The sequence below is a fragment of the Saprospiraceae bacterium genome (genome assembly GCA_016717265.1).
GTDB lineage: Bacteria > Bacteroidota > Bacteroidia > Chitinophagales > Saprospiraceae > Vicinibacter.
On sequence record JADKFX010000001.1, the window covers coordinates 3,386,343 to 3,501,685 of the forward strand.

General features: G+C 33.9%; 92 protein-coding genes, 3 tRNA genes and 2 pseudogenes (1 of these 97 only partly in view). 37 read left to right on the plus strand and 60 right to left on the minus strand.

Features of this window, described 5'->3' with window-relative positions; genetic code table 11:
• The 8 genes from IPO86_13320 to IPO86_13355 form a co-directional block, all read right to left on the minus strand.
• Nucleotides 1-3,359 carry the 5' portion of a S8 family serine peptidase gene (locus tag IPO86_13320; protein MBK9729086.1) on the minus strand. 667 nt of this gene lie to the left of the window's left edge, so the window shows 3,359 of its 4,026 coding nt (coding positions 1-3,359); the start codon lies at nucleotides 3,357-3,359; its stop codon lies off the left edge, out of view.
• Nucleotides 3,360-3,720: 361 nt separating this feature from the next.
• A complete protein-coding gene (locus IPO86_13325) occupies nucleotides 3,721-4,293 on the minus strand; it encodes a hypothetical protein (GenBank protein ID MBK9729087.1) in 573 nt (190 codons plus the stop codon).
• A complete protein-coding gene (locus IPO86_13330; protein ID MBK9729088.1) occupies nucleotides 4,290-4,946 on the minus strand; it encodes a hypothetical protein in 657 nt (218 codons plus the stop codon). Before IPO86_13330 ends, IPO86_13325 begins: the two co-directional genes overlap by 4 nt.
• Nucleotide 4,947: 1 nt before the next feature.
• The gene (locus IPO86_13335; GenBank protein MBK9729089.1) at nucleotides 4,948-5,472 is read right to left on the minus strand and encodes an archaeosortase/exosortase family protein; all 525 of its coding nucleotides are present in this window, start codon (nucleotides 5,470-5,472) and stop codon (nucleotides 4,948-4,950) included.
• A 203-nt stretch (nucleotides 5,473-5,675) separates the two neighbouring features.
• A complete protein-coding gene (locus tag IPO86_13340; GenBank protein ID MBK9729090.1) occupies nucleotides 5,676-5,873 on the minus strand; it encodes a hypothetical protein in 198 nt (65 codons plus the stop codon).
• A gap of 114 nt (nucleotides 5,874-5,987) precedes the next feature.
• Complete coding sequence (locus tag IPO86_13345) at nucleotides 5,988-6,710, minus strand: hypothetical protein (GenBank protein ID MBK9729091.1); 723 nt, start codon at nucleotides 6,708-6,710, stop codon at nucleotides 5,988-5,990.
• Nucleotides 6,711-6,742: 32 nt separating this feature from the next.
• Nucleotides 6,743-7,099 (minus strand): hypothetical protein, encoded by a 357-nt coding sequence (locus IPO86_13350; protein ID MBK9729092.1) that lies wholly within the window; start codon nucleotides 7,097-7,099, stop codon nucleotides 6,743-6,745.
• Nucleotides 7,100-7,610: 511 nt separating this feature from the next.
• The gene (locus tag IPO86_13355; GenBank protein MBK9729093.1) at nucleotides 7,611-8,255 is read right to left on the minus strand and encodes an aquaporin; all 645 of its coding nucleotides are present in this window, start codon (nucleotides 8,253-8,255) and stop codon (nucleotides 7,611-7,613) included.
• 296 nt (nucleotides 8,256-8,551) lie between these two features.
• On the opposite strand from IPO86_13355, the gene IPO86_13360 reads away from it, so the two are divergent.
• Nucleotides 8,552-9,127, plus strand: coding sequence for a hypothetical protein (locus IPO86_13360; GenBank protein ID MBK9729094.1), 576 nt, complete (start codon nucleotides 8,552-8,554; stop codon nucleotides 9,125-9,127).
• A gap of 14 nt (nucleotides 9,128-9,141) precedes the next feature.
• Nucleotides 9,142-9,951 carry a hypothetical protein gene (locus IPO86_13365; protein MBK9729095.1) on the plus strand — a complete coding sequence of 270 codons (810 nt, stop codon included), beginning with the start codon at nucleotides 9,142-9,144 and terminating at the stop codon, nucleotides 9,949-9,951.
• Nucleotides 9,952-10,263: 312 nt separating this feature from the next.
• On the opposite strand, the gene IPO86_13370 is transcribed toward IPO86_13365, so the two are convergent.
• Nucleotides 10,264-10,348, minus strand: a tRNA-Ser gene (locus IPO86_13370).
• Between the two features lie 245 nt (nucleotides 10,349-10,593).
• Between IPO86_13370 and IPO86_13375 the strand changes: the two genes are divergently transcribed.
• Both IPO86_13375 and IPO86_13380 read left to right on the plus strand, forming a co-directional pair.
• A complete protein-coding gene (locus IPO86_13375) occupies nucleotides 10,594-11,367 on the plus strand; it encodes a phosphopeptide-binding protein (protein ID MBK9729096.1) in 774 nt (257 codons plus the stop codon).
• 300 nt (nucleotides 11,368-11,667) lie between these two features.
• Nucleotides 11,668-11,741: transfer RNA gene (locus IPO86_13380), tRNA-His, on the plus strand.
• A 152-nt stretch (nucleotides 11,742-11,893) separates the two neighbouring features.
• On the opposite strand, the gene IPO86_13385 is transcribed toward IPO86_13380, so the two are convergent.
• Nucleotides 11,894-14,659 (minus strand): CRTAC1 family protein, encoded by a 2,766-nt coding sequence (locus IPO86_13385; protein ID MBK9729097.1) that lies wholly within the window; start codon nucleotides 14,657-14,659, stop codon nucleotides 11,894-11,896.
• 115 nt (nucleotides 14,660-14,774) lie between these two features.
• On the opposite strand from IPO86_13385, the gene IPO86_13390 reads away from it, so the two are divergent.
• The gene (locus tag IPO86_13390; protein MBK9729098.1) at nucleotides 14,775-15,587 is read left to right on the plus strand and encodes a class I SAM-dependent methyltransferase; all 813 of its coding nucleotides are present in this window, start codon (nucleotides 14,775-14,777) and stop codon (nucleotides 15,585-15,587) included.
• A gap of 177 nt (nucleotides 15,588-15,764) precedes the next feature.
• Here IPO86_13390 and IPO86_13395 read toward each other — a convergent pair whose 3' ends face one another.
• Entirely contained in the window at nucleotides 15,765-18,395 is a 2,631-nt protein-coding gene (locus tag IPO86_13395) for an AAA family ATPase (GenBank protein ID MBK9729099.1), read from the minus strand.
• 143 nt (nucleotides 18,396-18,538) lie between these two features.
• Here IPO86_13395 and IPO86_13400 point away from each other — a divergent pair, with 143 nt between their 5' ends.
• The 5 genes from IPO86_13400 to maf are packed head-to-tail and all read left to right on the plus strand — an operon-like array spanning nucleotide 18,539 to nucleotide 21,151.
• Nucleotides 18,539-18,880, plus strand: coding sequence for a 2Fe-2S iron-sulfur cluster binding domain-containing protein (locus IPO86_13400; GenBank protein ID MBK9729100.1), 342 nt, complete (start codon nucleotides 18,539-18,541; stop codon nucleotides 18,878-18,880).
• Between the two features lie 14 nt (nucleotides 18,881-18,894).
• On the plus strand, nucleotides 18,895-19,143 hold the full coding sequence (gene iscX, locus IPO86_13405) for a Fe-S cluster assembly protein IscX (protein ID MBK9729101.1): 249 nt from the start codon (nucleotides 18,895-18,897) through the stop codon (nucleotides 19,141-19,143).
• A gap of 9 nt (nucleotides 19,144-19,152) precedes the next feature.
• Nucleotides 19,153-19,647, plus strand: coding sequence for an HAD-IIIA family hydrolase (locus IPO86_13410; protein ID MBK9729102.1), 495 nt, complete (start codon nucleotides 19,153-19,155; stop codon nucleotides 19,645-19,647).
• The gene (locus IPO86_13415; GenBank protein ID MBK9729103.1) at nucleotides 19,641-20,552 is read left to right on the plus strand and encodes a UbiA family prenyltransferase; all 912 of its coding nucleotides are present in this window, start codon (nucleotides 19,641-19,643) and stop codon (nucleotides 20,550-20,552) included. The genes IPO86_13410 and IPO86_13415 overlap by 7 nt, the downstream gene beginning before the upstream one ends.
• Entirely contained in the window at nucleotides 20,549-21,151 is a 603-nt protein-coding gene (gene maf / locus IPO86_13420) for a septum formation protein Maf (protein MBK9729104.1), read from the plus strand. The genes IPO86_13415 and maf overlap by 4 nt, the downstream gene beginning before the upstream one ends.
• Here maf and prmA read toward each other — a convergent pair.
• The 4 genes from prmA to IPO86_13440 form a co-directional block, all read right to left on the minus strand.
• Nucleotides 21,114-21,950 (minus strand): 50S ribosomal protein L11 methyltransferase, encoded by an 837-nt coding sequence (prmA, locus tag IPO86_13425; protein ID MBK9729105.1) that lies wholly within the window; start codon nucleotides 21,948-21,950, stop codon nucleotides 21,114-21,116. The two genes, maf and prmA, sit on opposite strands and share 38 nt — an antisense overlap.
• Before the next feature lies 1 nt (nucleotide 21,951).
• The gene (gene folD, locus IPO86_13430; GenBank protein ID MBK9729106.1) at nucleotides 21,952-22,830 is read right to left on the minus strand and encodes a bifunctional methylenetetrahydrofolate dehydrogenase/methenyltetrahydrofolate cyclohydrolase FolD; all 879 of its coding nucleotides are present in this window, start codon (nucleotides 22,828-22,830) and stop codon (nucleotides 21,952-21,954) included.
• Nucleotides 22,831-22,959: 129 nt separating this feature from the next.
• A complete protein-coding gene (locus tag IPO86_13435; protein MBK9729107.1) occupies nucleotides 22,960-24,414 on the minus strand; it encodes a GWxTD domain-containing protein in 1,455 nt (484 codons plus the stop codon).
• Between the two features lies 1 nt (nucleotide 24,415).
• On the minus strand, nucleotides 24,416-24,769 hold the full coding sequence (locus IPO86_13440; protein ID MBK9729108.1) for a hypothetical protein: 354 nt from the start codon (nucleotides 24,767-24,769) through the stop codon (nucleotides 24,416-24,418).
• A 92-nt stretch (nucleotides 24,770-24,861) separates the two neighbouring features.
• On the opposite strand from IPO86_13440, the gene IPO86_13445 reads away from it, so the two are divergent.
• Complete coding sequence (locus tag IPO86_13445; GenBank protein ID MBK9729109.1) at nucleotides 24,862-25,710, plus strand: SDR family oxidoreductase; 849 nt, start codon at nucleotides 24,862-24,864, stop codon at nucleotides 25,708-25,710.
• Nucleotides 25,710-27,377 (plus strand): M1 family metallopeptidase, encoded by a 1,668-nt coding sequence (locus IPO86_13450; protein MBK9729110.1) that lies wholly within the window; start codon nucleotides 25,710-25,712, stop codon nucleotides 27,375-27,377. Before IPO86_13445 ends, IPO86_13450 begins: the two co-directional genes overlap by 1 nt.
• Nucleotides 27,378-27,536: 159 nt before the next feature.
• On the opposite strand, the gene rplS is transcribed toward IPO86_13450, so the two are convergent.
• Both rplS and IPO86_13460 read right to left on the minus strand, forming a co-directional pair.
• On the minus strand, nucleotides 27,537-27,908 hold the full coding sequence (gene rplS / locus IPO86_13455; GenBank protein ID MBK9729111.1) for a 50S ribosomal protein L19: 372 nt from the start codon (nucleotides 27,906-27,908) through the stop codon (nucleotides 27,537-27,539).
• An 80-nt stretch (nucleotides 27,909-27,988) separates the two neighbouring features.
• On the minus strand, nucleotides 27,989-30,250 hold the full coding sequence (locus IPO86_13460; protein ID MBK9729112.1) for a gliding motility-associated C-terminal domain-containing protein: 2,262 nt from the start codon (nucleotides 30,248-30,250) through the stop codon (nucleotides 27,989-27,991).
• A 154-nt stretch (nucleotides 30,251-30,404) separates the two neighbouring features.
• On the opposite strand from IPO86_13460, the gene IPO86_13465 reads away from it, so the two are divergent.
• Nucleotides 30,405-30,977, plus strand: coding sequence for a threonylcarbamoyl-AMP synthase (locus IPO86_13465; protein ID MBK9729113.1), 573 nt, complete (start codon nucleotides 30,405-30,407; stop codon nucleotides 30,975-30,977).
• A 17-nt stretch (nucleotides 30,978-30,994) separates the two neighbouring features.
• On the opposite strand, the gene IPO86_13470 is transcribed toward IPO86_13465, so the two are convergent.
• From IPO86_13470 to IPO86_13480, 3 genes are all read right to left on the minus strand, one after another.
• The gene (locus IPO86_13470; GenBank protein ID MBK9729114.1) at nucleotides 30,995-32,527 is read right to left on the minus strand and encodes a PDZ domain-containing protein; all 1,533 of its coding nucleotides are present in this window, start codon (nucleotides 32,525-32,527) and stop codon (nucleotides 30,995-30,997) included.
• A gap of 14 nt (nucleotides 32,528-32,541) precedes the next feature.
• The gene (locus IPO86_13475) at nucleotides 32,542-34,011 is read right to left on the minus strand and encodes a glyceraldehyde-3-phosphate dehydrogenase (protein MBK9729115.1); all 1,470 of its coding nucleotides are present in this window, start codon (nucleotides 34,009-34,011) and stop codon (nucleotides 32,542-32,544) included.
• Between the two features lie 71 nt (nucleotides 34,012-34,082).
• Nucleotides 34,083-34,949: a sigma-70 family RNA polymerase sigma factor gene (locus tag IPO86_13480; GenBank protein ID MBK9729116.1), complete on the minus strand. Its 867-nt coding sequence runs from the start codon at nucleotides 34,947-34,949 to the stop codon at nucleotides 34,083-34,085.
• 232 nt (nucleotides 34,950-35,181) lie between these two features.
• Here IPO86_13480 and IPO86_13485 point away from each other — a divergent pair, with 232 nt between their 5' ends.
• A complete protein-coding gene (locus IPO86_13485; protein MBK9729117.1) occupies nucleotides 35,182-35,559 on the plus strand; it encodes an activator of HSP90 ATPase 1 family protein in 378 nt (125 codons plus the stop codon).
• 55 nt (nucleotides 35,560-35,614) lie between these two features.
• On the opposite strand, the gene IPO86_13490 is transcribed toward IPO86_13485, so the two are convergent.
• A complete protein-coding gene (locus IPO86_13490; GenBank protein ID MBK9729118.1) occupies nucleotides 35,615-36,409 on the minus strand; it encodes a methyltransferase domain-containing protein in 795 nt (264 codons plus the stop codon).
• Between the two features lies 1 nt (nucleotide 36,410).
• Nucleotides 36,411-37,187 (minus strand): enoyl-CoA hydratase/isomerase family protein, encoded by a 777-nt coding sequence (locus IPO86_13495; protein ID MBK9729119.1) that lies wholly within the window; start codon nucleotides 37,185-37,187, stop codon nucleotides 36,411-36,413.
• Between the two features lie 167 nt (nucleotides 37,188-37,354).
• Between IPO86_13495 and IPO86_13500 the strand changes: the two genes are divergently transcribed.
• Both IPO86_13500 and IPO86_13505 read left to right on the plus strand, forming a co-directional pair.
• The gene (locus tag IPO86_13500; protein MBK9729120.1) at nucleotides 37,355-39,736 is read left to right on the plus strand and encodes a choice-of-anchor B family protein; all 2,382 of its coding nucleotides are present in this window, start codon (nucleotides 37,355-37,357) and stop codon (nucleotides 39,734-39,736) included.
• 52 nt (nucleotides 39,737-39,788) lie between these two features.
• The gene (locus tag IPO86_13505) at nucleotides 39,789-40,976 is read left to right on the plus strand and encodes a peptidoglycan DD-metalloendopeptidase family protein (protein MBK9729121.1); all 1,188 of its coding nucleotides are present in this window, start codon (nucleotides 39,789-39,791) and stop codon (nucleotides 40,974-40,976) included.
• Between the two features lie 184 nt (nucleotides 40,977-41,160).
• Here the strand turns inward: IPO86_13505 and IPO86_13510 are convergent, their stop codons facing one another.
• The 5 genes from IPO86_13510 to IPO86_13530 form a co-directional block, all read right to left on the minus strand.
• Nucleotides 41,161-41,892, minus strand: a complete 732-nt coding sequence (locus IPO86_13510) for a TIGR02206 family membrane protein (GenBank protein ID MBK9729122.1) — start codon at nucleotides 41,890-41,892, stop codon at nucleotides 41,161-41,163.
• A 91-nt stretch (nucleotides 41,893-41,983) separates the two neighbouring features.
• The gene (trmD, locus tag IPO86_13515; GenBank protein ID MBK9729123.1) at nucleotides 41,984-42,670 is read right to left on the minus strand and encodes a tRNA (guanosine(37)-N1)-methyltransferase TrmD; all 687 of its coding nucleotides are present in this window, start codon (nucleotides 42,668-42,670) and stop codon (nucleotides 41,984-41,986) included.
• A 45-nt stretch (nucleotides 42,671-42,715) separates the two neighbouring features.
• On the minus strand, nucleotides 42,716-43,378 hold the full coding sequence (locus IPO86_13520) for an FKBP-type peptidyl-prolyl cis-trans isomerase (protein ID MBK9729124.1): 663 nt from the start codon (nucleotides 43,376-43,378) through the stop codon (nucleotides 42,716-42,718).
• A gap of 15 nt (nucleotides 43,379-43,393) precedes the next feature.
• Nucleotides 43,394-44,770: a dipeptidase gene (locus IPO86_13525; GenBank protein ID MBK9729125.1), complete on the minus strand. Its 1,377-nt coding sequence runs from the start codon at nucleotides 44,768-44,770 to the stop codon at nucleotides 43,394-43,396.
• 49 nt (nucleotides 44,771-44,819) lie between these two features.
• On the minus strand, nucleotides 44,820-46,979 hold the full coding sequence (locus tag IPO86_13530; protein MBK9729126.1) for a S9 family peptidase: 2,160 nt from the start codon (nucleotides 46,977-46,979) through the stop codon (nucleotides 44,820-44,822).
• Between the two features lie 97 nt (nucleotides 46,980-47,076).
• On the opposite strand from IPO86_13530, the gene IPO86_13535 reads away from it, so the two are divergent.
• Both IPO86_13535 and IPO86_13540 read left to right on the plus strand, forming a co-directional pair.
• Nucleotides 47,077-48,072, plus strand: coding sequence for a hypothetical protein (locus IPO86_13535; GenBank protein MBK9729127.1), 996 nt, complete (start codon nucleotides 47,077-47,079; stop codon nucleotides 48,070-48,072).
• On the plus strand, nucleotides 48,042-48,647 hold the full coding sequence (locus IPO86_13540) for a tRNA-(ms[2]io[6]A)-hydroxylase (protein ID MBK9729128.1): 606 nt from the start codon (nucleotides 48,042-48,044) through the stop codon (nucleotides 48,645-48,647). Before IPO86_13535 ends, IPO86_13540 begins: the two co-directional genes overlap by 31 nt.
• Before the next feature lie 55 nt (nucleotides 48,648-48,702).
• Here the strand turns inward: IPO86_13540 and IPO86_13545 are convergent, their stop codons facing one another.
• From IPO86_13545 to yidC, 5 genes are all read right to left on the minus strand, one after another.
• Nucleotides 48,703-49,251, minus strand: coding sequence for a hypothetical protein (locus IPO86_13545; protein MBK9729129.1), 549 nt, complete (start codon nucleotides 49,249-49,251; stop codon nucleotides 48,703-48,705).
• A gap of 70 nt (nucleotides 49,252-49,321) precedes the next feature.
• Entirely contained in the window at nucleotides 49,322-50,308 is a 987-nt protein-coding gene (locus IPO86_13550; protein MBK9729130.1) for a hypothetical protein, read from the minus strand.
• Between the two features lie 135 nt (nucleotides 50,309-50,443).
• The gene (locus IPO86_13555; GenBank protein ID MBK9729131.1) at nucleotides 50,444-51,487 is read right to left on the minus strand and encodes an NAD(P)-dependent glycerol-3-phosphate dehydrogenase; all 1,044 of its coding nucleotides are present in this window, start codon (nucleotides 51,485-51,487) and stop codon (nucleotides 50,444-50,446) included.
• A 74-nt stretch (nucleotides 51,488-51,561) separates the two neighbouring features.
• Nucleotides 51,562-52,116, minus strand: coding sequence for a hypothetical protein (locus IPO86_13560; protein MBK9729132.1), 555 nt, complete (start codon nucleotides 52,114-52,116; stop codon nucleotides 51,562-51,564).
• Nucleotides 52,113-53,930: a membrane protein insertase YidC gene (yidC, locus tag IPO86_13565; protein ID MBK9729133.1), complete on the minus strand. Its 1,818-nt coding sequence runs from the start codon at nucleotides 53,928-53,930 to the stop codon at nucleotides 52,113-52,115. The genes IPO86_13560 and yidC overlap by 4 nt, the downstream gene beginning before the upstream one ends.
• A 718-nt stretch (nucleotides 53,931-54,648) precedes the next feature.
• Here yidC and typA point away from each other — a divergent pair.
• From typA to IPO86_13595, 6 genes are all read left to right on the plus strand, one after another.
• Nucleotides 54,649-56,466 (plus strand): translational GTPase TypA, encoded by a 1,818-nt coding sequence (gene typA / locus IPO86_13570; GenBank protein ID MBK9729134.1) that lies wholly within the window; start codon nucleotides 54,649-54,651, stop codon nucleotides 56,464-56,466.
• A gap of 696 nt (nucleotides 56,467-57,162) precedes the next feature.
• Nucleotides 57,163-58,134, plus strand: coding sequence for an MBL fold metallo-hydrolase (locus tag IPO86_13575; protein MBK9729135.1), 972 nt, complete (start codon nucleotides 57,163-57,165; stop codon nucleotides 58,132-58,134).
• A 55-nt stretch (nucleotides 58,135-58,189) separates the two neighbouring features.
• Nucleotides 58,190-58,651, plus strand: a complete 462-nt coding sequence (locus IPO86_13580) for an SRPBCC domain-containing protein (GenBank protein MBK9729136.1) — start codon at nucleotides 58,190-58,192, stop codon at nucleotides 58,649-58,651.
• Nucleotides 58,652-58,741: 90 nt separating this feature from the next.
• Nucleotides 58,742-60,292 (plus strand): SulP family inorganic anion transporter, encoded by a 1,551-nt coding sequence (locus IPO86_13585; protein MBK9729137.1) that lies wholly within the window; start codon nucleotides 58,742-58,744, stop codon nucleotides 60,290-60,292.
• Between the two features lie 101 nt (nucleotides 60,293-60,393).
• Entirely contained in the window at nucleotides 60,394-61,005 is a 612-nt protein-coding gene (locus IPO86_13590) for a GNAT family N-acetyltransferase (protein MBK9729138.1), read from the plus strand.
• 23 nt (nucleotides 61,006-61,028) lie between these two features.
• Nucleotides 61,029-61,721, plus strand: a complete 693-nt coding sequence (locus IPO86_13595; GenBank protein ID MBK9729139.1) for an aspartate/glutamate racemase family protein — start codon at nucleotides 61,029-61,031, stop codon at nucleotides 61,719-61,721.
• Nucleotides 61,722-61,785: 64 nt separating this feature from the next.
• Here the strand turns inward: IPO86_13595 and IPO86_13600 are convergent, their stop codons facing one another.
• The 6 genes from IPO86_13600 to IPO86_13625 all read right to left on the minus strand — a co-directional run bounded on the left by IPO86_13600 (nucleotide 61,786) and on the right by IPO86_13625 (nucleotide 67,306).
• The gene (locus tag IPO86_13600; protein ID MBK9729140.1) at nucleotides 61,786-62,205 is read right to left on the minus strand and encodes a hypothetical protein; all 420 of its coding nucleotides are present in this window, start codon (nucleotides 62,203-62,205) and stop codon (nucleotides 61,786-61,788) included.
• Between the two features lie 18 nt (nucleotides 62,206-62,223).
• Nucleotides 62,224-63,117: a hypothetical protein gene (locus tag IPO86_13605; GenBank protein MBK9729141.1), complete on the minus strand. Its 894-nt coding sequence runs from the start codon at nucleotides 63,115-63,117 to the stop codon at nucleotides 62,224-62,226.
• 33 nt (nucleotides 63,118-63,150) lie between these two features.
• Nucleotides 63,151-63,480, minus strand: a complete 330-nt coding sequence (locus tag IPO86_13610) for a hypothetical protein (protein MBK9729142.1) — start codon at nucleotides 63,478-63,480, stop codon at nucleotides 63,151-63,153.
• 199 nt (nucleotides 63,481-63,679) lie between these two features.
• A complete protein-coding gene (locus IPO86_13615; GenBank protein ID MBK9729143.1) occupies nucleotides 63,680-65,062 on the minus strand; it encodes a vanadium-dependent haloperoxidase in 1,383 nt (460 codons plus the stop codon).
• Nucleotides 65,063-65,123: 61 nt separating this feature from the next.
• Nucleotides 65,124-66,563, minus strand: coding sequence for a hypothetical protein (locus IPO86_13620; protein ID MBK9729144.1), 1,440 nt, complete (start codon nucleotides 66,561-66,563; stop codon nucleotides 65,124-65,126).
• Nucleotides 66,564-66,628: 65 nt separating this feature from the next.
• A complete protein-coding gene (locus IPO86_13625) occupies nucleotides 66,629-67,306 on the minus strand; it encodes a response regulator transcription factor (GenBank protein MBK9729145.1) in 678 nt (225 codons plus the stop codon).
• A 164-nt stretch (nucleotides 67,307-67,470) separates the two neighbouring features.
• On the opposite strand from IPO86_13625, the gene IPO86_13630 reads away from it, so the two are divergent.
• Together IPO86_13630 and IPO86_13635 are read left to right on the plus strand one after the other, a co-directional pair.
• A complete protein-coding gene (locus IPO86_13630) occupies nucleotides 67,471-68,865 on the plus strand; it encodes a vanadium-dependent haloperoxidase (protein ID MBK9729146.1) in 1,395 nt (464 codons plus the stop codon).
• Nucleotides 68,866-68,991: 126 nt separating this feature from the next.
• Nucleotides 68,992-69,453 (plus strand): hypothetical protein, encoded by a 462-nt coding sequence (locus IPO86_13635; protein MBK9729147.1) that lies wholly within the window; start codon nucleotides 68,992-68,994, stop codon nucleotides 69,451-69,453.
• A gap of 161 nt (nucleotides 69,454-69,614) precedes the next feature.
• Here IPO86_13635 and IPO86_13640 read toward each other — a convergent pair whose 3' ends face one another.
• Complete coding sequence (locus IPO86_13640; protein ID MBK9729148.1) at nucleotides 69,615-71,573, minus strand: PD40 domain-containing protein; 1,959 nt, start codon at nucleotides 71,571-71,573, stop codon at nucleotides 69,615-69,617.
• Between the two features lie 163 nt (nucleotides 71,574-71,736).
• On the opposite strand from IPO86_13640, the gene IPO86_13645 reads away from it, so the two are divergent.
• Entirely contained in the window at nucleotides 71,737-74,664 is a 2,928-nt protein-coding gene (locus tag IPO86_13645; protein ID MBK9729149.1) for a S8 family peptidase, read from the plus strand.
• A 98-nt stretch (nucleotides 74,665-74,762) separates the two neighbouring features.
• On the plus strand, nucleotides 74,763-75,440 hold the full coding sequence (locus tag IPO86_13650; GenBank protein ID MBK9729150.1) for a hypothetical protein: 678 nt from the start codon (nucleotides 74,763-74,765) through the stop codon (nucleotides 75,438-75,440).
• Nucleotides 75,441-75,478: 38 nt separating this feature from the next.
• Here IPO86_13650 and IPO86_13655 read toward each other — a convergent pair whose 3' ends face one another.
• The 11 genes from IPO86_13655 to IPO86_13705 form a co-directional block, all read right to left on the minus strand.
• On the minus strand, nucleotides 75,479-76,681 hold the full coding sequence (locus IPO86_13655) for a hypothetical protein (protein ID MBK9729151.1): 1,203 nt from the start codon (nucleotides 76,679-76,681) through the stop codon (nucleotides 75,479-75,481).
• A gap of 230 nt (nucleotides 76,682-76,911) precedes the next feature.
• Nucleotides 76,912-77,931 (minus strand): DUF4340 domain-containing protein, encoded by a 1,020-nt coding sequence (locus IPO86_13660; GenBank protein MBK9729152.1) that lies wholly within the window; start codon nucleotides 77,929-77,931, stop codon nucleotides 76,912-76,914.
• A 3-nt stretch (nucleotides 77,932-77,934) separates the two neighbouring features.
• Nucleotides 77,935-79,638: a gliding motility-associated ABC transporter substrate-binding protein GldG gene (gldG, locus tag IPO86_13665; GenBank protein MBK9729153.1), complete on the minus strand. Its 1,704-nt coding sequence runs from the start codon at nucleotides 79,636-79,638 to the stop codon at nucleotides 77,935-77,937.
• Nucleotides 79,638-80,369 (minus strand): gliding motility-associated ABC transporter permease subunit GldF, encoded by a 732-nt coding sequence (gldF, locus tag IPO86_13670; protein ID MBK9729154.1) that lies wholly within the window; start codon nucleotides 80,367-80,369, stop codon nucleotides 79,638-79,640. The genes gldG and gldF overlap by 1 nt, the downstream gene beginning before the upstream one ends.
• On the minus strand, nucleotides 80,369-81,283 hold the full coding sequence (gldA, locus tag IPO86_13675; GenBank protein MBK9729155.1) for a gliding motility-associated ABC transporter ATP-binding subunit GldA: 915 nt from the start codon (nucleotides 81,281-81,283) through the stop codon (nucleotides 80,369-80,371). The genes gldF and gldA overlap by 1 nt, the downstream gene beginning before the upstream one ends.
• A gap of 40 nt (nucleotides 81,284-81,323) precedes the next feature.
• The gene (gene truB / locus IPO86_13680; protein ID MBK9729156.1) at nucleotides 81,324-82,013 is read right to left on the minus strand and encodes a tRNA pseudouridine(55) synthase TruB; all 690 of its coding nucleotides are present in this window, start codon (nucleotides 82,011-82,013) and stop codon (nucleotides 81,324-81,326) included.
• A 102-nt stretch (nucleotides 82,014-82,115) separates the two neighbouring features.
• Nucleotides 82,116-82,325: a DUF3098 domain-containing protein gene (locus IPO86_13685; protein MBK9729157.1), complete on the minus strand. Its 210-nt coding sequence runs from the start codon at nucleotides 82,323-82,325 to the stop codon at nucleotides 82,116-82,118.
• Nucleotides 82,326-82,435: 110 nt separating this feature from the next.
• A complete protein-coding gene (locus tag IPO86_13690) occupies nucleotides 82,436-83,266 on the minus strand; it encodes a hypothetical protein (GenBank protein MBK9729158.1) in 831 nt (276 codons plus the stop codon).
• Nucleotides 83,267-83,744: 478 nt separating this feature from the next.
• Nucleotides 83,745-84,830: a glycosyltransferase gene (locus IPO86_13695; protein MBK9729159.1), complete on the minus strand. Its 1,086-nt coding sequence runs from the start codon at nucleotides 84,828-84,830 to the stop codon at nucleotides 83,745-83,747.
• A 5-nt stretch (nucleotides 84,831-84,835) separates the two neighbouring features.
• Nucleotides 84,836-86,755, minus strand: coding sequence for a RecQ family ATP-dependent DNA helicase (locus IPO86_13700; protein MBK9729160.1), 1,920 nt, complete (start codon nucleotides 86,753-86,755; stop codon nucleotides 84,836-84,838).
• A complete protein-coding gene (locus IPO86_13705; GenBank protein MBK9729161.1) occupies nucleotides 86,756-87,586 on the minus strand; it encodes an outer membrane beta-barrel protein in 831 nt (276 codons plus the stop codon).
• A 124-nt stretch (nucleotides 87,587-87,710) separates the two neighbouring features.
• On the opposite strand from IPO86_13705, the gene IPO86_13710 reads away from it, so the two are divergent.
• On the plus strand, nucleotides 87,711-89,420 hold the full coding sequence (locus IPO86_13710) for a S8 family peptidase (protein ID MBK9729162.1): 1,710 nt from the start codon (nucleotides 87,711-87,713) through the stop codon (nucleotides 89,418-89,420).
• Nucleotides 89,421-89,537: 117 nt separating this feature from the next.
• Here IPO86_13710 and IPO86_13715 read toward each other — a convergent pair whose 3' ends face one another.
• Together IPO86_13715 and IPO86_13720 are read right to left on the minus strand one after the other, a co-directional pair.
• A complete protein-coding gene (locus tag IPO86_13715) occupies nucleotides 89,538-90,485 on the minus strand; it encodes a nitronate monooxygenase (protein ID MBK9729163.1) in 948 nt (315 codons plus the stop codon).
• A 9-nt stretch (nucleotides 90,486-90,494) separates the two neighbouring features.
• Nucleotides 90,495-91,484: a ketoacyl-ACP synthase III gene (locus IPO86_13720; protein ID MBK9729164.1), complete on the minus strand. Its 990-nt coding sequence runs from the start codon at nucleotides 91,482-91,484 to the stop codon at nucleotides 90,495-90,497.
• A 200-nt stretch (nucleotides 91,485-91,684) separates the two neighbouring features.
• On the opposite strand from IPO86_13720, the gene IPO86_13725 reads away from it, so the two are divergent.
• The 3 genes from IPO86_13725 (at nucleotide 91,685) to IPO86_13735 (ending at nucleotide 97,679) form a co-directional block, all read left to right on the plus strand.
• Entirely contained in the window at nucleotides 91,685-92,506 is an 822-nt protein-coding gene (locus IPO86_13725; GenBank protein MBK9729165.1) for a thioredoxin family protein, read from the plus strand.
• Nucleotides 92,507-92,587: 81 nt separating this feature from the next.
• Complete coding sequence (locus IPO86_13730) at nucleotides 92,588-93,832, plus strand: imidazolonepropionase (GenBank protein MBK9729166.1); 1,245 nt, start codon at nucleotides 92,588-92,590, stop codon at nucleotides 93,830-93,832.
• Between the two features lie 115 nt (nucleotides 93,833-93,947).
• Nucleotides 93,948-97,679, plus strand: coding sequence for a gliding motility-associated C-terminal domain-containing protein (locus tag IPO86_13735; protein MBK9729167.1), 3,732 nt, complete (start codon nucleotides 93,948-93,950; stop codon nucleotides 97,677-97,679).
• A 29-nt stretch (nucleotides 97,680-97,708) separates the two neighbouring features.
• Here IPO86_13735 and IPO86_13740 read toward each other — a convergent pair whose 3' ends face one another.
• The gene (locus tag IPO86_13740; protein MBK9729168.1) at nucleotides 97,709-98,893 is read right to left on the minus strand and encodes a T9SS type B sorting domain-containing protein; all 1,185 of its coding nucleotides are present in this window, start codon (nucleotides 98,891-98,893) and stop codon (nucleotides 97,709-97,711) included.
• 109 nt (nucleotides 98,894-99,002) lie between these two features.
• Here IPO86_13740 and tatC point away from each other — a divergent pair, with 109 nt between their 5' ends.
• Entirely contained in the window at nucleotides 99,003-99,827 is an 825-nt protein-coding gene (gene tatC, locus IPO86_13745; GenBank protein ID MBK9729169.1) for a twin-arginine translocase subunit TatC, read from the plus strand.
• A 739-nt stretch (nucleotides 99,828-100,566) separates the two neighbouring features.
• On the opposite strand, the gene IPO86_13750 is transcribed toward tatC, so the two are convergent.
• On the minus strand, nucleotides 100,567-101,796 hold the full coding sequence (locus IPO86_13750) for an HD domain-containing protein (protein MBK9729170.1): 1,230 nt from the start codon (nucleotides 101,794-101,796) through the stop codon (nucleotides 100,567-100,569).
• A gap of 63 nt (nucleotides 101,797-101,859) precedes the next feature.
• Between IPO86_13750 and IPO86_13755 the strand changes: the two are divergent.
• Together IPO86_13755 and IPO86_13760 are read left to right on the plus strand one after the other, a co-directional pair.
• Nucleotides 101,860-103,423, plus strand: a pseudogene (locus IPO86_13755) (response regulator).
• A gap of 430 nt (nucleotides 103,424-103,853) precedes the next feature.
• Nucleotides 103,854-106,514 carry a gliding motility-associated C-terminal domain-containing protein gene (locus IPO86_13760; protein ID MBK9729171.1) on the plus strand — a complete coding sequence of 887 codons (2,661 nt, stop codon included), beginning with the start codon at nucleotides 103,854-103,856 and terminating at the stop codon, nucleotides 106,512-106,514.
• Nucleotides 106,515-106,867: 353 nt separating this feature from the next.
• On the opposite strand, the gene IPO86_13765 is transcribed toward IPO86_13760, so the two are convergent.
• From IPO86_13765 to IPO86_13775, 3 genes are all read right to left on the minus strand, one after another.
• Nucleotides 106,868-106,939 (minus strand) — tRNA-Glu (locus IPO86_13765).
• 156 nt (nucleotides 106,940-107,095) lie between these two features.
• The gene (locus tag IPO86_13770; GenBank protein MBK9729172.1) at nucleotides 107,096-107,350 is read right to left on the minus strand and encodes a GIY-YIG nuclease family protein; all 255 of its coding nucleotides are present in this window, start codon (nucleotides 107,348-107,350) and stop codon (nucleotides 107,096-107,098) included.
• A 321-nt stretch (nucleotides 107,351-107,671) separates the two neighbouring features.
• A complete protein-coding gene (locus IPO86_13775; protein ID MBK9729173.1) occupies nucleotides 107,672-107,926 on the minus strand; it encodes a GIY-YIG nuclease family protein in 255 nt (84 codons plus the stop codon).
• A 260-nt stretch (nucleotides 107,927-108,186) separates the two neighbouring features.
• Between IPO86_13775 and gap the strand changes: the two genes are divergently transcribed.
• Nucleotides 108,187-109,185 carry a type I glyceraldehyde-3-phosphate dehydrogenase gene (gene gap, locus IPO86_13780; GenBank protein ID MBK9729174.1) on the plus strand — a complete coding sequence of 333 codons (999 nt, stop codon included), beginning with the start codon at nucleotides 108,187-108,189 and terminating at the stop codon, nucleotides 109,183-109,185.
• 7 nt (nucleotides 109,186-109,192) lie between these two features.
• Nucleotides 109,193-110,401, plus strand: a complete 1,209-nt coding sequence (locus IPO86_13785) for a phosphoglycerate kinase (GenBank protein MBK9729175.1) — start codon at nucleotides 109,193-109,195, stop codon at nucleotides 110,399-110,401.
• Between the two features lie 103 nt (nucleotides 110,402-110,504).
• Here IPO86_13785 and IPO86_13790 read toward each other — a convergent pair whose 3' ends face one another.
• The 3 genes and pseudogenes from IPO86_13790 to IPO86_13800 form a co-directional block, all read right to left on the minus strand.
• Nucleotides 110,505-113,270 carry an SLBB domain-containing protein gene (locus tag IPO86_13790; protein ID MBK9729176.1) on the minus strand — a complete coding sequence of 922 codons (2,766 nt, stop codon included), beginning with the start codon at nucleotides 113,268-113,270 and terminating at the stop codon, nucleotides 110,505-110,507.
• A 3-nt stretch (nucleotides 113,271-113,273) separates the two neighbouring features.
• Nucleotides 113,274-114,313 (minus strand): annotated as a pseudogene (rfbB, locus tag IPO86_13795) (dTDP-glucose 4,6-dehydratase).
• Between the two features lie 31 nt (nucleotides 114,314-114,344).
• Nucleotides 114,345-115,289, minus strand: coding sequence for an SDR family oxidoreductase (locus tag IPO86_13800; protein MBK9729177.1), 945 nt, complete (start codon nucleotides 115,287-115,289; stop codon nucleotides 114,345-114,347).
• Nucleotides 115,290-115,343 lie beyond the last annotated feature (54 nt).

Below are 115,343 nucleotides of genomic sequence, written 5' to 3' on the forward strand. Positions count from 1 at the left end.
GAACTATCATTAAAGGTGATTTGCTTTGCATAACAACCAGGATTCGGTGAAATATTAAAATCTGCATTTGCCGTTAATGGCAATTTTTCACGGATCTCTACATTGTCTAAAAACGTTCGATTGTTTAATCCACGAACAATTTCAAACTCAACAACAACTTTCGTTCCTTTAAATGCAGACAAATTATAAGCCAGCCAATACCAAGATGAATCTGTTGGTAACCAATTTTGATTTCTAGTTGTGTCCACTGTTTTCAATTCAAAGGAAGCACCGGAAAGGAAGGTAGTTTCTTTAAAATCATTTCCACAAACTTGCTTCACACGAATTCGGATGCTGTCTAGAAAGGAACTTCCTGCAAAATTATGATGTGCAAAATCAAAATATAAATAAGGTTCGACTGCATTTGTTAAATCTGCAGTTTTTGAAATCAATTGTATGGATTGGGTTCTAAAGTTCGTATTTTGATTTGTAAAGTATGCAACGTTTCCATTGAAACCATTTTTACCTTTTACATTTGCAATACTCCATTTAGAATTATCTAATTCATTTCTTTGAATCCAATTTGATGGAATTGAAGAATTTCCAAAATTTTCTATCATTGGATACGTTCCCAATTTTTCTGGCAACTCCAGAATTTGAATCGGAATAAAAACAGTATCATTATATGGATTTTGATCTTGATTAAAATCCAACCAAGCTGTTAATACTTTAACACCAAAATTTTCAACGACAATTCCATTTGAAAATTCTACGGAGGTGGTATCAAAAGGTTCAACACTTTCTGTAAATTGCTGAGAAACAATTCCAGATTTACTCTGTGCTTTAATTGTAAATCCGCTCAATATTTTATTGGTGCGATTAATGATATAAAATATAGGTTTCACAAAAAGATCATTACAACTGAAATAATCCGTTTTGCTTTTAGAAGATAATGCAATACCGAGATCTCTGGTGAATGCACATCCGACAAGAGTATCGGGTGTACTAATTGCATATTCTCTCCTGCTCAAGGCAGTTTTTTCATAAGCTGCAATAGAAAACCATTTTTTAATTCTCGGATCTTCATTTGGCAAACGAATAGCGGTTTGATTTGTGCTTCCAATGGCTGCCATATATTTGGCACCTAATTGATAAATTAAAAAACTATCTTTTGTAGAACCATTCCAACTTAATTCAATTTCATTTGGACAATATTTACTGATACGGAAAGCTTGTACACCATTCGTGATTGTAAAATATCCGCTGCGTTCTGTAAGATTTCCTTGCACTAACTCGATCAGGCAAGAATCTGAATTCAGATTATTCGGAATATAGATTGTTTTTAATCTAGATTCCGGTGCTTGCGTTGCCAATGTATTCCAAGTTTTTCCTGCATCTGTCGAAAAATTAATTTGAACACTATCGGCGCCATAGCTGGTATAGTGTACCTGACTTAATTCTGTAATATTAAATTTTTCTCCTCCAATAGGATAACTAAGACGTAGAATTTTATCTTCAATTTCATATAAGAGGTAAAAAGAAACTGAATTTGAAGGAAGAAATTTACCTTTTATTTTAACTTTATAGGCCCCCGCAATTGGATACGAAATGGAGACTTGCTCGACATTATTTAAGGTATCGATGCCTTTTGAAGCGCCGGCAGCTAAACTCGTTTGATCGGGTGTTGGATCTAATGCCCAGGTTTTTAAAATACTGCCCGTAGGATCTATTACTTCAAGATCTAAATCATTAATTAATGCTTTTTTTGATAATAATGAAGCTTCCGGTTCTGCCCAATAGATCATAATTTTAGCTAATGGACTTCCCACTGGAATATTGATGGTATATTCTTGTTCTTGACCATGATTTATAGTTTGTTTTTGATAGCGTTGGTCATTTATTAGTTTGTAGGCTCTATAGGCATCTATCACACCAAAGCCAAACTGGTAATCAGGGCCTGGACTACCGATATCTGTAGCGGTATTCATAATAGTTGCTTTAATCAAGGCGGATTCTGGATTCTGATCATTGTGTTTATTTTTATATGCTTCATAAAGCAATGCGCAAACACCCGCTACCCCAGGCGCAGCGGCCGAGGTTCCGCCAAAAACCAAGGTTCCATTTCCAGGAGCTGTGGAAAGTTCATTGGTACCCCTTGCTGCTATTTCAGGTTTCATCCGACCATCTTTTGCAGGTCCCCGACTAGAACTTATTTCCAATTTTCCTTCTAAATCAAGATTTGCTACCGTAAGTACATTTTTTCCAATCTTATGTCCGCCAGTTACATTTCCCCATTGATTACCTGCTCCGTAGCCACAATCTGCTCCATTTGAATTCCCTGCTGAAAAAACATGTAATAGGGTCGGGTTTTCATAAATTTGCTTATCAACAACCTGCGCTTCAATGGTATAACCTACGTTACAGCCATTACTATAAGATGAATTTGTGACGACTACCCCATCATTTTGATGATATGATAATGTTTTGTCCAAAAAATCTGGTTGGTAATTGATAACATATAGATCTGCACCGGGCGCCATACCTTCGACAATCGGATCATAATTTCCAGCTCCGGTAAGAATGCCAGCAACACCATCCCCATGATCGCCAATTTCATTTAGAATATCTTGTTGAATTCTCCCTTGAAAATCAATATGAGGTCCTACAGAACCATCATCGCGCACCATGACTTTAACACCTTTACCGCTTAGGTTGATTCCTTCTTTAATATTTGATTTAACCAGATTTACACGGTGTAGACTTTGTCCTTCCCGATCCTCTGGTATGCCGGGAGCAGATTCACAATCCATGAATTGAACCCAAGGCATCGTGGCAAGCCTTTGAATTTCTGCATTAGTTAAGCTGAGATAAACGATTTGATTTGTTGGGTAGAATCTTTCACTTGTTAACGAAGCGCCCTTTAAAGCCTCCAGGATGAAAATCTGATCAATGTTTTTAAAGTATTTAAGAACTATTTTATTTTTTCCATGCTCCTGGAAGCAGGTTTGTCCGAAAAGAAGATTTTCTGCAAGTTTTATGTTACTGTTTATTTCATACACCATTGAAAAAACCGGATTGTCGGATTCAATTGTAGTAGCATCTTTACGAATTGAAACCAAATAGTAAAAATTTGGAATGTATTCCAAAATTTCAATTCCTTGTTTTGCCAAATTTAATTTTTCACTTTCAGAAAGTAAATGATCTGATTTCACAAGTCTGTAGTACTGATTATTGATAAGTTCTGATAGGACGAATTGCTTTATGGAAATTGGCATTTGCGCTTCCAGATGGCTGCCATTGTGTGCCTGGAATGTTGTTTGCCGTTGTGCTGAAATACAAAACACACTAAAACTTAATAAAATGGTCCAAACTGTTTTCATTTTCTAATTTAAATTGAAATAAGGCAATAAATATTTAATAGAAATATAAAGATAGTAGTTCTAAACGAGCTGATCTTAAATTTAACAATTGTAAAATAATATTGCGTGGATATAGCATGTTCCATTATAAATTAAACAATACTAAAAGTGTTTAAAGCTCCTGGAAACAATTACTTTATGTTTTCAAAGTTTGAATTGGTTCACTCCATTCAAACGTATATTCGCAGCAAGGCTAGGAACATTAAAAAAGTTTTAATCAAAGGGTTAGCTGGATTAATTTGGAAACAGAAATGGGCTGTAACAGGTCATTTTAGCAGATTCATTGACAACCGAAAATGCTAATATTTTAGTAGACTAATACTTATTTATCAATTTTCAGGTCCATTCTATTCACATCCGGTTCGTAGGTTTCTTTCACAATACTTAACAAACGAAGACATGGAAATTCCAGCAATGAAATGAGTTGCTGGTGCGGAACGATCATGCGATAGAAATGATCTCTGTTAAAAACCAAGGTACCAAATTGCTTTAATTCATTTAGGTCTATGGTAGAAATAGCCTGAATTAGGACCATACTTTCTCCTGGAGATTCTGCAAGTTTTGATAAATCAGAAAGCAACATGCCGGAAGCCAATTTTTCTTGTGGCATAAACTTAATGAGGGATTGGATAGCCGATTTTTCAAGATTTTTTCCAGGCCATTTTTTTAGTTCCCAACTACCTAAATATTGATTTTCAAAAATAAATTCTTGAATATGGAGTCCCTTCAATAATAAATCTGATTTCTCGGCTTCAGAAAGAAGTCGTTTAGCTTCTATTCGGCCGTATGCATATTTAGAACAATCTGAAGCCTTCAAATCTGTCCAGGCAATTTTTGAACTGGAACAAGAAAAAAACAAAATCAAGCATAAAGATGCAACAACATTATAGATCATTTATTAAAACGTTTTAAGTACAAATTGAATTGCGAATAAAAAACTGAATTGCGAAATCCAAAAATCAACCAAATACAAAATATCAATATAATACTAAGTCCCAGGGTCAATGCTGAAATAATTCTTGATAACATTGCCATGCTGGAATCATTCAATTGATAAATGCCAATTTGTGAATTTGAAATTGAAAATAATGTCAATAAATAACTTTTAAAATAAATAAATACTAAAAAGCATAAAATACTAAATCCTAAATTAATAAACTTCTTATTAAATGGAATGGGAGTAGCTACAAATATAGAGATTAAAAATACCAAGGGTACTGTAAAGAGTTGAAAAATATAGAACTGAGAAGAATAACTAGAAATCTTATATTCAGATAAATTTTGCTTTGCGGCATAGTCTGCTTCCGCTTTAATTACTTCAGGATTTCCATAGACAAGATAAAAGACATTAGGATCTGATTTTTGCTTTGCATTTAAAAAATCTTGTGTTTCAATATATGCATCTGGAAAAGACAGTTTTACGATAGATTCAAGCGATTGTCTAAAAATCGAATTAAATGGCTTTTCGAGAAAAGACACATTAAGCAAAAGCATAATCACTGCATAGGTTGCGATAATAATTCCAATAAACTTAAAGATATCTTTCATTTTATTGAACTACATATTTTTTAATTTGTGATAACCAAATGAGCCAAAGCAGAATTGCAATTAAGGTAAAAATAATCACCCCTCCATGTAAATGCAGGAATTCAAAACCTACTTTCCAATGCACACCGGCAATATATAATCCGGCAATCCGAAATAAGTTTAGAATTGACAAGGTGAGCACACCAGAAATCAAACCTTTTGTTTTTTGCTTTAGACTTACAAATGGAAATGCCAGGATAGCAAAAACGTATAATGCGGTTGCTTCAATGCCATCACAACCATTCTTAATACTTACTCTAAAATCAATCCCTGCAATAATATCTTCATTAGATTCTGTATCGTATCCAAGAATGTTTAAGATCCCATTTGAAAGCTTTGCCTGAATTCTTAGAATTGAATTCATGAGATAGTTTTCATAAATTGGAGAGTAATAGAATATATAAAAAACTAGCATCAAGGCTATAAACGCACTTAAGAATCTAAAAATCGGCGATTTTGAATTCCACCAAATTGCAATTGCTGCCATTTTATTAATTTAAATTACGTTTTTTTAATCTTAGCTTTTTTAATAAAATTGTTTTATTTATAAATTGCTGAAATCCATTTTCAAAAAATTTCATTGAATGCAAATTAAACGATCGCTTATACAATTTATTTGCAGCCAAACAATACTCTTTAAACAGTCTAAGATTCTGCACTGTTTAGGGAATAGCCATTTCTTTTTACCAATCAATTTCTTTGATTAAACAATAATAGCACATGGATAAAGTATGCTAAAATTGGCACCGTCACAATCATACAAACTATATCTGCAGGTGTGTATTCACCCCAGATAAGGTAGATGAGTATCCAACCGACTATTGCAAGTCCACAAGCAATGAGGAAAGCTTTGTCGAATGTTGGCCTATTAAATGGAAACTGCATCATTTGTTTTTGGATTAAAGCCTGCAAAATTACAAAGTAAACGGTTTATTGCGGTGAAAGGCATAAAAAAAGGGTCTCCGAATTGGAGACCCTTTAAAATATCTTCGAAAAGAAATATTATTGTTTTACAGAAGCTCTTTGTGTAAAGTTATAAAGAGCAACAGATGCAAATGTCAAAATGATTAAACCGAATAAGAATAATCCCCACTGAGTCATTGTAGGTACTGGAGTACCACCAATTGTCAATAATTTTTTACATTCTGCACCAGAACAAGCGATTAAGCCTGGAGCTGTTGTGTTTGTAACGGTAAGATCATATGCACTAGATGCACCGTTGAAACCCCAATAAACGATATCAAAATCAGTACACGCTGGTACATTTTTGTCATAGTTATCAAGGAACCAAGCGAAAAATCCACCTGTGTCATTAAAATTTCTTCCAGCAGAACCTGCACAAGTCATGTTTGCTGTATAAGGAGCGTCAACCGAAAAGCAAAGTTGTTGAGCATTTGTTGTTACAACTGTAGTTTTAATAGTAACACAAGCTGGCTCTAAAGCTGTATTTTTAAAACGCAATGCTTCTGCACGTCCTGCAAATGTACTTGTACAATTATTTGGTGAAGGACAAGTACCTCTAAGACCATTTCCGTTTGCACCTACTATATTTGTATTTGTAGCAAATGTTTGGAAACCGGTTGCACAAGGATATGCCGCAGGCTTAGCCTGATTAAAAGCTGAACGCATTGGAAATTGAATTCCACCTCCACCGCCGCCTCCTATTGAGAAAGCAGAAACTGTTACCAACAAAGTGGCTATGATACTAAATGTTAATTTTTTCATGATTATTGACTAATTTAAAATTTAAGAATAAATTATCTTGAGTAAATAATTCTAAGTGCATTATTCAAGCTCTTAGGGCTCAAGTTTCCAATATGAACACTGTTCTCTCTTTGGATTTTCATGTACACTTTTTTACCAGATACGTCAAAAGCAAATTGACCGTATGATCCAAAAGTTGAAACATATTTTTGAAAAAACTGAGATGCCTGAGCATAAGAAACAACATTCAATCCGGAGATGTCAATAACATACTCGTCTTGCCAAGGTTGAGTTTCATCTACCTGGATAAGTCCATCACGCGTTACAGAAGCTGTAATGGATTGTGCATTGATTGAGCTGGTTACAAAAACCAGACACAAAAACGCGAGCAATTTATACAAATTATTCATGGTATTGGTTTAAAAAATTATGTAATAAAATAAGAATTAAGTGAGTAACCAATACAATCCGGAAGGACAATAAAGCAACCATTGTGCTGAGATACATCATTCACAGTTGGATTGGTATTAATAAAAACTACCTAATGCTTTACCAAATCTTACCCTGCTAGCACTATGATATATGGTTTAAGCTTTGGTTGAGCTTGGGCATACAATGCCCTTAGGCAATGGCAAAAGTAGAAAGAATCTTATGATTTCTATCAAATCAAAATGGTATTTTTTATATTAATAGAAATTATAATGTATAAGATGCACACCTGTTGAGCCTAATTATTAGAAATATTAAATCGAAACAAATTTTACCTATAGAATTACACCACGATTTTAAAATAGAATGCATTTATATAAACTATTCACTTTCAAACACTTCTTAAATGTTCGCTACCTTATTATTGCATTTTATCAGTTCCCTTCTTTCTGTCTGACTTCTAAATTTTTTGAAATTGGCGTTTATAAAAAATTATTGCCGATACAAAATCTTCCAGGTAGGAATTGCACAGGCAGCTCCAAGTGTTGTTGCTATTAAATATACCCATAAGTATTCTGAATGTCCACTCACAATAGCCGGTGCTAAGGATCTGGCTGGATTCATACTGGCACCACAAATGGGTCCGGCAAACATAGCTTCTAATAATACCATAGCGCCTATTGCTAATCCTGCAAACATCCCCTGTTCTTTGCTGCCTGTTGAAACATTCACAATTACAAGCATTAAAAAATAGCTTAAAATAAATTCTAAAATAAAAGATTGCATTGCAGTCCCCAAAGGAATGGTAGCACCGAGCATTGCATTATTCGTTGGAAATAAATACTGCAATATAAAACTGGCCAAAAATGCACCTAGTATCTGACTCAAAATATATGGAACAAGTTCTTTTCGATCAAATTTTTTTGCAAGTGCAAATGCAATCGTAACAGCAGGATTCAAATGTGCACCAGATATATTTCCGAAGGTATAAATCATTACCATCACAATCAAACCAAAACTAAACGCAATACCAACTTGTGAAATAGCTCCCTGGGTCTGTTGATTAATAATAATGGCCCCGGTTCCACAAAATACCAATGCGAACGTGCCCAGGATTTCTGCTAAATATTTATTCATTCTATTTCTTGTTAATAAAGATTATAAATCTCAAATATTAAATGCAATATTACGATTTAGATTTTACGAAGAGTTCATAAATTCAAACTTTGTTTAGTCAAATTTTACTCCTGCTGTTGAAACGCACCAATTTCTAACCAATCAAATTTTGTATTTAAAAAAATAAACTTTTAAAATATTAATTCAGACATCGCAATACCATTTGAAATTGTAATTTGTCCACCACTTTTAGCAATTCAATAAATAATTTATTGCTTTTGGAATCAATTCACTATTATTGAGAAAAAATAATACCCATGAAAGTCCGCAAATTCTCCTATCTAATTTGTTTGTTTGTTTTCTGTTTGCCCTTTGCTTGCAAGGATAAACAAGCATCATTAGAAATCCCTAAGACACCGCTACAAATTGATACCGTAGTATTGACGAATTCACTTCCACCTTCCTTGCAACTAAAAAAATTTTCGCTTCAATACAATGATTTGATCAAAAATGATGGGCTAATGAAAATGAAAACCCTAAATGCTACAGAAATTTCAAATTGGAAAATACTAGAAATTGATGCATTTTATGATACTCAATATAACTATCATTTTATAGATAGTATTGGAACCTCCGATAGCTTTTTCCTGGCGTTAATCGCAAGAGCGTATGAAAATGAAAATATAATTTGGTTATGTACCTATGATAAACAAGGAAAGATGATCCATGCTGAAGAAGTCTTTTATGACAATGCTGAAGGAAATTACTTATTAGAAAGTGAATTGAAAAATAATATTCTGACTTTACAATCAGACGATATAAACGAGGGTAAAAAATCAGAAATTTACCAGTTTAATTCCAAACTTATTCCTGAAAAGACAGAATCTAATTAAGCTAAAAAATTAACATGGATCAGTATTTTGGAGTTCTGGAAATACGAAGTATTTCAAATATAAAAAGTACCGAACAATCCACAAAATCACACTTTGATTTTAAAGAAATGGATAGTTCAAACGTCCAATTTGTACATTACCCAGATTGCCAGCAATTATTGATTTGGTTACCAAATCCAGGAATGCAATATGGATCCTTTAGAATCCTTCAAAAAGAAAATCAGTCGAGTATTGATCAATTTCAAGTACCCGATAAATTAAGTGGAAGTATCCAAATAATTATTGATAGCTCTTTTATCCCACCAGGTAATTTTAATATCATTATTGATCACAATACGGGAAATCAACATACCATAGATTTTGAAAAATACGCAACCCATGAAGTTCCGAAATCTGAAAATGATAACATTGAAATTAAGCCTGACAATAATCTCATAAAGGAATCTATAAATGATCGAAAACGCTACCAAGATGGCTTTGGAAATCCTATAATGGATGACATTGACTTTCGAAATAATGCAATTGATAAATTAGTTCGAAAATTTCAACGAAAACTAGAATATAAAAGTACCGGTAGAGCGGGCACAGTGACCTATGTAGATGGAGATATAAGGATATCTTTTGAATATGATATGGGTGCTTCACCTTGTATGGTTTATATAATGATTCCGTCAGAAGCTACCTGGGAAGCAGAAACCAAACAAGCTTTAGAAAACCGCGCTGAAATTTTAGAATTTGTAGCGATTACTGCTCAACGAGATCAGGCAAGTAATTGTTACTTTGAAATTCATGATCAGGAAATTGCATATTATTATAAAGACTAAAAATCCGAAAAATAAGTACTATCAAATTCCACCCATTTTCATATTTATAAATCTGAGTTTTTTTAATAGCAATATAAGGCTTCCTGAATTGAGAACAAAACAAGCTTTAATTATCCGTTCGGAATTGGAAAATTAATATATATATAAAGTTGACAAAACTTTGCTCAGGAATAGGTATAAGAATCATAAACCTATCATCTTGTTTACTATAGATATCCCTAAATTTTTGTAAATTAAACTAAGTCGTGAACATGGTCACCGAAAACTGACAAAAGTCAAAGACTATGCTTTTAAAAGTGTCATTAAATGGAGCGGAGGAAGAGGGATTCGAACCCCCGGACCTGTTACAGTCAACGGTTTTCAAGACCGCCGCGTTAAACCGCTCTGCCATTCCTCCAATCCTGCTACTATCAGTTAAATTTTAAAAGCGCTGCAAAGATAAAATTCTTGTCCGAATTGCTGCAATAATACCTAAAGAACTATTAAGAAGGTTCAAAATCCAGCAAATAAGGATTTATAAAAAGCCTTAAAACCATCATTTGTAATGCTAAATATATGTCAACATTATATAAATGGATGCTAAAATGATCGGTTCATCTATAAAAAGCAATAACTTTAAGGTTTTAACAAAATTAGTATTAAATGAAAAATTCTTTTTTAATTCCAGGATTTGTAATTCTTTTATGTGCTTTATCTTCTTGTAAATCAAAAATAGAAACAAATGTTTCAACGCAAACCAAGCCTGTTGAAGTCACTTTGTCGGCTTTTGAACCTTCATTGGAATTTGCAGATGCAACCATTAGCAGTATGGATTACCAAAAAGGGATGTTTAAATTTTCTGTACAAGGGAATTACCAATTAGGTCAACAGACACCGGATGCTCCACAAAAGATGTGTGCAAATTCAGATAAAGGCCAACATATTCACTTAATCATTGATAATAAGCCATATGAAGCAAAGTATGAAGCTGAATTTCACTATAAAATTGAGGATGGAAGCCACTTTATACTTGCCTTTTTATCTCGTTCATATCATGAAAGTATTAAAAATCCAAAAGCCGCTGTGCTTGTTAAGGCTGAAATAATGGACAGTACTTTTAAAAAATTGCAACCCGTAACTGATCCTATGTTGTTTTATTCCCGACCTAAAGGAGCTTATGTGGGCAATGATACCAAAAAAATTATGTTGGACTTTTATCTTTCAAATTGTCAGTTAGGGGCTCAATACAAAGTTAAGGCTGAAGTGAATGGAAAAGAATTTTTAATAGATACCTGGCAAGCTTATTATTTGGAAGGACTGCCAATGGGTGAAAACAAAATTAAATTGAGTCTTATAGATAGTACCGGAGCCCTCGTAAATACCCCATTAAACCCAGTAGAACGCAGTTTTACATTGCAAGCAGAGCCTGGAAAATAGATTTCAAATCTCACAGGCTAAATTTTAAAGGATCCGTAATACTTAGCACTCGTATTCTTGCATAAAGAAGTAGAAAAGGATTCAGAACTATGGTTTTTATTAATGGAAAAGCCAAATCCGATAGGTGTAACAAGCTTATTAACAGACTAGATGGTTTAAAATCAGAGGCCATAATGCTGTCAAATAAGCTAAATAAAGCCTTCATGAGCATGCGTCTAAAGCAATTTTATAGAAATTATCATGGAAGTATCTCAATTTCTATAAAAAATCTATCTTTGCCTTCCCTTTTAAATCAATATGGTGGTTGTAGCTCAGTTGGTTAGAGCATCAGATTGTGGTTCTGAGGGTCGTGGGTTCGAAACCCATCATCCACCCTTTAAAGCCTCACAAATTGTGGGGCTTTTTTGTTTTAATATCTTGACCGAAAAATTTGATTACAATAATTGGGTTAATATTATTGATAAGGTGAATTGTTTCAGATAATTATTTAGGAAAACATAGTTAAATGTTCAGCCAGTAATCAGACCTAATTCCTAAAATACCATTTATAATTAAATTTATTGGAATGGTCTTCCGACTTGATCGAAATCAAATATAATCCCGGTAAATCAACAGAAAATTCAAAGATCACTTGTTTTTTAATTTTTTGAAATTTCTGAATTACTTTACCCTCTATACTTAAAAGTTCAATATTGAAATCATCTGCAAGCGGTGATTGTATCATAAATGCTCTTCCATTATTATAATTCACCAATTTGATGTCATTTTTTTCATCTTGAGTACTTGATGGGATTAATACCACAGGCACTTCAACACGTTCGCTTACACAAATTGCATCTGCATCCCGTATAATCCAATCATAAAAATAGTAGTAATAACTATCCCCTTTATCAGAACTCAGAATCCGGACTTTATCTTCAATAAAGAAAGGATAAATAAAACCAATATCACTTCGGTATAATTTTGGACTTTTCACGCCAAGGCTTAAAATATTCTTATCAACATCTGTAGTCAGTGTATATAATGCATTGCTAGGTTCCAAATGAAAACCCAAATACACTTGATTTTTGCCTTTTATAAGATCTACAGACTTTTGACCAATTAACTTGCCAAAATTGTCGAATACTTGAATAATGCGTTCACCAGGATCATCGGTAAATAGGGTTACAGAATCAAATTCAATTGGCTTATAGACATTAAAAAGCATTTGATTATTAATAAAATTTGCATGATAAGGAACAGCAGTATATTGTGGATTTGTTAGACCTCCTCGTGAAATTGGATAAGAGTGTGTTTCAAATTGTTCTACCCAAAATGATCTTGAGTTTCGGATTGTATCTGTTTTATAAATAGGACCAACATATGCTGGAACGATTGCTGTTGGTTCATTATACCAATAAAGATTAGTATCCTTAGATTGTAAAATGGCCTCTCTTTTAAAATATAAAGTATCCGGCTTAATGATGGGTGTATTCGGAATTTTATAAATACCCACATTCAAAGTATCCGAAGATTCTAATTCACAATAACCTTGTCGGATTGCAAAATAATTTCCTGGCTTTGATATTTGAATTTTCGAAGTAAATTCTCCAGAAGACCATTGTAATTTGTCAGCCGGATTTGCTGTTAATTCAAGGTATTCTCCCTCACAGAGAATTTTTGAATATTGGATATTTAGCTTAGGCTTTTGCTTTGGGTTCAATACGAAAGAATACGGATTGGAAATAACCGGACAAGTATTCTGATCGTAAGCTTTGTAATAATAAATGCCTTCTTTTTTTACCGCCAAAATGGAATCCTTTAAACCTGAATTCCAATAAATATTATGGAGATTTGTATTTGCAATTAAGAAGGTGTCAATGGAATTGCAAAATGGAATTTCTATAGTTGGTGATGTAAGATTAAAATTAACCAAACAATTATTTTCAGATACCAAATAATGTGCATTAGAATTCAAATTATAAAATCGATTTATGCTGCCAGATGGCCAAAACACGATAATGCTATCTATGTTTGTAGCTTGGTTTAAGCCAAATTGAAGATTCAAACTGTTTTGTATTCCAAAAGATTCTCCAGCATGTAATTCTCGGACTTGAAGTGTATTATTAGCATACAATTTTATTTTTGTTCCAATGCCATTGGTGTTTGAACGGGTACCCTGAAAACTAAATTTTACATAGTGTTGGAGTCCCCCAGGATTCAGCCAGATTTTATCTTTTTGATTATTGGGGGTATTTAATAAATCTGAATAGGTAACATACAGATCCAACCAACCATCCCTATTATAATCACCGGAAGCACAGCTAGTAAAAGGCTTATCGCCAATTGTAAGCGGTGATTTTACAAATTTCATATTCCCTTCATTCACCCAAAGTTCTACCGCTGTACCAACCAACAAAATATCTATATCTCCATCATTATCAAAATCCATGGCCATTGCTTGTATTGAAATTGCATTTGAATTCAAACCTGATGCGTTTGTTATATCTTCGAATGTATGATCTGATTTTTGTTTAAATAATCTGGAAGGCGTATAATGGTTAAGCACAAAAACATCCAATGCTCCATCATTATCAAAATCTTCAAAAACGGATATCCAACTTTGATCTCCGATATTTAATCCCAGATCTTTTGCCTTTTCAATCCATTGTGTTGAATCTTTTAAATAAAATAAATTTACCCTACGCAAATCTGTTGGATCCGTAACTCCAGGTCTGCATTTTGAAATATATAAGTCGGGATCGCCATCCCAATCAAAATCTGACCATATACAGCCATAATTTCCTCCTGTCTTTGACAAATCCGGAAGGTTTAAATTTAGTATTGATGTATCTCTGTAAAGTTTACCTAGCTGATTATTCCGATAAATTCTAGTGGCACTATTATCATCACAGAGTGTAAAATCTAACCAACCATCCTGATCAATATCAAAAATGCAAGCGGCTTGTGAAAGAAAAAAACCCGCATCGAATAGTTCTGCCACAAAACCATTTTGAAATTGGTAAAGTATATTTCCGCGTGTGTTTTCGCCACTTATAAGGATGTCATTAAATCCATTCCTGTCGATGTCTGCCACATTTACAGACCAGGCCGGCGAAAGCTCATGATATGGTAAGGCCTCCCATAAAAAATATCCAAATCCATTATTAAGTCCAAGCCAAAGTTTTTTCCCTTGATCGAGGATTAACAAATCATCTATTGCATCTCCATTAACATCGGCACATGAAACTGGAATTCCACTAAAAAAATCTCGACCTACGGCTAATTCATTCCAGTGATCTTGACAGTTCAAAGAATTAAATTCTGTGGCTAAAACCAGGAACAATAGCAATAATATTCTTTTATATAAATTATCTTTGACCATATCCAACTGCAAATATATTAAAAATTAATATATATATACGTTAATGATCTGTCTTCGATATTTAGAACGCATTAAAATTTACTTAGAATACTATATTAAAGCGAACACGATCTTTTCAATGCATCCAACGTTCCTTTATAATTTTATTCAATTTGTTTTTGATACTAAAAGAGTCTATTATGATTTTGATATATTGTATAAAATCCATACTGCCCTAGATAGAAATGAAACCATCATTCCGTCGGATAGCTTTTCAATTCAGAATCAGCAAAACGGATATCGTATTTCTGAGTTTAATAAAAAGGCTGGGCATTCGTTGACTGATTATGAAACGCTGTACCGTATATCCATATTTTTACAACCGCAAAACATACTTGAGTTTGGCACCTGTATGGGAACGAGTGCAATAAGCCTTGCCTTAGCCCATAAAAAATCGAATTTAATAAGCGTTGAAGGAAATTCATTTTTAAGTGCGTTTTGCAATTCACAATTTTCAAAAATAGACCTTCCAAATTGCAAATGTTTACATTCAGATTTTTATACTTACCTGAAAGAATCGAATCTCCAGGATTTTGATTTATTTTTTTTAGATGGTCATCACCATTATGAATCCACATTATATTATACCCGTGAATTTTTAAGTCAAAGTACAGAAAACGCCATCATCATTCTTGACGATATACATTGGTCAAAAGGGATGTATAAAGCCTGGAAAGAAATTATCAAAGAACAATCGGTTCAATGCAGTTTGGAAACTATGCGTTGGGGATTTCTATTCAAGAATCGCAAAATCACAAAAGGAAATTATGTTTATATCGATCATAAATATAAACCTTGGAAAATTGGATTATACTAACATTTTCAAGAGATTGCAAATGTTTCGAATTCTTGGAAATCATTTTAAAAATTTAAATTCAATTCCAAAAAAATAAAAAATCCGTGTTGAATTGGTCCCTTGGCGTTGTCTATTTTTTTGATTAAATCAAAGCCTTGTAAATTCTTACTAAATTCTGATTTCTGCTTTTCAAAATTTTTATTTCATAAAGCCTAATCTTGGGCGATTAAAAATATCTCGTCGATCTTTACCCGGTACAAATGAATGTACATCTTCTAATTCAACGATCGATTGATTTGTCTTACTTAATTCACTTTCTGTTAAATTGGAAAGTCTAATATTCTGGAACCTGATAATCTCCTCACATATAGAACGAATTACCCGAGCGTTTCCAAAAAACTTATCCTTTGAATTATACAAATACGCGAGATAAGATCTTAAATGCGTTTCAGCTGCTTCACTCATATGTAGCTTAATATCTGAAAACATTTTTAAAGCAATCATAAATAATTCTTCTTCTGAATAATCCTCAAATTTTAAAATTTTATCAAATCTGCTATTTAAACCGGGATTTGACTTTAAAAAGTATTCCATTGGTTCAGTATAACCAGCCACAAATACGAAAAACTGACCTCGTTGATCTTCCATTCTTTTTAATAAAGTTTGAATCACTTCACTACCATAATCTGCATGTTGATTACCCCCTGCTGTCAATGAATACGCTTCATCAATAAATAAAACACCGCCCATTGCCTCTTCAATTTTTTCCGCAGTTTTGATGGCTGATTGACCAATATAACCAGCCACTAATCCCTGGCGGTCTGTTTCCACCATATGGCCCCGTTCCAGGATTCCTAAAGCTTTATAGAATTTTGCAATAATTCGGGCTACCGTACTTTTTCCGGTACCTGGATTTCCAAGAAAAACAGTGTGCAAATAATGTTGGTTAAGTACTTCTTTTCCAGATTTTTTTGCAAACTGAACAATTTTAACTAATTCTTTGATTTCCTTTTTGACATTATCGATACCAATCAATGCGTCTAATTCTGAAAGTGCGGTACTTAATAATTCATGGTCAATGGGAATTAATGGTTTTGTATGGACCATTTCCATTTCAATTTTTTCAACATCTTCTAATGAAACCTGGCTTAAAGATTCTAAATCAAGATCCTGGGGAGCGGTATTAGACATTACCCGGATTCCTAAATTTATTTTAGCTTTTTCTACCAAATCAAATACTAAACGCGCATTCCCAAAAGTATTGTCCCGATTCCTATAAGCTTCTAAAATTAAGTGATGCAATTCTGCTGTAGCATTCTCCCGAAATTTGACAGCTTTTTTTTGCATTGCAAAATGTGCAATTTCATATAACTCCTGAGGAAGATAATCCGGAAATTCAAAATACAATTTTATCCTTGATTTTAATCCTGGGTTAGAATCCAAAAAATACTTCATTTCTTTTGGATATCCTGCCATGATGACAGCCAGATCACCCGGACCATTCGATAGTTCCTTTACTAGAATTTCTATAACTTCTCTCCCAAAATCCTTACTATCGTCATTGGTTCTAGCAAGCGCATAAGCTTCATCAATAAAAAGTACACCACCTCTTGCTTTTTCAATTACTTCTTTTACTTTAGGTGCGGTTTGTCCAATATACTCACCGACCAATTCTGCTCGATCCGCTTCATAAACATGACCTTTAGAAAGGACGCCCATTTTTTTATAAAGCTTGCCCATCATTTTTGCAATCGTGGTCTTACCGGTACCAGGATTACCATAAAAAACAGAATGTAAGGAAAGCTTTTCTTCTTCCTTTATTCCTTTTTCTTGTCGCAATTGTAAAAACTTTACATACTGTGCATGTTCGCTTACTTTGCGTTTTATTTCTTGAAGTCCTATGAGTTGATTTAATTCAAAAAGTACATCTTCTAATTTTGTGGAATCTACTTCATGTCCAGGTAAAACTATTGGATCTGAAGCGTGCGGTAAGGTAATGGGTGCAATCCCTACTTCAAAATCAAAGCCAATTTCAAAGGGCATTACGGCAAGTAGATGTTCCAAAAAAATGATTTCAACTGTATACAATCCTTCCCACCAACTTCCTTTTACATTAGATCCCCATCCAGCCGTTATATAAATTTTTTCATCTTCCTTTCTAACTGCCACCAATCGTGTAACCTGGCCTTTTAATTCCCGGGCTTCATTCAGAAATTTAATGAATAATTCACACTGCCAATTGGCTTGAACACATTTATTATTTAAAACCAATTCTGCATATACATACCGGGTTTCTTCCCCATGAAATGTTTTTACATATTGCCTTTCATCCTGCAAAACATCTTCAAAAGGGCCTTCATAAAGTTTTAACGATTGCAATTCCAGATATGGAACTAATCCATCAGATTTACTCATTCCAGGATCTTCAATATAAAAATATTTGCTGCCAATTTTTTCACCATCCATCCAGGCTTCCCAATAATAAGTACCTTTTTTCCAGAACGAGCCTTCTTTTTTATTACCCCAACCTTCCCGGATATAAACCGTATGATCAAATTTAGAAATTTTCCGACGAAAACTTAGATTGCAAACTTCCTTTTTAGTTTTAATCAAGCTATAGCATTTGAGCTCAATATCTGTTTCCCAAGATTCCTTATCAAAGTATTTATTAATAAATGAAAGTTCAACATAGATATAGGAAGTATCAAATCGGTCAAAAACTTGTCTGTATTTTTTCTTATTATCAGCCAACCACTCTGTGGAAGCATAGACTTTCAATTCCTTGAATTTGAATTTTTTAGTCTCTGGTAACTTTATATTCTCTTCCATGTCTTTAAATCCTGCTTTTGAAGTTTAAATATATAAATAAACAACTAAACTCCTTCATTTTTAACATTTATTTATTCGCCAGAAGGAAATCATCGAAATTGAACATTAGATCCCATTAATTGTTTGCTTGATTGAATACGAATATGGCTAAGTTCATTTTTAAATTTGAAGATCCGGGGATTCCCGAAAAGACAGCAGTGCTTGATGCGCAAGATAAATCAATTTTAGAAATAGCGGAGGCATTGGATGTGCATTTAAATCACAACTGTGGAGGTGTATGTGCTTGTTCCACTTGTCATATTTATATAGACGCAGGAGATTCCTTTTTAGAGCCCTTGTCTGATAAAGAAGAAGACTTTATAGACCGCGCTATAAATCCAAGACTTGAATCCCGTTTAGCGTGTCAGTGTATTATATTGGATGAATCTGCTGAAATAACGATTGAGGTACCCGATCAAAAAAGGATTATTGGTCACGAACATTAAGAACCCCTTTTCTTATGCCATTTAAAGATATAGAAAATTTACCTATTAGCTGGAAGGATCATGAAGATGTTGCAATGGCTTTATATGAACGATTTGGCCCTGAATTTACAGAAGGGAAAATCTATCGCCTTCGCTTTACAGAATTGATTGAATGGATTTTAGAAATCCCTCACTTTGAAGGTAAACGCGAAGCATGCAATGAAGCCCATTTGGAACAAATTCAAGCAAAATGGGTATATGAATGGAGGGATAATAATTCCTAATTTTAGGCCATGAATGTATATGATCGTTTTATTAAGGTTCAGGCGATAATCCTGGACATTGATGGTGTTTGCACTGATAACCGGATATTAGTTACAGATCATGGGGAGTTTTTAAGAAGTATGAATGTCAAAGATGGATATGCAATAAAAAAAGCAATCCATGCTGGAATTAAAATGGCTATTATTTCAGGTGGCCGAAGCAATGGAACCCGATTGCGTTTTGAATTATTGGGCATCAAGGACATCCATTTAGGAATAGAGCATAAATATCCAAGCCTCGTTGAAATCCTTCGGCAATGGAATATAAGTGCAGATAACACTGCTTATATGGGCGACGATATCCCTGATTTGGAAGTCATGTCTAAGGTAGGATTGGCTGCCTGTCCTGCAGATTCAGCTCCTGAAATTCTAAAAATTGCGAATTATATTTCCCCATTAAATGGTGGAAATGCTTGCGTCCGGGATTTGATTGAAAAAGTATTGCAAGCTCAAGGAAAATGGTAATAAAAGCTTGGATCCGGATGCTTAGAATTCCCAATCTAGGGATTCTTGCATTCACACAATTTTTAATCTATTTTAAATTAATCAATTTTTATTTTCCGGGTGAAGAATTAAATTTAAATCTGCGCCAATTTAGTTTATTGGTCATTGCATTTGCTTGTGTTACCTGTTCGGGTTATATCATTAATAATATTTACGACCGGCAATTAGATTCGAGGCATGAACTTACAAGTTTAATTCCAAAATATTTTTCACTTCCCTTCTCGTGGAGCCTTTATAGCTTTTTTACATTTACAGGGTTTGCAATCTCCTGTTACCTTTCATTTAAAACAGGATTTCACTACTCTATTCTGATATACCCATTTGTTGCATTTGGATTGTGGTATTACGCTTTAAAATTAAAATGTAGTCCGCTTCTGGGAAATATTTTGATTTCGATTTTTACAGGCCTCTCTATTGCCATCATACCATATGCATTTTGGGAATCTATTTATGCGTTACGTTTGTTGGATTATGTTCAATGGAGTCAACTCATGTATCATTTTATCATGCTCATCATATTAGCTTTTTTAAGCAATTTAGCACGTGAAATTATAAAAGATATAGAAGATGAGGAAGGCGATAAAGCGGAAGCATGTTTGTCAACTGCCGCATATTTTGGCCAACAAAAATGCAAACAATTGGCTTTACATATTTTGGTAGCAATCTTTGTAATTAATCTTTCTGTTTGTTGGTTTGCATCAAATGTTCAATTTGTGTTCTACACAATTGCATTTTTAGTACTGCCACTTACCGTTATTATTATACAACTCATTAGATCAAAAGTTATAAAAGATTTTAGTCGTTTGAGCACTATGCTTAAATTTTATATGTTAATTGGAATTCTTTTTTGGACTTATATTTTATGAAAACAAAAATCAATTTACGTAAATTAATCCTGGCTTCCTCATCCCCTAGAAGGAAGCAATTACTTGATGAAGCAGGTTTTTGGTTTGATGTTATTCCATTGCCATTTGAGGAGATCTACCCGGATGACATGGCAAGACATGAAGTGGCCATTTATTTAGCAGAGGAAAAAGCAAAAGCGGCAAGTCATTTAATTCATGGAGATGAAATCTTATTAACTGCAGATTCTATTGTGGTATTAAATGATTTTATTTTTGGAAAACCGAAGGATGAAAAAGAAGCATACAAAATACTTGCACATTTATCGGGTAAAAAACATATGGTGTATACAGGTGTTTGTTTGAAAGATTCATTAAAGCTAATTTCATTTACCGGGAAGTCTGAAGTATTTTTCAGAGAATTAAACCATGAAGAAATTATGTGGTATATTCAACAATACAAACCTTTTGACAAAGCTGGCTCATATGCTATACAGGAATGGATTGGTCTATGTAAAATATCCCATATCCAAGGAAGTTATGCAAATATTATGGGGTTGCCAACTGATTTAGTATATGAATCTCTTAAGTTGTTTCCGGGAGCCCTTGCTTTTGAGCAATAAGGCATAACCAATCTTTCTTTTGATAGCGGTTTAATACTTTTAAATGAAACTTATGAAGACATGCTAACATAAATTCTAAATCCGTTTCTAAAAATCCTGAGATTACGATGATTCCACGTTCAAATAGGTGGGACACCAAAAGTTCCATTGATTCTGATAAAATATTTCGCGTGATGTTTGCCAAAATAACATCATATTGGTCATTCGGAATTTGAGCTATTGAGCCCAGGATACATTGCATTGGAACGAGCTCATTTAATTGAATATTTTCTATCGTATTTTCTATTGAAAGCGGATCATTATCAATAAAATTAACTAAGCTTGCCTTTCTTTTTGCAGCAAAAATTCCCAGGATTCCTGTTCCACATCCAAAGTCAAGAATTTTTTTATTTTCAAAATTTTGATCCAACATCCATTCTAAAATCATGGAGGTAGTCTCATGATGACCGGTTCCAAAAGCCATTTTGGGAGAAATCAATAACGACTCTTTAAAAGTAGAATCTACAGGGTGAAACGGTGCTCTTACCAAGAGTTTTTTAGCAATAGAAAATGCATCAAAATTGGACTCCCATTCTTTATTCCAATCCCGTAACTGATGACTTCTTTTTTCGAAACTTCGTTGTTTTTCTTTTAAATAAGATTCAATTTTAGCCGAAATATTTGTGTCTTCAGTTTCTAAGAATGCTTCCAATGCATCTTCATGTTCAATAAATGAATCAATACCCAATTCATTTAAATAGGCAATTTCAAACTCGTGTTGCGCGGCATCCAAATGGATATAATAGGAGATACAAGCCATATTAACTTACTTGTTTACTAAATGCCTTCCAGGTATTTTCGAGTAGGGCGGTAATGGTCATTGGTCCAACACCTCCAGGCACGGGGGTAATTGCTGCAACTTTTAATGCGACCTCTTCAAAGTCGACATCGCCAACTAATCTGGTTCCTTTAGTTGTCATCGGGTCATCGATCCGATTAATTCCTACATCAATTACGATAGCACCTGCCTTTACCATATCTGCTTTCACAAATTTCGGAATCCCTAAAGCTGCAATAAGTATGTCGGCTGTTAAACAAAGTTCTTTTAAATTTTTTGTGCGACTATGTGCCATTGTAACGGTCGCATTTCCAGGTTTCGATTTTTTAGACATTAAAATTGCAATCGGGGTACCTACAATATTACTTCTGCCTAAAACCACACAATGTTTTCCTTCTGTATCTATTTGATATCTATCCAACATCATTAAAATTCCCATTGGTGTGGCCGGTAAATAGGTTGGTAAACCCAAGGCCATTTTACCAAAATTATAGGGATGAAAACCATCGACATCCTTTTCTGGATTAATTGCAAGATTAATGGCATGTTCGTCAAGATGTCTTGGTAAGGGTAATTGTACAATATACCCATCCAAGGTTGGATCCTGATTTAAACCCTTAATAATATGCAATAATTCTTCTTGCGAAGTGTTCTCCGGCTTTCTGATAAGTGTAGACGCGAATCCAACTTCCTCACAAGCTTTTATTTTATTTCTTACATAGGCCTGACTAGCAGGATTATTGCCAATCAAAACGGCTGCAAGGTGAGGCGATCTTACATCATTCTGACAAAATTCCCGAACCCGGATAAGAAGTTCTTTTCTTAGGATTGCAGAAAGTTGATTTCCATCTAAAAGTAGCATACTCATTAAATTTATTCAAAAAATAAAGTTGTATTAAAAGTTGGCAAAGATATTCACTGATTAAAGAATTAAACAATCAAAAAAGGTCAGAATGAAAGTATCTTTTAGCAATTGGTTGAATCCGTAACATTAATGTTCAAAATATTCCCGAGCCCGTCGGTTATAACCTGATTGTATTTCAGTTGCATCAAAAAAATTATCTCCTTTCTCCTCCCCTGGAGCATTTTTATATAAGTCGATCTCCCATTTCTTATTCTGGCGTTCTCCATGCGCTGTTGAATGCAATAATCTAAAATCACTTCCAGCTAAATCTGGATTATAAAATAAAAATTTTACATTCGTCTGCCCTGTTTTTGAAACTTTATTATACTTCCAGATTTCATATGGAAATGCACCATTATCCTTATCTTCTGCAATCACATCGTCCGGCTTTCCATATCGCAAATAAACAACGCCCCGATCCGTTTCAAAACCATATCCAAATCCCGAATAAAATAACTCGTCAATTTTTCGAACATACTCCAAATAGGTATTAAATGCTTTTTTTGCTGTATCACTGCGTTCACTCCAATATGCAAATAAAAAGACCCGCTTTTCTTCCAATTTTTTTTGCTTATACAGGTCGTTTAATACGGCTACATCTAAACTCGAAATAATAGGATACAATGCGCGAATTGAATAATTAATCAAATCAACCGAAAGTGTATCGAAAAATTGTTTATCTTCTTTTCGACTTCTATTCAGAATTTCAATTTTATCCCAAAAAGGATTTTCTCTAAAGAAATCAATAAACTGCTCGTCTGTTTTAATGGATTTAGAATTTAAAATCTGAACTATCAATCTGTAAGTACCGGTTGTTAAGCTACTGATATCGTGTTTTAGTAAAAAAGGATCAATTGCATTACTATTTCTTGATCTGTACCAATCTTCCTTTAAAGAAAGTATCCCGCTTGAATCCTTTTTATACAAACTAAACTTCAATGCGTATTTGTTTCCTAATTGTTCGGTTTTATAGCTTTCCAAATAAGCATAGAGAATATTTTGTCCGGAATTAAACTGATGATAGATCAGAGGCTCGCTATAAAAGCCATTTTTAAATAAAATATGATTGCTGTCTGTAATAGCTTTTGAAATAGATGATAATTGAATTCCAGATAAAAAAGTGGATTGAGAAGCAGGTTTCACTTGAAAGGTATTCAATAAGGTTAATTCTCTTAAACTGTCATTTGCATCTTCTATTTTAGTTTCCAATTCGTAATTACCAGGTTCAATCGCCCATCGAAGTTGGTGGATTAAAGGTTTTAATTCAAGACCCGAAGGACTTTCAATCAATATTTTATCCACTTTTTTAATTTCCAATCCTTTCTTTAATAAGAGTGTAACATATGCTTTAATTGCAAGTGTGCTATCCTTTTGAATAGTTTTAATAAACCCTTTGTGGTCTATATAAATTCGAATTTCAGCATATGGTTTAAAATCTGGAGTATAAAAAACACAAGGTTGGACAAATGCATTCAGACACCAACCAGGTATTGAAACAAATAAAAAACTTAGAATCAATAAAGTTTTAAGAATCCATTGCATTCTATTCTTTTTTTAGCTTAAACAAAAAGTCCGCTTTCTGAATCTTTGTATGCATCAGTAAATAATGGTCTCTTGTTTTCTCTAATTGAAACGTATAGTCAAGTCCTTTTGTTAATGTCAGTTCATTTTTATTCAGGATATAATTAGCTTGAGTTTCGGAACCCATAAAATTTGTAGTCAGGATATTCTGTTCAAAAAAGAAAAAAGCGCCATCCAGGGTATTGGTCCGTTTTGTATTTCTGGAGGCCTCTACGATCACCCATTTTCCCTTTAAAAATTCAAGGTCAATTTTATTCTCTTGCTTACATCCCAAAAATGTAAGGAGATATAAAAGCAATGTAATTCTGTTTTTCATTTTAGATTCTTATCTTCAAAAATACTATCAATTGCAATCGATGGACAAAATCGAACCCGATATTTTGGCTACTTTTACATTAAATTCAAGCATTGAGATTTGTTTTGATAACTGGTATTTCCTCTGGAATTGGGCTATTTTTGGCACATTTACTCACAAAAGAGGGTTTTTTTGTTATTGGAACTCTAAGGTATGATAAAGTACCAGATCCTGAACTTTTAAAACAAACTAATTTTGCGGCGATAACAATGGACCTCCATGAAGATGTTTCTATAGAGGCTGGAGTGGAGCAATTGAAATCCATTTTAAGAGAAAATCCTTTATATGCCCTTATAAATAATGCAGGATATGCAGTACCCGGGCCACTAACACATTTACCCATGGCGCATTTGAAAGCGCAATTTCAAGTCAATGTATTCGGATCCATTCGATTAATTCAACTCATTTTGCCCTTTTTAAAATCTGATAATACGGAAGCCAGGATTTTGAATATAAGTTCGATTTCAGGATTATTTGCATCTCCATTCCTGGGTGCTTATGCCGGCTCAAAATTTGCATTAGAGGGACTTTCAGATAGCTTGCGTAGGGAATTAACGTTGTTTGGAATTAAGGTAATCTTGATTGAACCTGGACCTATAAAGACGCTTATTTGGCAAAAAAACCTTCGAGTTGAGGAAGATTTCAAACTAAGTCCGTATGCCCTCTATTTAACAAAAGCAACAAAAACGATTCTGGAAACAGAGCGCAATGCACTTCCGGTTGAATCTCTAAAGGACCCAATATTGGCAGCATTGAATTCTAAAAATCCAAAAAACAGATATCTGATTCATAAAAATAAAATTCTGTTCTTACTTTTGGCTAAATTTCTACCTTCAAAATGGGTTGATTTTCTTGTTAGAAGAAACTTGACTTCCGAAAATTCAAAAATCCGTCCTGTCTAATGAAATATACTAAATTTTTCGCACTTTTTATTTCGATTTCATTTTGTTTTAATCAATCCCAAATTGCACAATTCTCTTTTAGTTTGAAAGATAGTTTGCGAGGTGCTTTGCGACCAGAACGAAATTACAATGTCCTCCATTATGATTTAAGCATTCAATTAGACATTCCAGCGCAAAGTCTAAAAGGATTTGTTGGAATGGAATTTCAAGCAAACCAGGATTTATCAACAATTCAGTTAGACTTGTTTGAAAATATGAATATCAAGAAAATAACATATCGTGGAAGGGAACTGAAATTCAATCGGAAATTTGATGCGGTATTTGTGCCGCTTAACATTCAAAAAAATGACCAGGAAGTTTTAAAAATATATTTTGAAGGGAAACCTATCATTGCAAAACGAGCTCCCTGGGATGGCGGCTTTGTTTGGAAGCAAGATGCGCAAGGAAAACCCTGGATCGGGGTGGCTTGTGAAGGTATTGGTGCTAGTTTGTGGTGGCCTAATAAAGATCATTTATCTGATGAACCTGAAAAAGGAATGAATATTCATATAACAGTACCGAATGAATTAATGGCAATTTCAAATGGAAATCTTGAAAAAGTTACGGATGAAGATAAGAAAAACAAAACCTACCATTGGAAGGTTAGTTACCCGATTAATAATTATAATGTAAGTTTATATGTTGGAGATTATATCCATTTCAAGGATCAATATAAAGCTGCTGATGGATCCATTTTACCATTGGATTATTATGTCTTAAAAGGAAAGGAAGATACTGCCAGAAACCATTTTGAGCAGGTAAAAAAAATGCTGGAAGCTTATGAATTTTATTTTGATAAATACCCATTTTGGAATGATGGCTACGCATTGGTAGAGTCGCCATATTTAGGCATGGAACATCAGAGTGCAATTGCTTATGGGAACCAATACAAAAGAGGCTATTTAGGAGCGAGAATGTCTGCGGAATTTAATTTTGACTATATCATTATCCATGAAAGTGGTCATGAATATTTTGGCAATTCTGTTTCCTGCAATGACCATGCAGATATGTGGATACATGAAGGTTTTACTACTTATATGGAGGCTTTGTATGTGGAATATCTTCATGGCAAAAAAGCTGCCTTGCGGTATTTAGAAAGTCAGCGTTCGGGGATCCAAAATAAAATGGCTTTAATCGGACCAAGAGATGTGAACTTTCAGAATTTTCCGGATTCAGATATATATGGCAAAGGATCCTGGGTTTTACAAACCTTGCGATTCACTTTGAAAAATGATTCTTTGTGGTTTAAAATGATTAAAGGATTTTATAATACCTATAAATATAAAAACATAAATAGTGAAGATTTTTTCATGTATGTGAATGACTACACTAAAAAAGATTTTACTCCATTTTTCAATCAGTATTTCAAAACAAACGAAATACCAAAAGTCAAATTGAAAATTTTATCAGATACAAACCGTACCCGAATTCTTTTTAAAATAGAATGTAAAGAAGAAAAATTAGAACTTCCGATTGAAGTAAATATTGATGGCAGGATAATTCAATTAGATGCATCCACAAAAGAGCGAAATATTGAATTTAGCAAGAATTTTAAATCCATTAAAGCAATAAATACACAAGCACTTGTTGAAATTCTACCAAATGAAGAAGGAACCTTTATAAAGTAATCAAATTGAAATTAAGCAACAAACTTTAATAGATCCTTCAAAATCCTAGTATATGGCATCATTTAGGAAATAAAGCCTACCTAATAAGATTGTTAAGCCTTTGATGGCAACAATGAATTAAACGTATTAAAAATTAGCAAATGAGAATAAAACGAAAGCTTATTTTGCAGTTTCTTCCCGAACAGCCATTGTTTTTTCTTTGATTCTAGCTTTTTTACCAGAAAGCTGTCTAAGGTAAAAGAGTTTAGCTCTCCGCACCCTTCCCTTCTTTACCACCTTGATTTCTGAAATGTTTGGAGATGAAAATGGGAATATACGTTCTACGCCAATGCCACTGGATACTTTACGCACTGTAAACGTCTTATTTTTACCTTCTCCCCGGATGTTAATTACATCACCTCTAAAATCCTGAATACGTTCTTTGTTCCCTTCGATGATTTTATAACTGATCACTATGGTATCCCCAGAAGAAAATTCAGGGATCCGGCTAATATCCATCAATTGATCTTGAACATATTTAATTAATTCCATGGCAAATGCATTTAGGTCTTTTAAAAAGAGTCGCAAAGATAGCAAAAATCAATTAAATTACTCAAAATAAATGGAAAGAATTATCTCACGATGGTGGCAAAACCTTTTAATTCGATAAGTTCATTCCTTGGTGTGGTATATCTCACAACATAGACGTATACCCCATTTGGCAAAAGAGCTCCTTGATTATCAAACCTGCCATTCCATCCTTGTAATGGATCCTGAGTCATAAAAAGTCTGGATCCCCAACGGTCCCAAATACTCATTTCATAGGTTTTCATACCTTCAAAATAGCCAATCCCAAAAAATTCATCATTCTTTGCATCTCCATTTGGCGTGAAAGCATTGGGCATAAATAAGGTAACTCTGGGCTCTACATCGATATACTTGGTTAGGGTATCCCGGCATCCATTATTACTAATGGCAATTAAATCAATCTTTTGAAGCCCTGTATCCTGAAAAGTATGGGTAATATTTGACACAAACGTGCGGTCTTTACCATTAAAGGTCCATTGCCGGCCATTTGAATTATTAGAAATATCAATAAACGTTGCGGTCTTTTGAAATGAACTTAATTGACCCGGACTAAAGCTAAAATCGGCATTCGGTGACAATCGGGCAGTTATTAGATTGGGATAATCCTTTTCAATGGTACAACCAATAGGAGAGGTTATTTTAAGTTTTATAGAAAAAACACCACCGTCATTATAGGTATGACAGGGTGAAATTTGATTGCCAAAATTGCCGTCACCAAAATCCCAAATTATATCATAACTGGTATCTATAGGTACTGACAAATTTCTAAAACAAACATTTAAAGGAGTACAGCCATCAAAGGCACTTGGGTCTACAATTAAGATAGGAGGTACAGGAAAATAAGGTATAATTGCAACCGTATCATCTTTACATCCATTGATATCTTGAACCTCGAGTCGCACTGATTTTTTACCAGGGGTGGTAAAACTAAAACTTGGATTCGGTATTATAGAAGTTCCAAAGCTCGAAAAATTCCAATTCCAACTTACCAAATTTCCACTGCCCGTAAATGAACTATCAGAAAAGATAACCGGGCCTGCAACACAAGTATCATAGCGAAATCCATAATCTGCCCGAATACCTGGGTAGACATTCACAAGTATCATTGCAGAATCTGAACATTGGCTCCCTTCATTCAATATCATTTTACCAGCATAGCTTCCAAAACCCGGAAAGGTAAACTGTGCATCCCGATTTGTATTCATTTGCTCTACACCCTGAATATTAAAAGACCAATTATATCGTTGAATAAACTTGATATCAGAACTCTGGTTAAAAAAATCTATTGTTGCTTTTCCACAAGAGTTAATCACAAAATTATTGCCATTCAAAATCGAATCGGCTTTCAATTTTGCAAATACTTTGGGTTCGCAATACGTAACATTAAATTGAAAATCCCTTCTGGTTTCTGTAAGTAATATTCCATTGCGGTATTCTTTTATACAAACACCTACTACAAATTGACCTTGAACCGTTGGTGTTCCTGAAATCAAACCAGTAATCGGATTAATAGTTACAAGTGGATTACCAGCTAAAGGGTAGATCGTAGAATATGTTGGCGATCTAAACGTCACGGTATTATAAGGTGGCGGACAAAATAACGGATCTGGCATTACTCCGAAGCATGTGGTCGCACCATTGCCACCATCCTGACCACCTGCTTTTAAAGGGGTACAAAACTCATAGGTGACTAAATCTCCTTCATCATCAAATATGGAGTGATCGAAATTTAATGGGTTGTTTACACAAATAACAATGGGTGGAAAATTCAGAAAGCGCGGACTATTATTGCAAAGTCTTTGTGCTTCCGGACTTATTTCTATCACGAATGCAGCACCATCTTCACCAGGATTAATAATATTTGAAATGGATTCATTTCTACAACATCTTTGATATACAATATAATATGAATTTGCACTAAAAGGTAAATTGCCTGTTTGAAATTCATACGTACCTTCTTGAACGCAAACATCTTCTGGTATAATCAAACAAGGATTATCAGGTTCTGGGTCCAAAAGGATAATAGATTTTAACCTTACATCACTCAATTTTTTTAGATATCGAAAGGATCCATTTGGCAATTTTTCATAAAAGCCAATTACAATAGAAGGATCCAATTCTGCTCCACCCTCTGCATAACAATCCCGGTACATCTTTAAAGTAACTGCAAAATTGACAACCTTCCGCGCGGTATCTACCCGAAGACATTTATAAAACATGTCACCGCCAATAATGTGCTTTGCGAATATATGCTCACTATGCAGGCTGATGAATAACCAAAAAATGAATCCAATAATTTTTCTCATACCAGTATATACTTCCTTAAACGAATTAATACGTTATATGGTTATTCAATTTAGATATATAATTTCAAAACTTCCATTCAAAACAGCAATTATTTGTAAAAAACACAAAAATATTCAATTTCAAAGGATTAAACCATTCGCTAACTAGAAATCTATGACAGAAATACCAGAAGATCTTCAAAATGCAATCCGTTTTTTAAAAGAAGGGAAGGTTATACTTTACCCAACGGATACCATTTGGGGAATTGGCTGTTCTGCTCAATTTCCAATGGCCGTGCATCGCATTTTTGAAATCAAACAAAGGCCTCCAGAAAAATCTCTCATTTTATTGGTCGATTCCATTCAAATGCTTAAAAAATATGTTCAGAACATTCACCCAAGAGTGGAAACGCTTATGAGCTATCACAATCGACCACTTACTATCATTTATCCAAAAGCTAAAAACCTGGATCCAGCGATTCTATCAAAAGATGGTTCCATTGCTATTCGGCTCTGTCTGGATCCATTTTGTCAAGCATTAATTCAAGGTATTGATGCTCCATTAATTTCAACTTCTGCAAATATTTCACAATTTCCTACGCCTGCGAATTTTAAAGATATACAAAATGAAATTATAATAGCAGTAGATTACGTAGTGAAACATAGACAATCTGCTTTAGAGCCTGGGGAACCGAGTATGATTATTACGTATGATACCGAAGGAGAATTAATATTTATTAGAAATTAAAATTCTCTCCTAAGAATTTACTCCAATATTTTTTTTATAGCCACTTCCAGATTTTTGTCATTCAATAATAACATTCTTTCTTTTAGTGCTGTTCCAAATACCCATTCTGCTAGCGTCAACTTGCAAACTTCAAACAATTTAATATCCTGAAATGGCAATTTTATAATAAGTTTCAATTTGGCAATTTCAGATTCAATTAAAAGTTTAACCTTCGTATCGTTTTCAAGTTTTTCAGGATCTGATTGAATCAAATTTCTAAATTCTATAATATTTGAAACCACAATTCGATTTGCATAATCTTGAATTAAGTCTGAAACAGTATCCTTTTCAGATGCAACAAAAAGGTCTGGTACGACTCCTTTGCCCGATGGCAATTTTCGCTTTTTTAAGGAGTAAAAATTAGTATCCAAATTCCAATTCGGAGATGCAACATAATAATTTGAACTCAATGCTTCATATTGTTTTTGGATGCATCTGCCAGAAGCGGTAATATAACGACTTACTGCCAATCGAATTGCGGAGCCATCTGCTAAAGAAAATTGTTCTAAAACAGTTGACTTCCCATAGCTCTTTTGGCCTATAATAATTGCCCTATCTAAATCTTGTAATGAAGCAGCAATTAATTCTGCAGCAGAAGCTGTTTTATGGTCGATTAAAACAATAATTTTATCCAAAATAAAAAATGGCTTTCCAGTTGATTTATATTCTTTATCCTTTGTTTTGGAGCTTGATGTTTTAAATAAAAGCAGCTCCTTTTCTTGAATTAATTGATTTAAAATGGAAGCGGCTTCATGCACTAAGCCTCCGGTGTTTCCTCTTAAATCAAGAATTAAATGTTTACATTTTTTTGTTGAAATATGAGTTTCCAACACATTCATAAATTCCCGATAACTGGCTTTAGAAACTTGTTTCAATTTCAAGTATAAAACGCCTGCAACAGGAATATGCACATTACTTACAGGATGATCATCGAATTCCTGTAAGGGAAAATTAATTTCTTTGATGATATTTTCCTTTCGAAGCAGACAACTTATTTTCAAAGTATCTACAATTTCATTTTCAATTGCATTTAATAAAGAATCAAAATTGTACCTTAGCGGGGATACATCCTGATTATTAATCGACAACAAATAATCACCGGTTTCGATGCCAGCTTTAAATGCGGGACTTGTTTTTTCAATTTGTGTAATTACTATTTGTGAATCAATAGGAAGTAAATCCAAGCCAAAATTTCGTTGTTTCCCGCTTATTTGAGCCGTATAAAATGGAATTCTATTTACCGGGATATATTCGGAATATGGATCCAAACAAGCCAGCAAAGACTCCAATGCGATATCCGTTGAAACTTCCATATCAAGACTATCTACATACTTTGATTGGATATAGGAAAGGACATCCGTAATTTTTTGAACATTATTATGTGGAATATTTGTTTGTTCTTTTGCTTTTGAATTTGGTTGCTGTGCTTGCCTCATATTCATCCCAGCAAACAAGCCAATAGCGGCACACAAGCCTAATAAAAAAGGCTGCCATTTTTTGTATGTATCCAAATTGTGATCCACTATTAATAGTAGGTAAATCGTCTTACTTTAGCTACATATTTAGCAAGCCGCACGACCTGACAGGTATAACCGAATTCATTATCATACCATGCATAAATAGTGACTGTTTTACCATCCGCTGATAAAATGGTAGATGGAGAATCTACAACGGATGCGCAGGTAGTTCCAACAGCATTACTTGAAACATATTCATTTGATGTTGAATATTGAAGTTGTTCGACAAGTTCTCCATATAAACTTGCATGTCTCAGTTTAGATAGGATCTCTTCCAGTGTAGAGCTGTGTTCTAGCGTTAGGTTTAAAATTGCCAAGGAAACATTTGGAACTGGCACACGCACTGCATTTCCGGTTAATTTTCCTTTAAGATGCGGTAAAACTTTTGCAACTGCACTTGCTGCTCCGGTACTGGTTATAACCATATTAATGGGAGCTCCTCTTCCTCTTCTTGGTTTTCGATGAAAGTTATCCAAAAGATTCTGATCACTTGTATACGCATGTACTGTTTCAATATGCCCTTTCACAATACCGAATGCTTTATCTATTACCTGGATTACAGGTACAATTGCATTGGTAGTGCAAGAAGCAGCACAAAAAATAGTTTCATTGATATTATCAGCTTCTTGTTGATTTACACCAACCACAATATTCGGTATATCTTTTCCCGGAGCCGTTAAAATAATTTGTGAAATACCTGGTCGAAAGTGGGCACTTAATTTTTCCCGAGTATCAAACATTCCGGTATTATCGATTAATAAAGCATCGTGGATACCATAATCTTCATAATTAATTTCAGCCGGTGAAGCTGCAAAAATCATTCGAATCCGATTTCCATTAATTATTGCTTCAGTGCCATCCGGAGTGACTTCAATGGCACCTGGAAAATTGCCGTGGATGGAGTCACTTTCTAATAAGGCTAAACGCTTGAGTACTTCTTCATATTGATCTTTCATCCCAGCGCGTACGACGATCGCCTTTAATCGCAATTGTTCGCCACTTCCTGTGGAGGAAATTAATCGTCTTGCTACCAACCTGCCGATTCGACCAAAACCATATAATACAACATCCTTTGGTTCAAGAATTCCAACTTCAGGATTTAATCCTTGCTTTAATTGGTGAATTACAAAATCTTCTAATTGAGTAAAATTTGAATGTTCTTTTTCCCATTCTGAAGCTAGTTTGCCAATATCAATTCTAGATGGAACTAATGGATCCATCTTAGAAATTATCCTTGCGATTTCAAGACTTAAGTCAAGATCTAAGGGTTTATCAATATAATTTTTTGCAAAAAGATGATCGCTAATGATTTGACTAGGTCTTGCATCATAAAGGTCTTTTCTAAATAAGACTAATTCAATGGAGCGATCAAATCTTAAATCCCCAACTATTTTACTTAGTTCAAGGGCATTTTTTTCTTTCTCCCTCCAATCATTAAGAGCGAGATCGATTTGTTCGTTTTGGCTAATCAAGGACATATTATAAATTTTTACAAAGGTCTTAAAATCCAAGGTCCTTGCCAAAAAAGGATTCTAAAAAAATTGAATTATTATCCTAAATATTGCTTCAATAGCTTACTGCGAGATGCAGAACGCAATTTATTGATCGCTTTATCCTTTATTTGGCGCACCCGTTCTCGTGTTAAACCAAATTTATCTCCAATATCTTCCAGCGATTCAGGATGTTCCACCCCAATACCAAAATATAATTTTATTACATCCGCCTGGCGATCTGTCAAAGTGCCTAAAGCTCTCTCAATTTCTTGTCTCAAAGAATCTTTAAACTCGAGTTTTGAATCTGTTGCTGGCGTACTGTCATTTTCCAAAACATCCAAAAGTGAATTGTCTTCTCCTTCAACAAAAGGTGCATCCATAGAAACATGCCTTGCAGCAACACCCATCGTGGTTTCTACCTCCTCCGTTGGAATTTCTAATAAGGTTGCTAACTCTTCAGCTGATGGCTCTCGTTCAAATTCCTGCTCTAATTCAGAAAAAGCTCTGTTAATTTTATTTAAAGAGCCCACTTTATTTAATGGAAGTCTGACAATCCTGGATTGCTCAGCTAAAGCTTGAAGAATTGACTGCCGAATCCACCAAACTGCATAGGAAATAAATTTAAAGCCTCTGGTTTCATCAAATCGTTGTGCTGCTTTAATCAATCCAAGGTTTCCTTCATTGATTAAATCAGAAAGTGATAAACCTTGATTTTGATATTGTTTTGCAACAGAAACAACAAATCGCAGGTTGGCTTTTGTGAGTCGTTCAAGTGATAATTGATCCCCTTGTTTGATTTTTTTTGCGAGTTCGACCTCCTCTTCGGGTGTCAATAAATCCACTTTGCCGATTTCTTGTAAATATTTTTCAAGAGACTGACTCTCTCGATTTGTAATGGATTTAGTGATCTTTAACTGCCTCATGAATCGCGGATTGGTTTATAAGTCCTTAAAAAACAATGATTTACAACAAGATTATGATATTCTGCTTAAACAGAATGCGAAAATAATGCCAAGCGGACAATATTTCCTCTACATGCAATTAATGTTTTGTGAATAAAAAAAGTTCAAGATTTAACAAAAAAATATTCAAACAATTTTAATATTGCCGCATTATGTAGTCAGACTACAATTTAATTTATCACAAACAGACCCAATGGCAAGAGTTCAATTTCAAGTAGAATTTATGTTTAAATCGTCTCCGGCGACCCTTTATCTATTTGTTACCCAACCAACTTGCATGGTGCGTTGGTTTTGTGACCGGGTAGACAATATCGGTGATCATTATATTTTTGACTGGGAAGGCGATCATGAAGAAGCGACTTTATCAGACGACATCGAGGAGGAATTGGTTAAATATAAATGGCATGGCCGGGATGAAGCAGAGTTTCTTCAATTCCGAATTTACAAAACCGACATCACGAACGAGACGATTCTGGAAATTACAGACTACTGTGATGATGACGAAGTCAAAGGTCAAAAAGATCTTTGGGAGGTCTATATTAAGAAATTCAAGACCTTTTGCGGAGGATAGATATAAATTCGGTTGAATTTGATCATTTTTAATCCTTTTAACGGTTGCTAAGCTTTCATCTCTTCTTGATGACATAATAAGCTGCCGTTGTATAAAAGTTTCTTAGGATTGGTATTTTGGCCAACAGCCAAGGAACCTGTCGAGGTTCAAGATTAAATTTGAATTTGTATATTGGATTCGTAAGGAAGAGTATCCTTTGTTCAATTTTTAAATTATTTTGAGCCATGATGGACTCGAATCGCTCAATGGATATCCCGGTTTCTTTAATTTCTAAAAGTTCGGTTAGGGTGGCAGGATCCTGACCACCGCTTTTTAAAATAAATTTATAAACAGACTTGGGCAATAAATGGTACCAAGGCAATTTACTTAAAATTCGGGAGCTGCTCATTTGTTGATGACCTCCAAAAGGCATTTGCCAGGGTGGAAATCCAAAAAAGATAAGCCCATCTGGTTTAAGAAATTGCTTTAAGACTGGAATAAACCGTTCTTGATTTGGTATATGTTCAATGACATCTTTTAAAACTATAATATCAAAAGGTCCTCCAAGATCCTTTAACAGCTCAATATCATAGACATTCTTTGACAAAAACTTGATCTTTCCTAAATCAAATGCTTCTTGTTGAAACTGTTTAGCCGTTTCAATTCTGGAAGGACTTAAGTCGATTCCAAAACAAAACAAATGTTCCTCTACAAAAGCTTTTAATACACCTGCTTCAGCACATCCTATCTCCAGTATACGGTCTTCTGATTTAAAGCTTCTAAGTTGCTTGATAAAAGGGATTATAAAATCTCTTGCAGTAAGATACTGCATCTCAAAATACCGCTGCTTGTCTGCATGATAATCAAACATTTTAGTGGCCTGTAAACTCTGGTTTACGTTTATTTAAAAAAGCATCGACACCTTCTGTAGCATCCTTAGTAATCATTAAATGGCCAAAAGAATCCAATTCAGATTCATAGCCTGGCATTTCATAATCGAAATATGAATTTACAATTTTAATAACCTTTTGAATTGCGATTGGAGCTTTTGTAGCTATCTTATGAATAATTTCCAATGATTTTTCTACTTCATTTCCTGGTTCCACTACATGATTCACCAAACCTAATCGGAGAGCTTCTTCTGCATTAATCATGTCTCCTGTCATCAGCATTTCAATTGCTTTGCCTTTTCCTATATAATGAATCAATCTTTGGGTCCCTCCATAGCCAGGGATAAGGCCGAGATTCACTTCAGGTTGCCCAAATTTTGCATTTGCCCCAGCTACCCGAATATGACAGGCCATCGCAAGTTCACATCCACCACCTAAAGCAAATCCATTGACAGCTGCAATGACTGGTATGGCCAATTTTTCAATTTCCGAAAATAGCATTTGACCTTTTCTTCCAAGAGCAATTCCTTCTTTTCTACTTAAGCCTACAAATTCAGAAATATCTGCCCCAGCTACAAATGATCGAGCTCCAGCCCCGGTAATAATTAATCCATGTAAGTCTCCAATCCGCTCCTGCACTTCTTCAATGGCCTCATTTAATTCACTTATGACATCGTGATTCAAGGCATTCATTGCTTGTTCCCTATTGATCGTAAGAATACATACCTTGTTATCGTAGTGTTTAATTACTTCATTCATTTTTTTTGATTTTAGGAATGCAAAGATATTCAGCGCAGGGATTTTCGGAATATTATTTAAAAAATCAGCTTCCAGAACATTTTTTTTGATTTACCTGTCTGAAAACGTTAATTTTTAATTGATTGACCTAAGATGTTCTAATTTTGTCCAAATTTTAAATAATCTTTATGAAGAAATACCTTTTACTCCTGGTAATCAATATTTTATGTGTTGGTATGTATGCTCAAAGTGGGGACTTAAATATGAAAATAGTAGCCCACGTTCCAGCTGGTTCTGGTGCTGCCGGAAGTGGTATTTGGCATTTTGTCGACAGTTCTGGGCTTGAATATGCAGTCATTGGATTATCTACAGCGCTTGTTATTTATAGTTTGGAAGATCCATCAAAGCCAATAGAAAGAGCTCGCGTACCTGGGGTCCAGACTATTTGGAGAGAAGTTTATACTTATAAAAATCATATTTATGCAGTGACAGACCAATCGTCAGATGGCGTTATTATTGTAAATATGCGCAATGCACCATTAGACATCACCCATAAATTTTGGACTAGCTCTGTGACCGCTAATAATCAAACAAAAAATATTACCACATGCCATACAGTATTTGTTGATGAAAAAGGAATCTTATGTTTGAATGGCTGTTCACCCTGGCAAGGTGTTTTGTTTTTTGATGTAAATCAAGATCCAGATAATCCAAAATTTCTTGGTGCAGAAACAAAAAGATATTGTCATGATATGTATATGAGAAACGATACGATGTGGTCTTCTGACATAAATAATGGTTTATTATCAATTTGGGATGTGAAAGACAAAGTCACACCCATTGAACTCGCTACGATAACAACTCCTTTTGCGTTTACGCATAATAGTTGGATCTCAGATGATGCAAAATATGTTTTTACTACAGATGAACGTGCAAATGCATTTGTAGCAGCATATGATGTTTCTGATTTAAATAATATTCGGTTGGTAGACCAATGGAGGCCAAAGGATACGGAAGGTCAAGGCGTCATTCCACACAATACCCGATTCCTGGATGGTTATTTAATTACAGCTTATTATACCGATGGAATAAAAATTATTGATGCCCACAGACCGGAGAATTTAATCGAAGTAGGCTCTGTTGATACCTATTTTGGAAACCAACAAGGTTTTCATGGATGTTGGGGTGTCAGTCCTTTCTTGCCTAGTAAAACGATCGTTGCTTCAGATATTGAGGGCGGATTATTTGTAATCAAACCTGATTATATCAGAGCCTGTTATTTGGAAGGAACGGTAAAAGATAGTTTGACCAATGGGAACATTTCACAAGCTTCCGTCGTGATTAAATCTTCCCGCATAAATGGTGAAGAAACAAATTTGAAAGGCGAATACAAAACAGGATATGCAAATGCCGGTACCTATGAAGTTGTTTTTTCTCATCCTGCATATTTTCCTGATACGATTCAAGTACAATTACAAAATGGAATCGTTGAAATCAGAAATATAAAATTACTTCCAAGACAATCGATAAGTCAGCGATTTATTATAAAAGAAAAAGGGAGTATGAAGTTAGTTGAAAACGCTCAAGTATTGGTTACGAATTTAAATAGATCGGTAGAAGGATTGACGGCTGCTGATGGTGCAACCACCTTGCGTGTATTTCAAGATCCTGAGGTATATGATGTAATTGTTGGCAAGTGGGGTTATTTGCACAAAGCAGAAAAATTTAATTCTGAAAATCCATCCGGTGATATTATTATACTTGTTGAAAAAGGATATCAAGATGATTTCATTTTCAATCTTAATTGGACTGTAAAATCAACTGCAAGATCTGGAGCATGGGTTCGTGCTGAACCCACTGGAACCATTTATGAAAATAACCAATTTCAGACTGAATTTGACATACCATCAGATTTAGGTAACCAATGTTACGTAACTGGCAATTCTGGAATAGATCCTTCTGAAGATGATGTTGATAATGGAAATACTATTTTAACAAGTCCTTCAATGAATTTAAGTTCATTGAATGAACCCTTACTAAATTATGCATATTGGTTTTCAAATGCAGGTGGTAATGCCATGCCGAATGATAAAATGAAATTTAAATTAACTTCAGGAATAGACACCTTTTTAATTGAAACGATTAGTTTGAGTGATTCCAGTTGGCATTTAAAAGAAAATTATAAAATTAAAGATTTGATTTCAAATTTAAATGATGTGAAATTTATTGTTGAAATTGCAGATGAAGGCCAGGGCCATTTGGTAGAAGGCGCTTTGGATGCTTTTTTAGTTATTGATGGCAATCCTGTATCAACAAATGATAAAACGAGTGAACTTGATGTTCATGTTTATCCTACCATCTTCAATCAACACACCACTTGTTATTTCAATGCATTAAATGAAAATCAATATAAAATTGTGATCTACAATTCACAAGGAATTTTGGCAGAAGAAAAGGTATTAAACGCAACTGAAAACAATCTTGGTGGAACTTTAAAAGCTGGTTTTTATATTGCACAGGTAATCCATAAAAATCAAGTTTTAAAATCTTTTAGGATTCTAAAAATGTAATCTTCTATAAATGAACCAGGTTGATGGAGTTTCTAATTAAATTCAAGAACTCATGAAACTATATCTGTATTTTATTTTAATTATTTTTTACCTACAAGCTTGTCATACTTTATTTTCGCAACAAGCATTTTTAAATAGTCCAATTAAAGGTCAGTATTTAAATGATTATTTTATTGTCAATTATGTTGACTGGTCTGTTGATAGCATTCACGACCACCATTGCGGATCAAAAACTTATGATGGCCATGCTGGTACTGATTTTGCAATAAAGAATTTCAGTCAAATGGACAAAGGGATTGAAGTATTGGCAGCCGCCGATGGTATTGTTACGGCTGTTGTTGATAGCCTATTCGATAGAAACAAAACCGCCATAACAGGAAATTTTGGCAATTATATTGCTATACGCCATTCAAATAAATATTATAGTTATTACGCCCATCTTAAAAAGAACTCAGCTCTTGTAAAACCAGGAGATGCTGTTACTTCAGGACAAACACTTGCATTTATAGGTAGCTCTGGTTATTCCAGTGATCCTCATTTGCATTTTGAATTGTGGTATGATTCATTATATGTTGTAGATCCATTTAAAGGATCTTGTGGCAATCCTGGCTCTTTATGGAATTCTGAACTTCCTTATGTTGACTCTTTTGGAATCATAGATCATGACTTTTGTAATTTTGCTCCTAGCCTGAATGAATTAAAGGAACGAATTCCTTCTCAAAAAAAATACACTGAAAAAGATGATACCATCAGTTTTTGGATCCAATCCTATGGAATTCGAAAAGATGATATAAGTACTATAAATTGGTACACCCCTTCAGATGAACTTTGGTTTACGTTTAGTTATACACATACTTCGGATTTATGGTATTCTTATTTTTATACTTATATATTCAGACCAACGCTTGCAATACCAGGAATTTGGAAAGCAGAATATTTAATCAATAATCAACAAAAATTAACGGATTATTTTGAATTGTCGCAAAGCACATCTTCAAATAATATAAATTATGAAGCAGCTTTCTGGATTGAAAATGGGCACTTGCATTTTTTAAAACCAATGCAACAAGACGGATATATACGGATCTTTAATACACTTGGACAATGTATTTATTCTGCAAAGCTTACATCGCATATAAAGGATGTTCAATTACCGCTCATAGATTTGAATAATACAATGTACATTCTTAATGTATCAAATCCGGGATATTCAAAATCTTTAAAATTTTATAAATTTTAAGGAGCAAATACTTTTAAAAAGGCCTAAACAAAAGAGAGTTTTTTTTAATCTAAGTGAATCCCATCAGTAGCAGGCATCCTTGCTTCAAGTATGATTAGCATTTATTTATTGGAATTATTCTATTCTTACAAAATATTTTCCGGCCATTTTTTTGGCAAACATATGGATTTCCTTATCAAACCAGCTATTGTGTATTTATTTTCACCCTACCCTGCCACCACCATATTGGCAAATACAACAGTAAAAAAAGCGCGGTCATAACAATTTGTCCAGTAAATAAATACCATGGCCAGGGTCCTAAATGATCCAATAAGGAGGCAGATTCGGGTTTCCGCATACTGAAAAAATAGTTACCTCCGGTTAATAAATTAACCAAAATAGAAAAAACTAAATATACATTGGCTCCAACAATTGCATTTTTTATATCGATCCAATAAATTTTCCATTTAAATACAAACAACCCGTAAAAAATTAAACTAATCATACCGCAATGTATCCACCAATATCGAAAATAAATATAATGCGGAAATTGCTCTTTAAGATCTGGGGTAATTACAGCTTGTAAGGTTCCTGCCAGTATCCAAAAATATAATATTCCAAAAAACCAACGAGCCCGAAAATACAAAGCAAACGGAAATATTAAAGCTAAGATATTACAAAGATGAAATGGCAAATCCTCTGTTTCATCAAATTGATTATTCCAAAGTCTAAATACCATCCACCATAATACAGCAAATGCAAGTGAAAGAGAAAATAGAAATGCAGATCGATATTGCTTTGGGTGATTCCAGTTCTTAGCAATTAAGATCCAAAGAATAGTACAAACTAAAAATACTAAAACGGGGATACCATGCTGAAAAGTAAAAGCTTTAAAACCAATATTATTTCCGAATACTTGATCTTGCCAGGTTTCCATTTCATGACAAGATACTCACTCCAAAGAAATTCTCGAAAAAAAATACTACCAGTTAAATAAATCCAAATTTATAAAAACGAACTTGTTGGTTTTAGATATTTTCATCAGAAAGTAAATCGGGTCTTCGGGCTTTTGTTCTTAATACGGATTGTTCAAATCTCCAATCATCAATTTTAGCTTGATGCCCACTCAATAAAATATCTGGCACTTTCAAATCCCGAAATTGAGCTGGTCTGGAATAAACCGGAGGCGACAACAAATGATCTTGGAATGAATCAGTTAATGCGGAAGTTTCATCATTTAATACCCCTGGCAATAATCTTCCAATAGCATCCACCAAAACACAAGCTGCTAATTCACCTCCTGACAAAACATAGTCTCCAATTGAAATTTCACGAGTTATCCAACGATCCCGAATCCGCTCATCAATTCCCTTATAATGACCACAAATAATTAACAAATTACTTTTCAAACTGAGTTGATTCGCTACTGATTGTTTTAATAATTCACCATCCGGAGTGAGGTATATAATTTCATCAAACGATTGAACCTTAGTTAGTGACTCAATACAATTCACAAGAGGTTCAATCATTAATACCATACCGGCACCACCACCAAATTGATAATCATCAACTTGCCGATAAGCTCCAATGCCAAATTGCCTTAAATCAATAATTTCAATATGAAAAAGATCCTTTTCCTTTGCTCTTTTAATAATTGAATGATCCAGAGGACTTTGAAGTAGCTCTGGAACAATACTAATTATGGAAATTTTCATTTTACAATATTTAGATCCTCAACCATTGGATCCAAATAAAATGGACTATTCAATACCAAGCAACTCAACTTCAAAGATCAATGCAGAAAATGGTTTAATATCTGCACCGGCACCACGTTCACCATATGCTAAATTATAAGGCACAAATAATTTCCATTTTGAACCTACAGGCATCAATTGCAAAGCCTCTTGCCATCCCTGGATGACACCATTTACTGGAAATGAAATGGGTTCACCGCGATCTACGCTACTGTCAAAAACACTTCCATTAATTAAAGTGCCATGATAATGTGTTTTTACTTTTGCAGTAGCTGCTGGTTTTGCACCGTCTCCCATTTTTATAACTTCATATTGCAATCCACTGGCAGTTGTTGTAACACCAGGTCTTTTTTTATTTTCTGCTAAAAAGTGTTCCCCTTCTTCTTTTGCCCCAGCATTTGCTTTTGCAGAAAGTGAAGACATCGTTTGAGAATAAATTTGAGTAGCTTGTTCTTTGGTGATTTTAGTTTCCTTATTATTCATAACAGCTTCCATTGCTTCTGCAAGATCAGCCGCATTCAATTTATCCAAACCCTGTTGTTTTAAACTATTTCCAAATAACACCCCGATACTATAACTTAGTGAATCCATTTTCATTTGATTTTTTTGTGCGAACAGGAAAGAAATACTCACTACCCACACGTTGATTAATAATACAATTCTTTTCATTTGACTTGATTTAATTTATTTTGATTGTTTTTTCAGTTCTGTATAATATTTATGAAAATACGGAATTGTTTCAATGCCTTTGTAAAAATTAAATAATCCAAAATGTTCATTCGGTGAATGAATATTATCAGAATCTAATCCAAATCCCATTAAAACAGTTTTTAGTCCTAAAGTCTTTTCAAATAAAGCAATGATTGGAATACTGCCGCCACCTCTTGTCGGTATTGGTTTTTTTCCGAAGGTAGTTTCAATTGCTTTTTCAGCGGCAAGGTATGCATCACTATTTGTAGGTGTGACTGCAGCTTCCCCTCCGTGAAGTTCAGTTACTTTCACATGAACATAAGGAGGTGCAATTTTCAAAAAATGTTTTTCAAATAACTTTGCTATTTTCTTAGATTTTTGATTTGGAACTAATCGCATAGAAATTTTTGCATACGCTTTTGAAGGCAAGACAGTTTTTGCACCTTCTCCAGTATATCCGCCCCAAATTCCGTTTAATTCAAGGGTAGGTCTTACACCGGTGCGTTCCAGGGTGGTATAACCTTCCTCACCCCATACATCTACAACTTCAAGATCTTTTTTATAATTTTCTAAACTAAATGGAGCTTTATTTAATGCTGTTCTTTCCTCTGGAGTTAAATCAACTACATCTCTATAAAATCCACGGACTTTGATTTTATTATTTTTATCGTGAAGGGAAGCAATCATTTTTGCAAGAATCGTGATTGGGTTTGCCACTGCCCCGCCGTATACGCCTGAATGCAAATCTCTATTGGGACCTGTAACTTCTACCTCTACATATGTTAAACCTCTTAGTCCGGATTCAATGGAAGGACTTTCCATACTAATCATTGAAGTATCACTAACTAATACGATATCTGCTTTTAGCTTTTCTTTATTTGCCTTAAGAAAATTTCCTAAATTAACAGATCCTACTTCTTCTTCTCCTTCAATTATATACTTAATATTACATGGTAACGAATTGGTCTTAACCATAGATTCCAACGCTTTAATATGCATAAAAACCTGCCCTTTATCATCGCAGGACCCTCTTGCATAGATTTTGCCATCTTTTACAACGGGCTCAAATGGACCACTGGTCCATAAATTTAAAGGATCTGGTGGTTGCACATCATAATGACCATAGGTCAAGACCGTTGGCAAATTTGGATCTATTATTTTCTGTGCATAAACTACTGGATGACCTTTTGTTTTACAAATTTCTGCAGTGTCGCATCCAGCATCTAAAAGGGCTTGTTTAACTGCCTCTGCACATCGTTTTGTATCTTCATTGTGCTTGGAATCTGCACTTACAGAAGGAATTTTCAAGAGTTCGATTAATTCATCAAGAAAACGCTGTTTGTTTGATTCCAGATATTGATTTGTATTCATAGTTTCAATTTTTTTGAATAAATCACATTTAACGTATCAATTGCTAAAATTATTTTGCATTCGGTGTAATACCCATTTGAAAAAACATGAATCCTAAAATATCAGTTACTTCATCAATTTGTTTTGAAGTAGGTTTCCCGGCACCATGACCGGCACTCACGTCAATTCTTATGAGCATTGGATTTGCACCTTGTGCAGCTGCTTGCATGGTTGCTGCAAATTTAAAGGAGTGAGCAGGCACCACCCGATCATCGTGATCTGCTGTTGTAATCAAGGTTGCTGGATAGCTTGCAGACTTCGCATTGTGAATCGGGGAATATTTTATAAGATATTCAAAGCCTTCCTTTGTTTCACTGGTCCCATAATCTGTTGCCCAAGCCCAACCAATGGTAAATTTGTGATAACGCAACATATCCAAAACACCAACGACTGGAAAAGCCACTGCGCAAACATCCGGTTTTTGAGTTATTACCGCGCCAATTAACAGACCTCCATTGGATCTACCCTGGATTGCAAGATGCTCCCGATCTGTGTAGTTTTCATTCACTAAAAAATCTGTTGCTGCAATAAAATCATCAAAAACAGTTTGCTTCTTTTCTTTAGTTCCTGCCATATGCCACTCTTTTCCAAATTCACCACCCCCTCGTAAATTGGCGACTGCATAAATTCCTCCATTTTCAAGAATTGGGATTCGGGAAGTCATAAACGTTGGAAGATAAGAAACATTAAATCCACCATAACCATAAAGTAAAGTAGGTGGATTATTCCCTTTTACCAAATCCTTTTTATGAGTCAAGAACATCGGTATTTTGGTGCCATCTTTACTGGGATACCAAACTTGTTCAGTAGTATATAAATCAGGATCGTAATCTGCAAGTTTCGGTTTAAAAAATGGAGTCGTTTTAAAATCGATTAAATCAATTCTGTAAATTGTTGGAGGTCTAATAAATGATGAAAAAGAATAAAATGCCTCTGTATCATTTTGGGTTCCATTGATAGACACAAGCGTTCCAACTTCAGGAAGCACCAAGGTATTTAATTCAGTTCCATTTAAATCATAAATTTTTACTAAACTAGAAGCATTATGTAAATAACTGGCTACTAATTTTCCGCCTATTAAACATACACTATCCAACACATCTTTTGCCTCTGCAATAATTGTGTTCCATTGCTGCTGTTTCGGAGAATTCATATTTACAGTAACAACTTTCCAATTTAAACTCTGCTTGTTTGTGTGTATAAACAACTTGTCTTTTACATTTCCCAATACAATATAATCATTCTCAAAACTGGAAACCAACCATTCAAATCCAGCTTCCTTTTTTGATAAATCGCGAACTGCTAAACTATTCCCACTCGTAGATTCTGTTATCGACAATACTAAAAACCGCTCGTCTTCAGTAATACTTATTGCAGCATTCCGCAATGGATGTTTTAAATCTTGGTAAATTATTTGATCGTCTGATTGATTCGTTCCGATTTTATGATAATACACTGTATGAAATTCATTCTTTTCAGATAATGCAAGATTTCCTTTTGGCTCCGGATATCTACTATAATAAAATCCATCTCCATGCCATGCTGTGCCACTAAATTTCACCCAACGAATGGTATCTGCAAGGAATTGCCTTGTGTTTAAATCAAATACTAAAATTTGATTCCAATCAGATCCTCCAACAGATAACTGTAAGGCCATGTACTTTCCATTACTTGAAAAAGAATAATTACTTAAGGACGTTGTTCCATCTTTTGAAAACGTGTTTGGGTCTAATAATAATGTTGGGCTATCATTCAATTGGTTGCTTGTGAATAATACATCTTGATTTTGCAAACCATTATTCTTGAAAAAATAATACTTGCCTGACTTTTTAAATGGGGTGCTACATTTTTCAAAATCAAATAATTTCTCAATCCGCGCTCGTAAATCTTTGCGAAATGGAATCTTGTCCAGATATGAATAACTAAACTTATTTTGTGATGCAACCCATGCTTTGGTCTCCTCCGCATGATCATCTTCTAACCATCTGTATGGATCTTGAATTTTCGTACCAAAATAATCATCCCATACGGTGTCCTTTCTGGTCTCTGGATAATTGGGCATAGTGTTTTTATTCAAATTCGGAGCATACGATAAAGTGGAGCTGTTTTTGCATGAAATTAAAGAAAATACCAAAATGCCAATAAAAAAAATGGATTGTACTTTAAACATATTTAGGTTTATCTGAATATTTTTTAACAGCGCGGCCAAAATTACTGCTTATTACGCTATATTTCATTAAATTTGTATATTAATTAGCTAACATTCCGTGAAAATTAGACAAAAGACTATTCCATTTTTCAAAAAAAACGGGTATCTCCTGACCCTCTTATTATTTTATTTTTTGTTGCCTTCCGACGCTAAAGCATTAGATACCATTTCAAAATTAGAACTTCGCGTCCAAAAAAATTTAAATCGATTGCAAACTATTGTACAGGATGAGTCCGCTGAAATTCAACAATTAAAAATACAAATTAACGCTGGCTCAACAAATAAAAAAGCAATCAAGGGTTTTCATAAAAAACTTGAATTGATTTCTTCACAAAGGACCTTGCATTATCAACAACAAAATGCATACCGGTATATTTTAACAACCATTCGACAACTACAATACCAAAATGAAAATCTTGCCAATACACAAATCAAAGAACTGAAAATTGCTTTAAATCGATTAGAAAAAAATAAAATTCCCAGGTTTAAAAAACTACCTGAAATTAGTTCTAATCCTTATGTTCGTGACAATACAAAGGTTTATGATAAGGAAGTAAATAGTTTCTGTAACCTTTCACAAAATCTAGAAGGTACCATTTTAGCAAATGTATTTGAAGTTTTTTTTGAACATACTGACCCTAAAATTGGTAGTTACTTTAAAGAATCAGAATTTTTACAATGCTTTGCACGATTTATTAAAACTAAAAATGACTATTTACTGGAGTTAAAATTTCTTTTGCATTCGTCAAAAGCATCTCAGGTTTATGGTGCTATTGATCCATCGAGCCCAGCAAGAATTGATTTTATTAATGGCGAGCATATTTATCTTCAAAGTTATGCGTTAACATCTGCTACGATCGAACCAGAAACCGGCAATACAATTTATAATATTCAATATAAACTCGACCGAGAAGATCTTAAATATTTATTAAAACAAGAAATTGATTCCTATACGATTATCTGGACATCCGGTAGTGATCGATTTGAAATTTGCAAATTAGATCTGTTGAAAAACATGTTATCATGCCTTCAGGAAAAGAAATTACAAAATTAGGACTTCATTTACCAACGGACCCACGTTGGGTAAATCTTGCATCGATTTCATTACAAGACATTCTTACGGATCACGCTTATTGTGAACAAAAAGCAGCAAGTTCAGGAATTTCTTTAATTCAAAAATATCCGGATAAAATAGAATTGGTAGAAGCTGTTTCGCCCGTGGTAACTGAAGAATGGGGTCATTTTAGACTTGTGATTACCGAACTTAAAAAAAGAAATTTAAAACTTGGTTTTCAAAGAAAAGATGAATATGTTAATCAATTATTGAAATTTCAAAAACAAGGTGGAAGCCGAGAAGATCGATTGATTGAATACTTATTAACGTTTGCTTTAATTGAAGCCCGAAGTTGTGAACGATTTAGATTATTATCACTTCAACTTGAAGAAGATGGATTAAAAAAATTCTATCACCATTTTATGGTATCAGAAGCAGGTCATTATAAAATGTTTTTAGATTTGGCAGAATTTTATTCATCAAAAATAATAATGCGTTCAAGGTGGCAGGAGTATTTGGATTATGAAGCTCTGATTATAAAAAGTTTAGAGCCTCGTGGTGACCGGATGCATTAAGTTATTCATTTCAAACGATATTATAAATGGTTCTATACGACCTCAAAAAATTAGCCTACTTTGATTTATTGATTTCGGGTTTTGCTTCCTGACTTAATTGGATTAAACGAGTCAGAATATCCACACAGGTTTGTACTAAGGGTCGGATTGTAATTGCTTGTTCTTCCTTTGGCTTTGTTATTATTTGGGTATATTCTTCCGGCGACATGGATTCCGCTATTTTATCTGTTGCACAATTACAATATTCTTTTACCAGATCAGGATATTCTTCAGCCGTTCGTTTACCGTTTTCTAAACATTGATTTGTAAGAGCTTGTTTCATAGCTGCATCCCAATATTTTATATCCTCCTTCGGATTTGATTTCACCTGTTCATTTAGAATAATAGAATTCCTTTGTTTAGCATGATCCATGCTAGAATATATAAAATAGAATCCTATTAAGCATGTAATAATTGAAAACAAACGGATTAAAAAGTTATCTATTCTTTGTGCCTCAATAGGCTTTTGACTTTCTATTGATGTTGATTTAGAAATAATTTTCAAATTAACAAGCAGAAAATAAAGTCCACCTAAAATACAAATACATCCCAGATAAAATAGCATATGATACTTTTATAAAAAACGATGAGATAAAATCAATTACAATCTTTAAAAAAAATGATGATTTAATATCTTAGGGCTTGAATAAACTATCATATTGGTTATCCTCTTTATCTACGCGGGCTTGTCTTTCTGGCATTGCACTATCTAATTTGAGTTTATCATCTTTTCCACCCATAAATAGGAGTTTACTCTTTTCTTCGTAATTCTGTAGCATTTTTAATCCCTCTTCTTCGAATACACCATTTTGTAAATCCACAGAATTCATGAAATTTTCTGATAATTCCATAAATCGCTCCATTTCTCCAACTTTATTTGCTACATCATCTGCAATATGTTCTAATGCTTGATCAAATAACACTCGTTGATCTGTATTTCCACTAATTACATTCATAGCAGATTTCATGGCACTGTGGGATGCTCGGATAGCTTTTCGCTCTTGCTCTTTTAATTTTACCTGATCCTTTGTATCTTCTAATAAGATTTCAGAATTCTGAAACATTTTCGTAAGCACTTTATTTAAAATATCCATCTTGCTCAGTAAGTGCTGATACTTCTCATTGGTTTCTTGCAGTCTACCTGCTTTCCGGGTTGCCAAGACCATTTGTGCTTCCTGATCCTGACTTCTAGCAACTTGAGCCATACGCAATTGCGTTTCAATTTCTTTAGAATTTTCCGAAACATTGGTTTGCAACTTGCGGATTTGTCCTTTCAATGCGCCGATTTGCTCACTCATTTTAGATAAATTATTTTCGAGATCGCCAATATAATTTTTAAGGATTCCAATGGGATCAATGGTGACAAATATCCCGGTAATCCAACGCATAATACTTTTATACATATAGCCAATAAGCGTGCGCATTCGAGGGTCTAAAACCATATAAATGATCGCGCCTAATACCAAAAGCATGCCTGCCAGATAAATCATATTGGAGGTCAAGCTTATCAAATAAGGTAAATATTTATATAAAATTGCACCCCCGCCCAGGATTAATCCAGCTAAAACAACGGTGCCTGTAACACCTTCTGGTTTGCTCCAGAAACCTTTAGGTTTTTCCATTCCAGCACCAGGATTTATAACTGCCATATTCTAATATTTTATGTAATTTTAATAATTCTTCAGAACAAAAGTAGTTGTATTCAAGATAAAATTCAGGAATCTTCTTACAAAAATGGCGAGATCATCGACAAGTACTTAAATAAAATCTACATCTGGAAGATACGGATACCGCATTAAGTACTGAATTGCCTTTTCCAGATCGAGTTTATCAAAAACAACGCTATAAATCATATTAATGATGGGTATTCTAAGATGGTAATGCTTGGCTAACTGGTTGGCTATTCTCACAGTCCGTACGCCTTCAACGACTTCATCCAGAGAATGGATGATTTCGTTCATATTTTCACCCTGCCCCAATCGAAAACCAAAATTAAAATTTCGGCTTTTACTACTGGTGGCTGTAGCAATCAAATCACCAATGCCTGCAGTTCCTAAGAAAGATCTTGAAGTAGCACCAACACTCCGACCCAATTCAATCATTTCTCGCAATCCACGAGTAATTAACATAGCTTCCAGGTTTTTGCCGAGTCCCTTACCTGCCAACATCCCAGATCCAAGTGCAATAATATTTTTCAAAGCACCTGCCATCTCAGCCCCCAATAGGTCATAGGAACCAAAAACATAAAACATTCTGCTGGTTAATACATCAGAACCTGCTTTTATCACTTCATCATATTCACTTGCAATTACAGAAGCCGCTGGTTGTTTATCCAAAATTTCACGATAAAGATTTGGACCAGCAAGGCACCCAACTCTGAGCACAGAAGTTTCCTGCCGAATCACTTCACTCATCGTATGAATATTTTTTCTGGATATGTTTACGGTGGCAATTTGTGACAATGGAATTCCAGCAACATCCAAACCTTTCGTTGCATGAATTAACATATGAGCCGGGGTTAAATAAGCAGACATGGAAATACAAGTGTCTCGAAAACTTTCAGAAGGCACCACGGGGAAAAGCAGACTCGTTTTACTACAAACCTCCTCAATAGAATGTGTTGCTTGAATTCTGGAATTTAATTCAACTCCCAGATGTTGATGCGTTTGATTGATACGGTCTACGACTTCCTTTTTTCTTGCATACATTAACACATCTGTATTATGCGCCAATAAAGTAGCGATTGTTGTGCCGAAACTTCCCGCACCTATTACGCCAACTACCTTATGTGATTGTGTCATCTGAAATTTAAATGGAAGTTAAGGTTAACAGCAATATGTTTGAATTAAAATAAATCAAAACAGCAATTCGATTTCTACCAATTTTTTATGAACTCAAGTTTTTGAAATTGGGATTCTAAATAAAATTCAAAGTCCTTTAATTCTTTAGGAGCATGATGATTATCAATGATGGATTTACGTTTTCCAAAATCTTTAATTGTAATTATGGTATTCGGTAAATCGGGAATATAAAGTTCTTTCTCTACGGGATAGACATCCAACAGTTCAAAAAAATTAGATTTTTGAATCTCCTTCAATACCTCTGTCCACCAGGCATCTGTGACCAATCCAAAATGTGTACCAACATTATCAACATGTTGAATTGCCTCATATTTCACCATTCCATTTTGGTACAATGTATAATTATAAGTAGGACAAAATCCAAAGCATGCAGATCTTTGATAATACAACAAGGTGTCGGTATTCAAGGCTAAGGTATCAGATGCTTGTAATGATTTCACAAAAATTGGCAAAGCAGGAGGTATGATTACTTTATTTTGCTGATTTAGTTTGTCTTTTTTTACATTTCGATTACATGAAATGGTAAGTAGCAAAAATAAACCGCAAGCAATTGCAATAATTAATTTCATTTTTTTGGTTTTTTATCGCGCTCTTGTTGAATGCGTTGTTGTTCTTTCATCATATTTTCGAGCCGATCTCTGAATCCTCCTGTTTTTCGTGGTTTGGTCTTATTCAACTCCAGTTCACCCCGAATTTTTTCATTATCAAATAAAAATCGTTTCCCTAAAATTGTCTGAGCAATATTTAATAAATTACTAAAAAACATATAACAGGTAAGACCAGCCGCAGTTTTATTAAACATAAACCAAAATATAACCGGCATTAGATATTGCATATATTTCATTGCTGGATTGGAAGAAAAGTCCATGGATTGAGAAGAGTAATATGAAAATACCAAAGTAGAAATCATCCATAAAAATGCAAACAGTGAAAGTGTGTTTCCAAATAAAGGAAGCTCGAAAGGCAGGTGCAAGAATTCATCATAGGATGTTAAGTCTGCAGCCCATAAAAAAGACTCTTGTCGAAACTCAATAGACGCTGGGAAGAACCGATATAAAGCTATCCAAATAGGCATTTGCAATATTAAAGGAAAACAACCACCTAATGGATTAACGCCAAATTCGTTATACATTTTCATGGTTTCTACCTGCTGCTTTTGCATATCATCCTTATTCTTGTTTTTTACTTTTTCAATTTCAGGTTTTAATGCCGTCATTTTTGCTTGGGAATGCAACATTTTATACGCAAGTGGAAATACCAATAACTTTACAACTAAAGTCATTAGTAAAATAATCAATCCTTTACTCCCAATAAAATTTGCAAGAAATACAAATAATGGTCTAATTGCATATCGGTTAATACTTCCGAATATACTCCAGCCATATGGAATAATATCTTCCATACTTACATTATAAGCCTTTAATCTTTTGAATTCATTCGGGCCTATATACCATTTCATTTTAAATTCCTTATTCCGAATATCATTTGAAGAAATCGTCATATCGGTCACCAACTTTTTCAAATCTTCTGCATCATCAGCCAACATTACAGTTTCATAACTTGCTTTTGAAAAACCGAGCTCTGAAATTAAAGTACTATTATAAAACTGATTAGAATGGGATACCCAATTAACACGCTTTCCGGAACTTTCGATCTTATCATCGGATCTACAAGAGCAGTAATCCGGAGATTCTTCTTTTTCCTTAAAGTAAACTGAACTTGTAAACTTTTCATAGGATGTATTTTTTTCCAATCGATCCAGATAATTTTCCCAATGAAGAACAATATCATCGCTTGATTGAAATCCTTCAGTTTTCAATGTATAATCAACATTATAATCTGATTCACTTAATTGGTAGGTCTGTATGAAGCGCGCGCCGTTTTGCAATAATCCAATAAACTCCACAGTCCTTGGATCTTTTTGATGAACTTCGAAAAATAAATTTCGCGTTGATATTTCCTGTGTTGCGTTTTTAATTCGGTATTCAAAAATATTTTTTGAATCCTCCAGCAATTTAAGTGCTTCCTTTCTTTCTGGTTCCTCGTTTTTTGATAATATCTTTTGATGATTTTTAATGATCGCTTCCTTGATTACACCACCTTTAGAGCTTATCTGAATTTGAACTAACGGATTTTCAAGAACCACGAATTGTTCTGTGACTTGAGGTGTCGCAGTTGTCAAATGATTACTATCTCCAACAGGATTTGTTTGCAATGCTATCGGTTCCTGGGATGCATTTGTATTTGATTGAATTTTTTGCGTGGAGTCTGTTTGCGTTTTAAGTTTTAATTGCTCCTGCATTTCAGGCTGGAAAAAGAACTGGTTCCAAAGAAAAAGTACCGCAATAATTAACAGGATTCCGACAATATGATTCCGCTCCATAAATAGTTCTAAACTTTGATAAGACCGGCAAAGGTACAATACCACCTTCTAAATCTTCAATGTGTTACAAAGGTGGGTCTAGAAATTCCGACAGAACACCATGGTTTTCGTGTTATTTTGGCTATTTATTGGATTTAAGGAGGAATCCCAATCAAGAAATTGAACACAACCAGCTTTACAAACCTATAAGGTTTAAAATTCCTTTGGAAAGGGTAAAAAAAAACTACCCAACCCCTGTGGGCGGATAGTTTCTAAGACAGTAGTAGGTAATGTATAATTATTTCAATAAAATCCAATTTTGATGAAATGCTTCAATACCCGGGATATTGAAGCTAACCTTACCTATCACTACCTCTTAAATACAGTAAATGATAGCTTAGGTGTACATTTCATTTATTCAAACAATTTCACTGTTATAACCGGCTATTACTTTAAAGAGTCTTTTTAAATTGAAAATGCTGCCTTAAATGTGAAGTTTTTTTTAAAAAAGTTGTTAAATTTATATTTTGCTGAAAATCAACTAATTACATTTATATTCGTTAATTAAGTATGCATTTATGTTTTAGGTATAGAAAACAATGCGTTTAAATCAAACATATTAAATATTATTTAATATATAATCAATTTATTATTAATTGTAAATAATATGTTATCCATTCTGAAAGGATAAAATGGAGCCATTTTTAGAGTTAATTTTGCAATCGAAAAAGTATATTTTATGCAGGCTATCAGAAATATTGCCATTATTGCCCACGTTGACCACGGAAAAACTACCTTGGTTGATAAGATTTTACATCAAACCAAATTATTTCGCGATAATCAGGAAACTGGTGAATTAATTCTCGATAATAATGAGTTAGAACGTGAACGAGGCATTACTATTTTGGCAAAAAATGTTTCTGTAAGATATAAAGATATTAAAATCAACATTATTGATACCCCTGGTCACGCAGATTTTGGAGGAGAAGTAGAACGGGTTTTGAATATGGCTGATGGTGTCTTATTATTGGTAGATGCCTTTGAAGGACCTATGCCACAAACAAGATTTGTTTTACAAAAAGCTTTAAGTCTTGGTAAAAAGCCAATTGTTGTTATTAATAAAGTAGATAAACCAAATTGTCGTCCTGAAGAAGTACATGATCATGTTTTTGAGCTTTTCTTTAATCTTGAGGCTACAGAAGATCAATTAAATTTTCCAACGATTTATGGCTCTTCCAAACAAGGCTGGATGAGTACAGACTGGAAAACCCCTACGGAAGATATTACTGCTCTTTTAGATGCCATTATTGAATTTATACCGGCTCCTGTAATTCCAGAAGGTAACTTACAGATGATGATAAGCAGTCTTGACTATTCTTCATACATCGGAAGAATAGCCATTGGTAGAATTTTGCGTGAAGGAATTCGGATAAACCAACCCGTTTCTTTAGTAAAAAGGGATGGTTCTATAATGAAATCAAGAATTAAAGAATTATATACTTTTGAAGGCCTGGGTAAAGTCAAAGTAGAACGTGCTGAAGCTGGTGATATTTGTGCAGTTTTTGGACTTGAAGATTTTGAAATTGGCGATACGATTGCCGATTTTGAAAATCCTGAAGGTCTTATTCCAATTCAAGTTGATGAACCCACTATTTCGATGTTGTTCACCATCAACAATTCACCGTTTTTTGGTAAAGAGGGAAAATTTGTAACATCCAGACATATTCGGGAGCGATTAGAAAAAGAGCTTGAAAAAAATCTAGCCCTCCGATTAGAAGATACAGAGAGTCCTGAATCTATGTTGGTTTTTGGTAGAGGAATATTGCATTTAGCGATCTTGATTGAAACCATGCGAAGAGAAGGTTATGAATTGCAGGTTGGCCAACCAAGAGTAATTATAAAGGAAATTGAAGGTGTAAAAAGCGAACCAATTGAGGTAATGACCATTGATGTACCGGAAGAATTTTCTGGAAAAGTAATTGAATTAGTCAGTCAAAGAAAAGGTGAAATGCTCGTTATGGAAACACGTGGAGATTTGATTCATATCGAATTTCAAATTCCTTCCCGCGGACTCATTGGCATTAGAAATAGTTTATTAACTGCATCTGCCGGAGAAGCTATAATCGGACATCGATTTAAAGAATTCCAGGCCTGGAAAGGCAATATCCCTTCAAGGTCAAATGGAGTCATCGTTTCCAAACTTCCAGGTATGGCAACCGGATATTCAATTGGATATTTACAAGATCGAGGTAGATTTTTTATTGAACCTGGCGAACAAGTATATGTAGGACAAATACTCGGTGAACAAATCCGCCCAGGTGATTTAGTTGTAAATATTGTAGAAGGAAAAAAATTAACCAATATGCGTGCCTCTGGTTCTGATGGCACCTTACATATTGTTCCGAAAGTAAATTTCTCCCTAGAAGAAGCATTAGAATATATTCAGGAAGATGAATACGTAGAAGTGACTCCAAAATCTATTCGTTTAAGAAAAATCATTCTAGACGAAAACGATCGTAAAAAAGCACAGCGCAAAACAGAAATGGTGGAAGCATAATTTCCTTCCTTATTTTTTTATTCATTTAATCTAAATACTAGCTTCCAACTTTATTGTGGAATATGCCCTTTATAAAATCCGTAATGACTATTTACGATCGATCTTCATATTCTTTCCTAACAAATAAATACTTCCCATCTTAGACCCATTTAGATTTCTTAGATAGATTTAATGATTCAAAAAACAGCAATGGTTAAATTTAGTACCAGTATCAGGATACCGGATATTACTTTATGTAACATTCCTGCCAGCATTTCATGGTCCTAATTTAGTCCCTCGTCAGGACTACTCAAAAAATTGCAAATAACTGTCAATCTCAGGTTTTCAAAAACGAAATACATTTGATTATCCCTGGCTATAAATCGGTCCATATTTAAAACAAATTATTTAACCAACCGCTTTTAAAGCATTCCTAAATTTCATATCTTACGAACCTGACTAAATCCTAAAGACAATCGATTTTTAGCATTCCTAATTTGCATTTTGATAACTTGAAAATATGAATTCAAAAAGATTTCCTATTCACAGCATAACGGAATCAAAATTCAATAAGCTATTAAGGGTTCTAACAAAATTCTGAATACCCAAAATGAAGGTATCCTAAAAATCTTATTTGCAATTTTACCAGCAATAACAAAATTCTCCTTAATTTTAAACTGCTCATTGGATTGACAATAATTCTAAAAAGTTTCTTTTATGAATCTCTTAATCTACCTATTGCTTTTAGTAAGTTTCTTCCAAACAAATGTACCGTCAAATCTATATCGGAACCTTGAAGAAGGCCAAATCTTAAATTTGTATGATGCCTTTAGTAAAGACTCAAACCTAATTAAAGATTTTGGATTTTCTTGCATCACCAAATATAATGGTAAAACCATCCTTTTTGATGCGGGAAGTAATGCAACAATTTTTCAAAAAAATATCGATCGGTTGCAAATAGATTTAAGTAAAGTTGACATTACAATTGTCTCTCATGGACATTTTGATCATTTAAATGGACTCGACTATTTATTAAAAGTCAATCCAAATGTTAAAATTTATTTCCCATATGATATTTTTTGGGGCGCTCCTGTGCCCTTTGATGCAAGCGGTCAAGAAGCAAACGTCAAGGACTCCCTACCAATCTATATGCAATATTTTAATGGCGCCAATACCAAATTTACAATTCAACAATCTGGACGATTCTGGAATGCCAATATTGAATTTGTAAAATCATCAAAAGAAATCCTTCCTGGATTAACACTTATTGCAAGCGCAGCTGAATATATGGGCTATTTTTCATGCTATCCCAATAAAAGCTTTGTGGAAGGTCAATTTGAACATTCTGAAAATGCATGTAAAAACACCAATTTACCAGAACTTTCGCTGTCTATGAAAACTGCAAAAGGTCAGGTATTAATAGTCGGTTGTTCACATACAGGAGTTGAAAAAATAATTAAGCAATCAAAAGATTTCTTAAAGGAACCTTTAGATTTGGTTTATGGCGGATTTCATATGATACCATTCGACAGAAAACAAACACTTCAACTCGCAACACAGATTAAGGATGACTTACAGGTAAATCGAGTGGCACCTGCACACTGCACTGGCCATTTGGCGTTTAAAATATTAAAAGATATTTATGGCAGCAATTATATTTATGCCGGACTTGGAGAAACCATTCAATAATAAACGCTTACTTTGTTTTTGTAAATAATTTCTTATCGTTCAATCAATTCTAAAAATGCAAGCATTCATTACAAATCAAATAATAATTAAAGCATCTCTTTCAAAAGTTTGGAGTGCTTTAACCGATCCAGACCAAACACAAAAATATATGTTTGGATGCAAAACAGTTTCAAATTGGAATATAGGGGATAGCTTATTGTGGATAGGACAACAGGAAGGAAATGACATCATTTTTGTAAAAGGATTTATTCTTGAAATACAACCAAACCGACTTTTAAAGTATACTGTATTTGATCCGAACAATCCATTGATTCCAGACTTACCTGAAAACTATCTGAATGTAACTTATGAATTAATTGAAAAAGATGATCATACACAGCTTACGGTTACACAGGGTGATTATACCAAAGTTGAAGATGGAGAAAGGCGATATCAGGAGTCTTATAACAAAGGAGAAGCTTGGAATCCAATATTAATTGAAATCAAAAAATTAGTAGAATCTGAAATTACAACTTGATAAATCTAAATTATCTAAAATTTACATTCAAAATAAAAAATATAAAATAATATCTTGTAACATTCATACTAAATTTAGATAAATTAATCCTTGAAACGTCAACTAAAATACTACCAAATCATATGGCTAAAATATGATCTTGCTGCAGGACTTTCTGTTTTCCTTGTAGCCCTTCCATTATGTTTAGGCATTGCATTGGCATCAGGCGCTCCACTTTATGCAGGACTTTTATCCGGAATTATAGGAGGTCTGGTTGTTTCTCTAATAAGTGGATCTCCATTGGGTGTTTCGGGTCCGGCCGCCGGATTAACAACAGTGGTTGCCGGTTCAATACTTGCTTTAGGTGACTATAAAATATTTTTATTAACGGTAATTATTGCAGGTCTGTTTCAGCTCATTCTTGGGATTCTAAAATTAGGATCCATTGCAAATTATTTTCCATCCTCCGTAATAAAAGGAATGCTTGCAGCTATCGGTATAATCCTAATATCAAAACAAATTCCATTAGCCATAGGATATGACCAACCAGATTTTTGGACGAGTGGCTTCACTTCTTTGTTTTCTTCAAAAAATGTTTTAGGAAATTTCAAAATCTTTACCCATCATATTACGATAGGAGCCATCACAATTAGCATTATTTCAATTACAATGTATATTGTATTACAAAGCCCTAAAATTAAAAAGATCAAAATAATTCCAACAACTTTAATGATTGTTTTAATTGGAATTATAACGCACATTATTTTCATAAATATCTTACCTACGTTCGCTTTAAATTCTTCTCAATTAGTCAATATACCTGGTAATATTTTTAAAGAAATTGTCTTCCCGGATCTTACTCAGTTTTTTATAAATGAAAAAATTTGGAAAGATGGAATGATCATCGGATTATTGGCAACTTTAGAAACTTTACTTTGTGTTGAAGCTGTTGATAAACTGGATAAGCACAATCGGATTACACCTGTAAACAGGGAATTAATTGCACAAGGGATTGGAAATATTACTTGTGGACTTTTAGGTGCAATTCCCATGACCGCTGTTGTTGTAAGAGGTTCTGCAAATGCAGATGCAGGTGGTCGCACAAAGCTATCTGCTTTTACCCACGGCTTGTTTTTATTGCTGGCTGTAATCTTAATTCCATTTATCCTATGCATGATCCCCTTTGCATCACTCGCTGCAATCTTATTAATTACTGGGTATAATCTTACCAAACCCAAATTATTTTTCAATATGTGGAGTTTAGGATGGAAACAGTTTATTCCTTTTATTCTAACAATTCTTATCATTTTACTAACCGATTTATTAATAGGCGTAAGTATCGGTTTATTAATTTCAATTTATTTTATTGTTCAAAATAATTTTAAAGCGGAATACAAAATAACAAAAACAAAACAACATGAAACTGAGGTTAATTATATCAAGTTAAATAGTAATGTTACCTTTTTAAATAAGGTAAACTTAAGAAAAACCCTGGATCAAATACCTGCTTACAGTTTATTGACCATCGATGGAAGTGAATCTAATTTTATTGATTATGACATCTTAGAAATTATAAGTGAATATGAAATAAAAGCACATGACAGGCACATAGAAGTGCATCTAAAAGGAATTCAAAAAGTAAATATCAATGCAATTCATTGATTTTAAGTTTCATACTAATTTACCCAATAATCATTAATTTGTCATGAATCCTATCTTTGTCTACTCCATTACATTACAATGATATCAAATATTTAAAATATATGATAAATCCAAAATGGATTCCAGATCCTACAATATTAACAGGCGAATTAATAGATTTAGTTCCGTTGGAAAAAGCACATCTACCAGAGCTCTGTAAAATAGCAACAGATCCAAAAATTTGGGAATTTTATCTTGGGAATTGGGCAGTTGAATCAAGATTTATTGAAGTATATCATGCTGTTTTGGAAAAAAAAGAAAAAAACGAAGAATACCCGTTTATAATTTATCATAAACCGAGCGCAAGAATTATTGGTTCAACACGTCTGATGGATATGTCCAAACAGGATAATAGACTAGAAATCGGAGGAACCTGGTTACAAGTAAAATATTGGGCTACAGCAATTAATTTTGACTGTAAATTGGCCTTGTTAAAATTTTGTTTTGAAAATTTAGCTGTAAACCGCGTACAATTAAAAACACAACATGATAATATTCGATCCAGAAAGGCAATTGAAAAAATTGGCGGAATTTACGAAGGTGTTATCCGACAACATATATTAAAAGAAGATGGCAGCTATAGAAGTTCAGCATATTTTAGTATACTTAAAGAAGAATGGCCAATCGTTAAAGCTAAATTAGAATTACTATTAAGAAATAAAATGGAGATTTAATTAAAACCAATCCTAAAAAGAATATGAAAACATTAGGTCTTATTGGAGGGTTAAGTTGGTATTCTACCGCACTATACTATCAAACAATTAATCAATGTATTCAAGATTTAACCCAAGGTGAACACACTGCAAAATTACTTTTGCATTCGTTAGATTTTCATGATTTTCGGCCACTTCAAAATGCGAATTCGTTGGATGCCATGGCAGCCTTATTGGTTAACATTGGAATCAATCTTCAAAAAGCTGGCGCTGATTGTAACTTAATTTGTTCAAATACTCCTCATCTAGTTGCAGATCATATTGAACAGAAACTCAACATACCACTCCTTCATATTGCCACTGAAACAGCGAAAGAAATATCCTTGAATCAAATAAGCAAAGTTGGTCTATTGGGAACTAAACTAACTATGGAACAAGAATTTTTTAAAGCTAAATTAGTAAAACAAAATATCGAAGTTTTAATTCCAGAAAGTCAAGACAGAAATTTTATACACAGCTCAATAATTGATGAATTAACAAAAGGTGTATTTCTTCAAGAAACCAGAATACGATATCTGGAAATTATTGAATTGCTTATTGCGAATGGTTGCCAGGGCATTGTTTTTGGATGCACCGAAATTGGCTTACTGATCGACCCCAAAAATTGCCCAACTAAAATATTTGACACGAGTATCATCCATTGCAAAGCAGCCGTTGACTTTGCACTATCTAAATAAAAAAGAGACTTTAAAATGGAATACCGAATGAGTCCCATTTTAAAGTCTCGATTTTAGAGGCAATTTATTTTACTAAAAATTCGACTTTACTGGATTGTAATTCCACAAAATCTTCATGACCCCAGACCTTAGCTTCTAAAACATAGCTTGTATTTGCCACAAATCCAGAGTTGCCTGAAAGCAATATCGCATCTTTAAATTGATATTCTCCACTTGGATCGTCGACATGAGCACTTGAAGGTTTATTATAAATTTCAGCATTCGTAGCTTTATTAAAAATACGCACATTAATGTGATGTACAGTCTCTCCTTTGTGACTTTCAAAATTAATGTGAATCTCCATGCTATCACCTAAAAACTTAGCCGCATTGTCTGGTGCTTCAATATGTGCATGATAATCATACACTAAATTATCATCATCATGATCGCTACATGCCCAACTAAAAATTAATAAAAAGGATAAGAATATAAATATATTTTTCATTGCTTTAAATTTTAGAAATTAAAAAAAATAAGAAATTTGTGTTGAAAATTTATTGATGATACGGGTTTCACCATTTGAATAATTCTGGGAAAACGGCTTCGCAAAAGACAATCCAAGCATCCACTCCTGAAATTTCACATTCAAGCCCCCCACGAAAAATTTGCCATTTCCGCCTGTTCCTTCTACTTTTTGATCATTGGCATACTGATCGGTTCCGGCCCATTCGCCATAAAATCCTAAATAAGGAATGCATTTAAATTCATTTAATAAATTTTTTTCCCAATACACAAGACACTGCGTTTGAAATTGGTTTCCAAATTTATATGCAGACCTGGATGCTGTCTGGTATAAGTAATCTCCTGATAATAAAACACCCATTGTTTTATGCTTCACTATCAATGCAGGATTCAAAGCAAATCCCCAACTTCCATTTCCAATGTTAAAATTTTCTGGAAGTTCGAGATTGTGTATTGATGGTCTATACTTCCCTGTTGGTAATTTAATGCCCATTGAAGTCTCAAAGTAAATCTGAGTGGACTTTTCAGTTTCTGGTGGATTCACTATAATCCATGTAGCACTAACTTTTGAATCTGCAATCCCTTGAATCGATTGATTTGTACTTTGGGTCTTTCTTAAATTGTAATGATATGGAATATAAGCCGACAATTTCAAGCTTGAACTTACCTTGTAGGTTGCGGCTAGTTCTGCAACATTAAAATAATCCTTAGCTTTTGCATTTGAATTTCCTTTAAATTGAGATTGACCCCATCTTAAAGAAATTAAACTATTATCTATTGAATTTAATATGCCAATACCATGGTTAGCGATGTTGCATCCACAAATATCACAAGCAAAACAGAGTTTTGATATGATAATAAATGACACAGTGAGAAAAAATGTCTTCCTGCTCATAAAAATAAATTTTATAAAAAATAAGGTTCCTACTTAAACGAATGCGAAACCATCCGGTGGGTGCTCTAAAGCCAGGAGAAAGCCATTTGATAAGGCTTCATCGGCTTTGTAAGTGGTTTGAACGCTATAAAGAACAGCGGGTTGTTTTAAAATTAATTCAACCGGCATATAGAAATGATCCAACTTCATTTGGTTGCTTTCATGAAATGGATTTTTAGTTTGATTTTGTTGTTCCTGAAGTTTCTTTTTCAAATAACATTTACCATGACATTTCTTTGAAGGCTTATACTTGTTTACACAAGCTTCCAATTCGATTCTATTTTGGTTTAACTTAAAAAATCCAAAGGATATTAAGTTATTCATACTTGAGCACAAAATTAATAAGGAAATGCAAAGGCTAAAAAAGGGATCTAAATAAAAATTAGAATACCTGCGATTACCACTATTAAATTTCTGCACCCTTCTATTGAATAACATAGATGAAGTAAAGATACTACATTCCATTTAAAGTGTCTGAAGCTCTTACACAAAATAGCAGTGAAAAAAATCTTAAAAAAAAGGATTATTGATATGTAAATCCATCTTTTCTTAAATCAATTAAGCATATTTTCTTGCCCACTAAAAAGCCAAGTCGGAGTCCTTCTTGCACATCCATACGGAAGTGAACACCTAGTGATATTCTTGAAAAGCCATTTTCAAATGCCATTTCATAGAATGAATGGAAGGGTCTGGGATTGCTCATAAATTCATCTCTCCCTTTGTGACAATTATCAAGCATTTCATAGTTGCTACCGTATAATTGTGTCAAGATTTCTGCTACTGCAGCACCAAAAATTGAGTGGCCTGATGGGTATGAAGGAAAAGGTGGCGTATGAAAGTGAGGTTGCCAATTTTTATCAAATACCTTATGGATATATTGTTCTGGTCTTTCCAAATTATACAAATATTTAGAATTCCAACAAGCGATTCCGGCATCCGCAAGTACAAATCCTACTTTTAAATAGGTTTCCATTGTTTTCTCAATAACTGGCATTTGCTTTTCAATCACTTGATTGGTTATAGCAATCCAACGACCTGAAGGAGTAAATGTAAGACCCGGATGATCATCGCTCCAAAATTCAGCTATCCATCTATTTTCAAAAGAAAGGGGCGAACTAATGGTCAAAACTTCAAGTGCTTCCGTATAGAATAAGGAATTCGGCGACAAGGAATATTCTGGTAAGGGTTTCGCAATAAAATCATTTACATTTATAATAAAAGTCCGCACTTTACCCCAGGAAGGCAATAATGGTGGCATTGGAAAATCTTCAGAAATTTTCCAACAACCTTGTCCGGTATCTGGCCGGTAATGCTTTTCATAAATGTGAAGATAGGCTTGATTGCCTACGGTATCTGTGGTTGAATAGTCATAAACTATATTTGCTATATTAAAACCATATTCCATAGAAGCATTATATACTGCTGGAGCAAGTTTATCAATATGGTTTTCATTCCATTGATTAAAAATCTGAGATGCTTTTTGGATTATTGATTCGGGGGCTGTTAAATAAAATTTATCAAAGAGTTCTTTATAACATGCGTTTAAGGATACTTGTATATTAAATTCCTTGGAACTTGGGTACGATAAACTTGTAAAACCTGGCAGCACTTCGGCTGCAGATTTCATCCCTGTTGAAAGTCCAGGAAGGGCTGCTTCATATGCAGCAAGTCCAATATAACCGAAAGTCCTTGCAGTAATCGGACTTCGATAGCCTTCAGAAAATCGGTCTGCTTCAAGAAAAAATTCATTCCAATCTAAAACCAATTGATTTGTTTTTGAATTTTTCCTCCTTTCAGAATTATATTTATCAAAAAAGAATACGCCTGTTAAAATAAAAAGCAATAAGATACTTGACCAAAATAGTTTAGAAGTCCTAAGCTGATATGTATTATTTTTTACAACCACACAATTATTTTAAGTCAGAATTCTAATGTTTATAATATAAATTTCACCATGACAAATACTCCTAATTAAATTGCAAGTCTGGAACAGTATCTTTGTTGCGCTTCGATTCTTGATAAGTAGAGTCCTTCTTTACATGTGCATAATCATTAAAAATCAATTTAAAAATAGTTCCTTGTTTTACAGGACGCGTTACCTCTAAATTAATTTTATGAATTTTCAAAATACTGGATACCAATGATAATCCAATTCCAGATCCTCTAATGGCTGCTGTTTTAGGGCTTCTATAAAAAGGTTCGAAAATATAGGGCATATCTTCATCCCGGATACCTGGACCATTGTCTTCAATTTCAAGTTGAACACCTATACTATTGCTATATGAAAGCCGCAATTGTACTCTATGATCCGGACTGTATTTACAACCATTATCCATTAAATTCAATAATGCGGTTTTGATTAAATGCTCATTTGCTTTAATTTGAAGACTGCCTTCATCCTCAGGCAAATTCAAAATTTCAAAATAAATTTTATACTCAGGATGTGATTTAATTAAATTCGCTTTTACTTGCCAAAGAAGTTCATCAATTCTGATATTTTGGAAATCAATTACATCATTATCTGAATTAATTCTGGCTAATTGCATTAATTTATTAGACACTTCATCAAGATTTTTAACATCATCTAAAACAGAAGCTAGCGTCTCCTTATATTGATATTCTGTTCGGTCTTTTTGCAGTGCAACTTCTATTTGGCTAATGATCACACTCAAAGGATTTTTAAGCTCATGTGAAATATTAGACAGAAACAATTTCTGGGTCGTAAATGCTTTTTGGATGCGATCCAACAATTTATTAAACGTAATAACAAGCCTGGAAAGTTCATCATTTTGGTTAAACGCTTTTAACCGATGGCTCATATCTGTTGGCAAAATTTCATCTACCTGATTCATTATTTGATTCACCGGTTCGAGAGCCTGACCTGCAAATATCCAACCTCCAACCGCCACAAATAAAATAAATAATATAAATACAATCATTAAAATATTATTTAAATCACTTAAATGCTCTGGTTTAAAAACGGCTTCTGCTACAACTACATAAGGAATATTTTTTTTATCCTTGTAAATTAAACCCAAAGCATCATAGTGGTTTTTGGTAAATCGCGATTCTCCACTATTTCGGATTTCATTAATCGTAGATTCTGAAAGATTATTTGGAGCAGGATTAAAACTATAAATGCGTTGATTCTCCTGATTATAAATGGTAATATTTTCTGTATACACAGGCAATTCCGGGATCTGAGAAAACTCTTGACTGGAGTCTGTATAACGTATAGTTTGACCAACGATCATATCTGCAGTCATAATTGCTTTGGACTTCAGACTACTATAAAAATCATCTCGTATCTGGTTTTTAAATTCCAAATGAATAAAAACCAGTGCAAATACCATGATGATAGCAACAATCAGAATAAATTGGATGGTAAGTCTGCGTCTAATTTGCATTTTTCTGGACTAATTAAGAATCTAGGTAAAATGATAAAAATAAGGAAATAGTTGATAAAAATCAATTAATCCATCTTAAAAATATAGCCTGAACCAAAAATCGTATGGATTAACTTTTTTTCAAAAGGGCGGTCAATTTTATTTCTTAAATAATTTATATAGACCTCTATCATATTCGTGTTCGTATCGAAATTGATGTCCCATACCTTTTCAGCAATTTCGGCTTTAGAAATCACTCGCCCCTGATGTCGGATAAAATATTCTAATAATGCAAATTCCTTAGGGGTTAAGTCAATTTTCTTTTTTGATCGATATAGCTCTTTTGCATCAATATCCATTTTTATATCAGCAAACTGTAAAATCTGATGCGGTTGAGGCCGGTCCTTTCCTCTTCTTGCTAATGCCTTAAGCCTTGCTAATAATTCTTTAAACTCAAATGGTTTGACCATATAATCATCCGCGCCAGCTTCCAGTCCTTCTACTGTATTGTCTGCACCGGTTAAAGCTGTAAGTAAAATAATTGGGGTTAAATTATGTTTAGAACGCAGTCGTTTTACGAGTTCAAAACCATTCACATAAGGTACAATAATGTCAGAAATAATCACGTCGTATAGATTCATTTCAGCCATTTGGAGGCCTGCTTGTCCATCATATGCAACATCAACTATAATTTGGTGTTCTTGAAAACCTTGTTTTAGTGCTTCAATAGCTTTAACTTCATCTTCAATCAGTAGTACTTTCATCGATCCTTTGAGAGCTTTAGTCAAATATCTAATTGGAACCCTAAATATTCCAAATTTAAACAGAATTCTAAGGATATTCTAATGTAATTCTAAATAGATCTTAAGTCCCTGGCTAAATAGGTAAATTACCTTTGTTCAAAATTATATATCTAAATTAAAATTCTATGAAAATCAGACAAGCTTTTCAATTATTCGCCTTTGCCATAGGACTTATTTATTTTGTTAGTTCCTGTAGTAAGGATGATAACAAAACAACAAGTGAAACTGGAAAGGCTTCCGAATTCAACGCATCCGTTCCTTTGGAATGGAATAAAATCTTCCTCGACATAGAGCGTTATGCAGCTGGTTACAGACCAGGCCCTGCACCTCGTTCTTTAGGCCTTATGGGGCTTGCATGTTACGAAGCTTGTGTTACTGGTATGCCAGATTATAATTCCTTAGAAACAAGATATCCTGGGGTAAATATTCCAAATGTCGCTTCTGGTCAAACCTATCATTGGCCAACAGTTGTACATTCTATTTATACCACCATGATCCCAAAGTTTTTCCCAGATATCAGATCTGATGTTAGAATTCGTGTGGAAGCATTAATAAATACTTTTAATGCTAAATTTTCATCAGAAGTTGAAAAAGGTATTTATGAAGCTTCAAAAACATATGGTCAAGAAGTTGGTTTAGCAGTATGGAATTGGTCAACAACAGATCCTGTTGGTCATGACCATTATAAAGATCCTTTTGGTACCTACGATTGGGCAGCGCATTACAGAGGTGCGGGTGATTGGAAACCTACAGTTCCTGGACCGACAAAGCCCATGGGCTCTGTTTATGGAAAAGCACGTACGTTTGCAATTACAGAAACTGAAAAAGTATGTTTGCCACCTTCTGCATATTACATGCAGTATAGTGAAAATCCAAATTCAGAATATTATTCACAGGCATTACAGGTTTATACTAAAAGTGCCGCAACAAGTTACAATACTAAATGGGTAGGTGAATTCTGGAGTGATGATTTATTAAATCTTACATTTAGTCCTGGTCCTCGTTGGATTGCTATTGCAAATCAAATTATTGAAGCTGAAAAATCAGATTTAGAGACTGCTTTGGTTGCTTATGCAAAAACTGGTATGGCTTTAAGTGATGCAGCTGTTGGTGCTTGGCATTCTAAATATTTATACAATGTAGAACGTCCCGTAACTTATATTTTAAAAGTGATTGATCCAAATTATAAAGTAAATCTAAACAACCCGCTTACGGGTGATGTAGGATTTACACCACCATTTCCTGCTTATCCTTCTGGTCACTCAACCATGGGTGCAGCTGGTGCTGAAGCTTTAGCAAGTGTATTTGGCTATGCTTATGCAATGACCGATAAATGTCATGAAAATAGAACAGATTTTGAAGGCAAACCTCGTAGTTTTGGAAGCCTTTATGAAATGGCTCAAGAAAACGCATGGTCTCGTGTATTATTAGGTGTACATTGGAGAATGGACTGTGATGAAGGAGTAAACTTTGGAACTAAAATCGGAAGAGCCGTAAACAAATTACCTTGGAAAAAATAAATTACTGTTTTTTATTGTATAGTAAAAGGCTGACCTAAACCGTCAGCCTTTTTTCTTTGATAAATTATAAAACAAGGATTCTTTCATTGAATTCATCTTAATTTTACAGTTTTAAATCAAAATAAAATGAGAACTCTTTTTTATCTATTAATTATCGTATTTATTATAAATCTTTTCTCAGCATGTCAAGGTAAAAAATCACAAGACTTAAAATATTATCCGAATGGTTCTGTTATGCGCAAAACCAATCTTATTGACCATAAGAAAGAGGGCGAAATGATTGAATACTATAATGATGGTAAAGTAAAATCAATTTGTTTGTTTGAAAATGATCTTCAAACAGGGAGATGTATTTACTATTTTCAATCAGGAGCGATTCAGGAAATACAATATTACGAATCTGATAAACAACAATCCGGTGATACTATCTTTTATGAAAATGGAAAGTACCAATTAATCATGAATTTTAAAGATGGCATAAAACATGGAGCCGTCCAGAAATACGATACCATCGGGAAGATGTATTTTCATGCAAAATATAATATGGACACCTTAATCGAAGTAAATGGTGTGCCACTTGCAAAATAAAGCCTATCAAAACAAATTAACTTTTCCAGGCTATTGGCTATTAAAATTCTAATGAAATTTAATTATGAATCCAATAGTTCAACTATTTTCCAGATTATTTAAATAAAAAAAGCCGCAGTAAAATACAACGGCTCTCTATTATCTTTTATCAGATTATAAAACTATAACCGATACAGCTTTCCATTTTCTTCAACTACAATATAGGATTCTTTAAATCCTCGTGCTTTCAATTTTAGAATAATATCTTTTGCAGCATTTTCTGTATTAAAGTTACCTAAAACAATAATCGTCCAGCCACCTTTTGTCCAATGTTCTATGGAACCTAAATCACTGATTTTGCTAACATCAAACCAATCCGGTGCTTTATATTCAGAAACCCGTATTTTGTATTTTCCAGTTTCATTTGCAGTTTGATTTTGTGGTGTTGTTTCATTATTTGACTCTGCCTTTGGAATGTTAATAGTTGATTTTATCAACATTGTTGTGCGGCTTGATTCAATAATATCAGCCACAATAAAAGCATCTTTCAATCCATTCTTTTTCAATATATTTAATACAGCAATCGCTTCATTGACTTCTGTAAATGCACCAATTCTGATTTTAGAAACACCATCCGCCTCTACCCTATACACATCCCCATAAACAGAATATTTAGAAAAGCGATCGATTATCTTCTCAGAATATTTAGATAAAGCAGTAATCTGAATAAAATATAATTTATTTGCTTGTGCTTCTTGTTTTCCGCTAATGGCTGGATCATCAAAAATCATAATTTTTTCATTGGCATTGCTATTTTCACTTATGCTATTTGCTCGATTGGTTAATGCTATATCTCCGATTTCCGTATCTATTAAATGAGCATTTTTAGCATCTTTAGGAAGTTTTAATTTGAAGCTTTGATAAATATCCTCTGCACCTTTTCCTCCAAATCTATTGGAAGCGAAATAAGCATCTCCCTTTATATCCATGATAAAATAATACTCATCCATAGTGGAATTGACACAGCTGCCCATATTTTGAATATCTTGCCAAACCAATCCTTGTTTTTTAGTTTTGAAAACATCGAAACCTCCATAACCTATATGCCAATCAGAAGAAAAAAACAAATTATTTCCATTGAGAGACGGTGCAATTTCATTACCCGGAGTATTAATAACAGCGCCCATATTTTGAGGTTGACTCCAGGATTTGTCCTGATTTAAATACGAAACATACAAATCATAGCCACCAAAACCTCCTGCTTCATTGGAAGCAAAATATAAAGTTTTGCCATCATCAGCTAAATTTGGAAAACCAAAAGAAGCAGGCAAATGGTTATATGGAAATGAATGAATATTTTTCCAGGATCCAGTGTGATCAACTTCTGCAAAATAAATTTCCAATGCATTTATATCTTTAATTAAATTACTTTGCTTATCCGCTTTTGATTTAGAAAAAGCTACCAATGTTCCGTTTTGGGCATATGAAATATTTCCAAGTCCACTTGCTTCTTTTTTTAACACTTCTTGCAAAGCACTCAGACTAATGCGATTTGTTTTAGATTCTGCTGATCTCTTAAAAAATTCAGTATGGCCTGCTTTGATGCCTGTTGTATTCACCTGGTTACTGGCAAACAAGATATCTTCTCCGATAGAAACGGGTGCATAATCAGCATCTTTTGTATTGGATTCAAGGTTACTTAATTTACAGTTTGAAGCTTGCTTTAACTGAATTATGGCATAGTCGCAAGATTGTGCAAAATAATTGCCTACTAACGGATTGTGTTTTGAATATTTGAGGTAATACTTTTTAGCATGTTCATGCTCCCCTTGATTTCTAAGAAAATCAGCATATTCGAAAAGTAATTCAGGATCTGTTGTAGTTTGATCAATAAAGCGACTGAATGTTCGTTTTGCTAAATCTGATTTTTGAGTGTTTTTATAACACAAAGCCAAATTTGGGAGCACTTTAGTATTCGCTGGCTCAGAAGTCAAAATGGCTTCATAAGCTTTCATTGCGTATGTATAATTTTTTAATTGGAAATGCTTGTCGGCTGCCTTTAAATCGCTGGTTTGGGAAAAAAGTTCAGCAAATGGGGCAAAAAGGGTAAAACCCAATAAGAAAACGATAAACTTTTTCATAGTTCAAATTTTGGTTATCAGAATTATATCATTGCTAATAAAGCGCTAATATATAACAAATAAATATAATTTGTATACAAATTAGAAAAATGTTTAATATATTTTTTCCTATGCCGAACGTTTTCTAATATTGTGTTCTATTTCAAAGGCGTAAACCAAACGAATGTATTCTCAAATCAAGCAACTGTTTTATACTTATTTTAGCTTTTTACTTGTTTTTTATTTCATCCCACAAGGTGCGACTGCCCAATCTTTGAATTATAAACAAGGGCAACTTATTGTCCAATTGAAGTCCGATACTGATTGGGAAACCATCAAACAAAAGCAACTCCATAAACGCTCAAAATCATTGATTCCTGAATTAAAAACGATTCGCAAATTAGTTACTAACTGGAATATTTGGTTAATTGAATTTGATTACACTCATATAAAATATAGTGAGATAATCGAGGAAATAAAAAATTTGCCAGAAGTCCTGAATATTCAAAAAAATCATTTAATTAATCCTCGTACAATACCCAATGATCCTTTCTTCACATTTCAATGGCATCATCTCAATGATGGATCCAATGGAAGAAATCCACAAGCTGATTTTGATTCAGAAAAAGCATGGGATTATACAACAGGTGGACTTACGGATCAAGGAGATACCATCGTGATTTGTATAATTGACGATGGTTTGGAATGGTCTCATGAAGATCTTGTTGAAAATTTATGGTTAAATACTCGAGAAATACCAGGAAATGCAATAGATGATGATCAAAATGGTTATGTTGATGATTATCATGGTTGGAATACGTTTAAAGGGAATGATATTTTCGACCCCGGCAAACATGGAACCCCAGTCTGTGGCTTAGCTGCTGCAAGAGGAAATAATTCGAAAGGAATCAGCGGAATTTGCTGGAACACTAAAATCATGTTTGTTGCTGGAGGAGGTGACGAAGCAAATGCCCTGGAATCGTATGCATATCCATTATTATTTCGCAGATTATATAATCAAAGTAATGGAAAAAAAGGAGCTTTTGTAGTTGCTACAAATTCGTCCTGGGGTACAGACAATGCCCGGCCTGAAGATGCCCCACTTTGGTGTGCCATTTACGATAGTTTGGGTGTAGAAGGGATTTTAAATGTTGCTTCTACAACAAATCAAAATGTCGATGTTGATATAGAAGGCGATTTACCTACAACTTGTGAAAGTGATTTTTTATTGGCAGTGACCAATATGAATGATTCAAACATAAAAGATTCAAACGCAGGTTTTGGTAAAAAATCAATAGACCTTGGTGCCTTTGGTGAATCTGTTTATTCAACTTATATTAATAATGGATATCGCACCTTTAGCGGCACGAGTGCAGCTTCACCACAAGTTAGCGGAGCTATTGCCTTGCTCTATTCATTATCTTGTAATAATTTAGCTTCTCTTTCCAAAATCAATCCTCCGGAAGCTGCAAAAGAAGCAAAACGAATTTTAATCAATTCTGTTAAACCAAACGAAAGTTTAAAAAATATTACCGTTTCTAATGGTGCACTTAATCTCATCCAGGCATTGCTCTATACAAGTCCGGTATATTTACAAAACTTAAGCCCAAATTCATTAGAATTTAATTGGGAATCTTCTGTGATTTATCCTATTAAGTTCAGATATCGCATCAAAGATATTTCTGTTTGGGTAGACACCTTTGTGTATGCTGGAAATGTATTAAAATTAGAACATCTTGAATCCTGCACTGAATATGAAATGCAATTTAAAAATGCTTGTTCGCGATATACAGATAGCTATTCACCAATTAGAATATTTAAAACCAGCGGCTGTTGTGAAGCCCCATATGATTTTAAAGTTATCGATAAATCCACGAGCGAAATTAAATTTAGCTTTGAAGACCCAAGCGCCTTTGGCCAATTAACAACCTTACTTAGGCTTACCAATTCATTAAAATGGGATACTTTTATTATCCAAACTCCCCTCCATGAATTTTCACTAAAAAATCTGGAGCCTTGTGCACAATATGAATTGCGAGCCTATAATTATTGTAATAACAAAATCACGCCCATAAGTGAGCCGTTTTTCTTTAATGTCGATGGATGTAACAGTTGCAGTTCGCTGGACTATTGCAGGCGATTCAGACCTTCCAGCGATTTAGAATGGCTAGAAGCTATCAACGTGGATAATCAACGATTCAAAAGCGGAAACAATATTGGTTATGGAAACTTTGTAGGATCCAATCAAACATACGTATTTGAAAAAAACAAAAGCTATTCTTTTGCTTTTGAACCTGGATATTTTAATGATACGAGTAATGTTGTTATTGCAGCATGGATTGATTTTAACCAAGATGGCTTTTTTGATTCCGCTGAAAATTTTGCATTGCCAACTGTAAAATTTAAATCTTTAAAATCGTATGTTCTATCAATACCTACAAATGCTAAAACAGGCTATACCCGAATGCGCATTTGCTTAAAATATGCAGAAGTATCAGAAACTGCACCACTCTCTTGTTTTCAATCTATTGAGTTTGGAGAATACGAAGACTATTGTGTATTCATAAGCAACTCCATTTGTAATCCAATTTCTGATGTGGTGATAAATCGAGTAGAGCCTACATCTGCTGATATTTCAGTAACTCATAATAACAATAATAATTTTTATTATTCATACAGGAAATTATATTCTTCGGATTGGTTGTTTGGAACATCCAATTCGAAAAATATTCAATTAACAAAACTGGATAGTTGCAGTCTATATGAAGTACAATTTAAAACGGTTTGTGCTGAATATTCGTCCAAACCTGTTATCGTAAATTTCCGAACACCAGGTACTGGATGTATAATCAATTCAAATGAAATCCACCCATCGCAAATTACGATTTATCCAAATCCATTTTCAGATCAAATATTTTTAAGTAATCCGGAAAATGAATTCGTGAATAGCGTTCGATTATTTTCATCAAATGGAATCCTTATTAAAGAACTTTTTGTCCACGCTAATGCACAGAATCTTTCTGTATTTGTAGATGTTCCTGCAGGTTATTACTTCATGCAACTATTATTTAAGAACGGAAAAACTAAGGTGCATTCTTTGATAAAACAATAATTTGTAATTTGGACTGCTTTATACATTTCAATTTATAATATTATACACCTATATGAATATTCACTTGATATTTTGTATTTTTGGGGGAAACCATTGGTATGAAATATATTAGTTTGATTTTAATATTAGCTTTTATTTCTTGCAAACCAGAAATCTATAATATTCTTTTCAGTCCTGATTTTATCTGTAGCTGCCAACCCGGTGACGTAAGATATCAATTAAAAAATGCAGATAGGTCCTGGGTTGAAATTACCCCCGGAATCGCCTCTCCTGCTGGTATTGAAATGGCTGTAGGTGAAGCTGGCCAGCAGATCGCGAGATTTACTATTTGCGATAATGCAACCATCAGCATATTTGCAGAAAACAGTAAAGGAACTTCCGTTGCAACAAGGCAAGTAAGAAGAGCCGGACCGATTGAACCTTTACATGGAATGTTAAATCCTTTTTGTTTTGGAAATCGATTTGAAGCTTGGGAATTTACACCTTCCCGTATTCATGATGAACCTTCTGTTATACCGATCAATTCCCGTCTTACAGAAATTATAATTAACGTTGACAGACCTGGAACTTTTGTTTATGACGAGATCTCTGTACCCATAAACCCAGGAATAAATCATTTATTAAGATATACTGGAATGTCTCCATTTCGAGGTAATTATTGGTTTCGGGCAGCTTTAAATCCAAATGAACAATGTATTGAAAGTGGAACCACTTTACCTTCCGGTGCAAGAAGACCACCAAGTTTCTCCATTGATTTGATTACTGCTTGTCCATAATCTGAAAATGAAATCAGTGAATTAAATTCACAATACTCTTATTCATGTTCCCTTACAATCACCTCACGCTTGGGCTTATGAAGCGTGCTATCTTCTTTAATTAATTCTTGTTCTTGTCGGTTTAAATTGACAACAGACAAATCTGGTTGTCCGGCTTCTACCCAAGCCGACATCCACAAGGAGCCAAGATTTAATATACAATCACGCATTCGGGTTTCAACTTGTTGATCTAGCTCTTTATGATATAGATATGCGTAGTCCTTGCATTGAATTTTACTAATAACTCCTAAGCGTTCATCATAACAATATTGCTTATCTGCTGGTATTTGTTTACTTAAGGTTTTCTCAATATTTAAAACTTTAAAAACTCCTGAATGACTGTCGTGAATAATTTGCCAAATAAAAGATTTAATATCTGAAAAATACTGAGCTCTTCCTATGACGAAATCAAATTCAGATTCTGCAAATAATTCAGGAATTCTACTCTCCCAAAATGCATGAATGCCAACCTGGTTTGTCAATTGTCCATTGTAATTTTTTGTAGTATGCAAGGGGACATGTGCGTCTCCCATATAATGCCCGATGTCGGCTGATAATCGCAAAATACGGTTAACATTTTTTGATTCAAATGCGTTTACTAATTGATGATAACTGGATTCTAAGTGATATGGTAAAATGCCATGCGCCGTAAAACGATCTTCGATTTCTATAAATTCTTCCTTTGAGTCCGCTAGAAATAAATTATGAAACGAATCAAGCGGAACATTCCAATGCTCCGTATCGTAGTAAGGTAAGGTAGCAAATAAAAAGCCTTTTCGAAAATCATGGATATGTACCCCAGTAGTAAAGATTAATTTAATATTTTTGATATTTTGTGTATAATACAAGGTATCATTCATTGCTTTCGAAGTATCAAATACGAGGCACTTTATGCCTTCATAAACATAATAGAAATGGCTATTTTTTATTAAGCTGATTGCAAAATCTTTATTCAAAACGGAGCTTGAATCTACGTTCCAATGATCTAAATCAATATAATGCCGCACTGCTTCACCTTTTACTGCATATCTTCTCTTATCCGGGTCAATAGCATGTGAAGTGATATAATCCAGATTTGATTTATAAAATTCAATCAAATCTTCTGGCAGGGTAAAAACAGCCATTCGATTGATTAATTTATGAGCATAAAAGCCCCAATCATCAAGTGCTCTAGGCAATGGTTTGACAGGTATAAGCATCATACAACAAAAAATTACAGCACTAATTTTTAGCATTGGAGTGTTACATTAAAATACAGGCTCTATAAAAAATCTAAAAACGATTTTAAATAATGCAAATAATAAATAAAATTTTAGAAAGCTCCACAGATCTCATAGTGTTTCTTGAAGATTTCTTTTGACAAAGCTAAATAATAGATTTAAAAAGTCAAATATTTAACAAAATAATTTCAAATCAAATCGAAAACAAACAACTACTTCATAAAATCCTGCTTTGTTTTGAACAAAACTTCGACATTTGGATACTGGACAAGCAAGAAATCCCCATCACTTCGCACAACATGCATTCTAAAAAACGATCCTCGTTTTAGTTGGCTGTTTTGGACATCCTTAACTGCTATACCTAAACTATCCGTTTCGATTGGGATGAATTTTAGACTTAGGGGTTCCTTTTGCCCAATGGTTTTTATGCTGAGTACACAAAAGGGTTGCAAAGATGAATATTCCGCTTTGTTCGGATTTTCATTTTGAATAGCCTCCGCACCTATCCCTTTAAAATTTTCTAAATAGTTTTTTACGAATTGCTTTCCTGGAGCTAGCAACTTTGTATTTTGATCAGCAAAATCAAAAAGTGAATATTGATTTTCTGTCTTTCTTAAAACAAAGGAGGCGTCTGATTGATTTGGATACTCTACAGATACTTCTTCTATGGTAGCAACTTCCAAATCCAAAACACTGCGATCCCTCCAATCATTAAAACTTAAATCATATCGCTCCCTTACATTTCCTACAAAATGTGGAATTTCCATTGCATACGGTTGTGCCCCATGTTCCATATAAAAATAAGTACCGTATTCTGTTTGGGTAGGTCCTCCAACATAATATGTCTTTAAAAGCTCATCCTCTGCTCCGTAGATTTCCACTTTAATACCATAAACTGCGAGTCCTTCCATAATCCCTTTTACATGTCCTTTTGAAGGAATGGATTGCATCCGTATATCGCGAATTGTTTCAAGCAAATTCTTAATTGAATTTGGGTTGGCTTTATATTTGTTATTTACATACCATCCATCTTCCCTTTTCTCTAAGGTAATGGGTTCATTGCTTCGATCTGCAAGAAATATTTTATAAATATCCTTGATTTTCTTTACAGCAAAATCCCGATCTGCCATAATTATACTCGTCTTATCGGATCGATTCCGTATCAAATACCAAGAAGTTCCACCTAAAGCAATAAAAAGCAACAGCAACCACCAGATTGAAAATTTCTTCATCTATTAATTTTTGGTATAACGTTTTTTTCGCCAGAATGCATTCCCAATTCCGAATATTAACAAACTAATCAGTGGTAAACCTACATTTAGAATTTGCCAAAATGTCTTTTCCTTTTCAATCTTAACTTGATCCAATAATCGAATTTTATATTGTTTAGAACGTGCCTCCAGGATATTTTCTTTATTCGTTAAGTATTCAATAGCATTTAGAAAAAATTCCTTATTCCCATTGTATGTAGTTTTCTCAAACTTACTATAGCCTAATGCTGAAAATTTTTGAGTATTCTCATCAAAATAATTTTTTATCATATCACCATCTGCGACAACAATCATTTTTGTAAATGGACTACTTTCTTTAAATTCCATTTTGATAGATTTTAAAGTTTCATGCATTCCCTCATCTACTCTATTTTCAAAACAGGAATTGAAGTTTCCTTCTAATAATATTCCCATAATTAAATTAGGTTTATTAAATTTTGTAGGATCTGGTTTGTATCTCAAAATTTCAAAACCCACTTTTGCTGGTGCCAATTGAAATCGACTATAACTGGAGGATACGATTAATGGAATTTTTGAAACCGTTTGCTTCGTTTTAAGGGTGTCAATACTAGCTGGAAAATCCAATAAAATTCTATCAATATTATTTACAACTGGGTGATTCGATTTAGAGGCAGGTATTGGATAATAATACCACGGAAACAATTCAATTTGAGGTTTATCCCCAATTTTACCTACTACTTGTGGGATCCTGGAACATTCCATGTCCAACACCATATTCGCCTGAATACGAACTCCATATTTAAAAAACAAATCTGATAAATTCAAATCTAAAGGTTCTGGAATAATTTCATTGCGGTTCATTAAACTATCTAAGCTAATTTGCAAAGCATCAACGAACCATAAGATCTTACCTCCATTCATTATATATTGGTCCAAAATAAACTTAGATCTTTCAGAAAATGGTTTTAATGGCTTTGGAATAATTACGACACTAACTTCGCTTTTAATTTGGTAAACACTATCTAATTTAATTCTACTCACATTATAAAAAGGTCTTAGCAAAACCTCAATAGCCTTTGTCTGTTCGATGGATAATTCTCCATTTGAGCTTGTAATTAATATGCTTTTCTTTTCACTGCTTTGCAATTTATCCAAAGCATTTGAAAATTTATATTCCAATTGGGAGATACTGTTATTCAAGTTCTCCTCCTGATCCAAATCTGGAAGATTTTCTAACAGATTTACCGCAATTTTGCGTTCCCCATAATTAAATATAGCATAAGGATAAATTAATTGTTCATTATTTTCTGCACCAGACCGCACCTTTAAATTAACCGGCACCAAACCTTCTTTTGACAAACTTTCCCTGCGACTATTAATTTCTTCAATGGTGCCATCCGATGGATTTTCAAAACTATATTCTATGTATCCATTATAGGATTTAAACTGGTCCAACAAATCTCTGGTACTTTGTTGCAATCTTTTAAATCCGGAAGGAAATTCTCCATCTAATAAAACACGAACATAAATTACATCCGGAACATTTCGAACCGTATTTAAAGTTGCTTGCGTTAATGTAAATTTTTTATCTTCACTGAGATCTATCGCAAAATTCAAATATGAAAAAACTATATTCAAAAGAATTGCAATTCCTATTATCAATAGAATCCTTACGGGCGTTTCCAAAGAAAGTAATTTTTTTATCATTAGAAATTTCTTCTTTTTAAAGATTCCACGGTTAGGTAATTAAATACAAGGACGATCGATAAAAAATAAATGATATCTGACGTATCAATTAAACCCTTACTAATTGAATTAAAGTGATAATCCATTCCAAATTGCTGAATGATATCATCTGTTTTGCCAAAAAAAACTGGCAATTTTGATATAAAATAAAATCCAAAATAAAAAATATATGCTAATGCAGTTGAAAACAAAAATGATACTATCTGATTCTTAAATAAAGATGAACAAAAGATTCCGATTGCAGTAAATCCAGCTGCGAGAAAAACCAATCCTATATAAGATCCTAATACAGCGCCTGTATCAATATTTCCAGCTGGAGAGCCCAATTGATAAACCGAATAAAAATATAATAAGGTAGGACATAGCGCGATTCCAACTAAACTTAAACATGCTAAATATTTGCCTAATACAATTTCAAATTCATGGATGGGCTTTGTCAATAATATTTCCAGTGTACCATTTTGAAGTTCTTCTGAAAAAGAGCGCATGGTAATAGCAGGAATCAGAAAAATAAAAATTAATGGTGCCAGTGAAAAAAGTTGGTCCAGACTCGCATAATTATAATACAAAATACTAAAATCTGGAAAAACCCACATAATTAAACCCAGAATCAACACAAATAATCCTATTACCACATACCCAATCAGGCTGCTAAAAAAACTACTCACTTCCTTTTTAAGTATGGTCCACATCAATCTGCATTTTTTGTTAACACATTAAATACTTCTTCCACACTTGATTTTTCTTCTTTCAATTCTTTAATAGTCCATGAATTTTGTGATGACAACTTAAATAAGCCTTCTCTGATATCCTTGTCTGGAGCTGAAATTAAATGATATTTCCCCCCACCTAAGGCTTTTACTTCTTCTACAAATTGAATATTTTGAAGATCTTTAATTTGAATTGCATTTGAAAATTCAACGCTAATTATTCGTTTATTGGAAACTTGCTTCATTAAAGATTGAATCGTATCATCTGCAATAAGCTTGCCTTTATTTATAATCAAAACCCGATCGCAAAGTGCTTGAACTTCTTGCATAATATGGGTAGAAAAAACCAGGGTTTTTTGGGATCCTATTGATTTTATTAGTTGCCGGATTTCAACTAATTGATTTGGATCTAATCCACTTGTTGGTTCATCCAACACTAAAACTTCAGGATCCTGTATAAGTGCCTGACTTAAACCGACCCGTTGTCGGTAACCTTTTGATAAAGATCCTATAAGTTTATTTTGCTCCTTTGTCAACCCAGTCATTTCAATTAATTCATCTACTCTTGAAGCCGCATTCTTAAGTTTCAATAAATCGGCAAAAAACCGGAGATATTCTCGCACAAACATATCTTTATATAAAGGATTATGTTCCGGCAAATAACCTAACATGCGTTTTGCTTCTCTTGGGTTGTCTATGACATTAAGTCCACATACATTGATAGTCCCATGTGTTGGAGGTAAATACCCACAAATCATTTTCATAGTGGTTGTTTTCCCAGCTCCATTGGGTCCTAAAAATCCTAGAATTTCACCTTTCCGGGCAGTAAAACTTATATTATCTACTGCATTCTGTTCTCCATAAACTTTACTTAGTTGCCGGACTTCGATGGACATAATTTTTATAAATAAACAAAGTTATAACGATTGAGCGCAATTAACGTTCTCTCGAATGGTTAAGAAATTTTTTAAGCTCTTGCAAATTCCAGGCATCCTGTACTGAATATTCTCCGATTGCCTCCCTTCTTAGAAAAGAAAGATAAGCACCACTATTTAGCCTTTTACCAAATTCGGAAGCCAATGACCTAATATAGGTTCCTTTACTACAAGTAACTTCAAAATGAATTTCAGGAAAATGCTGACAGTCAATTTGAAAGTCTTCAATGATGATTGCTTTAGGATTTAAAATTGGTTCCTTGCCTTGACGGGCTAACTCATAAGCCCTTTTGCCTCCAACTTTAACTGCAGAATGGATTGGAGGAGTCATCATTTGTTCTCCTAAAAAACTAAGTCTAACGTTCTCCATATCCTCTTTTTGAATATGAGAAACCTCATAATTCTGATCTATTTCTGATTCTTTGTCGAATGTTGGACGGGTAGCCCCTAGTGTCAAAGCACCCGTATATTTTTTAATTTTCGCCTGGTATTGATCAATTTCTTTTGTGAGTTTACCTGTACACAAAATTAGCAATCCGGTTGCCAATGGGTCTAATGTACCTGCATGGCCAATTTTAAGCTTCCGTCGGCTTTCCCGACAGATGGCCTTTTTTATTTCGTATACAACATTAAAGGAAGTATAACCATAGGGCTTGTCCACTAATAAAACAGAACCTTCCCAAAAATCAATTTGGTCTAAATTTAAAGCTGTTAAAATCAAGCGAATGAGTATATAGAAAGCTTATAGAGTATAATACGCCAACGATTATATGATACCAAAGAAGGTATTGCATTAATCAAATTTAAAAATCGCATAAATTTGTAAGGCCAAGCCTATAGTGATACTTATTGGAGCTAAGACCAGCCGACGAGGACTATAAATGATACTTTCGTCCCAAACATCTGGATTTGGCATCCAACCTCCAGACATTAAGATCATACCAAGTGCAATAAATCCGATTCCAATCAACATCCATTTAAACTGTGGTTTGCCATACGTCATTTCGTAGATAACTTTTGGGCCTTTTGTCTTTTCAGATACAGTCCTTTCTTGTAAATTCACAGGAGCTGCAAATGTTTTCGATTTTTTTTGCTTTGATTCACTCATAAAAACTAGTTTATCAATAATTGTATTTTTCGTTTAACTAAAACGTACTGCAAAGTTGGCCCTAAAATCAATAAAATGCACATTACCCACAAAAATTTTTTTGTTTCCAACCAGGATGCAGTCCAAGGTACCAAATAATAGCTCAACAATACGATAAGGCCAAGCATACATACACTCAAGCAAGCACTCGCTAAAGCTAAATAAATCACCCGTTTCAGATAGGGTGCTAAAATTTTCTCTTCTGTAGCTCCCAATTCATTCCAGTTTTTAATAATGGCAGTCCTGGAATCGACAAAAACCTGAGCCAGGTAATCGCTAATTAAAAATCCAACAAGGACAAATAATAAGGTCATTGCAAGGAATCCTATACGAATACGCTCAACAGATTTACTCAAATCACTCGTCAATTCATTTTGAAAACTAAAATTTTGCACAGTATTTTGTGAATACACCTTTTCTTCAAAAACTTTTAAACGATCTTTTGATAAAAAATCTTGCTTCAATTTAAAAATAAATATTTCAGGAAGCAGTTTATTCAATGAAAGATCCAGACTATCTCCTACCAATTCATTCGCTAATAGGCTTGCGTAATCCCCTTGAGTAATGTGTTGCAAAGAACCCGGAATAAGTTCTGCTTGATCCGTTAACCATTTCTGGAATTTCAGCATAGCTTCATTGGAAAGGTTTGGTTTCAATTCAATCGCTAAAGCCGTATTTTCTTTAAGCTTTCTATCTAATCCCAAGCCATGAAACCAAGCTAACAAGCCAAAACCAATCAGGAATAAGACCCAAGAATAACTTAAGACATGTAATATAAATCCCCGATTCCGTTCCAATGTTACTTATTTGAAGGTGTAAATCTAAGGATATATTAGAAATATAACTATTTGTTTGAATAATAAAGGCTCTATTAAACAGTAAATCAAGAAAATAAAACCATTGTTTGATTAAATTCTTTTCAATTCAATTTATTAATTCTGATTTATTAAAATTGTTCTTGTGCGTACTTTAAACCTTCGACTATGTATAAAATTTTGTGTTTAATAATTTCTCTAAATTGATTTTGCAGCCAATAAACTCGTTTGATACATAATTACTAAATTAAAAATATATGTTCAAGATCAATGGCAAGGTCATATCAGAAGAATCTGAAATTGGTATACCAAATCTCAAAACTTGCTGGTATGAACCCTTGTAAAGTTTGCCCTCCTGTTAATGTATATAAATTACTCCAAAATAATAAATTAAGCAGCTTTTTCACCTGACCCCTTTAAAATAAAAACCAAGAGACATAATTAGTCACTATAACACTACTTAACTGCAAAGCTTACTATAAATTTCCTTTAATTTAATTGCTTCCAGATCCCAGTTATAAATAATCGCTGCACGCTTACATTCTAAAACACATTGATTATAAAAATTTTCATCTTCAAGTTGTTGGATTGCATTCAAAAAATTCTGCTTATCCAATTTTTTTAACAAAATTCCAGTGCGGAATTCTTCTTGAATTTTTAAATATTCTGGAAAATTCATTTGAATCGATGGCAATCCAGAATGCATATAATCAAATGTCTTATTGCTTAATGAATAATAATAACTGGGGCTTTTTGACTCCAACAAATCCAAACCTACAAAAGCCGAACGCGCATTATCCACTAATTGTTGGTAATCTAATCGCCCATAAAATATGACCCGATTTTCTAAATGAAGTGCTCTGGTTTTCTCCTTTAACTGATCTACCATATCTCCATCACCAGCAATATGAAGTGCATAAGAATCTAAATTTTGCATCCAGTCAATCACTTGATCTAAACCTCTTCCTTCATTTACTGCGCCCTGGTACCAAATAATTTTATCTCTGGTTATAGGATTCTCTATTTGTAATAATATAGGCAGGTTTCTAATGAGTTCAAAATCAAAACTATATTTTTGTTTAAATATTTTTGCTAAACTTTCAGAAACCGTATATCGATCCTGAGTCCAAGGAATGCATATACGTGCAATCATTTCCCATGTTTTCTGAACCTTCTTATTACCAATTATTTCTATGGACTCTTCAAAATATTCATGAGCATCAAATACTAATTTTTTATTTCTGAGTTTTGAAACGAATCCACCTGCCAATAAAGTATCCAAATCACAAGAACAAATTACATCGAGTCGAGAAAATAACAGGATAAAAAATAAACGCACATTATACTCTGCATAAAATAAAATGGACCTAGAAAAAAAACAATTAATTAGTCTGGTTTTAAACTCGGAATCAATCCCTTTTGAATTCGCTTTTTTCCGTCCAATTACTTGTACTTGATACCCAAAATCATGCAGGCTCTGTGCAATTTTTTGCACTCGCTGATCATAACTAATATCTGTAGTCACCGTTATAACAATTCGCTTCAAAACTATTATTTTTCTCTATTAATATAAATTTGTTCTTGATTCCGAATAAGTTCATTTTCAGCCAACATTTCCTGGATTAATTCTTCGACCCAAAATCGTTTGTTAAAAGGAAACAATTTTAATAAATCCCTGTAAAATAGGAAATTTCCAGAGCTTAAAGCAAGTTTGATTTTTTTTCGATATAATAATTTTGTATTTGAATCTATTTTACCCAAATTGAGTCTCAAACAATTATCACATATACCACAAGCACTATCATCATCTTGTCCAAAATAAGTACTTATAAATGCCTGACGACATTTTTTTGTTTCAATAAAACGAATCAATTGTTGTACCCTTTCCTTAAGAATATTTTTTCGTTTCTCATACCATGGTTTGTCAATAACCACTTCATTACTTTTTAATCGAATATTTGTAAATATAATTTGTGGCTTACTCTTTGATTCCTGGTAAATCAAAACTTCTTCTTTATGCAAATAGTTCAGTATAGAAATCACCGTTTCGACCTCTTTATTGCACAATTTTGATATTGTAGTTTCCTGAATAGAAACCGGAGCAGAAAAAATGCCTTCATACATTCTCAATACGGATTGCATGATTTGGTCAATTACAGGATCCTGATTCAAATATCCGCTTAATACTGTTGTGGAGCATGTGATGTGCAGTCTTGAACTTACAAAAATGGAATCTGTTAAAATTATATAAGCACTTTGTTCCAGGATTTTTAATGCACTTAATATTCTCGCTGGTGACAGCCTGAATTTCTGACAGAACGCTATCATATCAAATTCCTTTGCCTCCAACATTTCGGATCCGACGGCAATGTCAAAATAAATTCCCAGATATTTATAACATGTTTTAATCTCTTCAATTTGTGGGAATAAATCATCCCACTGACTTTGCAAACGACCGATATCTTGCTGTGTATACAAGAGAATTGCATATGATTTTTTTTGGTCCCTTCCAGCTCTACCTGCTTCTTGATAATATTCCTCAATTCCTTGCGGCAAATCCATGTGTATGACTACCCGAACATCTGGCTTATCAATTCCCATTCCAAATGCATTTGTGGCAACTATAATTTTAGTATCATTTGCAAGCCATTTTTCTTGTGTTTTAAATCGTATTTGAGACTCTAAACCTGCGTGATAAAATGTAGCTGATAACTTATTTAGTTGGAGATACTTTGCAAACTCTACAGTCTGCCTTCGATTTCGAGTATATACTATAGCACTCTCCTTTTGATTCTTTAGTATATGAACTAAACTATCTAATTTTTGCTCGTCTTCGTTCACTATAATGGAGAGATTATCCCGCTTGAAGCTCATTTCAAAGAATACACAATTTTGCATTTTAAGATGTGTAACAATTTCTTGCTTTGCATAGGGTGTAGCTGTTGCAGTCAAAGCTAAAAATGGAACTTTCAGGAATTCTCTTAGCTGCCCAATTTTCAAATAAGAAGGTCTGAAATCATGTCCCCATTGTGCAATGCAATGCGCTTCATCGATAGCAACAAAACTGATATTCGTGGATGCCAAGTTATCCTTGGATTCTTTTGATTCTAGTCTTTCCGGGGATATGTATAATAATTTAAGGCTTCCATATTTTGCATTTAAAAATACGGTTTCAATGTCTCTTCGTTTCATCCCAGAATGAATATGCGCAGCCTCAATTCCTATATTTTTTAATCGGGATACCTGATCTTGCATTAATGCAATTAATGGGGAGATTACTAAACACACACCTGGCAAACAAAGTGCTGGGACCTGGTAACAAATAGATTTCCCACCACCTGTTGGTAATAAGGCAATGGTATCTCTTCCTTCCAATATAGAATGAATAATATCTTTTTGCAAATTTCGAAATTCAGAATACCCCCAGTACTTCTGCAATACTACTTCCGGATCTAAAGGATGTGCATCCATTTAAAAAAATGGACAAAGAATTTGATTCTTGCGAAGACTTGGATTGCGATAGTGATACTTTTTTCCAATATGGTAAGAAATAACGATTGATAAAGATTGATACCAATCTTTATCAATAGGGTTTGCACGTTTGGTGCCGCTTTTTGCAAGTATTTTATTTCCTAAATCTGCAGCCATTTTGCCATTATTGTTTTGCAATAATTCATAAGCAACATAATTGGTAGAAGCATCATCCAGATAATCCGTATTTGTTTGTCTTGCGAATGCATCCAAGGCTATAGAATACTTACTACTTATAAAATAGCGGACGCCCAATCCGAAACAAAGTGCAAAATTAGTAAGTTTATATCTTGGCTCATAATTTGGCATTCCTTGACCTTCCGTACCTAAAGGTTGAAGCTCCACTGTATTACCTTTGAATTCTGTTGTTGGATTAAAATGAAATCCGGATACACCAAATTGGAGGTAAGGGCTGATTCTTTTAGCTTTTTCTGAAAATATATTTAGAACTTGAATTTGTCCTAAAAAGCTAAGCTCCTGAATTTTTGAATTAAAATTAAGATTACGCGCTCGGTTCCCTGCACGGATCGCTAATTTATCATCACCGCTTACTTCAAGATACATATATTGAAGTTGCAGACTTAACATTGGGTCAATTTCAACTCTTCCATGAAGCCCAAAGCTTGGATGCGTTTGTTTTAAAGCTGCATTTGCATTTTCAGTTAAATCACCACTGTAATTCGAGCCTCCAATACATAATCCAAAGTCTACATTTTGCGTTAAACCATGGCATGCGTAAAACAATAATATGAAAAAAGTAGTTATTCTCATTCTAATTACTTTTACTAATAGCCATGCAAAAATACAATTATTTTGAAACTTTTAGGCAAATTATTAATTTTAACTCTTGATATTGAACCATTTATTTATTACAAAACATTGTAAACTGTTAATTATGTCCCTTTCTACAAAATCAAAAATAGGAGTCTTTTTAGTCGTATTTGTTGCTTTCATTTCAAGTTCTTTCGCCCAAGATGCCTTGCCTCTAAATTGGCATCAGTTGGATAAATCCAAAGATGGTTTACATGGAGTTGGATCAGAAAAGGCATATTCTGAGTTATTAAACGGAAAAAAATCTAAAACAATCGTAGTTGCGATTCTGGATTCAGGTGTAGATGCAGAGCATGAGGATTTAAAAAATATAATGTGGGTGAACCCAAAAGAAATACCGAGCAATTTAAAAGATGATGACAATAATGGTTATATAGATGATATTCATGGCTGGAATTTCATTGGTGGAAAAAACGGAAACATCGGTCCCGATACCTATGAAATAACCAGATTGTATGCACAAATGCGTTATAAATACGAACATGCCAACAGGGATCAACTAACAGGAGATCAAAAAAAGGAATACGATGAATTCATTAAATTCAAAACGGATGTTGAAAGTCGGAGAAAAAGTGCTCAAACGAATTTGAATAATATAGCCCAATCAGAAAAATTAGTTATTTCTGCTATAGATGCTTTGTCGACTGCGATGGGTGATCGCCCATTAAGTATTGAAAATATAGATAATATTGATGAAGGAGATTCAAAAAATTTATCCATGGGCATTGCAATTGCTAAACAAATATTAATGGATGATAGCAATTATAAAAATGTTGAAGAATTAAAATCTTTTATTTTAAAAGATTTTGAACAAGGCAAAAAACATTACACAAAGGAATTGGAATATTCTTTTAATCCTGATTTCAATCCCAGAGATATCGTAGGTGATAATTATGCAGACGTTAATGAAAAATATTATGGCAACAATGATGTTCAAGGACCGGATGCCACACATGGAACCCATGTAGCTGGTTTGGTTGCAGCGCAACGAGGAAATAATCTTGGTATGGAAGGGATTGCAGATCATGTGCGGATTATGTCTGTGCGATGTGTTCCAGATGGCGATGAACGCGATAAAGATGTAGCTAATGCAATTCGTTATGCAGTGGATAATGGAGCTTCCATTATTAATATGAGTTTTGGTAAAGGGAATTCTCCAAATAAAGAAGCTATTGATGCCGCCGTAAAATATGCGGCTGAAAAAGATGTATTATTGGTTCATGCTGCAGGTAATTCCGCCACAGACAACGATAAAATTACCAATTTTCCAAATAAGAAATATTCAAAGAAAAAATTCCTTGGATGTAATAAAGCTCCAAACTGGTTGGAAGTTGGTGCATTATCATTTGAAGAAGCACCAAACATGGTTGCCAGCTTTTCAAACTATGGCAAAAAAAATGTTGATTTATTTTCACCGGGCGTACAAATATATTCAACGGTTCCTGGCAATCAATACGCGAATCTTCAAGGAACCTCCATGGCGAGTCCGATAGCAGCCGGAGTCGCTGCCTTAATTCGTTCTTATTACCCAGAACTCACTGCGAAACAAGTTAAAAAAATATTGGTAAAAAGTGTGAGTCCACAGGAAATTATGGTGACGCAACCAGGCACTAAAAAAGAGTTAAAGTTTTCTGAACTTTCTGTGAGTGGAGGAATTATTAATGCTTATGAAGCGATAAAATTAGCATCCCAAACGAAAGGCAAGAAAAAAATTAAAGCTTCTGAAAGATATGATTCTATGGATGTTAAAAATACTGTAAATCCGAGAAGTTGATTCGATATAACAAATCCAAATCATTAGAATTCTCGCTAAAATAAGCTTGCAGTGAAGAACTCTAATCAGGGCAAGTTTTGATGGATTTCATTGTATAGGAATGTAAAAACTTCCTCTTTAATGATTTCCTAAAAGTTGGTCTACGATTTCTTTAACAGGTTTTATCTCCTTCACGTACTCAATCGTTGTGCCTGCACACCATACATTTTGATAGGTAGCATCAAAAGCAGCCTTCGATAAGATGTCCATCCCTCGTTTGTAGGTGAGCATTTTAAACCATTTTTTTAATGTTTTATTTTTATTGAGTATGGCTTGTAACCAATTTTGTTTGGTGCCAATTTGTTGCACATAAGGCGTATTGATTACAGTACAAGGAATACCACTTAATTTGGTAGTTGTAACAATATCCTTTGCCCCAAAATCAACGCATGCTTGTTTATATTCTTGACAAACTGCTGATTCTTTAGAAGCAATAAAAATACTACCAACAGAAACGCCATCTGCACCAAGTCCTAATTTCTCATCTAAACTTTTACGGTCTCCTACGCCTCCAGCTGAAATAATAATTAAATTCGGGAATTCCTTAATTAATTCCGGAACTAAAATGTTTGGTGAAACAGGGCCTAAATGCCCACCCGCTTCATTTGTCACCGCAATTAAACCATCTGGATGAAAGGAAGCAGCTTTTCTTGCATATTCGAGATTGGAAACATCACAAAAGACTTTTGTATTTGTATTTTGAAATGCCTGTATTACACTTTTTGGATTTCCTAAGGACGTAATTATAAATGGCACTTTAAATTCAAGACATGCTTTTAATTGAGCTGGAAAATAATAATTAGATCGATTCACAATCAAATTAATACCATAACATATTTGTGCATTATTCAACTCCGATAATGCTGTACGAAATTCGGAATCTGTTCTATAATTTAATGCCGGAATACAACCGGCAATACCTGCTTTAGCCGCGGCGATGGTCATGCTTACATTAGAAACTAAAAACATTGGAGCCATCAGAATCGGATGTTCGATAGCCAGTAATTCCGTAAGCCTTGTGTTCATCAATTTAATTTAATATGCCCATTTAAGATAGGTGGTACCCCAGGTAAAACCGCCTCCAAATGCAGTTAATAAAATAGTATCTCCTTTTTTGAGTTTAGATTCCCATTCCCATAAACATAATGGCAAGGTACCGGAGGTGGTATTTCCATATTTTTGAATATTTACCATTACTTTGGACTTATCAAATTCCAGCATATCTGCGACTCCATTAATTATCCGCACATTGGCTTGATGAGGCACCAACCAATCCACATCTTGAAGTGTCAACTGATTTCTTTTTAATACCTCTTGAATGGTATCTACCATCCCAATAATTGCCGCTTTAAATACAGGTTTTCCATCCTGATAAACATAATGTTCTTTATTTGCAATGGTTTCTAAACTAGGCGGCTTCAGAGATCCACCAGCTTTCATATGCAAAAATTCTCTTCCACTCCCATCTCCATGAAAAACACTATCCATGACTCCATTACCCTCTGTATTAGCTTCCAGTAAAACAGCACCTCCGCCATCACCAAAAATAATACAGGTTGCACGATCTGTGTAATCGATTATGGAAGACATTACATCTAAACCGACTACAATAATTTTCTTATGGGTTCCGCTTTCAATAAATTTTGATGCCGTAGTCAATCCAAACAAAAATCCTGAGCAGGCTGCATTAATATCAAAACCAAATGCATTCTTAATTCCTACCTTATAACAAATCGTATTTGCAGTATCGGGAAATACCATATCACCGGTTACCGTACAACAAATCAATAATTCGATTTCATCCGGCGATGTTCCAGTTTTTTCCAGCAATCTTTCTACCATGATTTTACCCATGTCAGAAGCTCCTTTACCAGGTTCTTTAAGAATATGTCTTTCCTTGATACCAGTGCGGGAAGTAATCCACTCATCATTGGTGTCTACCATTTTTTCCAACTCGGCATTAGTCAAAATATAATCCGGAACATAGCCTTGTATTCCTGTAATCGCTGCTCGTAGTCTGTGCATGAATGCTTGTTTGACCCTGCAAATATACAGCTACAAAGCGATTTATACTAAAATCGTTTATCATATTAAAAATTATTTTAAATTGTATTATGCTGTTTTTTTGTGTTTTATATATATAAATAAATTATAATTAAAAAACTGGACTGCTTTTTGTTCTGAATTAAGAGAATTCTCAATTATAAACTTATAAACTCAAAAACATGAATTCTTCCATTAAATGTCTACTTCTTTGCATCAGTCTCTTTATTCAGGCTATTTCAGTAAATGCAAATTCCTGTCTATCTGAAAAATCATTAAACGCTGCCAAACAAAAAGCAGTGCTTGAAAACAAAATTATCATATTGGAATTTACTGCAAAATGGTGTATGCCTTGTCGGCATATGGAAAAAACAGTATTTGAAAATAGTGCTGTGAAAAAATTCTTAGAACAACATGCTGTTCTATATAAAGTCGATATTGATGAACAAAAGAAATTAAAAGAAGAATACAAAATTGAAGTCTTACCGACCACCATTCTGATGAGAGCTTCTGGCAAAATACTTTCTCGCAAAGAAGAATCTTTCAATGCTGAAAGTTTCATAGCTTGGGTAGAAGGTCATCTGGAATTAAAAACTGCAAAAGAACAAGCTGCAATTCAAAATAAAAATGATTCCATGGATGCGCTCATTACCCTTGATTTACCGCTTTTAGATGCTGAAGATTTTGAAAATCAAGAACGCGATCTTAATAGTGAAATTCCAGTTCCAGATAGCAAGTCTTTAAACACAAACAATTCAGAAAATTCTTTTTATATTCAGGCAGGTGTTTTCTCAAATAAAGAAAATGCTGAAAATTTAGCGATCAACTTAATTTCTCATTTCAAACAAGAAATTAAAATTGCTGAAGAAACAAAGGACAATAAATCTACCTTCAAAGTTAGAATCGGACAATTTGAATCCAATGATGAAGCTGAAGTATTTCTTGAATACCTACTTAAAAATAATTTTCATGGTGTTGTGAAACAAGATGGAGGCAAACTTTAAACAATACCATAAATACCTCATGCTACAATTTATATAATGAAGATTTCTATAGTTTCAGAATTTTGATTACTCGAAAATAAAATGACCGCTTCCTCTCTTCTCATTAAAAATATAGGGAAACTAATACTTGCTTCTCATACTTCTGTGCCTTTTAAGAAAGGTAAAGAGTTATCAAACCTTCCACAAATAGAACATGCTTTTTTAGAAATTGAAAATGAAAAAATAAAATCATTTGGTTCTATGGATGAGCTTCCATCTTGGAAGGGGGAAATCATGGATGCTCAGGGTGGATATATTTTACCTGCTTTTGTTGACTGTCATACACATTTAGTTTTTGCTGATTGGAGAAATCAGGAATTTGTAGACCGAATTCATGGCTTGACTTATCAGGAAATTTCATCTAAAGGAGGTGGCATATTAAATTCTGCGAAAAAATTAGCTGCCTTGTCTGAAGATGAATTATATGACCGATCTGCGCAGCGATTAACGCTCGCTATAAAAAAAGGCACTGGTGCCATTGAAATAAAAAGTGGATATGGATTAAATACTGAAAATGAACTTAAAATATTAAGGGTTATTCAACGATTAAAACAACATTTTCCAATTCCTATAAAAGCAACCTTTTTAGGGGCTCATTCTTTTCCTCTTGAATTCAGAGAAGACCATCAAGCTTATATACAGCAGATCATCCATGAAATGCTCCCTGAAATTGAAAAACATAACTTAGCAGATTATTGCGATGTTTTTTGTGAACAAAATTTCTACAGTCCGGATGAAACTGATAAGATTCTTGAAGCAGCGACAAAACATGGTTTAAAAGCTAGAATTCATACAAACCAATTTACCCATAGTGGAGGCATCGATATTGCTTTAAAACATCATGCAGTCAGTGTAGACCATCTAGAAGTTTGTAATGATGACGAAATTCAAAAATTAAAAGATACGAATACGCATCCGGTTTTATTACCTGCTGCAGCCTTTTTTATGAATCTTGAGTATCCACCTGCGCGACGTATGATCGACCAAGGACTCGGTGTGATTTTAGCGAGTGATTTTAATCCGGGCACATCTCCATCTTCAAATATGTCATTTGTATTAAGTCTGGCCTGTATTAAAATGAGAATGACACCTGAAGAAGCAATTCAGGCAATGACAATTAATGCTGCGCACAACCTTGAAATAGCCCAAGAAGTTGGCAGTATTGAATCTGGAAAAATCGCCAACCTAATCCTTACGGGACCCATCCCAGGTATTTCTTACCTTCCATATGCTTTTGGCGACTCATGGTTTACCCGGATTTTTATCAGGGGAAACCCTGATTTTTAAGCAAAAAAGCAGAGTTTTAGACGAAAATACCAGATCTTACGTTCTTAATACCGACCACCTATCCTAATCATATAATTTTTTTTTTAATATCTTTGTGGTTTAAAACTGGCTTGTGATGATTTTTAATATACTATGTAGACCCAAATTAGTTTTATACACCCTTGTACTAATTACACTTTTCAGTTCCTTGGCGAGCTCCCAAAAATGTGTTCAATTTGATATTATTGGCGGAAATGCGCCTAAAGGAGATTGTATTTGGGTGCCTGTTAAAGTCTATAAATTTGATACCGTACTTTCTGTTCAATTTGCATTAGCGTATGATCCATTAGTAATAACCCCGATGGATAAATGGACAAATCCTACGCTTGTTGGATTAGACCAAACAAATATTAATTTTGATTCGCTCCGTAAAATTGTTCGTTTTTTATGGGCGAATCCAAATGGAAATTGTGCTGGATTAAAAGACGGGGACACCTTACTGATGATAAAATTCAAATTAATCGGTGAGCCAGGAACCTGTACGCCTGTTACTTTTTTTAATCGGTCCCCTATTGTTAATGAAATCCTTGATTGCAATGCAGATGAGTATTGCTTTGAAGAAATTAATCCGGGAGATAATCAAATTTGTATTGGTCAACCTACCGATTTATGCGTCATCACTTATACGTGCGGAACCTTTACAAACACAGGCAGTATAACTATTAAACCTTTTGGTGGAATGCCCCCATATACTGTAGATAAATTAAGTCTTCCACCCACACAAACAGACATTTTAGCAAATAGTGGTGATTTAGTAGTTTACAATAATTTATTTCCTGGCAATTATCAAATTCGGGTTACAGATGCAAATTTAAAAGATACCTTGATAAACATAACTGTTGGCTTAGCAAGTCCAATTGCTGTTTTTCCAAATGGCATAAAAAATCCTACTTGCGCAAATACATCCGATGGCAGTATAAATATCCGGATTACGGGTGGTTCCGGTTCTTATACTATTGGCTGGAGACCGATCAATTCTTATGGCGTCACAAATATCACAAAATTACCAGTAGGTACATATACTGTAACTGTGAGAGATACTTTAGGATGTCAGGCTACAGATAGTTTTACATTGTTTGCAGACACTTTATTTTCTCAAGTAGTCATTGATAAAGATGCTTCCTGTATTAATGATGGAAAAGCAACGGCTCGTGCATGGGGCGGAAATCCTTGTCCGATAACAGGATATTGTTTTTTCTGGAGCCAAAATAGTATCCGAAATAATTGTGATACTGTAAGTATGAATGACAGTTTATCAGGCAACCAATTTGTAATCATTGAAGATTGTCGAGGTTGTCGGGATACCCAATTTTTTGAAGTTAAATTTTCTGGAAATATCCTGGATTCATTGGTTATTGATTCAATCAATTGTTTCGGTGACAGCGGAGTCATTCATTCCTTTATAAGTTCGAAAGGAATTTTAAATCTTCCATGTTCATTCCGGTTAACCAATCAAAATAATATGCCAATTTTCGGTGGTCAAAATGGAGTTGATACTTACAGAAGTCCAAAATTAAGACCTGGTACGTATTATTTGGAGATTACAGATAATGGAGGTTGTAAACGACTTGACACCATCCTACTTACCGAACCCACACGCCTTGAAATCATAGAAAACAATATTGACACCACAGAATCTTGTCAACCAGGCCAGGATGCATTTATTGATGTACGTGGTTTTGGAGGCACTCCATCCTATAAATTTAATTGGAGCACAACGGATACAACTTCCCGAATTTCAGGATTATCACAGGGTAGTTATACCTTGACTTTATCGGATAGCAAAGGATGTTTAATCACTAAAACCTATACAGTTACACAACCAAACGGACCTCGAATTGACAGTTTTAAAATTATAAACCCTGGTGCCTGTCCGGGTGATTCAACAGGTAGCGTTGAAGTAGTTTTTACTTCCGGATCAGCGCCAATCAATCAATTCAAATGGAATGTTCCAGGAAGTACAGCCATTTTAAATAAGCTTTCTACCGGATGGTATATTGTCACGATAACAGATGCAAATGGCTGCAGTGCAATAGATTCAGTCGAGCTTAAAGCCACAGGAAATGTTTTTAGAATTTCATCATTTAATATAAGAAATCCTCAATGCTATAGAGCAGCTGATGGATTTATCATCATCAATGTGATGGGCAATCAAAGTGCACCTATTTATTCCTGGGATAATAATGTACAAAATTCAGTAAATACAAATTTGATAGCCGGTACTTATTGTGTAACCATTACAGATATGGGAGGTTGCCCTCCTATTGACACTTGTTTTGTATTGACAGAACCCCCAAAAATTGGAATCACTTTAAGCCAGGTTACTGCACCTACATGTTCCACACCCGGAACCTGTGATGGATCTGCTATTGTTAGTTTAAACTGTCAGGATACTATAAATTCAATTACCTGGTCTTCAAATGAACAAGTCTTTACAAGAATTGACACGGCCTTCCAATTATGTGCCGGACCACAATATGTTATTGCAACTTGTGGATTCTGTGCTGACACTTTGCTTTTCAATGTTCCAAACGCAGTGCCTATTACCATTGATACTCCATCGTTAGTCTTAACTGCACCAAGATGTTATAACTCTAATGATGGTCAAATTACAATTAAAGCGAAAGGAGGGACTGGTCCTTACCAGTATTGTTGGATAAATCCTATGATAAATGCTCCAACCATTTCAAATCTTGGAGATGGAATGTATCATATTAATATTAAAGATCAATTTAATTGTATTTATATAGATTCTATTCGCTTACGTCAACCGGATTCTATTAGAGTTGATATAATCTTAGGATCGACACTAGATATTACCTGTTCAGGTAAAAATGATGGTCGAATTACAACCGCATGGACAGGTGGAAATAGTGGAAAAGGAATATTCAACTGGATACCGAATATTAACCAGGATTCTGTGGCAACAAATTTACCATCTGGAAATTATATACTTCAAGTTACAGATGTAAAAGGATGTACAGGAAGTGCAAGTTATACAATCAAAGAACCGTCTCCAATAACATATACACTTACCGCAATCGATACGCCTAAATGTGCTAATGATCAGATTTTATTTTCTGTTTTACAGGCATCAGGAGGTAGTGGACCGAATTATAGATTTACTATCAATAACAGTGCTCCCAATGCATTAGCGGAATTAGTACCACTTTTTTCAGGCAATTATTCAATTCGGATATATGATAAAAATAATTGTTTTATTGATACTAATATTATAGTCACCAATCCAAATAATTTTCTAAGCCTGGATTTTGGTTTTGATACGGATTCTATACAATTAGGCGATAGCCTTTTTCTGGATGGCAAATTAAGTAGTAGTGCAATCATAGATTCCATTATTTGGACTCCAATAAGCACTGTTCGCAATCCTCAAAGCACGAGTTCGTATGTAGTTCCAAACCGAAATACAGTTTACATCCTTACTGTAATTGATGAAAACGGATGTGAAGCAACCGATAAAGTCACAATTATAGTTCGGAATACAAGAAAATTTTATGCTCCAAATGTTTTTTCACCAAATGGTGACAACATTAATGATTTTTTCACGCTTAGTTTTGGAGCAGGCGTAAAAGCAATTCGATCATTACAAATTTTTGATCGGTGGGGAAATAAAGTATATTTATTAGAAAATCCGGATGTGAGTGCCGGTTCTATAAATACCTGGAATGGTCGATTTGGAAATACTGGAGATTTAATGAATCCCGGTGTATTTGTATACATTATTGACGTTGTATTTCAAGATGGAAACTCCATTATCTATAGGGGGGATATAAATATATTAAGATAATTTGCAGGTGACCGTTTGTAACTAAATTTTTACTTCATCAGAAAAAAACTGCCTTTAGTTTTGTATTCCTGACCTTTGCATGTATAGGCTATTCTATAATAATAAGTTCCAGGCATAAGTTCCTTTCCATTCCAAGTTCCGTCCCAGGTTTCTTTCGGATTTGTAAAACGGGACATAACACTTCCGTTCCGATCCATGATATCAAAATAATTGAGTTGATCAATAATATAATTATTTGATATAAAAAACTTGTCATTCAGTTGATCTTGATTTGGAGTAAATGCTGTTGGTAATTTTAAATTAGAACAATCAATTTTTGAAGTATCAATCACTTTAATCAATAAACTATCGGTAGCATTACAAAAACCATGGATAGCTCTAAAAAAATATTTTGTTTGTTGAATTGGACTTGCTATTGGGTTTAATATCATGGCATTAGACAATCCAGAAACAGGTGTCCATTGCACTAGACCCGGACAATTGCTCAAAGCTCTAATAGCTACCGATGCGCCTAAGAAAATCAAGGTATCTGATGTCAAAATTTCATCTTGTAAAATTATTTCCGATTTAATTTCAGAACTATTCATACTATAATTTGCAAGTATCAATTGATCTAATAATGCCTGAATTCGGGTAACGAAATTACAGGGCGATTGATTGAAACGAATGGGTACATTGTTATTTAAACGAAGTACAAAATTTTCACTTTGTTCATCTTTTAGTTCTCCATTTATAAATAAACGAAAAAAGCCCAATGTCCGGGTAATAAAAACTTGCTGCCAACACTTTGAAGGGTCTGCTTTCCCAACCAATTGGACGATTTTATCAAATCCTTGCTGCATCGTACAAACAAAACTTGAGTCACTAGACTGATAGATAATATAAAATGAGGTATCTGCATTACAGTTTGTCATTTTAGAAAGGATATCTAAATTTCCAGAGCCGGATTCAATAGCAATTGAAAATCCAAGAGAGAAATCGCTATAAAAGAAGGTATCAATTGTATTTGGGAGTGTTAAACTTTGGTTATTAAGCTCTATTGCATCTTGCTCCAGTCCACATTTACAAACAGATGGATTTTTAGCTAAAATCGCAGCGGTAGCCTGATTTTTCTCCAATAAACTGCAAGAATTAAAGTCAAAGTGCAATTTTTGCCTTTGTTGTCCCATTAGAAATAAGGGTAAAATAAATAGAAATCCTGTGATTCGCAACATAGTGCCTCAAAATTAGACATTCCCATCAGGATTAAACGATCTTTTTTAGAACGGGTCAAAATCCAATACACAAATTTATACTTAGCTTTGTGATCTCTTTATATTGAGCATGCTATCCAAATTTTTTAAAAACAAGGCAGAAAATTCAACGGAAACAGAAATGAGTTTTCTGGATCATATTGATGCGTTGCGCTCTCATCTCTTCAAATCTGCTGCTTATATAACAATTGCTGCAATCTTTGTATTTACACAAAAGAAGTTTGTCATTGATACGGTCATCCTGGGACCCCTGCATCCAGATTTTATAACCTACCGGTTTTTTTGTAATTTATCAGAATTGACCTGTATTAGTCCGAATAACGTTAAACTGTTTACAAGAGAATTAAGTGAACAATTAATGGTACATCTGCAAGTCAGTTTTTTCATGGGTCTCATATTGGCATTTCCATTAGTTTTTAGAGAATTTTGGAAATTCGTAAAGCCAGGTCTTTATGATAAAGAAGTAAAAGCAACTTCCGGAGTCATCTTTTGGTGCACAGTATTATTCCTTTTAGGGGTCCTCTTCGGATATTATGTATTGGCTCCATTTTCAATTGCTTTTTTAGCCTCCTATGCTGTTAGCGATTTGGTAGAAAGCACTGCCACTTTAAGTTCTTATGTTGATGCCATGACCATGTATACTATGGCTACCGGACTTGTTTTTGAATTGCCTTTAGTGGTTTATTTCCTGGCAAAATTGGGCATTATGGGCCCAGGGTTTATGCGCACCTACCGGCGACAAGCAATCGTTGCAATCGCAATTATTGCAGCGATTATTACACCTCCTGATGTAACCTCCATGCTTGTCGTTACATTCCCATTGCTTTTATTATACGAGATCAGTATCCATATTGCCGCCCACAATTATCCAAAAGAAATTGAAACTAATCCATGATCAGGATTTCATCTTCACTTACACTCGGATTATCAATTTTTATACCTGTATTTTGGTATATGTTCTTCGGGTGTTTTACCTTGTTTTTTTTATTCACAAGTGATGAAGATTTACCTTTTAGTAATCCAAATTTAATTCGGATAATAATACTGCTATTTTTCGTAGTCTTTGGATTCTTAATTTATCACAGCCTTACAAAACTGAAACGGGTCGAAATGGATCATGATTTCCTATATGTAACCAATTTTTTTAAAACTATTAAAATACCAATCTCACAAATAAAAAAGGTAAAATCTTTTCCTCTATTTGGATTTATAAGGGTTAAAATTATTCTTCAGACCAATACTATTTTTGGAACTAAAATCAGATTTATTTGCGATTCTGATAAATACCATCAATTCAATAATCGAATAAATACAGGATCTCTCCCTATTGACCCTTCATTAAATTAAGCTTCGTCTAAATCTAGAATTTGCCAATATTTTTTTAATAATATACTTAGTATTGCCGATTCTCTATTATTTTTTAAGATTTAATTGCTTACAATATAAATTGCAATAAATTGTTTCTATTAAAAAACAAGATAAAAGCCTTTCACTCTGAATACAGTCAGGTTACTTTACGATTCTGGATATAAACGCTAAGTTTAAATACAAAGTATCATGGCAGATATTTGAAACTTAAAAGGGATTGAAAATTCTTAACTTTCATTCACTTTATTTACTTTACAAGAGATCCTTTATTGAGCCTGGAGAACAGTCTCTGAATCCAGTTCTTTAGGTATCGTTAGAAAATATTTAACTTCCCTTCTGGTAAAATAGTCAATGGCAATAATTTCTGAAAGTCTTTTAACGGTATTGTTTTTTGTCCGGATTTTGACTTCAGAATCTCCAAGTTCATATGCAGAAAATGATAACTCGTTTTCCGAAACCAAAAGCTTGGAATCAATAATATCTAAATTAAATAAATGTTTTGTTTTTGTTCGTAATTCTTTAATCCAATCAAGATCAAAATGTTCATTAGACAAAATATTTTTAAAAAACTTTCTGGACAACAGGCAACTTGAAAGATATGAAACAAATTCATTGTTGGAATCTACACATTGCTTTAATAATAATTCAATATCCGTATCATCAATTTTTTGATAATACTTTAATAGTTCTGTTGCATTATTATCGATATTGAAACTTTGTGGCAATTGCATAAAATAAGATAAACCTGTGGTGTGAACCGGATCAATTTTAAGGGTTTTGCAGGATACCAATAATACCTGCAACATATGCTCAGCAACCAGGGATGTTTTATGCATATACACTTGCCAATACATTAATCGTCTTGCGGCCAGGTAATTCTCAATGGATAATGCTGCTTTTTCCTCAAAGATTAATTGTTCATCTGCAACATCCATCATGGATAAAATTCGATCATTTCCGATAGTACCTTCCACAACGCCTGAATAAAAGCTATCGCGATTCAAATAATCCATCCGGTCTACATCTAATTGGCTTGCTACCAACTGATAAAAAAATGGCCTTGAATAGAACCCCTGAAATATATCGAGTGCAAGTTGCAACTTACCTTGAAATTGCAAATTCAGCTCTTTCATTATTAACACCGTTAATACCTCATGATCTACAGGCACAAGACTATGTTCTAATACATGAGAAAAAGGACCATGTCCAATATCATGTAAAAGTGCTGCAATTTGAGCAGCTTCAAATTCTTCCTGTGAAATGATTTGTCCCTTTAGCTTTAGGATTTCCAGGGATTTTGTCATGAGGTGAAAAGCACCTAATGCATGATGAAATCTTGTATGAACAGCCCCAGGATAAACAAAATGACTTAAACCTAACTGTTTAATGCGTCTCAATCGTTGAAACCAGGGATGATCTATTAATTCTATCAAAATCCCGTTAGGAACCTGTATAAATCCATAAATCGGATCATTAAATATTTTAATTGTAGACACTGGTTGTATTTAGAATACTTTAATTTCGCAGCCCATCGTTAATTAGCAAAGACCGTCAAATTTATGGATAAAATCAGGATTCTATGGGCAGATGATGAAATAGATCTTCTAAAACCTCAATTATTCTTCTTAGAAAAGAAAGGATACCATGTTGAAACCACCACCAATGGTCATGATGTACTTGATATTATTACAAAAAATCCAAATGGATATGACCTTTATTTTTTTGGATGAAAGTATGCCCGGAATTACCGGATTAGAAACCTTGTCAAGATTACGACAGAAAGGAATTTCGCAACCGGTAGTAATGGTTACTAAAAACGAAGCGGAAAATATTATGGAAGAAGCCATTGGAGCCGAAATTGCAGATTATTTAATTAAACCTGTAAATCCAAACCAATTAGTGCTTACTATTAAAAAATTAATTGATAATAAGCGCTTGATTTCTGAAAAAACAACGATGGATTATCAGATTGCATTTCGCGATTTATTTATGGAAATCAATAGCAACCCAGGTTATATTCAATGGGTAGATATTTACCGAAAATTAATTCAATGGGAATTAAAATTTGATCAGAATGCTTCTTCCGAAATGCAGGAAATCCTAGGGAATCAAAAAAAAGAAGCAAATTCAGAATTTTCAAAATTTATTGTTCAAAATTATTTGAAATGGTTTGAAAATACTTCCATTCAACAACCCTGTTGGTCACATCAATTGATGTTACAAAAAGTATTTCCACATTTAAAAGATGATCTGCCAACGGTTTTTATCTTATTGGATAATTTGCGTTATGACCAATGGAAAATTATTGAACCTACGATTACAGAATTATTTAATGTAGAAGAAGAGGATTATTTTTATAGCATATTACCTACCACTACGCAATATAGTCGGAATGCAATTTTTGCAGGAATGCTTCCTTCAGAGATTGAGAAATTTTATCCGGATTGGTGGTTAAATGATAATGAAGAAGGTGGTAAAAATTTGAAAGAACCAGATTTGCTGGCGGGCCAATTAAAACGAACGATTCGAAAAGAAATAAAATTTGAATATCTAAAAATAACAAACTCAAGTCATGGTAAAAACTTAGTAGATACTGCTCACAATTTTTTACAAAACCAGTTAACCGTTATCGTATATAATTTTATCGATATGATGTCACATGCCCGTACTGAAATGGAAGTTCTAAAAGAACTTGCCTCAGATGAAACGGCATATCGCTCCCTAACTAAAAGCTGGTTTATTCATTCCCCTTTATGGGCTGCTCTACAAAAAATAAGCACTCAAAAATTTCAATTAATTATTGCTACAGATCATGGTACCATTAGAGTAAAAGATCCTAGCAAAGTAATAGCCGATAGAGAAACTACTTCCAACTTAAGATATAAAGTAGGTAAAAATTTGAATTATGAAAAGAAAGATGTGCTTGAGATAAAAGATCCAAATAAAGTTGGATTACCAAGACCCAATTTATCATCAACTTTTATATTCGCAAAAGAAAATAACTATTTCCTTTACCCAAACAACTACAATTACTATTTAAATTATTTCAAAAATACGTTTCAACATGGTGGCATTTCTCTTGAAGAGATGATTTGTCCTATCATTCGTCTAACCAGAAAGTGAAATCAAAAATTCAATTCTAATACACAAATTGAGGTTTTGATTTTAAAATAGAATACATCTATAAATTGGCAAAAACTCGCCAGCAATTGAACTTAAAAATTTAAAGGACAATTTCGATTTAATTCTCAAATTAATATTGAAGTCCGTATTCCACTCAAATCGGAATACAGAACCTGCTTTAAAATGCTCACTTAATTTGTAAAAAACTATATTCGTCAATATAATGTAGGGTCTGCTAAATATTAAATTCCCAGAATAAAACAAGCTCCAAATGTATAACCAATCTAAATCCATAGGAAGCATAATTTAATTCTATCTTAATGCTTTACCAATTAAAATCTCTTATATTTACATTTAGTTGTTGCCAATTCAAACAATTAGAATGAACTTGTTTTGTTTTTTCTACCCTATTCATGCTAAAATGCAAATTTTGAAAATTCGCATTGCAGTTATCATTTTTTCACTTCAATTATTTACATTCGTTATTTACTCACAAGGAACTTCAAAATTATGGATGTTTGGAGAAAATGCAGGAATCGATTTTAAAAATGTGCCAGCATTACCTATTAGTACGGGCATTATATTTACTTCGGAAGGTGGGACTACAGTCACAGATTCTTTTGGAAATTTATTATTCTTAGTTTCAAATAATACGGTTTACAATAAAAATAAAATTGCCATGCCAAATGGTAGTGGATTGATTTGCAATGGAGGATCAAGTGCGCAAGCGCCTTTGGTAATTCAAAATCCTGCTTCTGCAAGTCAATTTTACATTTTTCAAACTGCCGATGAAATGAATCCACAATTTAAAGGAAACCTGCGTTATTCCTTGGTCGATTTGTGTCTTGATAATGGTTTTGGTGATGTTATTTCTACCATGAAGAATATCCAAATTCCGGGCAATTATTCTGAAAGAATCACTGCGATCCCATTAAAAAACGGTTCAGAATATTGGATCCTTTGTTCAGAACATTTTGTAAATACCATACACTGCTTTAAACTCGATGGAAATGGCATAGATATTACACCGGTCACAAGCAAATTTGGTGATATTTATTCTGCCCAGGTTGGCTTTATTGTTGCTAATCATAGAAAAGACCAAATTGCTTATTCTTCATCCTTAGATGTGAATAATGGTATCTGGATTATGGATTTTGACACGCTATCTGGAAAAGCCAGTAATCTAAATCAAATTGAATTATTCAAACATTTATATGGCATCGCCTTTTCACCGAATGACAAAAGCTTATATTACTCATATTTTTATGGGAATTCCGGCGTTTATCAATATGATCTTGCAAACAAAATTAATACTCCACTAATTGACAAACTTGGGAATTACTTATATGGGCAGATTGTAGAAGGACCAGATAAAATAATTTATATAGCCAAACCAAATGCAAAACAAATTGCTGCTATAATTAAACCCGACTCGCCTGGAGTCGCATGTAATTTTATTGACAATTACCTGAATTTAAATGCTGGTTCTTTATGCAATTTGAGCTTACAAAATACAGCCTTGTTTTTTAGAAATAAAACAATCGAAAATAGATCGGATTTGCTTGGAAGCGATACAGTTCTTTGTTCGCCATTTAACTTAAAACTCTTTGTAAATTATCCGCAGGTGATCTGGTCTGATGGGACGGTAAAACAAGATATAATAATTACGAAGCCAGGAACTTACTGGGTGAAAGTTGAAGAATGTAATAGTATTAAAATAGATACGATTCATATTAAAGAGGCAAGTACTGCAACTACCTTAATGATGACTGTGTGTGATTCCACTTCAATTAATGGAATTCGCTACATACAATCCGGCATATATACCCAAATCCTAACAAATACCAACCACTGTGATAGCATCCTTACCATTCAGCTAAACGTTTTGAAAAATAGTAATTCAAAACTTGAAATGAATGCTTGCGATTCTGCTATAATAAATGGAACCATTTATACCCAATCTGGATTTTATAAACAAACATTAAAAAATTCAAATCAATGTGATAGCATTCTAAATATTGAGCTAAGACTATTAAAAAGCAATGCTTCATCGATTGCAATAAATAGCTGTGATTCTACAAAAATAAATGGTGTTTCTTATACTCAATCTGGTAACTATTTACAAACACTTACGAATGTGGATCATTGTGATAGTATGCTCCAAATTAATCTTAAAATATTAAAAAGTTCAAGTTCAACACTTTTCCGTTCGGGATGTGATAGCATCATTATTAATTCAATTAAATATTTACAGAGTGGCGAATACAAACAATATTTATTAAATATGAATGGTTGTGATAGTTTGATTCAAATTGAACTAGCCATCACAAAAAGTACCCTTAATACATTGAAGGCAGGCAATGATACCAGCATTTGTCAAGGTGAACGTATTGTATTACAGGGTAGTTATAATGGGATTTCAAATCTTTCGTGGGAATCAAAATATGGCTATTTCGAAAATCCAAATCAACTCATTACAACATATTATTCTAACAGCATTGGAGATGACATTGTGTATTTGCATTCAAAAGACGATTGTAATTATTACACAGACAGTTTAACCATCCATATAATCCCTAAATTAAATATAGAGTTGCATCAGGATACTTTATTCGCCCAATGCAATGAGTTTATATTTTCAGCTACAGGCGCATCAAAATATATCTGGACACCGAATGCTTTTATTGAATGTCTGGACACACTGTGTCAAAAAGTTAAAATAATTACTACCGTTCCAATCCATTTTACAATTAGCTCATTGGACCCTTGTGTTGAGCCTGCTTTTCTAAATATAGCTGGATTGCAATTAAACAATGACCTTTTTGTGCCGAATGTTTTTTCACCTAATGGAGATCAAATCAATGATCTATTTCTTCCAACTTTCAAATGCGATCAAGTTGAATTTTATAAATTACAAATTTTTGATCGATTTGGAAATTTAGTTTTTGAAACGCTGAACAAAGACAATGGCTGGAATGGAAAATTTCAATCTCAAAATATGAATCCAGGAGTTTTCGCATATCACATTCAATATCAGATAAAAGGTTCTAAAAGAAAATTAAAAGCGGGTGATGTAACACTCGTCAGATAGGCAAATGCATGTTGAAATCTTGAAAATGGAGATTTAAAATAAAAAATTATTATAAATCAGCAACTTACAAGGATTTATGCAGCCTGTATTTTGCTTAGACGCTGAACCGCCAAACCATCACCAGTTAAAACTAAAAAATCAATTTGTTTTTACCGGTATGTTTCCCACAATTCAACGGCATTTAGATCCTAGATTTGGTTATCGGATCTGTTCCGTTGAAATATGGGAAACTGTTTTCTTTTCCATCAAACACAAAATAGTTTACAGTCCCAAACCTGTCCCCATACAGCTCCCCCGTAAATTAAAAAACCCTTGTAAATATTGATTTACAAGGGTTTAGTGTTTTTTTCAAGTAGCCCGTAGGGGAATCGAACCCCTCTTACCAGAATGAAAATCTGGTGTCCTAACCCCTAGACGAACGGGCCTTTTCTTTAAAAAGAGAGGCAAAGATAAATACCTTTGGAATATACTTCGTCTTTTTTATGCTTTTTCTATTTTCTTTATGTAGCTCTCCAAGATCTTCTTAAATCTTTAATCAACTTTATCAGCTCCCCTTTTGATTTTGGCTTTTTCTTTCAAATTTAATTATGGTTCCCTTTTAACTTCCTATCCAAATATATTCGACCCGCGCTCGTCTTAAAATATTTTTCTCGTACTCTTCCTGCTTCCCATGATTCAACCTCTTCAATATATATTATTTTCCATGGCAAATGACCTTTTGTATATCGATTTTTTCCACTATTATGCTCTTCTAATCGCCTTTCTGCATTCTGGCTCATCCCGACATACCTTGATCCATCTTTTAAACTAAGCAAAATGTACACACTTACAATCATTATCGAAAATAAATCAAAACCTTAAATTTATTTATTCGTTTCAGGGAATCCCTGCCTGCCTGATATTATTAATTTTTTTTTAGTGAATTATTTCTTGGCAGTCAGGCAGGGAACCCCTCTTACCAGAATGAAAATCTGGTGTCCTAACCCCTAGACGAACGGGCCTTTTCTTTAAAAAGAGAGGCAAAGATAAATACCTTTGGAATATACTTCGTCTTTTTTATGCTTTTTCTATTTTCTTTATGTAGCTCTCCAAGATCTTCTTAAATCTTTAATCAACTTTATCAGCTCCCCTTTTGATTTTGGCTTTTTCTTTCAAATTTAATTATGGTTCCCTTTTAACTTCCTATCCAAATATATTCGACCCGCGCTCGTCTTAAAATATTTTTCTCGTACTCTTCCTGCTTCCCATGATTCAACCTCTTCAATATATATTATTTTCCATGGCAAATGACCTTTTGTATATCGATTTTTTCCACTATTATGCTCTTCTAATCGCCTTTCTGCATTCTGGCTCATCCCGACATACCTTGATCCATCTTTTAAACTAAGCAAAATGTACACACTTACAATCATTATCGAAAATAAATCAAAATCTTAAATTTATTTATTCGTTTCAGGGAATCCCTGCCTGCCTGATATTATTAAATTTTTTTTAGTGAATTATGTCTTGGCAGTCAGGCAGGGAACCCCTCTTACCAGAATGAAAATCTGGTGTCCTAACCCCTGGTCACATGCGCTTTACCTTAAAAAAATGCCTCAAACTGATCGTGCTTTTCTAATTGATTAAACTTTTTTGGCTTTAATCTATTTAATTTGCAAGAATATATCTAAAAATGAAAAGAATAGCAATAAATGGATTTGGTCGAATTGGACGATTGACACTCAGGCAGTTACTTAAATTTCCTGAACTGGAAGTAGTAGCCATTAATGATCTTACCGACATCCAAACATTGGCCCATCTATTCAAATTTGATTCAGCCCATCGAAAATTTAATGGTACTGTTTCCCATAATGACCAATCTATCATAATTAATGGCAAAGAAATAAGGGCTTTGATGATCAAAGATCCTTTGCAACTACCCTGGAAAGATTTAGAAATAGATATTGTATTGGAATGCACAGGTATCTATTTAAGCCATGATACCGCTCAAGCCCACCTTACAGCAGGTGCAAAAAAAGTCATCCTTTCTGCCCCACCTAAAGATTCCTCCATTCCTACTTTTGTTCTTGGAGTTAACGATTCTCAATTAACTTATGATATCGCTATTATTTCAAATGCTTCTTGCACCACAAACTGTCTGGCAAATGTTATCAAAGCACTACATGAAGGTTTTGGAATATCGTTTGCAAGTATGAATACTATCCATGCATTTACCCAAGATCAAAGATTACAAGATGCACCTCACAAAGATTTAAGAAGGGCAAGGGCAGCTTCTATAAATATTGTTCCAACAACTACAGGCGCTGCTAAATCTGTTGAAACTGTATATCCTCCAATAAAAGGAAAATTAATAGCTTCCTCCTATCGGGTCCCTGTGATTACAGGTTCCCTTATAGAAATGATTTGTAAATTGGATAAACCGGTATCAAAAGAAATCATTAACGCTCATTTTAAATCACTAGCGAATAACCAATTAAAAACAATTCTGGAATACTCTGAGGATGCTTTAGTTTCTACAGATATTATAGGAAATCCACATAGTGCTATCTTTGATTCTGAAATGACAGAGATTAATGGGGATTTTGTAAAAGTTGTTGCATGGTATGATAATGAAGCTGGTTATTCAGCCAGACTTGCTGACATGTGTAATAAATTTTCTTCTCTTAGCTAATAATATTATGGAAAATTGGAATCTTCAAAATAAAAAAGTAATACTTCGTGTCGATTTCAACGTCCCTATAAAAAATGGAATCATACAAGATGATACCAGAATTTTAAAATCAGTCCCAACAATCCAATTTCTAATGGATAAAGGCGCTTGTGTAATCATCCTTTCACATTTAGGAAGGCCTTTGAAAGAATTAAATCAGGATGGAAGTATTGATAAAACTAAATTTTCTTTAGAACCAATTGCAGATAAATTAGGTGAAATTTTAAACAAAAAAGTTCTTTTTGCTACAGATTGTGCCGAAGTAGATAGTTTAAAAAAAATAGCCCAGTTAAATTCAGGTGAAATTCTATTATTAGAAAATACCCGTTTTTACAAACAAGAAGAAAAAGGAGATCCTGAATGGGCAAAATTATTATCTACCCTGGGCGAATACTATATAAACGATGCATTTGGCTCAGCACACCGCGAACATTGCAGTACCGCTACGATTGCTCGGTATTTTGATGCAGCGCATAAAGCTTTTGGATTTCTAATGAAAGCTGAAGTTGAAAATGGTGCCAGGGTTTTAAAAAATCCTGCAAGACCAATGACTGCTATCATCGGGGGAGCTAAAGTTTCTGATAAAATTGAATTGATCTCCAGTTTAATCGATTTATGTGACACCATATTAATAGGTGGTGGGATGGCCTATACATTCCTTTCTGCTCAAGGATTTTCCATTGGAACCTCTTTATGCGAATCTGAAAAAAAAGATTTAGCTCTTGAGCTGATTACAAAAGCAAGAAAAAAGAATATGCAACTTTTATTGCCAACAGATTCTGTAATTGGCAAAGAGTTTAATAATAATACGGAAATTGAAATTACCACTGATGCATTCATTAAAAAAGATTTTATGGGACTTGATATTGGTCCTAAAACCAGAAGACTTTATATGGATGTAATTGAGAAATCAAAAACTATCATTTGGAATGGACCCCTGGGCGTTTTTGAAATGGATAATTTCGCCACGGGTACGCGAGAAATTGCTTTTGCAGTGGCCGCAGCTACAAAAAATGGTGCTTTCTCTTTAATTGGAGGTGGAGATTCAGTAGCTGCAATTAATAAATACGAATTGGAAGATCAAGTGAGCTTTGTATCCACAGGTGGTGGCGCAATGCTTGAAATGTTAGAAGGTAAAATCTTACCCGGTGTTGCTGCTATAAATGAGAATGCCTAACTGCTGGGAATCCTTGCAAAAAAATAGTTTGATAAAATAAGCTTGACCGTTGAAACCTGCAATGATTATTTTAATATTTTACAATATTTCAAAGTAAACTTGTCTAATTCAGTCTATCAATAAGTAATATCAAAGACAATATTGCGGTGGCCTGTGCAATGGTATCTGCAACTACCTTAGCCCAATCAACATCCTTTCGATCCTTCTTTAGTTTTTCTGCTTTAACTTCCTTATATCCTACATTAATTACGGAACCCTTGTAAACATTAGGATACGACTTAAAGAAAAAATAATTTCTTGTTCGTTCAATTTTGCCATTTGCATGTTCCACCGTAATTTTATTTATATCTCCAGAGGAGGATACACCGGCGGCATATTGATTAATATAATACTTGGCTTTTCTTCCTTCATAATACGGAACGGCAATGATATTATTATTCGCAAATAATTTCTCTGGATATAAGTCTTTAGCATTTGTAGCTCCAGCAATTCTAACTAAATCTTTTTGCTTTGGAATAAAAATATTATCACTTTCTTTAAGAATAAAGTTAAATCTCGAATTTGGCTTTTTCAATGCTTGCGCCATATCCATAACAATAAATCCAATACTATCCAACGTGCGATACAATGTCGCTCCTTGAGGAAATGCTTCCAAAGTTAAGCCCCCGGCGCGTTGAACTAAATCTGTTACCTTCTCATTTGGACTCAATAATGCATAAGGTCCCGGATATTTAACTTCTCCTTCAATAGTAACCATCTGTTGAAATTGAAACTCTGGTTGACTTCTAACAACTACAATATCATATGGATCTAACTTAAAATCAGATTGAACATCTACTTCGTTTAAATTCTTAGAAAAAACAATCGTACGAACAATCGTTTTAGTAGGTTCATTATTCTTGATCACCACTCTGAAAATATCTATTTTATTAGATGCTGCATAATATGTAAATCCATTTGCTAAACTAATTAAATCATGTGCAGACATTCCAAGTCCATATGCAAATCTTCCAGGCGACTTCACAGCGCCACTGATTTCAACATACGATAAATCTGTAAAACTTGTTTGTGATAAAATTACTAAACTATCAAAAGGTTTAATATAAATATTTTGATCAGAATTCTGATTATCCATGATATCCCGAATACCGATCCGAATAATTTCATAATCGTTCTTATTGTTGCTTTTGACCCGAAACAAAAATGCATAATTAAACGCATCTGTTTTAAGTCCACCAGCAAGTAAAACTATATCTTTAACTCTTACATCTTCATTTGGATTTAAATCAAACTTGCCCGGTAAACGCGTGGCCCCTTGAACATTGACATACGACTTATCAGCAAATACCGATAATTTATAAATAATCACTTCATCTTGTGCTTTTAAAACCAGATCCTCCGATTTATTTCCATTGATAATGGATTCTAGATTTGTTCTTAAAAATGAAAATGTATTATTTGGATTTTTACGTTTGACAAACGCAAATTCAAGATTTGATTCGGTTGTAAATTCAATTCGCTTTAGCAATTCTGACAATTTCATTCCGGGTTTATATTGATAAGAAGCTTCAGCCCGAACTTCCCCAGTGACAAATATTTGTTCTTCTACACTTGTCCGAATTGAAAACACTAATATTTTATCACCTTTCTTCAACATAAAATCTCCGCCCTTAGAAAAAATATCCTGATAAGGTACATCCAAAATTAATTTTTTGTCATTTTGGATTCGCTCTATTTGAATTGTTTTAATGATCGCATTTTCTTTTAATCCACCTGCATATGCAATTAAATGATTTAAATCTTCCGATTCTAATAGTTCATATTTAAAAGGTCTTTTCACCGCCCCTTCAATTTGCACTACTTTTTCGGCAACCGGCACTTGAATAACATCATTATTCTCAAGATAAAAGTCCTTTTCCAAACCTGGATTTTGCATAAACTTATAAACATCAATCAAGCTTGACTTTCCATTCCGGATTAATTTGATACGTCGCACAGATCCTAGATTATTTGGACCACCAGCAGCAATCAAAGCATTAAAAGCGGTATTGATAGCCGGTATTGTAAAACCACCGTATTGATACACTTCACCAAATATATTTACATTTATAGTTCTGGAATAGTTAAGTGCAACATCAAACTGATTTGCATTAAATCTATAAAATTTTTTAAAATAGTTATTTAATAAAGCTTTTGCACGCCCTAAGGTTACTCCTTTCAAAAAAATACGTGGCATCCGATCCGGAGTGATATATCCTTCTGCATTAATCTCATATGTTTCATTGAGTTGACTAAATCCCCAGATACTAATGGTAACTTGATCGGCAACACCCAGTACATAGGATAAAGGTGGTTTAATGTCATTTGCCTGTCTGTATAAAGCCAAACTTTTATTTCGAAATATATGTTGACCCCAAATTGCAATGGAATCTTTTACTTCTATAACGCCAACTTCTATTGACTTACTTGTATCATTCGTAACCCCACCTGCTTTAGCAGCCAATGGATTCATTTCTTGTCTGCTTGTTTTACTAGATGTTGAATTTCCAATCTTGCGATTGTCAATTGCAGATGGAGTTCCTATTTTGTTTTTGGCATTTTTCTTTTCAACTTGTATTTCTTTAATTGCTGTTTCAATTTCAGCTTGCATTTGTATTGCCTCCTCCGCCGTTAAATTATTTAAATTACTAATGTCAATTCCTTTTTCTAATAAATGGTTTCGCAATTCCTGCTCTGTAATTCCTACTCTATCCAATTCGGTTCGCGCTTCATTTTCAAAATTCAATTTTTGCTGACTACTCAATTGGATTGGGTATGCAAAGCTTAGTATCATTAAAAATGCAAAACAGAAATGCGAATATGTTTTCATAAACTATAACTTCTTGTAATGTTTTTCATAATAGTGTAAGTATTCTCCAGAACTTACCTTCTGCAACCAATCCTTATTGGATAAATACCAGTCAATCGTTTTAGATAAACCGGAAATAAGATTTGCTTCTGGTTTCCATTTGAGACTATTTTGCAGATGGCTTGAATCAATTGCATATCGCAAATCATGTCCGGGCCTGTCATGGACATATTGAATCAAAGTTCTAGATTGTCCTGGTTTATTCCCAAGTTTAACATCCATCAAATCACAAAGCAAATAGACTAAATCAATATTTTTCATTTCTGAATTCCCTCCAATATTATAAGTATCTCCAAGAATCCCTTGATGAAATATAATATCGATGGCTGCTACATGATCCCCTACCCAAAGCCAATCCCGCACATTCAAACCCTGGCCATAAACGGGTAATGCACGAGCCTGCAAAATATTATTTATAATAAGTGGAATTAGTTTTTCAGGAAATTGATTTGGACCATAGTTATTTGAGCAATTGGAAACAACTACTGGCAATTTATAAGTATGGAAAAATGCCCGCACTAAATGATCTGAACTTGCTTTAGATGCTGAATACGGCGAACGAGGATCATAGGCACTCTGTTCTGTAAAAAACCAGTATCTCCGAGTGTACCAAAAACTTCATCTGTACTTACATGATAAAATCGATGGTCGATTTTTGAATCTTCCCAGAATTCTTTTGCACTAAGCAATAAATTTAAGGTGCCAAGAACATTGGTTTTAATAAAAGCTGTTGGATCCGTGATGGAACGATCTACATGGGATTCTGCCGCCAGATGAATTACATGGCTAATCTGTTGCTCTTTAAAAATATCTTTTAATACGGAAAGATCAACAATATCTGCTTTTATAAATGTGTAGTTTTCTGAATTTTCTACATCCCGAAGGTTTTCCAAATTTCCTGCATATGTTAAATTATCAAGATTGACAATATTATAATTTGGGTATTTATTTACAAAATGACGTACCAGGTGAGAACCTATAAATCCCGCACCTCCAGTAATCATTATATGTTTTGAAAACCTTTGCATCGCTTTATCAAATAACTATCTTTTTGAAATATTCGTAGGTCATTGCAAGACCTTCTTTACGGTCTATCTTAGGTTCCCATTGCAATATTTTTTTTGCAATTGTGATATCCGGCCTCCTTTGTTTTGGATCATCAACAGGTAAAGGATGATAAGAAATTTTAGATTTTGTATTGGGAACAAGCTTTAAAATTTCCTCTGCAAAATCTTTAACTGTTATTTCTTGAGGGTTACCAAGATTTACAGGATTTACATAATCGCTAAATAATAATCGGAAAATGCCATCCACTAAATCATCCACATAGCAAAAAGAACGAGTCTGACTGCCATCGCCAAAAATACTTAAATCTTCACCCTTAATTGCTTGACTAAAAAATGCAGGTAGTACCCGACCATCTTCCACTCTCATTCTCGGACCGTAGGTATTAAAAATACGGACGATCCGTGTTTCTAACTGATGATATCGGTGATATGCCATCGTGATCGCTTCTTGAAAACGTTTGGCTTCATCATATACACCGCGCGGACCAATTGGATTTACATTTCCCCAGTAATCTTCCGTTTGAGGATGCACGAGTGGGTCTCCATATACTTCTGATGTAGAGGCAATCAAAAGTCTCGATCTTTTATCCTTTGCTAATCCTAATAAATTATGCGTGCCTAATGAGCCCACTTTTAAAGTTTGGATAGGCATCTTCAAATAATCAATAGGGGAAGCCGGAGAAGCAAAATGCAAGATATAATCTAGCTTCCCTGGGACATGTACAAAACGACTTACATCATGATGATAAAACTCAAATTCTTTGAGCTTAAATAAATGATCAATATTTGCAAGATTTCCGGTAATTAAATTATCCATTCCAATTACTTGAAATCCTTCATTTATAAAACGGTCGGCTAAATGCGAACCGATAAAACCGGCAGCACCGGTGATTAAAACTTTTCCTCTAGACATATAACGTGCAAATATAATATGAATATGTAATACAGTTGATAATCAATGATAAAT

Bases quoted from the DNA above. Each gene is read 5' to 3' on its own strand.
- IPO86_13325 (MBK9729087.1), bottom strand. From the start codon at position 4,293: ATGATCTATAATGTTGTTGCATCTTTATGCTTGATTTTGTTTTTTTCT.
- IPO86_13330 (MBK9729088.1), bottom strand. From the start codon at position 4,946: ATGAAAGATATCTTTAAGTTTATTGGAATTATTATCGCAACCTATGCA.
- IPO86_13335 (MBK9729089.1), bottom strand. From the start codon at position 5,472: ATGGCAGCAATTGCAATTTGGTGGAATTCAAAATCGCCGATTTTTAGA.
- IPO86_13340 (MBK9729090.1), bottom strand. From the start codon at position 5,873: ATGATGCAGTTTCCATTTAATAGGCCAACATTCGACAAAGCTTTCCTC.
- IPO86_13345 (MBK9729091.1), bottom strand. From the start codon at position 6,710: ATGAAAAAATTAACATTTAGTATCATAGCCACTTTGTTGGTAACAGTT.
- IPO86_13350 (MBK9729092.1), bottom strand. From the start codon at position 7,099: ATGAATAATTTGTATAAATTGCTCGCGTTTTTGTGTCTGGTTTTTGTA.
- IPO86_13355 (MBK9729093.1), bottom strand. From the start codon at position 8,255: ATGAATAAATATTTAGCAGAAATCCTGGGCACGTTCGCATTGGTATTT.
- IPO86_13360 (MBK9729094.1), top strand. From the start codon at position 8,552: ATGAAAGTCCGCAAATTCTCCTATCTAATTTGTTTGTTTGTTTTCTGT.
- IPO86_13365 (MBK9729095.1), top strand. From the start codon at position 9,142: ATGGATCAGTATTTTGGAGTTCTGGAAATACGAAGTATTTCAAATATA.
- IPO86_13375 (MBK9729096.1), top strand. From the start codon at position 10,594: ATGAAAAATTCTTTTTTAATTCCAGGATTTGTAATTCTTTTATGTGCT.
- IPO86_13390 (MBK9729098.1), top strand. From the start codon at position 14,775: ATGATCTGTCTTCGATATTTAGAACGCATTAAAATTTACTTAGAATAC.
- IPO86_13395 (MBK9729099.1), bottom strand. From the start codon at position 18,395: ATGGAAGAGAATATAAAGTTACCAGAGACTAAAAAATTCAAATTCAAG.
- IPO86_13400 (MBK9729100.1), top strand. From the start codon at position 18,539: ATGGCTAAGTTCATTTTTAAATTTGAAGATCCGGGGATTCCCGAAAAG.
- iscX (MBK9729101.1), top strand. From the start codon at position 18,895: ATGCCATTTAAAGATATAGAAAATTTACCTATTAGCTGGAAGGATCAT.
- IPO86_13410 (MBK9729102.1), top strand. From the start codon at position 19,153: ATGAATGTATATGATCGTTTTATTAAGGTTCAGGCGATAATCCTGGAC.
- IPO86_13415 (MBK9729103.1), top strand. From the start codon at position 19,641: ATGGTAATAAAAGCTTGGATCCGGATGCTTAGAATTCCCAATCTAGGG.
- maf (MBK9729104.1), top strand. From the start codon at position 20,549: ATGAAAACAAAAATCAATTTACGTAAATTAATCCTGGCTTCCTCATCC.
- prmA (MBK9729105.1), bottom strand. From the start codon at position 21,950: ATGGCTTGTATCTCCTATTATATCCATTTGGATGCCGCGCAACACGAG.
- folD (MBK9729106.1), bottom strand. From the start codon at position 22,830: ATGCTACTTTTAGATGGAAATCAACTTTCTGCAATCCTAAGAAAAGAA.
- IPO86_13435 (MBK9729107.1), bottom strand. From the start codon at position 24,414: ATGCAATGGATTCTTAAAACTTTATTGATTCTAAGTTTTTTATTTGTT.
- IPO86_13440 (MBK9729108.1), bottom strand. From the start codon at position 24,769: ATGAAAAACAGAATTACATTGCTTTTATATCTCCTTACATTTTTGGGA.
- IPO86_13450 (MBK9729110.1), top strand. From the start codon at position 25,710: ATGAAATATACTAAATTTTTCGCACTTTTTATTTCGATTTCATTTTGT.
- rplS (MBK9729111.1), bottom strand. From the start codon at position 27,908: ATGGAATTAATTAAATATGTTCAAGATCAATTGATGGATATTAGCCGG.
- IPO86_13460 (MBK9729112.1), bottom strand. From the start codon at position 30,250: ATGAGAAAAATTATTGGATTCATTTTTTGGTTATTCATCAGCCTGCAT.
- IPO86_13465 (MBK9729113.1), top strand. From the start codon at position 30,405: ATGACAGAAATACCAGAAGATCTTCAAAATGCAATCCGTTTTTTAAAA.
- IPO86_13475 (MBK9729115.1), bottom strand. From the start codon at position 34,011: ATGTCCTTGATTAGCCAAAACGAACAAATCGATCTCGCTCTTAATGAT.
- IPO86_13480 (MBK9729116.1), bottom strand. From the start codon at position 34,949: ATGAGGCAGTTAAAGATCACTAAATCCATTACAAATCGAGAGAGTCAG.
- IPO86_13485 (MBK9729117.1), top strand. From the start codon at position 35,182: ATGGCAAGAGTTCAATTTCAAGTAGAATTTATGTTTAAATCGTCTCCG.
- IPO86_13490 (MBK9729118.1), bottom strand. From the start codon at position 36,409: ATGTTTGATTATCATGCAGACAAGCAGCGGTATTTTGAGATGCAGTAT.
- IPO86_13495 (MBK9729119.1), bottom strand. From the start codon at position 37,187: ATGAATGAAGTAATTAAACACTACGATAACAAGGTATGTATTCTTACG.
- IPO86_13500 (MBK9729120.1), top strand. From the start codon at position 37,355: ATGAAGAAATACCTTTTACTCCTGGTAATCAATATTTTATGTGTTGGT.
- IPO86_13505 (MBK9729121.1), top strand. From the start codon at position 39,789: ATGAAACTATATCTGTATTTTATTTTAATTATTTTTTACCTACAAGCT.
- IPO86_13510 (MBK9729122.1), bottom strand. From the start codon at position 41,892: ATGGAAACCTGGCAAGATCAAGTATTCGGAAATAATATTGGTTTTAAA.
- trmD (MBK9729123.1), bottom strand. From the start codon at position 42,670: ATGAAAATTTCCATAATTAGTATTGTTCCAGAGCTACTTCAAAGTCCT.
- IPO86_13520 (MBK9729124.1), bottom strand. From the start codon at position 43,378: ATGAAAAGAATTGTATTATTAATCAACGTGTGGGTAGTGAGTATTTCT.
- IPO86_13525 (MBK9729125.1), bottom strand. From the start codon at position 44,770: ATGAATACAAATCAATATCTGGAATCAAACAAACAGCGTTTTCTTGAT.
- IPO86_13530 (MBK9729126.1), bottom strand. From the start codon at position 46,979: ATGTTTAAAGTACAATCCATTTTTTTTATTGGCATTTTGGTATTTTCT.
- IPO86_13540 (MBK9729128.1), top strand. From the start codon at position 48,042: ATGCCTTCAGGAAAAGAAATTACAAAATTAGGACTTCATTTACCAACG.
- IPO86_13545 (MBK9729129.1), bottom strand. From the start codon at position 49,251: ATGCTATTTTATCTGGGATGTATTTGTATTTTAGGTGGACTTTATTTT.
- IPO86_13550 (MBK9729130.1), bottom strand. From the start codon at position 50,308: ATGGAAAAACCTAAAGGTTTCTGGAGCAAACCAGAAGGTGTTACAGGC.
- IPO86_13555 (MBK9729131.1), bottom strand. From the start codon at position 51,487: ATGACACAATCACATAAGGTAGTTGGCGTAATAGGTGCGGGAAGTTTC.
- IPO86_13560 (MBK9729132.1), bottom strand. From the start codon at position 52,116: ATGAAATTAATTATTGCAATTGCTTGCGGTTTATTTTTGCTACTTACC.
- yidC (MBK9729133.1), bottom strand. From the start codon at position 53,930: ATGGAGCGGAATCATATTGTCGGAATCCTGTTAATTATTGCGGTACTT.
- typA (MBK9729134.1), top strand. From the start codon at position 54,649: ATGCAGGCTATCAGAAATATTGCCATTATTGCCCACGTTGACCACGGA.
- IPO86_13575 (MBK9729135.1), top strand. From the start codon at position 57,163: ATGAATCTCTTAATCTACCTATTGCTTTTAGTAAGTTTCTTCCAAACA.
- IPO86_13580 (MBK9729136.1), top strand. From the start codon at position 58,190: ATGCAAGCATTCATTACAAATCAAATAATAATTAAAGCATCTCTTTCA.
- IPO86_13590 (MBK9729138.1), top strand. From the start codon at position 60,394: ATGATAAATCCAAAATGGATTCCAGATCCTACAATATTAACAGGCGAA.
- IPO86_13595 (MBK9729139.1), top strand. From the start codon at position 61,029: ATGAAAACATTAGGTCTTATTGGAGGGTTAAGTTGGTATTCTACCGCA.
- IPO86_13600 (MBK9729140.1), bottom strand. From the start codon at position 62,205: ATGAAAAATATATTTATATTCTTATCCTTTTTATTAATTTTTAGTTGG.
- IPO86_13605 (MBK9729141.1), bottom strand. From the start codon at position 63,117: ATGAGCAGGAAGACATTTTTTCTCACTGTGTCATTTATTATCATATCA.
- IPO86_13610 (MBK9729142.1), bottom strand. From the start codon at position 63,480: ATGAATAACTTAATATCCTTTGGATTTTTTAAGTTAAACCAAAATAGA.
- IPO86_13620 (MBK9729144.1), bottom strand. From the start codon at position 66,563: ATGCAAATTAGACGCAGACTTACCATCCAATTTATTCTGATTGTTGCT.
- IPO86_13625 (MBK9729145.1), bottom strand. From the start codon at position 67,306: ATGAAAGTACTACTGATTGAAGATGAAGTTAAAGCTATTGAAGCACTA.
- IPO86_13630 (MBK9729146.1), top strand. From the start codon at position 67,471: ATGAAAATCAGACAAGCTTTTCAATTATTCGCCTTTGCCATAGGACTT.
- IPO86_13635 (MBK9729147.1), top strand. From the start codon at position 68,992: ATGAGAACTCTTTTTTATCTATTAATTATCGTATTTATTATAAATCTT.
- IPO86_13640 (MBK9729148.1), bottom strand. From the start codon at position 71,573: ATGAAAAAGTTTATCGTTTTCTTATTGGGTTTTACCCTTTTTGCCCCA.
- IPO86_13645 (MBK9729149.1), top strand. From the start codon at position 71,737: ATGTATTCTCAAATCAAGCAACTGTTTTATACTTATTTTAGCTTTTTA.
- IPO86_13650 (MBK9729150.1), top strand. From the start codon at position 74,763: ATGAAATATATTAGTTTGATTTTAATATTAGCTTTTATTTCTTGCAAA.
- IPO86_13655 (MBK9729151.1), bottom strand. From the start codon at position 76,681: ATGATGCTTATACCTGTCAAACCATTGCCTAGAGCACTTGATGATTGG.
- IPO86_13660 (MBK9729152.1), bottom strand. From the start codon at position 77,931: ATGAAGAAATTTTCAATCTGGTGGTTGCTGTTGCTTTTTATTGCTTTA.
- gldG (MBK9729153.1), bottom strand. From the start codon at position 79,638: ATGATAAAAAAATTACTTTCTTTGGAAACGCCCGTAAGGATTCTATTG.
- gldF (MBK9729154.1), bottom strand. From the start codon at position 80,369: ATGTGGACCATACTTAAAAAGGAAGTGAGTAGTTTTTTTAGCAGCCTG.
- gldA (MBK9729155.1), bottom strand. From the start codon at position 81,283: ATGTCCATCGAAGTCCGGCAACTAAGTAAAGTTTATGGAGAACAGAAT.
- IPO86_13685 (MBK9729157.1), bottom strand. From the start codon at position 82,325: ATGACGTATGGCAAACCACAGTTTAAATGGATGTTGATTGGAATCGGA.
- IPO86_13700 (MBK9729160.1), bottom strand. From the start codon at position 86,755: ATGGATGCACATCCTTTAGATCCGGAAGTAGTATTGCAGAAGTACTGG.
- IPO86_13705 (MBK9729161.1), bottom strand. From the start codon at position 87,586: ATGAGAATAACTACTTTTTTCATATTATTGTTTTACGCATGCCATGGT.
- IPO86_13710 (MBK9729162.1), top strand. From the start codon at position 87,711: ATGTCCCTTTCTACAAAATCAAAAATAGGAGTCTTTTTAGTCGTATTT.
- IPO86_13715 (MBK9729163.1), bottom strand. From the start codon at position 90,485: ATGAACACAAGGCTTACGGAATTACTGGCTATCGAACATCCGATTCTG.
- IPO86_13720 (MBK9729164.1), bottom strand. From the start codon at position 91,484: ATGCACAGACTACGAGCAGCGATTACAGGAATACAAGGCTATGTTCCG.
- IPO86_13725 (MBK9729165.1), top strand. From the start codon at position 91,685: ATGAATTCTTCCATTAAATGTCTACTTCTTTGCATCAGTCTCTTTATT.
- IPO86_13730 (MBK9729166.1), top strand. From the start codon at position 92,588: ATGACCGCTTCCTCTCTTCTCATTAAAAATATAGGGAAACTAATACTT.
- IPO86_13735 (MBK9729167.1), top strand. From the start codon at position 93,948: ATGATTTTTAATATACTATGTAGACCCAAATTAGTTTTATACACCCTT.
- IPO86_13740 (MBK9729168.1), bottom strand. From the start codon at position 98,893: ATGTTGCGAATCACAGGATTTCTATTTATTTTACCCTTATTTCTAATG.
- tatC (MBK9729169.1), top strand. From the start codon at position 99,003: ATGCTATCCAAATTTTTTAAAAACAAGGCAGAAAATTCAACGGAAACA.
- IPO86_13770 (MBK9729172.1), bottom strand. From the start codon at position 107,350: ATGATTGTAAGTGTGTACATTTTGCTTAGTTTAAAAGATGGATCAAGG.
- IPO86_13775 (MBK9729173.1), bottom strand. From the start codon at position 107,926: ATGATTGTAAGTGTGTACATTTTGCTTAGTTTAAAAGATGGATCAAGG.
- gap (MBK9729174.1), top strand. From the start codon at position 108,187: ATGAAAAGAATAGCAATAAATGGATTTGGTCGAATTGGACGATTGACA.
- IPO86_13785 (MBK9729175.1), top strand. From the start codon at position 109,193: ATGGAAAATTGGAATCTTCAAAATAAAAAAGTAATACTTCGTGTCGAT.
- IPO86_13790 (MBK9729176.1), bottom strand. From the start codon at position 113,270: ATGAAAACATATTCGCATTTCTGTTTTGCATTTTTAATGATACTAAGC.
- IPO86_13800 (MBK9729177.1), bottom strand. From the start codon at position 115,289: ATGTCTAGAGGAAAAGTTTTAATCACCGGTGCTGCCGGTTTTATCGGT.